Annotated in this window: 102 protein-coding genes (2 of these 102 running past the window's edge); 49 read left to right on the top strand and 53 right to left on the bottom strand. The window is 61.5% G+C overall.

Annotated features, from left to right (window positions below):
• The 3 genes from dnaK to hrcA all read right to left on the bottom strand — a co-directional run.
• Window positions 1-750: the 5' portion of a molecular chaperone DnaK gene (dnaK, locus tag H8790_RS13085; protein ID WP_187332954.1), read on the bottom strand. 1,095 nt of this gene lie to the left of the window's left edge; 750 of the gene's 1,845 nt are visible here — the first part of the coding sequence; the start codon lies at window positions 748-750; its stop codon lies beyond the left edge, outside the window.
• An 81-nt stretch (window positions 751-831) separates the two neighbouring features.
• Complete coding sequence (locus tag H8790_RS13080) at window positions 832-1,428, bottom strand: nucleotide exchange factor GrpE (protein WP_187332953.1); 597 nt, start codon at window positions 1,426-1,428, stop codon at window positions 832-834.
• A complete protein-coding gene (gene hrcA, locus H8790_RS13075) occupies window positions 1,421-2,467 on the bottom strand; it encodes a heat-inducible transcriptional repressor HrcA (protein ID WP_187332952.1) in 1,047 nt (348 codons plus the stop codon). The genes H8790_RS13080 and hrcA overlap by 8 nt, the downstream gene beginning before the upstream one ends.
• Window positions 2,468-2,598: 131 nt before the next feature.
• Here hrcA and H8790_RS13070 point away from each other — a divergent pair, with 131 nt between their 5' ends.
• The 5 genes from H8790_RS13070 to H8790_RS13050 are packed head-to-tail and all read left to right on the top strand — an operon-like array spanning window position 2,599 to window position 6,013.
• Window positions 2,599-2,742, top strand: a complete 144-nt coding sequence (locus tag H8790_RS13070; protein ID WP_187332951.1) for a hypothetical protein — start codon at window positions 2,599-2,601, stop codon at window positions 2,740-2,742.
• Complete coding sequence (locus tag H8790_RS13065; RefSeq protein ID WP_187332950.1) at window positions 2,739-3,503, top strand: LamB/YcsF family protein; 765 nt, start codon at window positions 2,739-2,741, stop codon at window positions 3,501-3,503. The genes H8790_RS13070 and H8790_RS13065 overlap by 4 nt, the downstream gene beginning before the upstream one ends.
• 11 nt (window positions 3,504-3,514) lie before the next feature.
• The gene (gene pxpB, locus H8790_RS13060) at window positions 3,515-4,240 is read left to right on the top strand and encodes a 5-oxoprolinase subunit PxpB (RefSeq protein ID WP_187332949.1); all 726 of its coding nucleotides are present in this window, start codon (window positions 3,515-3,517) and stop codon (window positions 4,238-4,240) included.
• Entirely contained in the window at window positions 4,237-5,199 is a 963-nt protein-coding gene (locus tag H8790_RS13055) for a 5-oxoprolinase subunit C family protein (RefSeq protein ID WP_243208512.1), read from the top strand. The genes pxpB and H8790_RS13055 overlap by 4 nt, the downstream gene beginning before the upstream one ends.
• Window positions 5,200-5,212: 13 nt before the next feature.
• A complete protein-coding gene (locus tag H8790_RS13050) occupies window positions 5,213-6,013 on the top strand; it encodes a putative hydro-lyase (protein ID WP_187332948.1) in 801 nt (266 codons plus the stop codon).
• 34 nt (window positions 6,014-6,047) lie between these two features.
• On the opposite strand, the gene H8790_RS13045 is transcribed toward H8790_RS13050, so the two are convergent.
• Complete coding sequence (locus tag H8790_RS13045) at window positions 6,048-6,914, bottom strand: DUF4392 domain-containing protein (RefSeq protein ID WP_187332947.1); 867 nt, start codon at window positions 6,912-6,914, stop codon at window positions 6,048-6,050.
• A gap of 241 nt (window positions 6,915-7,155) precedes the next feature.
• On the opposite strand from H8790_RS13045, the gene H8790_RS13040 reads away from it, so the two are divergent.
• Window positions 7,156-7,479: a DUF3870 domain-containing protein gene (locus tag H8790_RS13040; RefSeq protein WP_187332946.1), complete on the top strand. Its 324-nt coding sequence runs from the start codon at window positions 7,156-7,158 to the stop codon at window positions 7,477-7,479.
• A 69-nt stretch (window positions 7,480-7,548) separates the two neighbouring features.
• Here H8790_RS13040 and H8790_RS13035 read toward each other — a convergent pair whose 3' ends face one another.
• The 3 genes from H8790_RS13035 to H8790_RS13025 form a co-directional block, all read right to left on the bottom strand.
• A complete protein-coding gene (locus tag H8790_RS13035) occupies window positions 7,549-10,176 on the bottom strand; it encodes an S-layer homology domain-containing protein (protein ID WP_187332945.1) in 2,628 nt (875 codons plus the stop codon).
• A gap of 547 nt (window positions 10,177-10,723) precedes the next feature.
• Complete coding sequence (locus H8790_RS13030) at window positions 10,724-12,229, bottom strand: recombinase family protein (RefSeq protein ID WP_187334314.1); 1,506 nt, start codon at window positions 12,227-12,229, stop codon at window positions 10,724-10,726.
• A 213-nt stretch (window positions 12,230-12,442) separates the two neighbouring features.
• Complete coding sequence (locus tag H8790_RS13025) at window positions 12,443-14,989, bottom strand: S-layer homology domain-containing protein (protein ID WP_187332944.1); 2,547 nt, start codon at window positions 14,987-14,989, stop codon at window positions 12,443-12,445.
• A gap of 353 nt (window positions 14,990-15,342) precedes the next feature.
• Here H8790_RS13025 and H8790_RS13020 point away from each other — a divergent pair, with 353 nt between their 5' ends.
• On the top strand, window positions 15,343-16,164 hold the full coding sequence (locus H8790_RS13020) for a purine-nucleoside phosphorylase (protein WP_187332943.1): 822 nt from the start codon (window positions 15,343-15,345) through the stop codon (window positions 16,162-16,164).
• 36 nt (window positions 16,165-16,200) lie between these two features.
• Here the strand turns inward: H8790_RS13020 and H8790_RS13015 are convergent, their stop codons facing one another.
• Complete coding sequence (locus H8790_RS13015; protein ID WP_187332942.1) at window positions 16,201-17,019, bottom strand: nucleoside phosphorylase; 819 nt, start codon at window positions 17,017-17,019, stop codon at window positions 16,201-16,203.
• 119 nt (window positions 17,020-17,138) lie between these two features.
• Between H8790_RS13015 and H8790_RS13010 the strand changes: the two genes are divergently transcribed.
• The 6 genes from H8790_RS13010 to H8790_RS12985 all read left to right on the top strand — a co-directional run bounded on the left by H8790_RS13010 (window position 17,139) and on the right by H8790_RS12985 (window position 22,012).
• Window positions 17,139-17,996, top strand: coding sequence for a YitT family protein (locus H8790_RS13010; RefSeq protein WP_187332941.1), 858 nt, complete (start codon window positions 17,139-17,141; stop codon window positions 17,994-17,996).
• Between the two features lie 151 nt (window positions 17,997-18,147).
• Window positions 18,148-19,398, top strand: coding sequence for a TrkH family potassium uptake protein (locus H8790_RS13005; RefSeq protein WP_187332940.1), 1,251 nt, complete (start codon window positions 18,148-18,150; stop codon window positions 19,396-19,398).
• Window positions 19,399-19,415: 17 nt separating this feature from the next.
• On the top strand, window positions 19,416-20,072 hold the full coding sequence (locus H8790_RS13000; protein WP_187332939.1) for a potassium channel family protein: 657 nt from the start codon (window positions 19,416-19,418) through the stop codon (window positions 20,070-20,072).
• 118 nt (window positions 20,073-20,190) lie between these two features.
• Window positions 20,191-20,565, top strand: a complete 375-nt coding sequence (locus H8790_RS12995; RefSeq protein ID WP_187332938.1) for a GntR family transcriptional regulator — start codon at window positions 20,191-20,193, stop codon at window positions 20,563-20,565.
• Window positions 20,566-20,567: 2 nt separating this feature from the next.
• Window positions 20,568-21,410 (top strand): ABC transporter ATP-binding protein, encoded by an 843-nt coding sequence (locus H8790_RS12990; protein WP_187332937.1) that lies wholly within the window; start codon window positions 20,568-20,570, stop codon window positions 21,408-21,410.
• Window positions 21,407-22,012: an ABC-2 transporter permease gene (locus tag H8790_RS12985; RefSeq protein ID WP_187332936.1), complete on the top strand. Its 606-nt coding sequence runs from the start codon at window positions 21,407-21,409 to the stop codon at window positions 22,010-22,012. The genes H8790_RS12990 and H8790_RS12985 overlap by 4 nt, the downstream gene beginning before the upstream one ends.
• A gap of 45 nt (window positions 22,013-22,057) precedes the next feature.
• Here H8790_RS12985 and H8790_RS12980 read toward each other — a convergent pair whose 3' ends face one another.
• The 4 genes from H8790_RS12980 to H8790_RS12965 form a co-directional block, all read right to left on the bottom strand.
• The gene (locus tag H8790_RS12980) at window positions 22,058-23,674 is read right to left on the bottom strand and encodes a putative manganese-dependent inorganic diphosphatase (RefSeq protein WP_187332935.1); all 1,617 of its coding nucleotides are present in this window, start codon (window positions 23,672-23,674) and stop codon (window positions 22,058-22,060) included.
• Window positions 23,675-23,851: 177 nt separating this feature from the next.
• Window positions 23,852-24,925, bottom strand: a complete 1,074-nt coding sequence (locus H8790_RS12975) for a M24 family metallopeptidase (protein ID WP_187332934.1) — start codon at window positions 24,923-24,925, stop codon at window positions 23,852-23,854.
• A gap of 13 nt (window positions 24,926-24,938) precedes the next feature.
• Window positions 24,939-26,540, bottom strand: coding sequence for a CTP synthase (locus H8790_RS12970; RefSeq protein WP_187332933.1), 1,602 nt, complete (start codon window positions 26,538-26,540; stop codon window positions 24,939-24,941).
• Between the two features lie 54 nt (window positions 26,541-26,594).
• Window positions 26,595-26,897 carry a hypothetical protein gene (locus H8790_RS12965; protein ID WP_187332932.1) on the bottom strand — a complete coding sequence of 101 codons (303 nt, stop codon included), beginning with the start codon at window positions 26,895-26,897 and terminating at the stop codon, window positions 26,595-26,597.
• A 123-nt stretch (window positions 26,898-27,020) separates the two neighbouring features.
• On the opposite strand from H8790_RS12965, the gene H8790_RS12960 reads away from it, so the two are divergent.
• The 5 genes from H8790_RS12960 (at window position 27,021) to H8790_RS12940 (ending at window position 31,072) form a co-directional block, all read left to right on the top strand.
• On the top strand, window positions 27,021-27,164 hold the full coding sequence (locus tag H8790_RS12960; RefSeq protein ID WP_187332931.1) for a hypothetical protein: 144 nt from the start codon (window positions 27,021-27,023) through the stop codon (window positions 27,162-27,164).
• Window positions 27,165-27,244: 80 nt separating this feature from the next.
• Window positions 27,245-28,264: an ABC transporter substrate-binding protein gene (locus H8790_RS12955; RefSeq protein ID WP_187332930.1), complete on the top strand. Its 1,020-nt coding sequence runs from the start codon at window positions 27,245-27,247 to the stop codon at window positions 28,262-28,264.
• Window positions 28,265-28,384: 120 nt separating this feature from the next.
• The gene (locus H8790_RS12950; protein ID WP_187332929.1) at window positions 28,385-29,338 is read left to right on the top strand and encodes an ABC transporter permease; all 954 of its coding nucleotides are present in this window, start codon (window positions 28,385-28,387) and stop codon (window positions 29,336-29,338) included.
• Window positions 29,331-30,125: an ABC transporter ATP-binding protein gene (locus H8790_RS12945; RefSeq protein WP_187332928.1), complete on the top strand. Its 795-nt coding sequence runs from the start codon at window positions 29,331-29,333 to the stop codon at window positions 30,123-30,125. The genes H8790_RS12950 and H8790_RS12945 overlap by 8 nt, the downstream gene beginning before the upstream one ends.
• Before the next feature lie 125 nt (window positions 30,126-30,250).
• Entirely contained in the window at window positions 30,251-31,072 is an 822-nt protein-coding gene (locus H8790_RS12940) for a fumarylacetoacetate hydrolase family protein (protein ID WP_187332927.1), read from the top strand.
• 84 nt (window positions 31,073-31,156) lie between these two features.
• Here the strand turns inward: H8790_RS12940 and tsaA are convergent, their stop codons facing one another.
• A complete protein-coding gene (gene tsaA, locus H8790_RS12935; protein ID WP_187332926.1) occupies window positions 31,157-31,846 on the bottom strand; it encodes a tRNA (N6-threonylcarbamoyladenosine(37)-N6)-methyltransferase TrmO in 690 nt (229 codons plus the stop codon).
• 596 nt (window positions 31,847-32,442) lie between these two features.
• On the opposite strand from tsaA, the gene H8790_RS12930 reads away from it, so the two are divergent.
• The 8 genes from H8790_RS12930 (at window position 32,443) to H8790_RS12895 (ending at window position 43,040) form a co-directional block, all read left to right on the top strand.
• Complete coding sequence (locus H8790_RS12930) at window positions 32,443-32,874, top strand: MarR family winged helix-turn-helix transcriptional regulator (RefSeq protein WP_187332925.1); 432 nt, start codon at window positions 32,443-32,445, stop codon at window positions 32,872-32,874.
• Window positions 32,871-33,575 carry an ABC transporter ATP-binding protein gene (locus H8790_RS12925; protein ID WP_187332924.1) on the top strand — a complete coding sequence of 235 codons (705 nt, stop codon included), beginning with the start codon at window positions 32,871-32,873 and terminating at the stop codon, window positions 33,573-33,575. Before H8790_RS12930 ends, H8790_RS12925 begins: the two co-directional genes overlap by 4 nt.
• Window positions 33,576-33,610: 35 nt before the next feature.
• On the top strand, window positions 33,611-37,405 hold the full coding sequence (locus H8790_RS12920; RefSeq protein ID WP_187332923.1) for an ABC transporter permease: 3,795 nt from the start codon (window positions 33,611-33,613) through the stop codon (window positions 37,403-37,405).
• A 135-nt stretch (window positions 37,406-37,540) separates the two neighbouring features.
• Complete coding sequence (locus H8790_RS12915; RefSeq protein WP_187332922.1) at window positions 37,541-38,401, top strand: metallophosphoesterase; 861 nt, start codon at window positions 37,541-37,543, stop codon at window positions 38,399-38,401.
• A 33-nt stretch (window positions 38,402-38,434) separates the two neighbouring features.
• Complete coding sequence (gene mnmG, locus H8790_RS12910) at window positions 38,435-40,333, top strand: tRNA uridine-5-carboxymethylaminomethyl(34) synthesis enzyme MnmG (protein ID WP_187332921.1); 1,899 nt, start codon at window positions 38,435-38,437, stop codon at window positions 40,331-40,333.
• Window positions 40,330-40,965 (top strand): cyclase family protein, encoded by a 636-nt coding sequence (locus tag H8790_RS12905; protein ID WP_187332920.1) that lies wholly within the window; start codon window positions 40,330-40,332, stop codon window positions 40,963-40,965. Before mnmG ends, H8790_RS12905 begins: the two co-directional genes overlap by 4 nt.
• A 17-nt stretch (window positions 40,966-40,982) precedes the next feature.
• Window positions 40,983-42,314: a MurT ligase domain-containing protein gene (locus tag H8790_RS12900; RefSeq protein WP_187332919.1), complete on the top strand. Its 1,332-nt coding sequence runs from the start codon at window positions 40,983-40,985 to the stop codon at window positions 42,312-42,314.
• Window positions 42,315-43,040 (top strand): type 1 glutamine amidotransferase, encoded by a 726-nt coding sequence (locus H8790_RS12895; protein ID WP_187332918.1) that lies wholly within the window; start codon window positions 42,315-42,317, stop codon window positions 43,038-43,040.
• A gap of 154 nt (window positions 43,041-43,194) precedes the next feature.
• Here the strand turns inward: H8790_RS12895 and H8790_RS12890 are convergent, their stop codons facing one another.
• Complete coding sequence (locus H8790_RS12890) at window positions 43,195-45,087, bottom strand: DUF4914 family protein (RefSeq protein ID WP_187332917.1); 1,893 nt, start codon at window positions 45,085-45,087, stop codon at window positions 43,195-43,197.
• 363 nt (window positions 45,088-45,450) lie between these two features.
• Here H8790_RS12890 and H8790_RS12885 point away from each other — a divergent pair, with 363 nt between their 5' ends.
• On the top strand, window positions 45,451-46,143 hold the full coding sequence (locus H8790_RS12885; RefSeq protein ID WP_187332916.1) for an iron-sulfur cluster assembly scaffold protein: 693 nt from the start codon (window positions 45,451-45,453) through the stop codon (window positions 46,141-46,143).
• Between the two features lie 18 nt (window positions 46,144-46,161).
• On the top strand, window positions 46,162-47,160 hold the full coding sequence (locus tag H8790_RS12880; protein ID WP_187332915.1) for a GGGtGRT protein: 999 nt from the start codon (window positions 46,162-46,164) through the stop codon (window positions 47,158-47,160).
• A gap of 69 nt (window positions 47,161-47,229) precedes the next feature.
• Here the strand turns inward: H8790_RS12880 and H8790_RS12875 are convergent, their stop codons facing one another.
• Both H8790_RS12875 and H8790_RS12870 read right to left on the bottom strand, forming a co-directional pair.
• Window positions 47,230-48,090, bottom strand: coding sequence for an EamA family transporter (locus H8790_RS12875; protein WP_187332914.1), 861 nt, complete (start codon window positions 48,088-48,090; stop codon window positions 47,230-47,232).
• A 13-nt stretch (window positions 48,091-48,103) separates the two neighbouring features.
• The gene (locus tag H8790_RS12870; protein WP_187332913.1) at window positions 48,104-48,721 is read right to left on the bottom strand and encodes a DUF4230 domain-containing protein; all 618 of its coding nucleotides are present in this window, start codon (window positions 48,719-48,721) and stop codon (window positions 48,104-48,106) included.
• Window positions 48,722-48,905: 184 nt separating this feature from the next.
• Between H8790_RS12870 and H8790_RS12865 the strand changes: the two genes are divergently transcribed.
• Window positions 48,906-50,618 carry an S-layer homology domain-containing protein gene (locus H8790_RS12865; RefSeq protein WP_187332912.1) on the top strand — a complete coding sequence of 571 codons (1,713 nt, stop codon included), beginning with the start codon at window positions 48,906-48,908 and terminating at the stop codon, window positions 50,616-50,618.
• Between the two features lie 134 nt (window positions 50,619-50,752).
• Here H8790_RS12865 and nifJ read toward each other — a convergent pair whose 3' ends face one another.
• Complete coding sequence (nifJ, locus tag H8790_RS12860; protein ID WP_187332911.1) at window positions 50,753-54,415, bottom strand: pyruvate:ferredoxin (flavodoxin) oxidoreductase; 3,663 nt, start codon at window positions 54,413-54,415, stop codon at window positions 50,753-50,755.
• A 690-nt stretch (window positions 54,416-55,105) separates the two neighbouring features.
• Between nifJ and H8790_RS12855 the strand changes: the two genes are divergently transcribed.
• Complete coding sequence (locus tag H8790_RS12855) at window positions 55,106-56,488, top strand: TrpB-like pyridoxal phosphate-dependent enzyme (protein ID WP_187332910.1); 1,383 nt, start codon at window positions 55,106-55,108, stop codon at window positions 56,486-56,488.
• A 60-nt stretch (window positions 56,489-56,548) separates the two neighbouring features.
• Here H8790_RS12855 and H8790_RS12850 read toward each other — a convergent pair whose 3' ends face one another.
• A complete protein-coding gene (locus H8790_RS12850) occupies window positions 56,549-56,755 on the bottom strand; it encodes a helix-turn-helix domain-containing protein (RefSeq protein WP_187332909.1) in 207 nt (68 codons plus the stop codon).
• 156 nt (window positions 56,756-56,911) lie between these two features.
• A complete protein-coding gene (locus H8790_RS12845) occupies window positions 56,912-57,433 on the bottom strand; it encodes an SLOG family protein (protein WP_187334313.1) in 522 nt (173 codons plus the stop codon).
• A 105-nt stretch (window positions 57,434-57,538) separates the two neighbouring features.
• Here H8790_RS12845 and H8790_RS12840 point away from each other — a divergent pair, with 105 nt between their 5' ends.
• Entirely contained in the window at window positions 57,539-57,781 is a 243-nt protein-coding gene (locus tag H8790_RS12840; protein WP_187332908.1) for a helix-turn-helix domain-containing protein, read from the top strand.
• Window positions 57,782-57,855: 74 nt separating this feature from the next.
• Here H8790_RS12840 and H8790_RS12835 read toward each other — a convergent pair whose 3' ends face one another.
• Genes H8790_RS12835 through aroF form a run of 8 tightly spaced genes read right to left on the bottom strand, consistent with a single transcriptional unit; the run spans window position 57,856 to window position 66,274 of the window.
• Window positions 57,856-59,052 carry an aminotransferase-like domain-containing protein gene (locus H8790_RS12835; RefSeq protein WP_187332907.1) on the bottom strand — a complete coding sequence of 399 codons (1,197 nt, stop codon included), beginning with the start codon at window positions 59,050-59,052 and terminating at the stop codon, window positions 57,856-57,858.
• Entirely contained in the window at window positions 59,049-59,486 is a 438-nt protein-coding gene (aroQ, locus tag H8790_RS12830) for a type II 3-dehydroquinate dehydratase (protein ID WP_187332906.1), read from the bottom strand. The genes H8790_RS12835 and aroQ overlap by 4 nt, the downstream gene beginning before the upstream one ends.
• A complete protein-coding gene (locus tag H8790_RS12825; RefSeq protein WP_187332905.1) occupies window positions 59,483-60,709 on the bottom strand; it encodes a shikimate kinase in 1,227 nt (408 codons plus the stop codon). The genes aroQ and H8790_RS12825 overlap by 4 nt, the downstream gene beginning before the upstream one ends.
• Window positions 60,710-60,711: 2 nt before the next feature.
• Window positions 60,712-61,851 (bottom strand): bifunctional chorismate mutase/prephenate dehydratase, encoded by a 1,140-nt coding sequence (locus H8790_RS12820; protein WP_187332904.1) that lies wholly within the window; start codon window positions 61,849-61,851, stop codon window positions 60,712-60,714.
• A 41-nt stretch (window positions 61,852-61,892) separates the two neighbouring features.
• Window positions 61,893-62,978 (bottom strand): chorismate synthase, encoded by a 1,086-nt coding sequence (gene aroC, locus H8790_RS12815; RefSeq protein ID WP_187332903.1) that lies wholly within the window; start codon window positions 62,976-62,978, stop codon window positions 61,893-61,895.
• Window positions 62,965-64,182: a 3-phosphoshikimate 1-carboxyvinyltransferase gene (gene aroA / locus H8790_RS12810; RefSeq protein WP_187332902.1), complete on the bottom strand. Its 1,218-nt coding sequence runs from the start codon at window positions 64,180-64,182 to the stop codon at window positions 62,965-62,967. Before aroA ends, aroC begins: the two co-directional genes overlap by 14 nt.
• A complete protein-coding gene (gene aroB, locus H8790_RS12805) occupies window positions 64,179-65,237 on the bottom strand; it encodes a 3-dehydroquinate synthase (RefSeq protein ID WP_187332901.1) in 1,059 nt (352 codons plus the stop codon). The genes aroA and aroB overlap by 4 nt, the downstream gene beginning before the upstream one ends.
• Window positions 65,238-65,257: 20 nt before the next feature.
• Complete coding sequence (aroF, locus tag H8790_RS12800; RefSeq protein WP_187332900.1) at window positions 65,258-66,274, bottom strand: 3-deoxy-7-phosphoheptulonate synthase; 1,017 nt, start codon at window positions 66,272-66,274, stop codon at window positions 65,258-65,260.
• 429 nt (window positions 66,275-66,703) lie between these two features.
• Between aroF and H8790_RS12795 the strand changes: the two genes are divergently transcribed.
• Entirely contained in the window at window positions 66,704-68,221 is a 1,518-nt protein-coding gene (locus tag H8790_RS12795; protein ID WP_187332899.1) for a YifB family Mg chelatase-like AAA ATPase, read from the top strand.
• A gap of 50 nt (window positions 68,222-68,271) precedes the next feature.
• Here H8790_RS12795 and H8790_RS12790 read toward each other — a convergent pair whose 3' ends face one another.
• The gene (locus H8790_RS12790; protein ID WP_187332898.1) at window positions 68,272-69,231 is read right to left on the bottom strand and encodes a DMT family transporter; all 960 of its coding nucleotides are present in this window, start codon (window positions 69,229-69,231) and stop codon (window positions 68,272-68,274) included.
• 237 nt (window positions 69,232-69,468) lie between these two features.
• Here H8790_RS12790 and thiI point away from each other — a divergent pair, with 237 nt between their 5' ends.
• Genes thiI through H8790_RS12775 form a run of 3 tightly spaced genes read left to right on the top strand, consistent with a single transcriptional unit; the run spans window position 69,469 to window position 72,139 of the window.
• The gene (gene thiI, locus H8790_RS12785) at window positions 69,469-70,680 is read left to right on the top strand and encodes a tRNA uracil 4-sulfurtransferase ThiI (protein ID WP_187332897.1); all 1,212 of its coding nucleotides are present in this window, start codon (window positions 69,469-69,471) and stop codon (window positions 70,678-70,680) included.
• Window positions 70,677-70,847: a hypothetical protein gene (locus H8790_RS12780; protein WP_187332896.1), complete on the top strand. Its 171-nt coding sequence runs from the start codon at window positions 70,677-70,679 to the stop codon at window positions 70,845-70,847. Before thiI ends, H8790_RS12780 begins: the two co-directional genes overlap by 4 nt.
• Before the next feature lie 38 nt (window positions 70,848-70,885).
• On the top strand, window positions 70,886-72,139 hold the full coding sequence (locus H8790_RS12775; RefSeq protein WP_187332895.1) for a competence/damage-inducible protein A: 1,254 nt from the start codon (window positions 70,886-70,888) through the stop codon (window positions 72,137-72,139).
• Between the two features lie 48 nt (window positions 72,140-72,187).
• Here the strand turns inward: H8790_RS12775 and H8790_RS12770 are convergent, their stop codons facing one another.
• The 3 genes from H8790_RS12770 to H8790_RS12760 form a co-directional block, all read right to left on the bottom strand.
• The gene (locus tag H8790_RS12770) at window positions 72,188-72,718 is read right to left on the bottom strand and encodes a GNAT family N-acetyltransferase (protein ID WP_187332894.1); all 531 of its coding nucleotides are present in this window, start codon (window positions 72,716-72,718) and stop codon (window positions 72,188-72,190) included.
• Window positions 72,719-72,743: 25 nt separating this feature from the next.
• Window positions 72,744-73,076, bottom strand: coding sequence for a cupin domain-containing protein (locus tag H8790_RS12765; protein ID WP_187332893.1), 333 nt, complete (start codon window positions 73,074-73,076; stop codon window positions 72,744-72,746).
• A 207-nt stretch (window positions 73,077-73,283) separates the two neighbouring features.
• Window positions 73,284-73,811, bottom strand: coding sequence for a hypothetical protein (locus H8790_RS12760; protein WP_187332892.1), 528 nt, complete (start codon window positions 73,809-73,811; stop codon window positions 73,284-73,286).
• Between the two features lie 302 nt (window positions 73,812-74,113).
• Here H8790_RS12760 and H8790_RS12755 point away from each other — a divergent pair, with 302 nt between their 5' ends.
• Complete coding sequence (locus H8790_RS12755) at window positions 74,114-75,376, top strand: amidohydrolase family protein (protein ID WP_187332891.1); 1,263 nt, start codon at window positions 74,114-74,116, stop codon at window positions 75,374-75,376.
• A gap of 54 nt (window positions 75,377-75,430) precedes the next feature.
• Here the strand turns inward: H8790_RS12755 and H8790_RS12750 are convergent, their stop codons facing one another.
• From H8790_RS12750 to H8790_RS12740, 3 genes are read right to left on the bottom strand one after another with little or no spacing between them, the layout of a single operon-like run.
• The gene (locus H8790_RS12750) at window positions 75,431-76,222 is read right to left on the bottom strand and encodes a hypothetical protein (protein WP_187332890.1); all 792 of its coding nucleotides are present in this window, start codon (window positions 76,220-76,222) and stop codon (window positions 75,431-75,433) included.
• Window positions 76,216-76,911: an ABC transporter ATP-binding protein gene (locus H8790_RS12745; protein ID WP_187332889.1), complete on the bottom strand. Its 696-nt coding sequence runs from the start codon at window positions 76,909-76,911 to the stop codon at window positions 76,216-76,218. The genes H8790_RS12750 and H8790_RS12745 overlap by 7 nt, the downstream gene beginning before the upstream one ends.
• Window positions 76,892-77,281 carry a GntR family transcriptional regulator gene (locus tag H8790_RS12740; RefSeq protein ID WP_187332888.1) on the bottom strand — a complete coding sequence of 130 codons (390 nt, stop codon included), beginning with the start codon at window positions 77,279-77,281 and terminating at the stop codon, window positions 76,892-76,894. The genes H8790_RS12745 and H8790_RS12740 overlap by 20 nt, the downstream gene beginning before the upstream one ends.
• 192 nt (window positions 77,282-77,473) lie before the next feature.
• Here H8790_RS12740 and H8790_RS12735 point away from each other — a divergent pair, with 192 nt between their 5' ends.
• The gene (locus tag H8790_RS12735; protein ID WP_187332887.1) at window positions 77,474-77,941 is read left to right on the top strand and encodes a hypothetical protein; all 468 of its coding nucleotides are present in this window, start codon (window positions 77,474-77,476) and stop codon (window positions 77,939-77,941) included.
• A 47-nt stretch (window positions 77,942-77,988) separates the two neighbouring features.
• Here the strand turns inward: H8790_RS12735 and H8790_RS12730 are convergent, their stop codons facing one another.
• From H8790_RS12730 to H8790_RS12720, 3 genes are read right to left on the bottom strand one after another with little or no spacing between them, the layout of a single operon-like run.
• Window positions 77,989-78,831, bottom strand: a complete 843-nt coding sequence (locus H8790_RS12730) for an HAD hydrolase family protein (protein ID WP_187332886.1) — start codon at window positions 78,829-78,831, stop codon at window positions 77,989-77,991.
• A gap of 58 nt (window positions 78,832-78,889) precedes the next feature.
• Window positions 78,890-80,143, bottom strand: coding sequence for a PSP1 domain-containing protein (locus H8790_RS14050; RefSeq protein WP_187332885.1), 1,254 nt, complete (start codon window positions 80,141-80,143; stop codon window positions 78,890-78,892).
• A complete protein-coding gene (locus tag H8790_RS12720; RefSeq protein WP_243208511.1) occupies window positions 80,140-80,976 on the bottom strand; it encodes a DNA polymerase III subunit delta' in 837 nt (278 codons plus the stop codon). Before H8790_RS12720 ends, H8790_RS14050 begins: the two co-directional genes overlap by 4 nt.
• A 268-nt stretch (window positions 80,977-81,244) precedes the next feature.
• On the opposite strand from H8790_RS12720, the gene ppdK reads away from it, so the two are divergent.
• Window positions 81,245-83,878 carry a pyruvate, phosphate dikinase gene (gene ppdK / locus H8790_RS12715; protein ID WP_187332884.1) on the top strand — a complete coding sequence of 878 codons (2,634 nt, stop codon included), beginning with the start codon at window positions 81,245-81,247 and terminating at the stop codon, window positions 83,876-83,878.
• A gap of 488 nt (window positions 83,879-84,366) precedes the next feature.
• On the opposite strand, the gene H8790_RS12710 is transcribed toward ppdK, so the two are convergent.
• From H8790_RS12710 to H8790_RS12685, 6 genes are all read right to left on the bottom strand, one after another.
• Window positions 84,367-85,332: an ABC transporter ATP-binding protein gene (locus H8790_RS12710; RefSeq protein ID WP_187334311.1), complete on the bottom strand. Its 966-nt coding sequence runs from the start codon at window positions 85,330-85,332 to the stop codon at window positions 84,367-84,369.
• Window positions 85,332-86,324, bottom strand: coding sequence for an ABC transporter ATP-binding protein (locus tag H8790_RS12705; protein WP_187332883.1), 993 nt, complete (start codon window positions 86,322-86,324; stop codon window positions 85,332-85,334). Before H8790_RS12705 ends, H8790_RS12710 begins: the two co-directional genes overlap by 1 nt.
• A gap of 9 nt (window positions 86,325-86,333) precedes the next feature.
• A complete protein-coding gene (locus H8790_RS12700) occupies window positions 86,334-87,218 on the bottom strand; it encodes an ABC transporter permease (protein WP_243208510.1) in 885 nt (294 codons plus the stop codon).
• A 12-nt stretch (window positions 87,219-87,230) separates the two neighbouring features.
• A complete protein-coding gene (locus tag H8790_RS12695) occupies window positions 87,231-88,163 on the bottom strand; it encodes an ABC transporter permease (RefSeq protein ID WP_187332882.1) in 933 nt (310 codons plus the stop codon).
• A 95-nt stretch (window positions 88,164-88,258) separates the two neighbouring features.
• Window positions 88,259-89,809, bottom strand: coding sequence for an ABC transporter substrate-binding protein (locus tag H8790_RS12690; protein ID WP_187332881.1), 1,551 nt, complete (start codon window positions 89,807-89,809; stop codon window positions 88,259-88,261).
• Between the two features lie 86 nt (window positions 89,810-89,895).
• On the bottom strand, window positions 89,896-91,026 hold the full coding sequence (locus tag H8790_RS12685; RefSeq protein ID WP_187332880.1) for a dipeptidase: 1,131 nt from the start codon (window positions 91,024-91,026) through the stop codon (window positions 89,896-89,898).
• A gap of 239 nt (window positions 91,027-91,265) precedes the next feature.
• Between H8790_RS12685 and H8790_RS12680 the strand changes: the two genes are divergently transcribed.
• Complete coding sequence (locus H8790_RS12680) at window positions 91,266-93,458, top strand: extracellular solute-binding protein (RefSeq protein ID WP_187332879.1); 2,193 nt, start codon at window positions 91,266-91,268, stop codon at window positions 93,456-93,458.
• A 155-nt stretch (window positions 93,459-93,613) separates the two neighbouring features.
• Window positions 93,614-94,648, top strand: a complete 1,035-nt coding sequence (locus tag H8790_RS12675; RefSeq protein WP_187332878.1) for a DNA-methyltransferase — start codon at window positions 93,614-93,616, stop codon at window positions 94,646-94,648.
• On the opposite strand, the gene H8790_RS12670 is transcribed toward H8790_RS12675, so the two are convergent.
• Window positions 94,629-95,225, bottom strand: coding sequence for an MjaI family restriction endonuclease (locus H8790_RS12670; RefSeq protein ID WP_187332877.1), 597 nt, complete (start codon window positions 95,223-95,225; stop codon window positions 94,629-94,631). The genes H8790_RS12675 and H8790_RS12670 overlap by 20 nt on opposite strands.
• A gap of 264 nt (window positions 95,226-95,489) precedes the next feature.
• Between H8790_RS12670 and H8790_RS12665 the strand changes: the two genes are divergently transcribed.
• Window positions 95,490-97,010, top strand: a complete 1,521-nt coding sequence (locus tag H8790_RS12665) for a DUF1538 domain-containing protein (RefSeq protein WP_187332876.1) — start codon at window positions 95,490-95,492, stop codon at window positions 97,008-97,010.
• The gene (locus tag H8790_RS12660) at window positions 97,007-97,672 is read left to right on the top strand and encodes a P-II family nitrogen regulator (RefSeq protein WP_187332875.1); all 666 of its coding nucleotides are present in this window, start codon (window positions 97,007-97,009) and stop codon (window positions 97,670-97,672) included. The genes H8790_RS12665 and H8790_RS12660 overlap by 4 nt, the downstream gene beginning before the upstream one ends.
• A 49-nt stretch (window positions 97,673-97,721) precedes the next feature.
• Here H8790_RS12660 and H8790_RS12655 read toward each other — a convergent pair whose 3' ends face one another.
• Together H8790_RS12655 and H8790_RS12650 are read right to left on the bottom strand one after the other, a co-directional pair.
• A complete protein-coding gene (locus tag H8790_RS12655; RefSeq protein ID WP_187332874.1) occupies window positions 97,722-97,946 on the bottom strand; it encodes a helix-turn-helix domain-containing protein in 225 nt (74 codons plus the stop codon).
• A gap of 100 nt (window positions 97,947-98,046) precedes the next feature.
• Window positions 98,047-98,259 (bottom strand): helix-turn-helix domain-containing protein, encoded by a 213-nt coding sequence (locus H8790_RS12650; protein ID WP_187332873.1) that lies wholly within the window; start codon window positions 98,257-98,259, stop codon window positions 98,047-98,049.
• A gap of 101 nt (window positions 98,260-98,360) precedes the next feature.
• Here H8790_RS12650 and H8790_RS12645 point away from each other — a divergent pair, with 101 nt between their 5' ends.
• Complete coding sequence (locus H8790_RS12645; protein WP_187332872.1) at window positions 98,361-98,537, top strand: hypothetical protein; 177 nt, start codon at window positions 98,361-98,363, stop codon at window positions 98,535-98,537.
• A gap of 17 nt (window positions 98,538-98,554) precedes the next feature.
• Here the strand turns inward: H8790_RS12645 and H8790_RS12640 are convergent, their stop codons facing one another.
• From H8790_RS12640 to H8790_RS12620, 5 genes are all read right to left on the bottom strand, one after another.
• Window positions 98,555-99,970 carry a DEAD/DEAH box helicase gene (locus tag H8790_RS12640; RefSeq protein WP_187332871.1) on the bottom strand — a complete coding sequence of 472 codons (1,416 nt, stop codon included), beginning with the start codon at window positions 99,968-99,970 and terminating at the stop codon, window positions 98,555-98,557.
• A 55-nt stretch (window positions 99,971-100,025) separates the two neighbouring features.
• Window positions 100,026-101,831 (bottom strand): translation elongation factor 4, encoded by a 1,806-nt coding sequence (lepA, locus tag H8790_RS12635; RefSeq protein WP_187332870.1) that lies wholly within the window; start codon window positions 101,829-101,831, stop codon window positions 100,026-100,028.
• Window positions 101,832-101,928: 97 nt separating this feature from the next.
• Entirely contained in the window at window positions 101,929-102,981 is a 1,053-nt protein-coding gene (locus H8790_RS12630; RefSeq protein ID WP_187332869.1) for a hypothetical protein, read from the bottom strand.
• A gap of 16 nt (window positions 102,982-102,997) precedes the next feature.
• Window positions 102,998-104,452: an MBOAT family O-acyltransferase gene (locus H8790_RS12625; protein ID WP_187332868.1), complete on the bottom strand. Its 1,455-nt coding sequence runs from the start codon at window positions 104,450-104,452 to the stop codon at window positions 102,998-103,000.
• A 1-nt stretch (window position 104,453) separates the two neighbouring features.
• Window positions 104,454-105,134 (bottom strand): helix-turn-helix domain-containing protein, encoded by a 681-nt coding sequence (locus H8790_RS12620; protein WP_187332867.1) that lies wholly within the window; start codon window positions 105,132-105,134, stop codon window positions 104,454-104,456.
• A gap of 314 nt (window positions 105,135-105,448) precedes the next feature.
• Between H8790_RS12620 and H8790_RS12615 the strand changes: the two genes are divergently transcribed.
• The 3 genes from H8790_RS12615 (at window position 105,449) to H8790_RS12605 (ending at window position 110,964) form a co-directional block, all read left to right on the top strand.
• Window positions 105,449-106,510, top strand: coding sequence for a carbamoyl phosphate synthase small subunit (locus H8790_RS12615; RefSeq protein WP_187332866.1), 1,062 nt, complete (start codon window positions 105,449-105,451; stop codon window positions 106,508-106,510).
• A complete protein-coding gene (carB, locus tag H8790_RS12610; protein WP_187332865.1) occupies window positions 106,510-110,535 on the top strand; it encodes a carbamoyl-phosphate synthase large subunit in 4,026 nt (1,341 codons plus the stop codon). The genes H8790_RS12615 and carB overlap by 1 nt, the downstream gene beginning before the upstream one ends.
• Before the next feature lie 144 nt (window positions 110,536-110,679).
• On the top strand, window positions 110,680-110,964 hold the full coding sequence (locus H8790_RS12605) for a helix-turn-helix domain-containing protein (RefSeq protein WP_318646856.1): 285 nt from the start codon (window positions 110,680-110,682) through the stop codon (window positions 110,962-110,964).
• A 29-nt stretch (window positions 110,965-110,993) separates the two neighbouring features.
• On the opposite strand, the gene H8790_RS12600 is transcribed toward H8790_RS12605, so the two are convergent.
• The gene (locus H8790_RS12600; RefSeq protein WP_187332863.1) at window positions 110,994-111,170 is read right to left on the bottom strand and encodes a hypothetical protein; all 177 of its coding nucleotides are present in this window, start codon (window positions 111,168-111,170) and stop codon (window positions 110,994-110,996) included.
• A gap of 101 nt (window positions 111,171-111,271) precedes the next feature.
• Here H8790_RS12600 and H8790_RS12595 point away from each other — a divergent pair, with 101 nt between their 5' ends.
• Together H8790_RS12595 and H8790_RS12590 are read left to right on the top strand one after the other, a co-directional pair.
• Entirely contained in the window at window positions 111,272-111,517 is a 246-nt protein-coding gene (locus H8790_RS12595) for a helix-turn-helix domain-containing protein (protein ID WP_187332862.1), read from the top strand.
• The gene (locus H8790_RS12590) at window positions 111,498-111,722 is read left to right on the top strand and encodes a helix-turn-helix domain-containing protein (protein ID WP_187332861.1); all 225 of its coding nucleotides are present in this window, start codon (window positions 111,498-111,500) and stop codon (window positions 111,720-111,722) included. Before H8790_RS12595 ends, H8790_RS12590 begins: the two co-directional genes overlap by 20 nt.
• 39 nt (window positions 111,723-111,761) lie before the next feature.
• On the opposite strand, the gene pta is transcribed toward H8790_RS12590, so the two are convergent.
• Window positions 111,762-112,739: a phosphate acetyltransferase gene (pta, locus tag H8790_RS12585; protein ID WP_187332860.1), complete on the bottom strand. Its 978-nt coding sequence runs from the start codon at window positions 112,737-112,739 to the stop codon at window positions 111,762-111,764.
• 296 nt (window positions 112,740-113,035) lie between these two features.
• On the opposite strand from pta, the gene H8790_RS12580 reads away from it, so the two are divergent.
• Window positions 113,036-113,322: the beginning of a peptidoglycan DD-metalloendopeptidase family protein gene (locus H8790_RS12580; RefSeq protein WP_187332859.1), read on the top strand. 1,402 nt of this gene lie beyond the right edge of the window; only the first 287 of its 1,689 coding nucleotides appear in the window; it begins with the start codon at window positions 113,036-113,038; the stop codon falls past the right edge of the window.

Raw genomic sequence — 113,322 nt, 5'->3', positions numbered from 1 at the left:
GGAGGTGGTGACGCCGGAGAGCTCGATCTTGGCCTTCTCGGCGGCTTCCTTCAGGCGCTGCATGGCCACCTTGTCGGTGGAGAGATCCACGCCGTCGGTGCGCTTGAACTCGCTGACCAGGTACTTCATGACACACTCGTCGAAGTCGTCGCCGCCCAGGCGGTTGTTGCCGGCGGTGGCCAGCACCTCGATGACGCCGTCGTCAATTTCCAGGATGGAGACGTCGAAGGTGCCGCCGCCCAGGTCATAGACCATGATCTTCTGGGCGGTCTCCTTGTCCACGCCGTAGGCCAGGGCCGCGGCGGTGGGCTCGTTGATGATGCGCTTGACCTCAAGGCCGGCGATCCTGCCGGCGTCCTTGGTGGCCTGGCGCTGGGAATCGGTGAAGTAGGCGGGGACGGTGATGACGGCCTCGGTGACCGGGCTGCCAAGGTATGCCTCGGCGTCGGCCTTCAGCTTCTGGAGGATCATGGCGCTGATCTCCTGGGGGGTGTAGGACTTATTGTCCACGGTGACCTTGTAGTCGCTGCCCATCTCACGCTTGATGGAGGCGATGGTGCGGTCGGGGTTGGTGATGGCCTGGCGCTTTGCCACCTGGCCCACCATGCGCTCACCGGTCTTGGAGAACGCCACGACGGACGGCGTGGTGCGGTTTCCTTCAGCGTTGGCGATGACGACGGCCTCGCCGCCCTCCATCACTGCCACGCAGGAATTGGTTGTACCTAAGTCGATGCCGATTACTTTAGACATAGCTGGTTCCTCCTATTTGAATCATATATATTATCCATTTTTCTATTTCAAACTGCCTTTTGAAGGCGGCGGTTTACAAATTTAATTGGCCACCCGTACCGTGGCAAAGCGGAGCACCTTATCCCCCAGCATGAAGCCGGCCTGGAACACATCCGCCACCACGTTTTCGCCCAAAGACTCGTCGTCGATGTGCATGACCGCGTTGTGCCTGGACGGGTCAAATGGCTGGCCCAGGGCCTCGATCTCCGTGACACCCATGGCCTCCAGGATTCCCTTGAACTGGGCAAAGATCATCTCCATGCCCTTCTTGTGGGGGGAGTCGCTCTGGTCGTCGGTCTTCAGAGCCCGCTCCAGGTTGTCGTACACGGCCAGGAACTTTTCAATGGTGTCGCCCTTGGCGTCCTGGTAGATGGTCTCCTTTTCCCGGGTGGTCCGCTTGCGGTAGTTGTCGTATTCCGCGGCCAGACGTGTGTACTGATCCTTGGCGGCCTCCAGCTGCTTGGCCGCGAGCTCCATCTGTTCCATCTGCTCCCGGGTCAGGGTGTACTTTTTCTCCTTGTTCTTTTTGGGCTTGGCGGCTTTGGATTCCTCCTTGGGCTCCTGCGCCTCCTGGCCGCCTTCCTTGCTCTCGGGAGATACCGGCTCCTCCGGCGTCTGGTTCTTGTTCTCTTCACTCATGAGATTTATCCTCCGGTAATTCGTTTTTGCCAAACATCCGGCTCAAGCCGTCGGCAAAACAGCTCAGCCTCGCCGCCACTGTGGCGTAATCCATCCGGGTGGGCCCCACCACGCCGATCAGGCCCCGCATGTTGTCGCCGATGTCATAGCTGGCCACCACCACGCTGGTGTCCTGCAGCGCCTCACTGACGTTTTCCGGGCCGATGAGGATTTTCATGGGATCGTCCTCGTCCGGGCCCGGCAGGTTTTCCTTGTCCTCGGAGAGGAAGCTCATCAGCTGGTGGGCCTTGTCTGCATCGCGGAACTCCGGCAGCTTCAGGATCTGGCTGGCGCCCAAGGTCCTGACCTCTTTGCGCACCGCCTCCTCCAGCACACGGGTGGCATAGGCCACAATCTGGCTCAGCAGCAGGAAGAGCGGCGGCGGCACCAGCTCGGAATCGTCCATCAGCCGGCGGTTCATCTCCTCCGGCGAGGCGCCGGTAAAGCGCTTGTTCAAAAGGTTGACCAGCACCGGCAGCTGGTCGCTCCCCACCTTCAGCTGCATGCGCAGCAGCTGGGACTTCACACGGTCGTCGTTGGTCATCAGCACCAGGATGCAGTTGGAGTCGTCCACACTCAAAAGGTCGAACCGGCGCACCCGGATCTGGCCCTTGCCCGCGGTGGCCACATAGGCCGGATACCCCTCAAAGGAGGAAACCACCTGGCCCGCCTGGGCGATCACACGGTCCAGCTCCTCCATCTTGATCTGGAGGGCCTGGTTGATGCGCTGGGTCTCCTGCATGGATAGCCGGTGCTGCTCCATCAGCTCATTGACGTAAATCCGATAGCCCCTCGGGGTGGGAATCCGTCCGGCAGAGGTGTGGGGCTGTTCCAGATAGCCCAGCTCCACCAGGTCTGAAAGCTCATTGCGGATGGTGGCGGAACTGACCCGCCCCTCCATCTGGGCCGCAATGGCCTTGGAGCCAACCGGCTCTGCGGAGTCCACATAGTCCTCCACAACGATCTTCAGTATTTGCTTTTTCCGGTCGCTTAACTCCACGGCACTTCCTTCTCTTGCATCAAATTGAATTAGCACTCCATCTTCCTGAGTGCTAAAGCTAATTTACCACCACTTCCCGCCCTTGTCAATGCATGGATATAAACAAATTGTAAACAAAAAACAAGGAAAGCATGAACATTGCAAAACTGGAAAATGGTACCTCTTTTGATCTGCGGGCCAAGGTTTCAGTGGCAAAGGCGGAGCGGTTGTGCTACGATGAGGATATCCAAATCTCCCGCACGGAGAGAATTATGATGGAAGGTGATTTTCCATGAAACTTGTCGATCTCAACTGCGACCTGGGGGAAAGCTTCGGCGCCTACACCATCGGCGCCGATGAAGCGGTCTTGGGCTATGTCACCTCCGCCAACATCGCCTGCGGGTTTCACGCCGGGGATCCGCTGGTGATGGAGCGCACCGTGGCCATGGCCGGGGAACGGGGGGCTGCCGTGGGCGCTCACCCCGGCTTTCCGGACCTGATGGGCTTCGGCCGGCGGAACATGTCCCTCTTGCCCGCCGAGGCGGAGGCCTGTGTGGCCTACCAGATCGGCGCCCTCTGGGCCTTTGCCCAGCGCTCCGGCCTGCGGCTGCAGCACGTAAAGCCCCACGGGGCCCTCTACAACATGGCGGCTAAGGACAGAGCTTTGGCGGATGCCGTTGCCCGTGGAGTCTCCTCCGTGGACAAAGAATTGATCCTGCTGGGCCAGGGGTTCCTTCTGGACGCGGCCCGCGATGCGGGGCTCCGGTCCGCAAGCGAGGTCTTTGCCGACCGGGCCTACCAGCGGGACGGCACCCTGGTGCCCCGGAGCCGGGAGGGCTCCGTCATCCGCAGCCGGGAAGAGGCCATTGCCCGAACCCTCCGCATGGTGGAGGAAGGGCGCGTCACCGCCATCACCGGAGAGGACATCCCCATCCGGGCCGACTCCATCTGCATCCACGGGGACAGCCCGTCGGCCCTGGAGTTTGCCCGCTCCATCCGCTCCGCTCTGGAGCGCCGGGGCGTGGCGATTGTCCCCCTGAGCCGGGTGGTCTTATAAGGAGGCGGCGGATGGAACGGTTTTTACCCGCGGGCGACAGCGCCGTCACCGTGGAGTTAGGCGATGCGATTTCCCCTGAGATCAACGCCCGGGTGCGGTCGATGCAGACGGCCGTTGAGAACAGCGGCATTCCCGGCATTCGGGAGACAGTGCCCGCCTACTGCTCCCTCACCATCCACTACGACCCCTGCCAAATCCTGTTCGGCCCGCTGGTGGCACGGCTGCGGGAGCTTGCCGCCGCCCTGGACACGGACGCGGCCTTCCCGGGCGAGGTGGTGGAACTGCCAGTGCTCTACGGCGGTGAATCCGGGCCGGACCTGGGCACCGTGGCCCGATACGCCGGGAAAACGGAACAGGAGGTCATCGCCCTCCACAGTGAGGCGGAATACCTCATCTATATGCTGGGCTTTACCCCAGGCTTCCCCTACTTAGGAGGCCTGAACCCGGCCATTGCCGCGCCACGGCTGGAGACGCCCAGGCTGCGCATCCCGGCTGGCAGCGTGGGCATCGCCGGAAGCCAGACCGGCGTCTACCCCGTGGCCTCCCCCGGCGGATGGCAGCTGATCGGCCGCACCCCGGTCTCCCTCTATGATCCCGCCCGGCCGGAGCCCATTTTGCTCCGGGCCGGAGAGTACATCAAATTCCGGCCCATTGACAAGGAAACCTTTCGCACCATCGCCGACCAGGGCGCGTCCTATGTCTGCCGCCGATCCGTCCATGAGGAGGTGAGGCTGTGAGCATCCGGGTGGAACAGGGAGGCCTTCTGACCACGGTACAGGACATGGGCCGCACCAACTACCAGCAGTATGGCATGGTGGTGGCCGGGGTGCTGGACCCAAGGGCCGCGGCCCTGGCCAACTTCCTGGTGGGAAACGGGGAAAACGAGGCCGTGCTGGAGGTCTCCCTCTTAGGGCCCCGGCTGCTCTTCACCCAAGACAACTGCATCGCCCTCACCGGCGGCGACCTGGGCGCGGAGCTGGACGGGGCGCCGGTACCCCGGTACGCGGCCGTGGCGGTGCGCTCAGGGCAGACCCTTTCCTTTACCGGCCCCAAAAGCGGCTGCCGGGCCTATCTGGCCTTTGCCGGCGGATTGGACATCCCGGTGGTCATGGGCAGCCGCTCCACTTACCTCAAGGTGCAGCTGGGCGGCTTTCAGGGCCGGCAGCTGAAAGCAGGCGACGAGATTGCCTTCCGCGCGCCCAGGCCCTTCCTGCCTAAGATGAGCAAGCGGCGCCTGACGGAGGCCGCCTCCTCCCCCACGCTCCGGGTGATCTTGGGGCCCCAGGACGACGCCTTCACCCCGGAGGGACTGGAGACCTTCCTCTCCTCCGAGTATACCCTCACCAGCCAGTTTGACCGCATGGGCTGCCGGTTGGACGGGCCGGTCATCACCCATCGGGCTGGGGCGGACATCCTCTCCGACGGCATCTCCTTCGGCGCGGTGCAGGTGCCCTCCAACGGGAAGCCCATCCTCATGCTGGCGGACCGCCAGACCGTGGGCGGCTACACCAAGATCGCCTGCGTCATCTCCGCCGACTTCTCCGCCCTGGCCCAGGCCAAGGCTGGCGACCGGTTCCGATTCGAAGCGGTGGCCATGGAACAGGCCCAGGCTTTGTACATCGCCCAGCGGCAGGAGCTTGAGGCCATCGACCGCAGATTCAACGCCGGAGTGTTCCGCCGGCTCTTCCACCGATGAAAGGAGCGATTGGATGGAACAGAATCTTACCCCCCTTAAGGTCCGGCACTTGGCCCGCAGCGGCCGCCTGACCTCTCCCACGGCGGGCCTGTGCCCCGGCTACGCCCAGGCCAACCTCATCATCCTGCCCGGCCGGTGGGCACGGGATTTCCGGGAGTACGCCCGGCGCAACAGCGCCCCCTGCCCGGTCCTGGAGGTGCTGGAGGGCTCTCCCAAAACCCGCCTCATGGCCTCAGACGGCGACATCACCACCGACTTTCCCGCCTACCGCATCTACCGCGGCGGCGTCCTCTGCCAGGAGGAGAGTGACGTATCCGCCCTTTGGCAGCCGGACTTTGTGGGCTTTCTCATCGGGTGCAGCTTCTCCTTTGAGGAGGCCCTGCTCCGCGCCGGGATCGAGATGCGCCATATCTCCATGGGCCGCAACGTGCCCATGTACAAGACCAGCATCGCAACCCAGCCGGCCGGCCCCTTCCGGGGGCCCATGGTGTGCAGCATGCGGCCCATGACCCCGGAGAAGGCCCGGCTGGCGGCGGAGATCACCGCCCGTTTTCCCCATGTCCACGGCGCTCCGGTGCAGATCGGCCATCCGGAGGAGATCGGCGTTTTAGACCTCTCCCGCCCGGACTACGGCGATGCGGTGGAGGTGCGGCCCGGCGAGGTGCCGGTCTTCTGGCCCTGCGGCGTGACGCCCCAGGCCGCGGTGGAGGCCGCAAAGCCGCCCATCGCCATCACCCACGCCCCGGGCCACATGTTCGTCACTGACGTGAAAAACGATTTGCTGGATGAGCTGCTCTCCGCCCATCAGCCATAAAAAGGCGCCAGGCCAAATTGGCCTGGCGCCTTTTTTATCCGCACAGCGTCTTTTCCTCCTTCAGCAGCTGCATCAGCGCCCTGCGCACCTTCAGATGCACGGACAGCTCCAATCCGTCCACGCTCATGGCCCGCCGCTTCGTGCAGCCATCCACCGCCCCGGCATCCACAATGGCCCGCAGCAGCTCCGTCTCCTCCTGCTCCGTAAGCATCAGCTCCCGGCCCGTGGCATGGGACAGCAGGGCCGCAAGGCCGGCCCCCCACCAGTTGGACACCCCGGCCGCCAGAGTGAACTGGGCCGGCTCCACCGCGGCGATTTCCGCGCCATGGGGCACATGGGCGCACACCTTGTCGTAAAGCGCGCCCATCCCCAACTCGTTGCCGCCGTCGCCGATGGCCACTGTTGTGATGGAACGCTGACGGGCCAGCTGAAAGCAGCTGTCCGTATCCGCCGCCATGCGGTCGATCACAGCACCCCGCATGTTGTGGAAATGGCCGTCCATCCCCTTCCCGGGGCGCTCGATGGAGAGCACCAGGTCGGGCTGATAAGAGTCAAAGAGCCTCCTGAAGAACCGCTCAGTCTCCAAAAACGGGACGGCCGCCAGCTCCGCCCCAGGCGCCGCGAGCTCCAGGGCCGACCGCACGTTCCGGTAGGACGGCGCATCCGTGGCCACCAGCACCCGGCATCCCAGGTCAGTCAGCGCGCCCGCGATCTCCGCCGCGCCGATGGGGCCGTCCGTCTCACCCGCCACGGCGCCGCAGTCCACCGGGAACCCGGTCAGCACCAGCACGGAGCGGCTGCGCAGCAGCACCCCGCTCAGCTCCCGCAGGGCCGGCATGGGCGCGCGAAGCCCCCGGTTCCCCCGCCGCAGCTGTTCATATAACGCTTGCTCAAAGTCCATTGCAGCTTCCTCCCAGGAGGTGGGCGCAAAAAAAGACCCACCAATTTGAGCAAATTCGTGGATCTTGTTTACGACGGGAGCAGCCGGGCAGGCGTCCCCATAAACAAAAGAATCTTCTACGCTTAGAATACGCCGCCGCCAGCCGTTCGTCAAGTCAAACTTCAAGCTGCTGTGGAAAATTGTTCCCCTCTATGATATGCTGTTTTTACAGAATAGAAACCATAAGAAAGGAGCCTCTTTTATGCGTTATCCGGAGCATTCCCTCCTGGTGGTGGGGATGGCCAAGCCCAGCCGGGAGGACGCCATCTACAGCACCCACGGGGAGTTTTACATCAGCCTGGTGCTCTGCCGGGAGACCGGGGAGATTCTGGACATGGGCTGCAACACCATCGTGGGCGTCACGGCGGAATTTGTGCGCCAGCTCCTGGTTGGGAAGCGTCTGCCGGAGGATTTGCCCACGCTGGAGCGGGAGATCCGCGCGCGCTACTTCGCCCTGACGCAAAAGCCGCTGGTCGCCGCGCTGAAGGACGCCTCCAACCGCTTCTGCGCCGCAAGGGGGCAGTAAGGAGAAAGAGCGCCCCCGGACGAAAGTCCGGGGGCGCTGCTTGTTGCTTGCAGTTAATCTGAAGTCAGATTAGGCACGAGCGGTGCCAGCGGTAACGAACAGGTAAGAAACCTGGCCGTAGCTGCTGGAGCTGGAGTTGCCATTGTAGATCACAGCAATGGTAACATCAGTCAGCTTGCTGTCGTTGCCGGGATCAGCGGATGAGGTCAGAGCGTCCTTGATCTCGCCGATGGAGCCCAGGTTGTAATCGGTCAGGTCAATGACCTCAGCCTTTGCAACGTTCAGGTCAATATCCTGGTTCTGAGCATCCTGAACCAGACCAACCAGATAACGGGTGCCGACAAACTGATCAGCAACATCGTTCAGAGTCAAACCGGTGGCCACGGAAGTGGTGTTGTTAGAGCTGTTATACTCCTTCAGGGTGTAGACATTGTCGTCGCCGGCGGAGTAGGTGACAAACTTGCCATCCAGACCCTGATTCTTGGAGACAACGCCCTCGGTCTTGACACCGTCAATGTACAGGGTGTAGATGTCTGCAGCCTTGTTGCCCACGCTGGTCTCGCCGGTCTTCTTGGAAACGAAGGCCACGTTGGTGCCGGTGGCATCCTCAGCATCGCCGGTCACGATCACATAAGTGATTTCATTGTCCTTGTTGAAGACCAGCTTAGCAGACAGGCCGGAAACCTTCTGGACGCCCTCGCGGACGGTGACCTTGTCGATCTCGCCGTCGTTCACGCTCAGGTACACGAACTTCACGCCGGAGGCATAGTAGCCCTTGCCGGAAATGTTGGTGGCGCTGGCGTTCTGAGTCAGGGTCAGGCCGGTGTTGTCAACATACTTTCTGCCATCCTCAGTGTTAGTGGTAGCAGCCGGGGTGATCTTATACTCACCGTTGTTCTTGGAACCGCTGGTGCTGTAAGCATAGATGGTACCCATGGTCATGGTTTCAGGAATAACATCGGTATCTTTTCTATTGGTACCCACGTTCAGGGAAACAGCATTGCCCTCCAGGTCATAGCCCTGGGCAACATAGACCAGCTTGCCATCGACCAGAGTGTTGTAGATGCTGCTGAAGATGAAGAAGTCGCTGCCGGAGGTGACATCAGTGATGTACATGGCATAGCCGTACTTATCCAGATACAGGGTGCTGTCCTTGCTGGCGTTGACAACGCTTGTGGAATCCAGATTTTCAAAGCCGTCACGAATCGCGCTCAGCTTGTAAGCGGTGCCGTTCAGGGTGACGCCGTTGACAGTCTTTACATTGTTCTCGACCTTCATGGAGACCTTGGACAGAGCGCCGGAGTCGGTGGTGGGCTTGTAGGCAGCACCAACCTTATAGGAATTGCCATCCCGAACAGGAGTGATGACCACATAATCATCAGCCTTCATCTGGGACAGAACAGCATAGTAGTCGTTGTCCTCGTCAACAGCGACGACGGACTTAACATTGGTATTCTCAGACTCGACCTTCTTCAGGGAGACGGTCTTGGCGCTGGTGCTGACACGGTTAATCTGCATCAGCTGAGACTTCACGACAACCACGTCGGTGATCAGATCGGCGGTGTCATCATCCACATAGACCTCGACCACGGTGCCGTTGCTGGTCAGAGAGGCCAGTTCCTTCATGGATTTGATCTGGAAACCGTCCTTGTCAGCAGTACCGCCTTCCTGGGTTACTTCCTGGCCATTAACCACGGCGTTGACAGCGGAAGTGTAGACAGCAGGTTGGCCCTCATCAGCGGTATTGCGGGTAGCAAACTTGTAGCCCTTCAGACCCAGAGCCTTGGCGTCCTCAGCCTCGGTGTTGTTGCCATAGGAACCAACACCGGAGGTGTAGACGAAGTCAGGCTGCTTGGCAAAGGTACCAAAGGAAACGTTGCGATAGCTCCAGGTGTTGGAGGGACGGCCGAAATCGTCCTCGTCGTTGCTGTTGCTGATCTTCAGAGCGCCGAAGTGCTCCTCAGCAAACTGCATCAAATTATCGTCCTTGATGTTGCCGTCGGAATCGCCATTGTTTTTAACAGGCTCAGCCTGATTGTTGTTGATGCTCACCTGAGAATCGCCAGTGGTGACGTCAACGGACAGACCAGAGTACTCAACCTCAGTGGCCTTCAGCATGTTCAGAGCATATAGGCAGGCCTCCTCGCGGGTGACCTCGCTGTTGCCGCCGAACTCCACGTTGCCCTTGGTCAGGCCAACGGTGTTGATCTTGCTGGCAACGTTCAGGGTCCAGCCGGAACCGGTGAAGCCTTCCTTTTCGGACTTGTAGCCCAGAGCAGTCAGCAGCATCTTGCAGAACTGATAGCCGGTCAGGGTAGCGGTGGGACGGAAGGTGCCATCGCTGTAGCCGTCCAGGATCTTGGCGTTCTTGCAGTAGGAGATGTAGGCGGCGGCCCAGTAGTCAGCGGACACATCCTTGAAAGGAGCGGCGCTGACGGTCAGCTTGTCAGCCGTAGCCTGGGTCAGCAGCAGGCCGCACATAATCTTGGCAGCCTGGGCGCGGTTCAGAGCGGTGTCGGGCTTGAAGGAACCGTCTTCATAACCCTCGATGATGCCGAGCTTGTTCAGCACGGCAACAGCCTCGGAGTAGGTGATCTCGTCCTTATCGGACAGATCCTTGTACTCCTTGGCGCTTGCAACGGTGAACAGGGACAGAGCCATCACCAGAGCAAGTGCCAGAGAAAGGAACTTCTTCATGGGATTTCCTCCTTTAAAATTTACCGGTTTACCGGCGTTTTCGAACATCCGGATCGCCGCCCCATCTTTGACACGGCACACATACCGTGGCATGCCGGTCCTGTATCTGTGCCGGGCCACGGGTCGGTTTCCCCTCTGTTCACGTCGTATCTTACAGGAATCATTTTTGTTTGTAAAGTCTTTTACCTTTACAGACAAAGTACAACAGGTCGTATCGGTGCGTTCATTCGACAACTTATACCCCGGGCCCCGGTCATCTCAACGATAATGACACATCGGTGGCTTGAAAAAACGTCTTCACTCCGTAAACTACAACATACCTAATATAAGATATCAGGGCAAAGGCAGATAGGCTGCTCGTCAATGGACATTCCGGAGAAGTCATTCTTGCTGCCATTGTCAAACAGATGGTTTCCACTGTATTTTTTGGATCCCTGCTGCCGGCCAACTGTATGAATCGCTGTGTTACAGTTATGTTACAAGTGGGTGAATCCTCCCTATACAAAAAGAACTCCCTGACATCAGGGAGTTCTTCGTATGTTAATCTTCAGATTTTCCAGTCAATGCATAGTGTTTCGCTGGTGGCGCGGATGGAGGAGATCAACAGGTCAACCGTCATGCGCTTGTCGCCAAAGTCCACGTCTTCCCATGCGCCCAACTGTCGGGCCAATTCTTCCACTGTCTCCGGCGCGACCGCCTCGGCGTTCAGCTGGCTGATCTCCCGGGACAGTTCCTGGCGGCGGCCGTCCAGCTCCGCCACGCGGGCGTTTACATAGGAGAGCAGCACGGAGTTGGCCTGGGCCAGGGCGTCCACCAGCCGTTCGATCTCCTGCTCCACCCGGATCCGCTCCGATTGCAGCGCGGCCATGCGGGGATTGCCTGCCCCGGAGGCCTGTCCCTCCCGCTGGATCAGCCGCACCTTTTCCGCCATCTCCTGAAAAATCCGCTGCTCCAGCTCAGCGGTCCTGATTTTTCCGCAGCCCACGCAGCTCTTGTTGTCCAGCCGCTTGGTGCAACGCAGATACTGCACCCCGGTCCTCCCGGTGACGCTGGTCAGGGCGTAGCCGCAGTTGCCGCACTTGATCTTTCCGGCCAGCCAGGTGTGAGTTGCCTTCCTGGCGGACTGAATCTTCATGTTGTTCATCAGCTTTTTGCGGCACTTGAGCCACAGCTCCGCCGGGACAAAGCCCGCGTGGGGCGCCAGGACCAGGAGCTGGCCGTTGAGGTCGCGCAGCTTATTCCCCTTGGCCTCCCGGCCCTGGTAGAGATAGCAGCCGTTGACGCCCGCAAACTCCTCCGGGTCATTGACGAGCACGGCGCCCTGGGACTGAAAGAAGTCGTAGATGGCCTGGTCCGCCCGGACGTAAACCGGGTTTCGCAGCATCTGGGCCAGGGTGGCCCGGCTGAGCTCCTTGCCGTGGAAGAGGATGCCGGAGCAGGTGAACTGCCGGGTGATATCGCCGTAGGAGACCTGGGGCTGGGCGTAGAGCTCAAACATCGTGCGGACGTGGCCGGCCTCCTCCGGGTTGACCACCAGCTTTTTTGTGTGGATGCCGTCTAAGACTATGGGCTCGGCGTGGAAGCCGTAGGGCGGCTTGCCGCCCATGCGGAAGCCCTTCTGTCCCCGGGAGTAGTAGGCGTCGGTGATGCGCTTCTGAATGGTCTCCCGCTCCAGCTGGGCGAAGACGATGCAGATGTTCAGCATGGCCCGGCCCATTGGCGTGGAGGTGTCGAACTTCTCCGTGGAGGAGACGAACTCCACGTTGTGCTCCTGAAAAAGCTCCATCATGTTGGAAAAGTCCAGGATGGAGCGGCTGATCCGGTCCAGCTTGTAGACCACCACCTTGGAGATCAGGCCCCGTTTGATGTCGCCGATCAGCTCCTGGAAGTTGGGGCGGTCGGTGTTTTTGCCGGAGTAGCCCCGGTCCACGTACTCGCGGCAGGAGTCACCCTGCAGCTCGAACCGGCAGAACTCGATCTGGCTCTCGATGGAGATGCTGTCCTTCTTGTCCACGGACTGGCGTGCATAGATGGCGTTGAAGCGGTGATTCATCACTTGGGTTCTCTCCTCCCGGGAAATCCGCCCTTTCCGGCGCGGCGTCAGGACGCGCAAGAAGAGCCGGTTATGGAACTCGCCGTTTTCCGGCTATTATAGCGCATCCGGAAGGGCGCTGACAATCCAATTGTCGAAAAAGGGCGAAAAAGCACCCCGGACTTTCGTCCGGGGTGCTTTTGGGGTTGTGCTGGGTGCTAATCTGAAGTCAGATTAGTCGTTGGCTTTCTCCACAAAGATGTAGGAGACGGTCTTGAAAGCATTGCTGTCCTCGTTGCCGTTGTAGACAATGGAGACCTGATAGCTGTTAAAGCCGTTGTCCTCATCAGACAGATCAGCCAGAGAACCGAAGTTGTTGCCAGTGGTCAGGTCAATGACCTCGACGTTGGCAGCATTCATATCGGTCAGCGTGGAGAAGGCGATGATTCTGTTATCGGTGATGTCGCTCTTATTCAGCGTAGTGCTGACGGCAACAGCAGTGGACTTGTTCACACTCTCATCAGCCTCATAGGTATTCAGGGTATAAACGTTGTCACCCTTGTCGGTGTAGGTCACGAAGGTGTTCTTGGAAACGCCGTTGGTGGAAATCACGCCCTCGACCTTCTCGCCGTCAATGTACAGGGTGTAGATGGTAGCGGTCTTGCCGTCCAGCTTGGTGGAGCCGGTGATAGCGGACACATAAGCCACGGAAGCGCCGACAGCGTCCACATCCTCAGCCAGGACGATCACAGTAGTGACCTTATCGGTGGAACCGGAACCGTCAACGACCGCAATCTTCTGGGTCTTGTCGCTGGAAACCTTCTGAACGCCGTCCTTCACAGTGACCTTCTCAATGGTGCCGTCGGTCTTCTCGGTCACATAGATGAACTGAACATCGGAAGCATACAGAACGCCCCCAAATCTCACGTCGCTGGAAGCAATGGCGGCCGTGCTATCAATCACATAAGTATCTTTCGAGGTGTCTTTGATACCCTCAGTAGTCAGCTTATACTCGGCAATGTTGGGGGCTCCGTCCGTGGTGTAGATCATCACGGTCTGAGCCTTAGCACCCTGATCCGTAGTACCGGCGTTCAGAGAGATGGCATTACCGGACATGTCGTAACCCTGAACCATGTTGACCATCTTTCCGTCAACCAAGGTCTGATAGACGTCGGCAACCAGGATCAGGTTGGTGGAAGCGGACACATCGTCGATGTAGATGGCATAGCCATAGGAATCCAGATAGACCACGCAGTCCTTGTTGGCATTGATGCTGCTGGAGTTCAAACCGCCAAACGCGCCCTTGATATCCTCTTCATCAGTCTTAATGGGAGCGGCAGTGGCAGACAGCTTGTAAGCAGTGCCGTTGACGGTAACGCCATTGACAACGCTGGAGCTGTTGTAGGCAACGCGGGACAGAGCGCCCTTATCGGAGGTGGCGGCAACAGCGGAGTAAACCTCATACTTGCCGTCGTCGTTCAGAACGGGCACAACCAGAACATAGTCGCCGGCCTTCATGCCGGACAGGCTCTTGTAGTAAGCATTGTCCTCGTCCACCTTAACCAAAGAGGTGGGATCGGTGGCCTTGCTGACCAGAGTGACAGTCTTAGCGGAAGTGCTGATGCGGTCGATCTTGGCAATCTCAGTCTTGACAACCACAACGGCGGTGATCAGATCAGCAGTATCCTCATCGGTGTAGATCTCAACCTTGGTGCCGTTGCCGGTCAGCTTAGCAATAGCGGTCAGGGCAGCAGTATTGCTTGCATAGGTATCAGTGGTGGTCTTACCATTCACGGTAACCTTCATCTGGAGACCGGCATTATCGCCATCGCCAGTAAGGGCATCGTTCACGGTGTAATCGCTCAGGCCCATGTTCTTCACCTTGGCGCTGTCGGTAGAGCCGGAAGCGGCCGCAGTGTAGGAGAAGGTGGGCTGCTTGCCATAGGTGCCGAAGGTCACGTTGCGATAGCTCCAGGAGTTGGCGGGACGGCCGAAGTCATCGGAAGCAGCGGTGCTGGTCAGCTTCAGAGCGCCGAAGTGCTCCTCAGCAAACTGCATGTACTTATCCTTCTTGATGTTGCCGTCGGAATCACCCAGATTCTCGACCTTGTAGGCCTTCTGGGAACCAACGGTGACCTGAGCGTCGCCGGTGTTGACGGAAACAGTGGTGCCGTCATAGGTGACCTCAGTGGCCTTCAGCATGTTCAGAGCATACAGGCAGGCCTCTTCACGGGTGACCTCGCTGTTGCCGCCGAACTCGCTGTTGCCATTGGTCAGGCCGATGCCGTTGGAGACACGGGCAACGTTCAGGGTCCAGCCGGAGCCGACGAACTTCTCGGTCTGAGAGTTGTAGCCCAGAGCGGTCAGCAGCATCTTCACGAACTGATAGCCGGTCAGGGTAGCGGTGGGACGGAAGGTGCCATCGCTGTAGCCGTCCAGGATACCGGCGTTCTTGCAGTAGGAGATGTAGGCGGCGGCCCAGTAGTCAGCGGACACATCCTTGAAAGGAGCGGCGCTGACGGTCAGCTTGTCAGCCGTAGCCTGGGTCAGCAGCAGGCCGCACATAATCTTGGCAGCCTGGGCGCGGTTCAGAGCGGTGGTGGGCTTGAAGGAACCGTCTTCATAGCCGGAGATGATGCCAAGCTTGTTCAGCACGGCAACAGCCTCGGAGTAGGTGATCTCATCCTTATCGGTGAGGTCGCTGTACTCCGCAGCGCTTGCAACGGTGAACAGGGACAGAGCCATCACCAGAGCAAGTGCCAGAGAAAGGAACTTCTTCATGGGATTTCCTCCTTTAAAATTTACCGGTTTACCGGCATTTTAGAACATCCGGATCGCCGCCCCATCTTTGACACGGCACACATACCGTGGCATGCCGGTCCTGTATCTGTGCCGGGCCCACGGGTCGGTTTCCCCTCTGTTCACGTCGTATCTTACAGGAATCATTTTTGTTTGTAAAGCGATTTCACCCACTTGTAACATAACTGTAACACAGCGGTTCATACAGTTGGCCGGCAGCAGGCGGCCGCGGTACCTTATTAAAGGGGGGCGCATTGACAGAACCACTCCTTTTATGTTAAAGTGAATTCAATTTCTTCCGGCAATGGCCGCAAGCTTGAGGAGGCGAGGCAAAGATGCCCTATACCTACGGGGAGTACCAGGAGATTGCAGCGTTTTTAAAAGAAAAGATCGCCTTCGCGCCGGAGGTTGCCTTGATTCTGGGCACCTCCTTGGGGCCTTTCGCCCAGGAGATCGAACACAGCGCCTGTGTGGAGTATGCTGACATCCCCCACTTCCTCCGCTCCACCGCCCCAGGCCACGCCGGAAAGCTGATTTTTGGAACCGTGGCCGGAAAGCGGGTGGTCTGCATGTCGGGCCGCTTCCACTCCTATGAGGGCTACGCCTTTGAGCAGTTGGCGCTGCCGGTCCGGGTGTTCAAGCTCCTTGGCGCCAAAACCACCATCCTCACCAACGCCGCCGGGGCCGTCAACACCGGCTACAAGCCCGGCGACATCATGCTTTTGAAAGACCACATCAAATTCACCGGGGCAAGCCCACTGCGGGGACCCAATCTGGATGAGTTCGGGCCCCGGTTTTTCGACACCTCCGAGATGTACACCCCGGAACTGCGGCAGCTGGCCCTGCGCTGTGCCGAGGGCTCCGGCCTTACCGTTCACGAGGGCGTCTACTTCTTCTACACCGGCCCTCAGTTTGAAACGCCGGCGGAGATCCGGGCGGTGCGCCTTTTGGGCGGCGATGTGGTGGGCATGTCCACCGTCACCGAGGCGCTGACCGCCGCCCACTGCTCCATGCCGCTGCTGGCCATGTCGGTGGTCACCAACATGGCGGCCGGCGTCCTTCCCCAGCGGCTCAGCTCCGAAGAGGTTGAGGCGGCCGCCATGGCTGCGGCGCCAAAATTCAGCGCTTATGTGAAGAAGATCATAGAAGCCCTGTAACAAAAGCAGCCGCCCTCGGGCGGCTGCTTTTTCACATCATTTCGTTAAACCGGGAAAATAGTAGCGCTTCCCGGACTCCGCCTTGGCCCGGTCCCACTCCGTCAGGATGCGGACCGCCTCGGCCCCGGCAAGGCAGGCGGACTTCTCTGCCTCCGGATCCTCCTTCCACTCGCCGGTGAGGCGGTGGGAGACCACCGTGGCGCACATGCCCGAGCGCTTGCCGAACAGGCGGCTGAGGGTAGTGACGGTGGCGCCCTCCATCTCAAAGTTCAGCACCCCGGCGGCGCGCATGTCCGCAAACATGCTGTCGCACCAGGAGGGGTAGAAGCCGTTGTACGCCGGGCGGCACTGGCCGGCATAGAATGATCCGCTGGTGCAGCCGGTGCCCACATGGTAGCGAAGGCCCAGGTTTTCACAAGCCTGAATCAGGGCCAGCACCACTTCATAAGAGGCGGAGGCGGGGTACTCATCCCGGACGTAGAGGTTGGCGGCCCCGTCCAGCCGGACGTTGGAGTCGTTGATGATGATGTCGCCCACCTGGATGCCCTCCTGGATGGCGCCGGTGGTCCCCACGCGGATCAGCGTGTGGGCGCCCCAGCGGAAGAGGTCCATCATGGCAAGCTCCGTGCTGGGCCCTCCCATGCCGGTGGAGTAAGCGCCGATGGGCACGCCGTGGTAGGTACCGTGGGCGCCCTTCTGCTGCCGGGCCAGGGTAAAGACCTCCGCCCCCTCGTCCCACTGGGCGGCCATCCGCTCTACCCGATTGGGGTCGCCGGGGATCAGAATATAGCCGGGCACCTTTGCCGGCGCGTTTTGGTCAACATGGCCGATATCCGCTGCGGAAAGCGTTTTCATCGAGTTTCCTCCTTTATTTTGTCTCTTCATTATAGAAGGCCGGCCGTACCCTGTCAATCCGCGGCTTTTCTCCACAGCCGGGCCGCCGCCCGGGCATACTATAGAAGGAGTGGTCAGAAATGAATGAAAAAACGCGTCAGGCTGTATATGATACTGCGGCGATCTTAGGCGGCTCTATGCTGTTGGATGCCGGACTTGTCATATTCACCATCCCCAACAACATAGCACCCGGCGGCGTCTCCGGCCTGGCCACCGCCCTGGCCCAGCTGCTGCCGCTGTCCATCGGCGTGCTGGCCCTCATTTTGAACGCGCCGCTGGTCGTCGCCGGAGTGATTGTGTTAGGCTGGAAGCCCCTTGCCAAAACACTGGTGGCTACGGTGCTCTGCTCCGTGTTCATCGACGTGCTCACGCCGCTGCTGCCGGTCTATACCAATAATATGCTTCTGTCGGCAGTATTGGGCGGCGCAATGATCGGCGGCGGCATAGGGGCCCTCTTCCTGCGGGGCCTCAGTTCCGGCGGGACGGACCTTCTCACGCTGATGCTGCAGAAGAAATTCCCCAATCTGCCCCTGGGCATGCTGATGATGTGCATCGACGCCTCCGTGGTGGTGTTCGCCGTGCTGATCTTCAGGGACCTGGAGGTGGCCCTCTATTCCGGCGTCACCATTTTTGTGTGCTCCAAGGTCATCGACAGCGTGATGGAGGGTGTGAACTTCGCCAAGGTCGTCTATATTATTACGGACATGGGTGCCACCATGACCGCGGCCCTCAACGCCCAGTTGGACCGGGGAGTGACCGTGGTTCCCGCCAAGGGCGGCTACAGCGGCCAGGACAAGACTGTCCTGATGACCGTTACCCGCCGCAGCGCCCTGGCCCAGACCCTGCGGCTGATCAAGCAGACCGATCCCCACGCCTTTTTGTTCGTGGTCAACGCGGCGGAGGTCCACGGCGAGGGGTTCCGCGCCCTGGAGGGCTGAGCGGTTTCTTTTTTGAAAAACGGCGCATGCTATCCTCATCTCTCATCCGCTGTAAGGAGGGATTCCACTGCACAGAAAACTGAAGTTCACCGCCACCCGAACGCTGTCACTGGGCTTTGCCGCCATCATCCTGCTTGGCGCCCTGATCCTGATGCTGCCCGTTTGCAGCCGCAGCGGAACGGGGATTCCCTTTTTCGACGCGCTGTTCACCGCCGCCTCCGCCACCTGCGTCACAGGCTTGGTGGTCTTCGACACCTGGACCCAGTTCACCTCTCTGGGCCAGGCTGTGATTCTCCTGCTCATCCAGGTGGGCGGGCTGGGCTTTATGTCCCTGGCGCTGTTTTTCCCGCTGATCCTCCGACGGCGGATCGGCCTGAAGGAGCGCGCCTTCCTGATGGAGGCCCTGAGCTCCCAGCAGCTGAGCGGCGTGGTGCGGCTGGTGAAGCATGTACTCTACGGCACCTTTTTGGTGGAGCTGTTGGGCACGCTTTTGCTGATGACCCGGTTTGTCCCGGCCTTCGGCCCGGCCCAGGGGCTCTGGTACGCGCTCTTCCACTCCGTCTCCGCCTTTTGCAACGCGGGCTTTGACCTGATGGGCCGGTTTTCCCCCTATGCCTCCCTTTCCCCCTTTGCCGGCGACGCGGTGGTGAACCTGACCGTCTGCGCCCTCATCGTCATCGGCGGCATCGGCTTCATCGTCTGGGAGGACATCCTGCAGCACGGGCTTCGGGTGCGCAGGTACTCCTTTCACGCCCGGGTGGTCCTGCTGACCACCGCCGTGCTGATCCTGTTCGGCACGCTCCTCTTCTATCTGACGGAGCGCCGGGGCGTTCTTGCGGGCCTCCCCTTCGGCCAGCAGCTGCTGCGCGCCCTTTTTCTCTCCATCTCTCCCCGCACCGCCGGATTCAACACGGTGGACATGGATGCCCTCTCCCCAAGCGGGTTCCTGCTGACGGTGCTCTTCATGTTCATCGGTGCGGCGCCCGGCTCTACCGGCGGCGGCATCAAGGTCACCACCTTTGTGGTACTGGGCTGCGCGGTGGCAGCCCACATGCGGGGCTCCTCCGACACGGACCTGCTGGACCGGCGGGTGGACCCCCTCCAGGTGAAAAAGGCCTTCTGCTCTGTGACATGGTACCTGTTTCTTGCAGTCACAGGCTGTTTTCTGGTCTCCCTGGGCCAGAACCTGCCCATCCACTCCATCCTCTTCGAATGCTTTTCCGCCATCGGCACCGTCGGACTCTCCACCGGCATCACCCGGATGCTGGCCCCCGCTTCCCGGCTGGTGCTGATCCTGCTGATGTTCGCCGGGCGGATCGGCAGCCTGACGGTCTTCATGACCATCACCGAGCGGCAGGAGCGGCGGCTGCGCAACCCTGTGGAAAAAATCATCATCGGTTAATGGAAGGAGCTGATACAATGCGTTCCATGCTGGTCATCGGCCTGGGCCGCTTCGGCAGCAATCTGGCCCTCAAGCTTACAGAGCTTGGCAACGAAGTCCTGGTGGTGGACAAGGACGACGCCGTCATCGAGCAGATCGCCCCGCTGGTCACCCGGGCCCAAATCGGGGACTGTATGGACGAGTCCATCCTCCGCTCGTTGGGTGTGCGGAATTTCGACGTGTGCTTCGTCTGCATCTCCGACGATTTTCAGTCCTCCCTGGAGATCACCTCTTTGCTTAAGGACCTGGGCGCGCCGTATGTGGTGGCCAAGGCCAACCGGGACATCCACGCAAAATTCCTGCGCAAGATCGGCGCGGACGAGGTGGTCTACCCGGAACGGGACATGGCCAAGCGGGCCGCCGTCCGCTTCAGCGTGGCCCATGCCTTCGACTATATTGAGCTCTCGGAGGAATACGCGCTCTTTGAGCTGGAGGTTCCCTCCTCCTGGGTGGGCAAGACCCTGAAGGACCTGGACATCCGCAGCCGCCACAGCGTCAACGTCATCGGCGTCAGGGAAAACGGACGCGTCACCCCCATCACCAACGCCGACCGGCCCTTTACCGCCCAGGAGCACCTGCTGCTGTGCGGCGGCAAGGAGGACGTGCTCCGGCTGACAAGCGGTTCCTCCCGCTGACAAGCGCTTCTACCTTTCCGCGGCCAAAAATGGCCGCGGATTTTTTTTGCAAACAACTTGACATTCTGTTCATACTGTGTATACTGTATATGAACAGTAAAACAAAGGAGGCGTCCAGTTGAAGCTTTACATCAGCAATGCCTCCGGCCAGCCCATTTACGATCAGATTTACACCCAGATCAAAGCCAACATCATCTCCGGCGATCTCACCCCCGGCGAGGCGCTGCCCTCCATCCGGTCCTTGGCAAAGGACCTGCGTATTTCCGTCATTACCACCAAGCGGGCCTATGATGAACTGGAGAACGAGGGGTTTTTGTACACCGTTGCCGGCAAGGGCAGCTTTGTGGCGGAACGGAATACGGAGCTGATCCGGGAGGAGCACCTCAAGCAGATCGAATCCTGCCTGCAACGGGCAGTGGAGCTGGCCGCCGCATGCAATCTCAACCATTCGGAGTTAGAAGAGATGCTCCGGATCCTACTGAAGGAGGACTAATCATGGAAAACGCTTTGGAGCTGCGGGGCGTCAGCCGCACCTTTAAGGGCTTCGCACTGCAGGACGTGTCGCTGGACCTGCCCGCCGGCACCATCATGGGATTGATCGGGGAAAACGGCGCGGGCAAATCCACCACCATCCGCCTCATTATGAATGCATTGGCACGGGACAGCGGCGAAATCCAGGTGCTGGGCGTAGACAACCGCAGCCGTGAGTTTCTGTCGGTGAAGGATGACATCGGCGTGGTGCTGGACGAGGCCCACTTCCCCGAACTCATCACCGTCCGGCAGGTCAACACCATTATGAAGGACACCTACCGGCGCTGGGATGAAGCCCTTTACTTCCAGTACATCCAGCGCTTTGAGCTGCCGGAGAAAAAAGCCTTCAAGGACTTCTCCCGCGGCATGACCATGAAGCTGGCCATCGCCGTGGCCCTCTCCCACCACCCCAGGCTTTTGATCCTGGACGAGGCCACCAGCGGCCTGGACCCCATTGTCAGGGACGAGATTTTAGACCTCTTCGCGGAATTCACCCGGGAGGAGGATCACTCCATCCTGATTTCCTCCCATATCATCAGCGATTTGGAGAAGATCTGCGACTACATCGCCTTTCTCCACCAGGGAAAGCTGCTGCTCTGCGAGGAAAAGGACCGGCTTCTTGAGACCTACGGCATTGTCCAGGGCGAGCTGGAGCTGCCGGAGGAAGCGGTGGCGGGACGCCAGAAGGGCAAATACGGCACCAAGACCCTGGTGCGCCGGGACCTGGTCTCCTCCGCCATTCCCGTGGAGAAGGCCGGCATCGAAGAGATCATATTGTTTTTGGTAAAGGGGGAGCAGGTTCAATGAAAGCTCTTTTGAAAAAAGACTTTTACGTACTTTCTAAGCAGCTGCGCTTTTTCCTGGTGGCCATGGTGGTTTTCGCCGCCCTGCCCAACAGCTCCACCTCTCTGTTCGCCGTGGTCTACGCCAGCATGCTGCCCTATTCCACCATGGCCTACGACGAGCGGTGCAAATGGGACCGCCTGTCCGCCATGCTGCCCTACTCCACCTGGGACATCGTGCTGTCCAAATACATGTTGGGCTATCTCTGCTGCGGGGGCGTGGCCCTGGTGGCAGTTGCGGCCAAGGTCATTTTCATTGCCCTGGGCGTTGCCGACGGCGGCGGTTCCCCGCTGATCGCCCTGGTGGCCCTGTCCACTGCCACAATGCTGATGGCCCTGACTCTGCCGCCCATGTTCCGCTTCGGTGTGGAGCGGGGCCGGATGTTCTACATCATCATCATCGTGGCCATTGCCACCGGCTCTCTCTCCATTCTTGAGGTTGCGGGCACATCGTCGGCGGCGCCGGTGCTGCAGCTGGCCGGCATCGCGGCGCCCATCGCCGCGGTGGTTGTCAACGTCGTCTCCATCTTCCTCTCCGTCCGCCTTTATCCCCACAGGGATGTGTAAAAGAAAGGCCGCGCCTGAAGGCGCGGCCTTTCTTTTTTGACTCTTTTAGCCCCACAGGGCGGACAGGGCGGGAATGACCTGCTTTTTCCGGGACATGACCCGGGACAAAAACACGGTATTGCCCGTGGGTTTACTGTTAAACGCCTGCTCAATGGTCTGCTCGTCGCCTAAGAACAGGATCTGGGACCCCTCCCGCAGCACGTCGGTCAGCATCAGCAGCAGCATGTCGTAGCGGCGGTGGGATTTGAGGTCCGCCATCACCTTCAAAAACTCGTCCTTACGCTCGAGGACATGCTTGGAGTCCAGGCAGGTGATCTGGCTGACGCCCAAGTAGTGGCCGGCGATGTGGAACTCCTTGAAGTCGGTCTTGAGCATCTCCTCGGCGGACTTGTCGTCGCCGCTGCTGGCGGAGAATATCTGCTTGCCCAGCTCCTCCAGCGACACGCTGGCAATGCGCGCCAGACGCTGGGCCACCTCAACGTCCCGCTGGGTGCAGGTGGGGGACTTGAACATCACCGTGTCGGAGACAATGGCGGAGGCCATCAGACCGGCCATCTTCTCCGTGGGCATCAGCCCTTTGTCCTGGTACATCCCGGCAATGATGGTGGTGGTGCTGCCCACCGGCTCGTTGCGGACGAAAATAGGGTTGGCCGTCTGGATGTCCGCCAGGCGGTGGTGGTCGATGATCTCCAGAATCTCAGCCTGATCCAGGCCCCGCACCGACTGGGCCGCCTCGTTGTGGTCCACCAGCACCACCCGCTTGCGGCGGGGGCGCAGCAGGTGGAAGCGGGACAGCGTGCCCACCACTTTCTCGTTTTCATCCAGGATGGGGTAGGAGCGGAAGCGGCTTTGCAGCACCGCCTCGCGCACATCGTCAATGTAGTCGTCCAAATGGAAGCAGACCAGCTCCTCCCGCTTGCAAACCCGGCTCACCGGCAGGGAGTGGCAGATCAGCCGCACCGTGCGGTAGGCGTCGAAGGGGGTGGAGATGATGCAGGTGTTGCCCGGGAGCTTCAAAAGCTCCTCGTCCAGCTCCGCCTGGCAGACGATGACACATCCCACGCCCACCTTGAGGGCGTGGCGGATCATCTCGGGCTGCTCGCCGCAGACCACAATGCTGTCCCTGCTGGAAAAGAGGAGGTTGCGGCGGCTGGTGGGCAGGGCGATGGTCACCTCGCCGGAGACCGTGTCCACGGTGTTGTTCCCCTCATTTAAAATCCGGCCCTCGATGACGGACAGCAGATTGTATACCGGCACGTCGCTCACATAGGGGTTGCGGACGGAGGACATGTCGTAGGCGGCGATGTCCCCGGCGGAGAGCATGCCGTAGAGCGTCCCGTCCTCGTTGGCCACCGGGATGGCGGAGATGCTGTCGTCGCCGTGGATGGTGTGCCAGGCCCGGCTGATGGTGACACCGGCGCTGAGGGTGGGGGGCGTGTCGTAGTCCAGGTCCCGCACTTGGGTGCGGACGTTTTCAATCAGTTTGGGGGGGCGGAAGCCGAACCGGTCCAGCACGGCCTGGGTCTCGTCGCTGAGCCGGCCGAGGCAGGCGGCCTGGTACTCCCGGCTGCCCAGGGCGTTTTTCAGCGCCGCATAGGCCATGGCCGATACAACGGAGTCCGTGTCCGGGTTGCGGTGTCCCGTAATATATATGGTATCCATCGTTCTTCTCCCTTTTTGAAAGATGCACTCCGATTATGGGGCCAAATGCCCGCCTTGTCAACAAATTCTGCCGCTTTTGAAGAAAAAACCTTCTGTTTTCCCTCCCCTATGCCTCCCTTTATCCTTTTCGCCGCCAATGCGGCGGCGCGGCCCTGGTTTGGGCCGCGCCGCATACGGTTACAGGATGGTCAGCTCCTTGGGCGCGCGGGTCAGGTCCCGGCAGCCGTCCTCCGTCAGCACCAGGAGGTCCTCGATCCGCACCCCCATTTTCCCGGGCAGGTAGATGCCCGGCTCCGCCGAGATCACCGCGCCGGCGGGCAGGGGTGCCTTTGCGCCGGGGGAGGCGTTGGGGGATTCATGGATTTCCACGCCCACGCCGTGGCCAAAGCTGTGGCCAAAGTACTCGCCGTAGCCCGCCTCGGAGATGACCCGGCGGGCGGCGCCGTCCACCTCCGCCCCGGTAATGCCGGCCCTGGCCGCGGCGATTCCCGCCCGCTGGGCCTCAAGCACCGTCTGGTACACCTTCTGCATCTCGCCGGTGGCATAGCCCACCGCCACCGTGCGGGTCATGTCGGAGCAGTACCCTTCATAGATGCAGCCAAAGTCCATTGTGACAAACTCCCCCTCGCCGATCCGGCGTTCCGTGGGCACGCCGTGGGGCAGCGATCCGTTGGGGCCGGAGACCACGATTGGGTCAAAGGACATTTTCTCCGCGCCGAAGTGCAGCATCAGGTACTGGAGCCGCGCGGCGATCTCCTGTTCGCTGACACCGGAGCGGATTTCCTCCACAATCTGGGCGTAGGCCCGCTCGGTGATCCGCTGGGCGCCGGTGATGGCGTCGATCTCCGCCTCGTCCTTCACCCTGCGCAGCTCCAGCAGCAATTGAGTGGCCGCCACCAGCTCGCAGGAGAGCTTTTCCCGGTAAAAACGCCAATCCGCCACGGTCATATACGCATCGTCAAACCCCATCCGGCGGATGTTATGGCCGGCAATCACCTCGCCGATGAGGTCGCTGTAGCTGCGGCCCCGGCCCATCAGCCTGACCTCAGCCCCCTCCACCTGCCGCACGGCGGACTCGATGTACCGGGAATCGGTAAAATAGTAGGCCTTGTCCACAGTCACCAGGGCCACGCCGTCGGTGCCCGCGGAGTGAAAGCCGGAGGCATAAAAGCGGTTGGCCTCCTCAGTGAGAAGCAGGGCGTCCAGGCCCTGGGCCGAAAGCATGGTGCGGATTTTTTTAAAGTGGTTCATAACTCTCCTTTTCTCAATCCCGGGCGCAGCGCTCGATTGCCGCGCGCACAAATCCAAAAAACAAGGGGTGGGGCCGGTCGGGGCGGCTCTTGAACTCCGGATGGAACTGGACGCCCACAAACCAGGGGTGGTCGGGCTGCTCCACAATCTCCACCAGCGTCCCTGACGGGGAAAGGCCCGCCAGTACCAGTCCCTTTTCTGCAAAAAGCCGGCGGTAGCTGTTGTTGAACTCAAAGCGGTGGCGGTGGCGCTCGGAGATTTCCTCCGTGCCGTAGAGCTCCCGGGAGCGGGTCGCCTCCGCCAGCACGCAGGGATACCGGCCAAGGCGCATGGTGCCGCCCTTGGCCGTGACGCCCACCTGGTCACTCATCAAATGGATCACCGGGTTGCGGGTGGTTTCGGAAAACTCCGCGGAGTTGGCGTCCTCAAGGCCCGCCACATGGCGGGCAAACTCAATCACAGAAACCTGCATGCCCAGGCAGATGCCAAAATAGGGGACTTTGTGCTCCCGGGCATAGCGCACGGCGCAGATCATGCCCTCGATGCCCCGGTCGCCGAATCCGCCGGGCACCAGGACGCCGCAGCAGCCGCCCAGCTTTTCCGCCGCGTTTTCCTCGCTCAGCTCCTCGGAGTCCACCCAGCGGATGGAGACCACTGCGTCGTTGGCGGTGCCCGCGTGGGCCAGGGACTCCACCACGGAGAGATAGGCATCGTGGAGCTGGGTATATTTGCCCACCAGGGCGATCTCCACCTTCCGGCGGGCATGTTTCGTCCGTTCCACCATCCTGGACCAGGCGGTCAAATCGGGCTCCGGCGTATCCAGATTCAGCTTGCGGCACACCACCCGGTCCAGCCCTTCCCGGGCCAGCAGCAGCGGTACCTCATAGAGGGTGGAGGCGGTGGCGTTCTGGATCACGCAGTCCATCTCCACATTGCAAAAGAGGGCGATCTTCTTTTTGATCTCCTCAGAGATGGGTTCGTCGGAGCGGCACACCAGTACATCGGGCTGGATGCCAAGGCTTAAGAGCTCCTTGACGGAGTGCTGGGTGGGCTTGGACTTCAGCTCTCCGGAGCCGGGGATCTGGACAATGAGAGGCACATGGAGGAAGAGCACGCCCTCCCGCTCCGAGGCGACCTGACGGATGGCCTCCAGGAAGGGCTGGGACTCGATATCGCCCACCGTGCCGCCGATTTCGCAGATGACCACGTCCACATCCGGCGATTCCATGGAATAGATGCGGCTTTTGATCTCGTCGGTGATGTGGGGGATGATCTGGATGGTTGCCCCCAGGTAGTCGCCCCGGCGCTCCCGGTTCAGCACCTCCCAGTAGACCTTGCCGGAGCTGACAGAGGAATTGCCGGAGAGGTCCTCGTCCACAAAGCGCTCATAGTGGCCCAGGTCCAGATCGGTCTCCGCCCCATCCTCGGTCACGAACACCTCACCGTGCTGGTAAGGGCTCATGGTGCCGGGGTCCACATTGATGTATGGATCAAACTTCTGATTGCGCACCCGCAGCCCCCGCTGCTTCAGCAGCCGGCCCAGGGATGCCGCGCAGATCCCCTTGCCAAGGCCCGAGACCACGCCGCCTGTGATGAAAATGAATTTTGTCGCCATACGTACCCATCCTTCTCTATTTATAAAATGTAATATCCCTCTTTTGCCACAAAATCATTCGCTGGGCGGCAGCCATGCCGCTGCGGGAGGAAAAACAAAAACACCGCTGGACTCTTTTGCAGCTGAAAAGGCTCTGAGCCCTTTCAGCTGCGATCCGCGGTGCCGCTTCCTATTGACGCTTTTTCCTGCGGCCTTCACGCCGCAAAACGCCGCCATGGGGCCTGGAAAAAATATGTAGGTATTATAAGACCCGCTTTCCCAAAAGTCAATTGTCCAGTCCATCAAAATTTCACCCCCACGTTTTTCCTTATTATGGAGAAATTTTATCGGTTTTTTGTTCCAGTTGACATTTTGCACAGAGCCATCCAGTTTTTTGTCGTTTTTTCTTTATCACTTTGTGCACAATGCTACTTGACTTTAGCCCTTTAAAGTTCTATACTCCTAAACAAGATCAGCCGAACGGGAAAGGGGCGGTATTGTATGGCACAGGGGTATGAGACCATCTGCCGTATGGGTTCTTATCGCCGCCAGGCCCGCTATTTTTTCGCGGGCCGCACCTTTTACGCCTATTTTTACTTGAGCGGCATGGAAATCGGCCGGCTGACGGACGCGCAGACGCTTTGACTTTGGACAGGAAGCGGCTCCGCCTGGCAGGCGGGGCCGCTTTTTATCAACTGAATACAAGCATGAAAAGGAGAATTTGTATGAAAAAGAAGATTCTTGCATTGGCCCTGGCCGCCGTTATGGCGCTTGGGCTGGCCGCCTGCGGTGAAAGCGGCGGCGGAAGCGCCTCCGGAAGCGGAAGCGGCAGTGCCTCCGGCAGCGGCGCTGACGGTGCCACCTACACTGTGGGCATCTGCCAGTTTGCTCCCCACCCCGCGCTGGACGCGGCCACCCAGGGCTTCATCGACGCGCTGAACGAGGCCATGGGCGAGGGCGTTGTGGAGTTCAAGGAGCAGAATGCCTCCGGTGAAATCCCCAACTGCACCCCCATCGTCAATGAGTTCGTCTCCGCCGGCGTGGACCTGATCCTGGCCAACGCCACCGCCCCCCTCCAGGCCGCTGCGGCCGCCACCACGGAAATCCCCGTCTTAGGCACCTCCGTCACCGATTACGGCTCCGCATTGGAGCTGACCGACTGGGACAGCAAGGTGATCGGCACCAACGTCTCCGGCACCTCCGACCTGGCTCCCCTGGACCAGCAGGCGGCCATGATCCAGGAGCTCTTCCCCAATGTGGAAAAGGTGGGCCTTCTGTACTGCTCCGCCGAGGCCAACAGCCAGTATCAGGTGGATGAGATGACCAAGTACCTCACCGACCTGGGCTACACCTGCACCCCCTATGCCTTCACCGACTCCAACGACGTGGCTTCCGTGGCGCAGACCGCCTGCGACGGCTCCGACGTGCTCTACATCCCCACCGACAACACCGCCGCCAACAACACCGAGGCCATTGCCAACGTGGTGCTGCCCGCCGGTACGCCGGTCGTCGCCGGTGAGCAGGGCATCTGCTCCGGCTGCGGCGTGGCCACACTGTCCATCGACTACTATGAGCTGGGCCAGATCACCGGCCAGATGGCCGCCAAGATCCTCAAGGGCGAGGCCCAGGTCTCCGAGATGGCCCTGGAGTACGCTCCCAACGTGACCAAGATGTTCAACGCCGACAATGCCGACGCACTTGGCGTCACCATTCCTGACGGCTACACCGCCATTGAGGCCGAATAAATTACCCTCCGGCGAAAAAGTTGAAAAAGGAGCGAAAAAGGGCTTCCCTTTTTCGCTCCTTTTTGATAGACTAATGACGTATATCGGCTTTTGGCCGAACATTTGGAGGGAAGAATCGCTATGGATTTCTTAACGTCGCTGCTCAATGCCATGCCCGGCGCCGTGGCCCAGGGACTGATCTGGGGACTGATGGCCATCGGCGTCTATCTTACGTTCCGCATCCTTGATGTGGCCGACCTGACGGTGGACGGCTCCCTGGCCACTGGCGGCGCTGTATGTGTGATGCTGATCCGTTCTGGATGGAGCCCCTGGCTGGCGCTGTTGGGCGCCTTCTGTGCGGGCCTTGCCGCGGGACTGGTCACCGGAGTGTTCCACACCCGCTGCGGCATCCCGGCCATTTTGGCCGGCATCCTGACCCAGCTGGCACTGTACTCCGTCAATCTGCGGATTATGGACAGCAAATCCAACCAGCCGGTCAGTGTGGATAAATACGACCTGCTGACCTCTCAGCGGTACGTCCGGGAACTGAATTTCGACAATCCCCTGCCGCTGCTGCTGGTCTTTACGGCAGTGCTGGTGCTGGCCCTCTACTGGTTCTTCGGCACGGAGCTGGGCAGTTCCATCCGCGCCACCGGCGCCAACCCCCACATGGCCAGGGCCCAGGGCATCAACACGGACTCCAACATCGTGCTGGGCCTGATGCTCTCCAACGGCTTGGTGGCCCTGTCCGGCGGCCTGCTGGCCCAGTTCCAGGGTGCGTCCGACGTGAACATGGGCCGCGGCGCCATTGTCATCGGCCTGGCCGCCGTCATCATCGGCGAGGTGGTGTTCGGCAAGCTGTTCCACAATTTTGCCCTGACGCTGCTCAGCGTCTCCCTGGGCGCCATCATCTACTACATGGTCATTCAGGTGGTGCTGAAGTTAGGCCTGAACACCAACGACCTGAAGCTCATCACCGCCCTGGTGGTCGCGCTGTTCCTCTCCGTCCCCTACTGGAAGAGCAGGCACTTCCACGGGAAAGTAAGGCCCGTGCTGCCGGCGGAAAGCGTGAATGGAGGGAACGAACATGCTTGAGCTCAAACACATCTATAAGACCTTCAACCCCGGCACTGTCAATGCCAAAACCGCCCTGTGCGATTTGAACCTGACCCTCTCGGAGGGTGATTTCGTCACGGTCATCGGCGGCAACGGCGCCGGAAAGTCCACCATGCTCAACGCGGTGGCCGGGGCCTTCTCCGTGGACGAGGGCACCATACTCATCGACGGGCAGGACGTGACCCGCCTGCCGGAATACAGGCGCGCCTCCTTTATCGGCCGTGTGTTCCAGGACCCCATGATGGGCACCGCCGCCACCATGCAGATTGAGGAGAACCTGGCGCTGGCGGCCCGCCGGGGCCAGCGCCGCGGCCTCAAGTGGGGCATCTCCAAAACCGAGCGGGGCGACTACAGGGAGCTGCTGCGGACGCTGGACCTGGGGCTGGAGGACCGTATGACCTCCAAGGTAGGCCTGCTCTCCGGCGGGCAGCGGCAGGCTGTCACGCTGCTCATGGCCGCCCTGAAGCAGCCCAAGCTCCTCCTGCTGGATGAGCACACCGCGGCCCTGGACCCCAAGACCGCGGCCAAGGTTTTGGCCCTCTCCGACCAGATCGTGGAGGAAAACCATCTGACCACGCTGATGGTCACCCACAACATGAAAGACGCCATTGCCCACGGCAACCGACTTGTCATGATGAACGCCGGCAAGGTGGTTCTGGACATTGCCGGAGAAGAGAAGAAAAAGCTGACCGTGGAGGACCTTCTGGAGCGGTTTTCCGCAGCCTCCGGCGGGGAGATGCTCTCCGACCGGGCCATCCTCTCCTGAACGGGACGAAAAGCGCCGGAGAATTTTTTCTCCGGCGCTTTTTCTTTTGGCGGAATCATTTACATGGTTCCTGCAAACGCGTACAATATCCTCAACCAGACTATTCTAAGAAGGAGGCCTTCCTTATGAAACTCGTCACCTTCCGCTCCGGCTCCGGCACCCAAGTGGGCATTTGGGACAAGACCGGCGTACAGCCTCTGGCCTGCTCCGACATGGTGGAGCTGATCGAGCGGGACACCCTGCCCGATCCGGTGGGCGCGCCGGTGCCTCTTGACCAGGTGGAACTGCTCTCTCCCATCCCACGCCCCCGGCAGGATGTGATCTGCCTGGGCATCAACTACCAGTCCCACGCCGACGAGACGGGAAAAACCTTTACGGACGGGGAGGCGGTGCCCATCTTCTTTTCCAAGCGGGTCAATGAGGCAGTGGCCCCGGGGGGCTGGATCGACAGCCATGTCGGCTTTGTGAAGGAGCTGGATTATGAGGCGGAGCTGGCGGTCATCATCGGCCGGGCGGCCAGGCAGGTGCCGCCGGAGGACGCGGCAGAGTACATTTTCGGCTACACCATCCTCAACGATGTGTCGGCCCGGAAGATTCAGACCCGCCATAAGCAGTGGTACTTCGGCAAGAGCCTGGACGGGTTCACGCCCATGGGCCCCTGCATCGTCACCGCGGACGAAATCGCCTTTCCGCCCGCCCTGCCCATCCGCTCCTATGTGAACGGGGAACTGCGCCAGGAGTCCAACACGTCGCTGCTGCTGACGGACATCGCCCACATCATCAGCCTGCTGTCCCAGGGCATGACGCTGCTGCCGGGCACCATCCTCTCCACCGGCACGCCCTCCGGCGTGGGGATGGGCTTTGACCCGCCCCGCTACATGCATCCCGGCGACGTGGTGGAGTGCGAGATCGAGGGCATCGGCCGGCTGCGCAACCGGGTCCGATAGGCCGGCCCCTTTTGGGCCTTTGCTGCCAGGAGAGCGGCCTCCCTTGCCGGAGGGCACCCTGCAATGAAAGAAGGACTCCTGAATTCAGGAGTCCTTCTTTTCCACCTCCAGGACCGTGAGCACGTCCCGATCCACGGAGAACCTGATCTCAAGGCCGCTGAAGGCAAATCCGTAGACCCGGTCCGCCCGGCGCTGGTAGGCCGGCCGGGGATCGTGGGACAGCACGCCAAGAAGGGCCTGGCGCTTCTCCTCCGGCACCCGCTCCAGCAGGAGCTGGGGAAACTCCACCTCCAAACGGAGGGGCGGCGCCTGATCGGCAAACCCACCCACCGCCTCCGGGCGGCAGTCCGCATAGGGCAGGTAGGGCTTGATGTCATAGATGGGGCTTCCATCCATCAGATCGGCCCCGGAGACCACCAGCGCCGGGCCCTCCGCCGTCTGCTCCACCGCCTCCAGACGCACGCAGGAGAGGCCCACGGCGTTGGGCCGGAAGGGCGATCGGGTGGCAAACACGCCAAGCCGGGTGTTGCCCCCCAGCCGGGGCGGCCGCACCGTTGGGGACCATTCCTCCCGCACCGCGCCGGAAAACTGCCAGATCAGCCACAGGTGGGAAAATCCCTCGATGCCCCGCAGCGCCTCGGCGCTGCGGTACTCCGGCTCGAACACCACCCGTGCCCGGAGCTGATCCACCAGCCCGCTCTGGCGGGGTATGCCGAACTTAGTGGGAAAATCGCTGCGGATGTGGGCAATCACCCGAATGGTGTGCTGTTCCATACAATCCTCCTTGCGCGGCACGCCGCAATTTGATGTTTAGTGTAGCACCGGCGCTCCAAAAAGGCAAGGCGCCGCAAAAGCAAAAAGCGCCGCTGCGCGGCATGCCTAATCTTCAGGCGTCTGCCGTGCGGCGGCTTGTTTTACGCGGACATATATGGCCCGGGCAAAAGCCGCCTTCCCAGCGGCTGTCTTCCCTTAGGGGCCGTATCAAACAGGAGCTTTGCCTGTACACTGATCAAAAATGCCGGAAAAAACAAAAAACCCACGCTACCTCAATAGCGTGGCCTCACTTTTTGCTGCTTACCGCTCACTGGGCTTGAGCTTCGCGTCGCCGAAAATCATGTCGTCCAGGTCGGTGCCGATGTACTTGTCGTTCATCATCATTCCGCTATCACTTCCTTTCTTCTGTTTTTACAAGTATCAGTATAGCAGGGCATTGTCCATTTTGCAAGCACATTTTTGACAAAAATCACAAAAATTTACGTTAAATTTATGTAAAATAGACACAATTATTTTTTGCTTCCCTGGTTGCAGAGCCAGGCTGCGCCGCGTATAATACACACTATGAACTACTTTTACATGAGAGGAGAAGCTGTATGGAGGTTCTGGCACTGCGGGAAGCGCTGATCCGCTCCCTTGGGGACATTTACCGTCTGGATGCCTTTTCCGCCCTCGGCGACCTCCTTCAGGGGGAGTCGATGGTGCTCCATTTTCTGCTGTTTTCCGGGGAGGAGCCGGTCTTCCCCTCCGCCCTGAGCCAGGGGCTGCGGCTGTCCCGCTCCCGGATCACTGCCGCGGTCAACTCCCTGCGGCGCAAGGGCCTGGTTGCAACCGATCCCTGCCTTAAGGACCGGCGCATGGTGCTGGTCTCCCTGACCGAGGAGGGCAGGCAGCTGATCCAGGGGAAAGTCCGACGCATGGAGGACTACTTTGACCAGATGATCGAGGGGCTGGGCCCCGCCGATACGGAGCAGCTGATCGGGCTGATCCACCGCTGCGTCGACGTAATGGGAGGGCAGGAACAATGAGCGCCTTTGTCTCATTTGAAGAGGTATCCAAGGTCTACCGCATGGGGGAGATCACCATACGGGCGGTGGACAATGTCAGCTTCTCCATTGAAAAGGGGGAGTTTGCCGTGATTGTGGGCCCCTCCGGCGCCGGTAAGACCACGGTGCTGAACATGTTGGGCGGCATGGACGGCTGCTCCGGCGGCACCATCCGGGTGGACGGCAGCCTCATCAGCGGCATGACGCCCCGGCAGCTGACCGCCTACCGCCGCCACGACATCGGCTTTGTCTTTCAATTTTACAACCTGGTGCAGAACCTGACGGCCCTGGAGAATGTGGAGCTGGCCTCCCAGATCTGCCGCCAGCCTTTGGACGCGGCCACCGTGCTTCAGGAGGTGGGGCTGGGGGAGCGGATGAACAACTTCCCGGCCCAGCTCTCCGGCGGCGAGCAGCAGCGGGTGGCCATCGCCCGGGCCCTGGCCAAAAACCCCAAGCTGCTGCTGTGCGACGAGCCCACCGGCGCGCTGGACTATCAGACGGGAAAGTCCATCCTGAAGCTGCTCCAGGACACCTGCCGGCAAAAGGGCGTCACCGTGGTGGTCATCACCCACAACAGCGCCCTGACCCCCATGGCGGACCGAGTAATCCGCATCAAAAACGGCACCGTGGCAGACATGCGGTGCTGCAGCCATCCCACGCCGGTGGAGCAGATCGAGTGGTGATCTGCCGCACCAGTTGACAGAAGGAGGTGAACGCAGTGAAGGCCATCACAAGGGATTTTACCCGGGAGATCCGCAACACCCGCAGCCGCTTTTTGTCCATTTTGATCCTGGTGGCCCTGGCGGTGGCGTTTCTCTCCGGCCTGCGTTCCACCGCCCCGGACATGAAGGCCACCTGCGACGCCTACATGGACAGCCACCAAGTGATGGACATTCAGGTGCTCTCCACCCTGGGGCTTACGGAGGAGGACCTTCAGGCCCTGCTCCGTAAGAAGGGAATCTCCAAAGGCGAAGGCGCCTATGTCATCGACGCCTTTGCCTCCACCGAGGAGCTGGATATTGTGATCAAGGCCTATTCCCTGCCCCAGCAGCTGAACCTGCTGCAGCTGGATCAGGGACGGCTTCCCCAGGCGGAGGACGAGTGCGCCGTGGACCGGAACATCCTGGATCTCCTGGACCTTGAAATAGGGGACGCCCTGTCGCTGAAGACCGAGGGGGACTACAAGGACGCGCTGCTCCGGCGCAGCTTCACCATTGTGGGCGCTGTCACCAGCCCCCTGTATGTCAGCGTGGAGCGGGGTTCCTCCACCCTTGGCACCGGCAAGGTCTCCGCCTATCTCTACCTCCCCCGGGAGGCCTTCGACCTGGACTACTATACCGCCATCTACCTCCAGGTGGAGGGCGCGGGGGCGGAGACCGCCTTTTACGACGGGTACAAAACCAGGGTGGACGGCGTCATCGACAGCTTGGAGCCCCTGTCGGACCAGCGGGCGGCGCTGCGGCGGGAGAGCCTGGTGGACGAGGCCAGCGACAAGCTGAACACGGCCCAGCAGGAGTTGGACGACGCCAGGGAAGAGGCTCAGGAGGAACTGGACGACGCCTGGGGAGAGCTTGTCAGCGGACGGCGGGAGCTGGACGACGGCTGGGGTGAACTGCGGGATGCAAAGGCCACATTGGCTGAGGAGACCGCCGACGCCCAGCGCCAGATTGACGACGCCAAATCGGACCTGACGGACGCGCAGATCAAATTGGACGACGGCGAGCAGGACTACGCCGAAGGGTATTTTGCCTACCAGGATGCGCTGGCGGACTACAACGACGGCGTGGCGGACTATGAAGAGGGCCTGGCGGAGTATGAGGATGGGCTGGCGGAGTACGCCAAGGGCAAAAAGGAGCTGGAGGACGCCTGGGCGGAGCTGAGCGCCGGCGGGGACGCCCTTTCCGATGCCAAATACCTTTTGGCCAACAGCCAGGCCCAGTTTGACGCGCTGATGGAGGCCCTGGTGCCTCTCGTGAACCAGGCCGCCGGCATGGCCTTTGAAAGCGGCGATGAGCTGCTTGGCGCAATGGCCGACGAGGAGGGCTTTGTCCTCTGCGCCGCGGTGGACAACGTGCTGGCTCAGATTTTTGATCTGACCTCCCTCTCCTCCGCCGAGCTCCTGGCTTTGGCCGCAGGAGGCGGGCAGGCACAGGCGTATCTGGCCGCATCCATGGTCTTGGGCGGCGTGAACTCCGCTCTTGCGGAGCAGGGCATGTACTTTTCCGATGCCGGGGAACTGCTCTCCGCCATGGCTGATCCCCAGTCGGGCGCGGCGGTCTGCGCCGTCGTGGACGCGGTGATGCCCATGATCCACGAGAGCTTTACCGACGCGGGCTCGGCGGGCCCCATCGGCTCGGAGTACCTGCTGGACGCCAAGCGCCAGCTGGACAGCGGCCGGGACCGCTACGAAAGCGGCGTGGAGGAGTTCCAGGCCGGCGAGGCCCAATACCTGGCCGGCAAAAAGAAATTGGAGGAGTCCTGGGCGCAGTTGGAGGATGCCAAGGCGCAGCTGGACGAGGCCAAGGAACAGCTGGATGAGGGCGCCGAGGAGCTGGACGACGCAAAGGCGGAACTCATCAGCGCCCGGTTGGACCTGGACAACGGCTGGGAGGCGTTCGAGGACGGGCTTCAGGAGGTGGCCGACGCCGAGGAGGAGCTGGCGGAGCAGGTGGCGGACGCCACCGAGGAGATCGCCGACGCCCAGCGGGAACTGATGAGCGGAGAGGCCGACTACAACGACGGCCTCACCAAATACTACGAAGGCAAGGCGGAGGCGGAGGACAAGATCGCCGACGCGGAACAGGAGCTGGCCGACGCCCGGCGGAAGGTGGCCGACATCGGGACCTGCGAGTGGTACGTGCTCAGCCGGGACTCCAACCCGGGCTATCTGGGCTTTGGCCAGGACGCGGACCGCATGGGCAACCTGGCCTCCGTGTTCCCGCTGCTCTTTTTCCTGGTGGCCGCGCTGGTGTGCCTCACCACCATGACCCGCATGGTGGAGGAGCAGCGCACCCAGATCGGCTGTCTGAAGGCCCTGGGCTACGGCCGGATGGCCATCTCCCGCAAGTATCTGGGCTACGGACTGCTGCCTGCCCTGATCGGCGGCGCGGCGGGCCTGGCCATAGGATACACGCTGTTCCCCAAGATGATCTTCACCGCCTATCAGATCATGTATCAGATGCCGGATATCCTGCTGCGGCAGTATCCCGCCATCAGCGCCTTTTCCCTGCTGGCGGCGGTGGCCTGCACCTCCCTGGCCTCCTGCGCCGCCTGCCTCTCCACCCTGGTGCTCACCCCGGCCAATTTGATGCGGCCCAAATCCCCAAAGCCGGGCAAGCGGGTGATCCTGGAGTACATCCGGCCCCTTTGGCGCCGCATGAGCTTTCAGCACAAGGTCACGGCGCGGAACCTGCTGCGCTACAAAAAGCGGTTTTTCATGACCGTCATCGGCATCGGCGGGTGCACCGCCCTGATCATTGCCGGGTTCGGCCTGCGCTCTTCACTGATGGTGACCATGGACCGCCAGTACCAGGACATCTACCACTACACCGCCCAGGCGGCGCTGGCCGGCAATGTGCTGGAGGAGGAGCGGGCGGACATCGACCGCTATCTTGGCAGCGAGACGGACATCGCAGACTTTATGCCCTGCCGGCTGGGCAGCGCCACCGCCGAATCCAGCACCTACAACACCACCGCCTATATGGAGGTGGTGGACAGGGATGAAATTGCCGGCTTTGTGAACCTGCGGGACTATCGCACCGGCGAGCCCCTGACGGTGCCGGAGGACGGCGTCATCATCGACCAGAAGCTCTCCGAGCTGCTGCAGGTGGGCGTTGGCGACTTCTTCACCCTGGACGGGGACTCCAGGGCCACGGTCACGGTCCGGGCCATCAACGAGCACTACCTGGCCCATTTCGTCTACATGACCCCGGCCTATTATGAGGAGGTCTTCCGCCAGTCCTATGCGCAGAACGCCTACCTTCTGACGTTCACCGAGGATACGGAGCAGCTGTGTGACCGGATTTTCTCCGACCTGATGGGCCTTCACGGCGTGGCCTCCGTGTCCCGCATCGTCGAGACCCGCAACACTTACCTCCACTCCATGGAGCGGATCGACTTTGTGGTGGTCATCGTCATCCTCTCCGCCGCCGCCCTGGCGCTGGTGGTGCTCTACAACCTCTCCAACATCAACATCACCGAGCGCAAGCGGGAGCTGGCCACCATCAAGGTCCTGGGCTTTTTCGACCGGGAGGTCTCCGCCTACGTGAACCGGGAGAACGTGGTGCTGACGGCGGCTGGCATCGGCCTCGGCATCTTAGCGGGCCACTATCTCCACACCTGGCTTGTGAAGTCGGTGGAGATCGACCTCATGATGTTCGGCCGGGAGACAGACCCCACGGCCTATCTCTGGGCCGCGGTGCTCACCGCCGGCTTCTCCATCCTGGTCAACCTCATGTCCCACCGGAAGATGAAGAAAATCGACATGGTGGAATCCCTTAAGAGCGCGGAGTAGCTTCGCGCCGCGCAGGGCGGCCCCGACGGCGGCCCTGCGCTTTTTTGCGCTGTGGGCGATTTTTCTCTCACTTTTTCTCGCCATTTCACCCTCCTTTGTGGTATACTAATCGTTATATCGCATAAGGAGCAAATCATGGCAAGACATCCTCATCCCATCCGCCGCCTGTTCAAGGCGGCCATCCCCGTGCTGATCGTGGGCGCGGCCTTCCTCTGGTGGAGCAACAGCAGCCTGCAGACCGACGCATTCACCTTTCCCTCCTCCCGGCTGCCGGAGCCCTTCGAGGGCTTCCGGATCGTGCTGCTGTCCGATCTCCACGGCAAGGAGTTCGGGACGGAAAACGAGGCGCTGCTGAAGGCCGTTCGGGAGCAGGAGCCGGATTTGATCGCCGTCACCGGCGACATCCTGGACCGGTACCGCCAGACACCGGTCTCCTATGCCGGTGCTTTGGGCGCGGCCCTGGCCGGTATCGCGCCCACCTATTTTGTCACCGGAAACCACGACTGGGCCATGGGCACCGGCGTGGCGGAGGAGCTGAAAACCGCCCTGCGAAATGGCGGCGTGACCGTGCTCTCCGACGAAACGGTCCCCTTTGAACGGAACGGGCAGCGCATCCTGATTTCCGGTGTGGACGACCCCAACGGCTATGCCGACCAGCCCACACCGGAGGATGTGGCAGCGTCCCTTATGGAGCAGTTCGGCGAAGACGACTTCCGGCTGCTGCTTGCTCACCGCAACGACCGCTTTGCCTCGGAGTACTACCGGCTGGGCTATGACCTGACCCTCTCCGGCCACGGCCACGGCGGGCTCTTCCGCCTGCCCTTTACCGACGGCCTGGTAGGCACCAACCACGACCTCTTCCCGTCCTATACTGCGGGATTTTACAACGTGGAGGGCCGGCAGGTGCTGGTCTCCCGGGGGCTTGGCAACTCCGGCCCCAGCTTCCGGCTGTTCAACCGTCCGGAGATCGTGGTGCTGACCCTGACACGGGGCTGAGCGCTTTTATTCCATGTATTCGAGGAACTGAGTATGCAGACCTTTCACGCAGGAGAATTTGATATCGCGGTGATCGGCGCCGGCCACGCGGGCATTGAGGCCGCTCTGGCCGCCGCCCGGCTGGGCTGCCGGGTGGTGGTGTTCACCATCAATTTGGACGCAGTGGGCAATATGCCCTGCAACCCCGCCATCGGCGGCACCGGCAAGGGCCAGCTGGTGCGGGAACTGGACGCCCTGGGCGGCGAGATGGCCCGGGCGGCGGACCAGTGCTGCATCCAGTACCGGCTGTTAAACCGTGGCAAGGGCCCGGCCGTCCATTCCCTCCGGGCCCAGGCGGACCGGCGGAAGTACCAGGACGTGATGAAGCACACCCTGGAGCGGCAGGAGAATCTAACGCTCCGCCAGGGCGAGGTGGTGGACATCGGCGTGGAGGGCGGCGCAGTCCGCTCCGTGACCCTCTCCACCGGGGCACAGTTCCGCATCCGGGCGGCGATCCTGGCCACCGGCACCTTCCTCTCGGGCCGCACGCTGGTGGGCGAGTGCGTCCAGGACTCCGGGCCCGACGGCATGCATGCCTCCCTTGCCCTCTCCGGCCGCCTGCGCGCTCTGAACCTTCCCCTGCGGCGGTTCAAAACCGGCACCCCGCCCCGGATCAACGCCCGCAGCGTGGATGTTTCCAAGATGGAGCTTCAGGTGGGGGACGAGCTGCCCATCCCCTTCTCCTACTCCACCCGGGAAGTTCCCCGGAACAGGGCCGTTTGCTATCTCACCTACACCAATGAGCAGACCCGCCAGGCCGTGCTAAACAACCTGAACCGCTCCCCCATCTACACCGGCGTCATCGAGGGGGTGGGGCCCCGGTACTGCCCCTCCTTTGAGACCAAGGTCATGCGCTTTCCGGACAAGCAGCGCCACCAGCTGTTCATCGAACCCATGGGGCTTGACACGGAGGAGCTGTACATCCAGGGCTTCTCCTCCTCCATGCCGGAGGAGGTGCAGCTCAAAATGCTCCACTCCATCCCCGGATTGGAGCACGCGGAGATCATGCGCCCGGCCTACGCCATCGAATACGACTGCATCGACCCGCTGGCCCTGAAACCCACGCTGGAGCTGAAGGCCGTTTCCGGGCTGTATGGGGCCGGGCAGTTCAACGGCTCCTCCGGGTATGAGGAGGCCGCGGTACAGGGCTTTCTGGCCGGGGTCAACGCCGCAAGAAGCCTCCAGGGCAAGGAGGGCGTGGTGCTCTCCCGGTCGGACTCCTACATCGGCACCCTCATCGACGACCTGGTGACCAAAGGCACCAACGAGCCCTACCGCATGATGACTTCCCGCAGCGAATACCGTCTGATCCTGCGCCAGGACAACGCCGACCAGCGGCTCACCCGCATCGGCCACGAGATCGGGCTGGTCAGCAGCCAGCGGCTTCGGGAAGTGGAGGAGAAGTACGCGGCGGTGGATGCTGAAATCCAGCGGCTCACCCACACGGGGCTCGGGCCCTCGCCGGAGCTCTCCGCCTTTTTGGCTGAGCGGAACTCCGCCGACGTCACCGACGGCTGCCGCCTGCTGGACCTGCTGCGCCGGCCCGGCATCCGCTATGAGGACCTGTCCGCCTTTGACTCCGCCTTTCCCCATCTGCGCCGGGACATCGCCGAGCAGGTGGAGATCTCCGTCAAGTATGAGGGCTACATCCGGCGCCAGCTCCGCCAGGTGGAGGAGTTCAACCAGTTGGAAAGAAAGCGGCTGCCGCCGGATCTCGATTACCCCGCCATCGAGGGGCTGCGGCTGGAGGCCCGGGAAAAGCTCAGTGAACTGCGGCCGGCAAACCTGGGCCAGGCCTCCCGCATCTCCGGCGTATCCCCGGCGGACATCGCCGTGCTGATGGTATACTTAAGCCGCCCCATCTCTGATGACCACAACAAGGAGGACATATGATCCTGGATCTGACACATTTGATTGCAAACGGCATGCCGGTCTATCCCGGCACCGGCTCTCCCGACCTCTCCCCCGCCGGCACACTAAAGGAGGACGGCTACCGGGAGACCATGCTCCACATGACCTCCCACACCGGCACCCACATGGACGCGCCGGCCCACATGCTCCCCGGCGGGGCCACATTGGACGCCCTGCCCGTCTCCTGCTTCTGCGGCCAGGCGCTCATGATCGACTGCACCCGTCTCCGGGGCCCCCAAGTGACCCGGGAGGTGCTGCGCCGGTGGGAGGGGGAGATCGAACAGGCAGACTTCCTGCTGCTGCGCACGGGCTTCGAGGCCTTCTGGGGCACGCCGGAGTACTACGGCGATTTTGCCGTCCCGGACCGGGAGGCCATGGATTATCTCACTGGCTGCGGATTGAAGGGCACCGGCACTGACGCCATCTCCATCGACGTCATGTCGGAGACGGACTTTCCCAACCACATGCTCCTTTTCGGCGCCGGGATGGTGAGCATTGAAAACCTGCGGCTGTCGGCCCTGCCGGAGGGCGTGCTATTCCCCTTTTGCGCCCTGCCGCTGAATTTTCATGACTCGGACGGCGCGCCGGTGCGGGCCATTGCCCGGTTGGACTGAGAGAAAGGACGGACGTCATGCGTAAATTTTTGGCCATCTTAGTGTGCAAGCTGGGCCGGGCCGTGGGCAAATTGGTGGGAAAGGGCAGTTCCATGCCCGGCAAGGCGGCTCTGAAACTCTGCCCGGACATCCTGAGCCGGGTTCGGCTGCCCAAGTATATCATCGCGGTGACGGGCAGCAACGGCAAGACCTCCACTGTGGAGATGATCGCCTCCATCCTCCGCGCCGACGGCCGGAAGGTAGTTTACAACGAGGAGGGCTCCAACCAGATCGAGGGCGTGACCACCCTGGTGCTGACCCACTCCACCTTCGGCGGAACGGTGAACGCCGACGTGCTGCTCATCGAGTCCGACGAGCGCTACGCCGCCCACAGCTTCCGCTTTTTCCACCCCACCCACTTTGTCATCACCAACCTCTACCGGGACCAACTGACCCGAAACGGCCATCCCGAGTGGGTCTATCATGCCATTGAGCCGGCCATTCACCCGGAGACCACATTGGTGCTCAACGCCGACGATCCCCTGGTCTCCTGCTTTGCCCTGAATCACGAGAAGGTCAAGTGGTTTGGGCTGGACCGCGTGCCCTCCGACACGGAGGAGCCGGTGGGCATGTACCGGGACGGCGCCTACTGCCCGGTGTGCAAGCACCCCATGGAATACGACTACTACCACTATAACCACATCGGCCGCTACCACTGCCCCTCCTGCGGCCACCACCGCCACGACACGGACTTCACCGCCACCGCCCTGGACCTCTCCCACGGCCGTTTGACCATAGACGGCCAGGCGGAGGTGCAGCTGGCCTTCCGCAGCATTTACAACGTGTACAACATCCTGGCCGCCTACTCCGTCTGCTCCCTGGTGGGCGTGGGGCAGGAAACGGCGGTGCAGGTCATCAACAACTATATTTTAAAAAACGGCCGCATGGTCCGCTTCACCTTGGGCGGCCATCACGGCATGCTGCTGACCAGCAAGCACGAGAACAGCGTGGCCTACGACACCAACTTAAGCTACATCCGCTCCACCGACGCGCCCTGCACCGTGGTGGTCATCGTGGACGCCGTGTCCCGGAAGTACTTCACCAGCGAGACCAGCTGGCTGTGGGACATCAACTTTGACCTTCTCAACTGCGGCCATGTGGAGCGGGTGGTGCTGAGCGGACGGTACGTCAACGACCTGGCGGAGCGCTTTCTCTACACAGAGGTGCCCCAGGAGAAGATTCAGCTGTACCCGGACATCCATGAGGCCAGCGACTATCTGAAAGCCTCCGGAAGCGAGGACGTATACGTGGTAACCTGCTTCTCTGACCGGGAGAAGATCCTCTCCACCGTGGAAAAGGAGGCGGAGTAAATGAAACTGGTGCATCTGTACCCGGACCTGTGCAGCCTGTACGGCGACTGGGCCAATGTGGCGGTGGTGCAGCGCCACCTCAGGGACCTGGGCCTGGAGGTCCAGGTCGAGCGCTGTGATTCTTGCCGTCAGGCAGACGTTTCCGGAGCGGATTTCGTCTTCATGGGTGCTTCCACGGAGAAAAGCCAGAAGGCCGTGCTGGAGGACTTCCGCCGCTGCGGAGACGATCTGGGCCGGGCCGTGGAGGCGGGCGTACCCATGCTCTTCACCGGCTGCTCCTTTGAACTGCTGGGGGAGGACGTCACCGACGCCTCCGGCGCTGTCTATCCCTGCCTGGGGCTGAGCCCGTTCCACTCGGTGGAGGGCACAGGGCGCATCGTGGGCGACGTATACGGCGCCACCGGGCTATACGACGCGCCGGTGGTGGGCTTTATGAATAAGTGCAGCCGCATCACCGGCGTGGAGACGCCGCTGCTGACCGGCCTTTCCCTGGGCTTTGGCAACAGCGGCGAGCTTGGGCCGGAGGGCCTGGTGCTCCACCGTACGGTGGGCACCCACCTCACTGGTCCGGTGCTGGTGAAAAACCCCCGCCTGCTGCGCTGGTTCCTGGAGGCCATCTGTCAGCACGCCGGGGCGGAGCTCCCCGAGGAGTGGCCGGTCTACCCCTATGAAGAGCAGGGCTACGACATCACCGCACGGGAGCTGCGCAAGCGGTTTGAAAAATAGATGGAACCGTCTTATTGATGATGGCGGTCTCTCCTCAACAAGCAGGCCTTTCGGCCCGTGCGGCCCTGAAAGAGACAAAAAAAGAGACGAACCGGTCGGTTCGTCTCTTTTTTTGTCTCTTATGGGGTCCGCTGCCTGGCTGGCGCGGAAGCCTTTATTTCAGCAGTTTCATGGGGGTCAGCGCCAGGTAGTCCTCCAGCGTGCCGTCGTTTAAGCAGCACTCGATGATCTGGCGTCCCAGGGGATCCAAGTCGTCGGTGAGGAACTGGCTAATCTCCTGCTTGAAGAAATCCGTCAGGATTTTGGCGCCCTGATCGTAGCCCTCGGCCCCCAATTTGGACTGGGTCTCCGGCCGGAGGAAGGTCTGGCGGATAAACTGGCCGTCTAACTTCATATCCAGGAGGGCATAGCCAAAGAGGGGGCAGCGGGCCGGGGTCAGATGCTTTGCCTTCACCTGTCCGCCCACCCGGGCCAAATACTCCCGGGCCAGCCACTCGCCCATGAAGCCCACGTGATAGGCGCCGATGTGCTGGTTGGGGATCAGGACGTTGAGCGTGTTGGGGCAGCCCAGAATCTGCCTGAGCAGCAGGTTGGCCTGCGTCACCTTCCTGCCGGTGGCAAAGGGCCAGTAGGAACCAACGCCCTCGCCCTTAAGTCCGTCGGAGCCCACGATGGAGGGGTTTTTGAAGCCCCGGGGCGACACCAGCCGCCACAGCCACGCCAGGGCCTGGGGCACCACCTGCAGCATGCCCATGACGCCGTAGTTGGGGCTCATGGCGGTGGAGGGCGGCATCCGGACGCCGAAGCTGCGCACATCCACCTCCTGGGGCTCGGAGTCGGGAACGATGTTCTCAATCATGTCCCGGGGAATAATGACCCGGGGATTGCTGCAGGGCTGGCCGTTGGACTCCAGCACGTGCTCCCAAATGAGGCAGGTGGCGCCGGGCACGCCGTCCATATTGAAAAACTCCAGGGGCCGGGGGGGATGGATGGAAATCTTCTCATAGAGCGGGCTGTTGCCATAGGCGTTCATGCCGTCCATGCGCAAAAACCAGCCGTCCTCCGCGTCCATGATGGACAGCTTCCCTGCCTCCGGGTCCTGAATCTTGTTATAGGCCACCGCCATATCGTCGCAGATGGGGTGGATCTTGCAGGACTCGCGCAACGTCATGTAGTACTTTTCACCGGTCACCGTGTGGGTGGCGATGAGCAGCCGGCTGTCCTCCTCCCGGCGGAACTCCTCCAGCATCTCGCTCTTGCCGCCGCCGGAGGCGCCTTCGTGCATGAACACGGTCTCCAGCTCATAGGGGGACTCCAGCATGGCGGCGGAGGCGTGGCAGCAGACCCACCCCTCCTGCTCCCCGATGTCCAGCAGGATGGAGAACACGCCTTTCTTGGCGCTGGGGCCGGGATAGAGGTTGTAGGCAAACACCTCGTGAAGGTCCTTGGAGCGGTTATGCACCACCACCTGTTTGCCCTCAAAGTGGGTGTGGCGGAAGGGCGGCGCCACGTAAATGATGGACCGGGGCTTGTAGCCGTGGGGAATGTCCTTGATGCTGACAAAGGCCTGCATATCCGCAAGGCCCAGGGCAAAAAAGGCGGCGTTCAGCGGACAGACCATCAGGCTGTCATAGCCGTAAATCCGGTCGCCGGCGCGGAAGGGCAGCAGCACCAGGCTCTGCTCGCTGAGCCAGTCCAGGGTCGCCTGGCGCAGCGTGGAGAACTCGTAGCCGTAGCGGTCCTTGAACCGGGGCTTGTCGCTGGGCAGATTATCGCCGATGGCCATGCAGTTGGGGTCCCTGCGGCGCATGTAGTCCTCCATAAAGTTGACCACCGCGCCGTTTTTGCACCGGATGACCTCCGCTTCCTTCACCATGCGGCCCTCAATCTGATACGTCACGTCATACCGGGAGGTATGGGTCGGCCCGTAGACCATTTCATCCAGTTCTTCCTTGGTCTCCGCATAGGCGATGCAGGGGCTTTTCCGCAGGGCCTCCTCCACCTCCTTCGGGAGAATCAGCTTGTCAAAATAACTGTCCGTAAACATGGGATTCCTCCATTCCGCAATTCAGGCGCTCTCAGTGGCTGTACTCAGCCCAATTTAGAAATCAGTATAGCCGACTGCAGTTGGGAAAGCAATACGAATCTTTGGAAAAATCCCAGTTTATACCGGGCCGCGGTTCGGAAAACCCCGGTTAAATCCAACGTCTGTTTGCGCAACAAAAATAATGCAGGAAATGTGACCAATTTAAAAAGAAATGCAAGGAAAAAGCCGGGAAACAGGCGGACTGGCTTGACAGTTTTCCCTGTTCCCGTTATAATTTTTGTGGTTCATTGGACCAGGATCAGATTCCGACGGAGCCGTGGCCGCCCCGTTTTAAGAAAAAGGAGAAGAAAGGAAGAATTCCATATGATCTATTCCACCGAAGTGCAGCATATGTGCCCCGTCGCCAAGGGCGCATATCACGGCCCCGCCCCCATCCCCGAGGAGGGAAAATGGGTCCAGGCAAAGGAAATCAAGGACATCAGCGGCTTTACCCACGGTGTGGGCTGGTGCGCCCCTCAGCAGGGCGCCTGCAAGCTGACGCTGAATGTGAAAAACGGCGTAATTGAAGAGGCGCTGGTGGAGACCCTGGGCTGCTCCGGCATGACCCACTCCGCTGCAATGGCCTCTGAAATCCTCATCGGCAAGACCATTTTGGAGGCGCTGAACACCGACCTGGTGTGCGACGCCATCAACACCGCCATGCGGGAACTCTTTTTGCAGATCGTCTACGGCCGCACCCAGTCCGCTTTCTCTGAGGACGGCCTGGCAGTGGGCGCCTCCCTGGAGGATCTGGGCAAGGGACTGCGCTCCCAGGTGGGCACCATGTTCGCCACCCGTGAGAAGGGGCCCCGCTATCTCGAGATGGCCGAGGGCTACTGCACCCGCGTGGCCCTGAACAAGGACGACGAGATCGTGGGCTATGAGTTCGTCAACTTAGGCAAGATGATGGACTTCATCAAGGGCGGCATGGACGCCAACGAGGCCATGGAGAAGGCCAAGGGCCACTATGGCCAGTTCGACGGCGCCGCCAAGTACATCGACCCCCGCCACGAGTAATAGAGGAGGACAAAGAAAATGGCTCTGTTTGAAAGCTACGAAAGAAGAATCGACAAGATCAACGGTGTCCTCGCTCAGTATGGCATCGGCTCTGTGGAGGAGTGCCGGGAAATCTGCAAAAACGCCGGCTTTGACCCCTATGAGATTGTCAAGGGCATCCAGCCCATCTGTTTTGAAAACGCCTGCTGGGCGTACTGCGTGGGCGCCGCCATCGCCATCCGTGCCGGCGCCAAGAACGCCGCCGAGGCGGCCAAGCTCATCGGTGTGGGACTTCAGTCCTTCTGCATCGATGGCTCCGTGGCCGAGGACCGCAAGGTCGGCCTGGGCCACGGCAACCTGGGCGCCATGCTGCTGAGCGACGAGTCCAAGTGCTTTGCCTTCCTGGCCGGCCACGAGTCCTTTGCCGCCGCCGAAGGCGCCATCGGCATCGTGAAGAACGCCAACAAGGCCCGCAAGGAGCCCCTGCGGGTGATCCTCAACGGCCTGGGCAAGGACGCGGCTCAGATCATCAGCCGCATCAATGGCTTCACCTATGTCCAGACCCAGTTTGACTACTACACCAGCGACCTGAAGATCGTCCGCGAGATCCGCTACAGCGAGGGTGAGCGGGCCAACGTCCGCTGCTACGGCGCCGATGACGTCCGCGAAGGCGTGGCCATTATGCACCACGAGGGCGTGGATGTGTCCATCACCGGCAACTCCACCAACCCCACCCGCTTCCAGCACCCTGTGGCCGGCACCTATAAGAAAGAGTGCATCGAGCAGGGCAAGAAGTACTTCTCCGTGGCCTCCGGCGGCGGCACCGGCCGCACGCTGCACCCGGACAACATGGCCGCCGGCCCCGCCTCCTATGGCATGACCGACACCATGGGCCGCATGCACTCCGACGCCCAGTTCGCAGGGTCCTCCTCCGTCCCCGCCCACGTGGAGATGATGGGCTTCCTTGGCATGGGCAACAACCCCATGGTGGGCGCCACCGTTGCTGTGGCGGTCGCCGTGTCGGAATCCATGAAATAATCCCTGATTGTGTGAAGCCGCCCCGGAGCAACTGCTCCGGGGCGGCTTTCATAGAATGCCAATAGCCGATCAGATCAGCATCACCAGGGTGCCGGCGGTGATGAGCCCAAGGCCGGCGCCGGCCTTTACCGTCAGCCTTTCATGAAAGACCACGGCGGAAAAGGCGATGGTCACCAGGATGCTCAGCTTGTCGATGGGCACCACCACGCTGGCGGGCCCCTCCTGCAGCGCCCGGTAGTAGCAGAGCCAGGATGCCCCGGTGGCCAGGCCCGAGAGGCAGATGAACCCCAGCTCTCCCCGGGGCACCTTTGCCACCTCACGCAGCTTCCCCGTAACAAGCACCACCACCCAGGCCATAACCAGCACCACCCCATTGCGGATGGCCGTGCCCAGGTTGGACTCCACGCCGCTGATGCCCACCTTCCCCAAAATGGAAGTCAGGCTGGCAAAGACCGCCGAGCAGGCGGCGTAGACCAGCGCCTTCCCCTCCTCTTTTCCCCGGGGGGCGCCGCTTTTCCGCTGGATCATCAGATAGGTCCCCGCGCCGATGGCCACAAGCCCCACAGCCTTGCTCACGGAGATGGGCTCCCGGAGGAAGAGGAAGGCCAGTAAAATGGTGAGGATGATGCTGGACTTGTCGATGGGCACCACCTTGTTCACATCCCCAAGCTGCAGCGCCCGGAAGTAGCACAGCCAGGACGCCCCTGTAGCCAGGCCCGACAGCACCAAAAACGTCAGCGTCCCTGCACTGATCTCACGGATGCCGCTATAGGAGCCCACCACTACCACCATCACCCATCCCATCACCAGCACCACCACGGTGCGGATGGCCGTGGCCACGTTGGAATCCGTCCGGCGGATGCCGCACTTGGCCAGGATGGAGGTGACGCCGGCAAAAAATGCCGAGCCAAACGCAAATAGAACCCACATGCAACCGATCTCCTTACTGGACGTTCAGAGTATACCCTTCCGGCAGCGCGGCGAGAAGCAGCGCCTTTACGCTCTGGCCCGCCTTTTCCCCGGCCTCCTCCAGCAGTCCCTTCTCCAGAGCCCTGCGCTCCATCTCCTGCTGCTGGTCCTGGCGGAAGGCCGTGAAGTCCTCCACCGTAAAGGGGTTGAAGATGCTGGTCTTTTCGTCAAAGACCTCCACGCTGTCCTCGTCGATGGAGTGGGAGAGGATGGCTGCCTCCGGCAGCTCCACGCGCACCTCCGTGCCCTTGAGCTCCACCCGGGCAAGGGACAAATCCACGCCCGCCTTGATCTCCCCGTCATAGGTGAGGATGAACTTTTTGGTGGTAAAGGGCACCTTCATGCCGTAAAAGTCGTTGCTGCTTTCAAACTGGGCCATATTGGTGTAGGAATAGGTGACAGTGGCCAGCTCGCTGATCGCTGTCAGCCGGTTCTCCAGCACCACTGCAGAAAGCGTCTCCTGTTTCCCCCCGGCGCTGAAGCGGCCGCCCAAAAAGCAGCCCAGCCCCACTAAGAGGCACAGCGCCGCCGCTGCCGCTCCCCGCCTCAGCGTGCGGAAGGGGCGCTTTCTCTCTTTTTCTATTGTCTCCATGGAAGCCTCCTCTTATCAATCTCTTAAAATAAATTGTAGCATGCGCGGTGAAAAATACAAGACGCGTCTGAACAAATGGGTCCTGCAATATTTTCCTTGACAGGCAGTCTGTTTTGTATTATTGTGTTATTGTACTAATTTATAGGTACAGTCTGAATAGTGACCTGGAAAGAGAGGAACATGTATGACCCATAGATACAACTGGAGGCGGCTTTTTTGCCTGTGCCTTGCTTTGATGCTGCTGTTGACCACCGGGGCGATGGCCGCCGAGAACGATGCATCCTCCCGGCAGGAGGACCTGGACTTCCTGTATGAGACGCTGTCCACCTACCATCCCAACCTCTTCGCCAACACGCCGGAATCCGTCTTTTTGGAGCGCAAGGCGGAGATAGAGCAGCGGCTGGGCACGGTGAGCGACGTGGAGTTTGCCATGGACCTTCAGAGCCTGACTGCCCTGGCGGGAGACTCCCACACCTCGCTGGCCCTGGGCGGCAGCCTGGCCGAGCAGATGCACTTCTACCCCATGGCCCTCACCTGGATGGACGGCAAGTGGTACCTCAGCGCCGCAGAGTCCAGCAGCCTCCTGGGCCGGCAGGTGACTGCCATCAACGGCCGCACCATGGACCAGGTGGTGGAATCCTTCCGCCGGCTGCTCAGCGCGGACAACGGCGTGAAGCTGCGGCGGCAGTACCGCCAGTCCTGCAATGTGGCCGAGTTCTATGACTATGTGGGGATCGCTGAGCAGGGCCGCCCCCTGACGCTGACCTTCTCCGACGGAGCATCCCTCTCCCTTCAGGCTGTGGATACGGAGGCCCTTTCCCAAATGACGGTCAGCCGCCTCTCAGACCGGCGCTCCGCAGAGCCTGAGACCGCGGCCGCCAATGCCTACTACTGGTCCAAATTCCTGAAGGACGGCAGCTACTATATCCAGTACAACATCTGTCAGGAGGACCCGGAGCTGCCCATGGAGACGTTCGCCGGACAGGTCTGGAGCGATCTGGACGCCCAGCCCGTCCAGCGGGTGATCCTGGACCTGCGCAACAACGGCGGCGGCTCCGACGGGGTCATCTGGCCCCTATTTGAAGTCCTGGCGGACAGCGGCGCCCAGCTGATCTGCCTCATCGGCGAGTCCACTTTTTCCTCCGGCATCATCAACGCTGTGGAGCTTCAGGAGATGGGCGCGGTGCTCTTGGGCGAGGAGACCTCCGGCAGCGTCAGCCACTTCGGCTCTGTGAAGAGCTTCAGCCTGCCGGGCTCCGGCCTCCGGGGCGGCATGTCCTCCAAATATATTGACCTCAATACGCTGTTGGACGCGGGCGCCGGGCGGCAGGTGATCCCCCTGGCGCCGGACGTGGCGGTCCCCCAGACCTTAGACGACTACCTATCGGGCAAAGACTCCTGCGTGGAGTATCTCTATGCCCATCCGGAACGGCTCTCCCAGGCGGAGCATCCGGACGCGCCCCTGACCCGGGGCCGCTTCCTGGGGCAGATCCATCAGGCGGCGGAGCCGCTTTTTGAAGCCGGCACTGCATCCGACGGCTCTTGGGACGATCCGCCCTTCACCGATCTTCTGGGCATCGAATGGTTCCGCCACCCCCTGAACTGGGCCCATCAGTCCGGTGTGGCCAAGGGCAACGGCGACGGCACCTTCTCCGCCGCCAGAATCCTGACCTGGCAGGAGGCGGCCGTGTTCCTGGTACGCTCTGCCGGCGCCCTGGGGCTGGAGCCGGAAACGGTCCGGACCTCCCCCCTGCCCGCCGCCCTGGCCGCGCCCGGCTGGGCGGAGCGGGAGCTGAACCAGGCATGGGCCTGGGGGCTGCTGCCGGAGGACGGGGATTTTACAGCGTCCCCCACACGCGCCCAAGGGCTTTCCATGGCTGAGGCGCTGCTCTCCTGATCTGCGCACCTGTTCCCGCTTACGCGGGAACAGGTTTTTCCTTTTTTGAAGAAGTGCCCGAGGCGCTGCGGCGCGCTTTGGATAGAAAAAGGCCACGGGAATTCCCGTGGCCTTTTCTAACTGAGATGGAGCGATCAGCCCTCGTACATGGCCTTCAGCTTGAGCAGGTGCTCATAGCGGGCCTTGGCGGCTGCCTCAGACTTGGCAAACAGCTCGGATGCGCGGTCCGGGAACTCCCGGGTCAGACGGCTGTAGCGGGCCTCGTTCATCAGGAACTCCTGATAGCCGCCTGCGGGCGCCTTGGAATCCAGGGTGAACTTGGAGCCCTCCGCCGCGGGATTGAAGCGGAACATGTTCCAGTAGCCGCAATCCACGGCGCGCTTCATTTCCTTCTGGCAGTTGACCATGCCGCCCTTGATGGAGTGCATCTCGCAGGGGGCGTAGCCGATGATGAGGGACGGGCCGTGATAGGCCTCGGCCTCGGTGATGGCCTTCAGGGTCTGGGCGGGGTTGGCGCCCATGGCCACCTGGGCCACATAGATATAGCCGTAGCTCATGGCAATCTCGGCAAGGCTCTTCTTCTTGATCTCCTTACCAGCGGCGGCAAACTGGGCCACCTGGCCGATGTTGGAGGCCTTGGAGGCCTGGCCGCCGGTGTTGGAGTACACCTCGGTGTCGAAGACGAAGACGTTGACGTCGTTTCCGGAAGCGAGGACGTGATCCAATCCGCCGAAGCCGATGTCGTAGGCCCAGCCGTCGCCGCCGAAGATCCACATGGACTTCTTGGCCAGGTATTCCTTCTTGGAGAGGATCTCCTCCGCCAAAGTGCAGGCATCGCAGTCGCAGTACTTGGCACCGGAGGCCTTCAGGCTCTCCATGTGGGCCTTCATCTCGGCGTGCTTGGCACCGAACACCTCATGGCTTGCGGGGCTGCCGATGAACGCCATGCACTGATCCACCGTCATGAGGCCCTCTTCGAGGGCGGCGATGTAGGCGCGGGTGGCCTCGGCGTTGGCCTCGCCATCCTCCATGGTATCCAGCCACTTCTGAGCGGCCTCCTTCAGGCCGGACCAGGCGTGGGGCACGGCGATCAGGGCACGGGTCTTCTCAGCCAGGCTCTGACGGACGGCGTTCTGGCCCAGATACATACCCAGGCCGTGCTCGGCGTTGTCCTCAAAGAGGGAGTTGGACCAAGCGGGGCCGTGTCCGGCCTTGTTGGTGCAGTAGGGGGAGGTAGCGGCCGGTCCGCCCCAGATGGAGGAGCAGCCGGTGGCGTTGGAGATGTACATGCGCTCGCCGTAGAGCTGGGTGACGAGGCGGGCATAGCTGGTCTCGGCGCAGCCGGCGCAGGAGCCGGAGAACTCCAGCATGGGCTGCTTGAACTGGCTGCCCTTGACCGTGTTGTCCTGCATATCCTTCTTCTCGGAGACCTTGTCGACGCAGTAGTTGAAGACCTCCTGCTGGGCGGCCTCCTCTTCCTGGGGAACCATGGTCAGGGCGTTCACCGGGCACTGGCCCACGCAGACGCCGCAGCCCATGCAGTCCAGCGGAGAGATGGCCATGGTGTACTTGTAGACGCCCTTGCCCTTGCCGGCCTTGACGTCCACGATCTTGGCCGCCGCGGGAGCGGCCTTGGCCTCCTCCTCGGTGAGGGCGTAGGGACGGATGGTGGCGTGGGGGCAGACATAGGCGCAGTTGTTGCACTGGATGCACTTGGTGGAATCCCAGGTGGGCACGCTGACGGCCACGCCGCGCTTTTCATAGGCAGCGGCGCCCTGCTCGAACTGGCCGTCCACATGGGGCAGGAACGCGGAGACGGGCAGGCTGTCGCCGTCCATCTTGGAGATGGGGAACAGGATGTTCCTGACCTGCTCCACCAGCTCAGGCTTGCCGGCAAGCTGCTGGGACGTGGAGGCATCCTGGGCGGAGGCCCAGTCGGCGGGCACGTCGAACTTCTTGAAGGCGCTGGCGCCCATGTCGATGGCCTTGTGGTTCATATCCACAATGTCCTGGCCCTTCTTCAGGTAGGAATGGGTGGCGGCGTCCTTCATGTACTTCACAGCGTCTTCCTGGGGCATGACCTTGGCCAGGGCGAAGAAGGCGGACTGCAAAATGGTGTTGGTGCGCTTGCCCATGCCGATCTTGGCGGCCAGGTCGATGGCGTCGATGGTGTAGACCTGGATGTTGTTCTCAGCGATGTAGCGCTTGGAGGCGGCGTCCAGATGCTCGCCCAACTCCTTGGTATCCCACTGGCAGTTGATGAGGAAGGTGCCGCCGGGCTTGACGTCCCGGACGATGGGGAAGCTCTTGGTGATGTAGGCGGGCACGTGGCAGGCCACAAAGTCGGCCTTGTTGATGTAGTACGGGCTCTTGATGGGCTTGTCGCCGAACCGGAGGTGGCTGATGGTCACGCCGCCGGTCTTCTTGGAGTCGTACTGGAAGTAGGCCTGGATGTACTTATCGGTGTGGTCGCCGATAATCTTGATGGAGTTCTTGTTGGCGCCGACGGTGCCGTCGCCGCCCAGGCCCCAGAACTTGCAGGCGATGGTGCCCTCGGGGGCGGTGTTGGGGGCGGCCTTCTCCTCCAGGCTCAGGTGGGTCACATCGTCCACGATGCCGATGGTGAACTGGCGCTTGGGAGCGGCCTTGCTCAGCTCCTCATACACGGCAAACACGCTGCGGGGCGGGGTGTCCTTGGAACCCAGGCCATAGCGGCCGCCGATGACGGTCACATCGCCGCGGCCGGCGTTGGCAAGCGCCGTGACCACGTCCAGATAAAGGGGTTCGCCCTGGGCGCCGGGCTCCTTGGTGCGGTCCAGCACCGCGATCTTCTTGGCGGTGGCGGGAATGGCGGAGAGCAGCTTGTCGGCGGCGAAGGGGCGGTACAGGCGGACCTTGATGAGGCCCACCTTTTCGCCGTGGGCGTTCAGGTAGTCGATGACCTCCTCGCTCACGTCGCAGATGGAACCCATGGCGATGATGACGCGGTCAGCGTCGGGAGCGCCATAGTAGTTGAACAGCTTGTAGTCGGTGCCCAGCTTAGCGTTGACCTTGCCCATGTATTTCTCCACCACGGCGGGCAGAGCGTCATAGTACTTGTTGCAGGCCTCGCGGTGCTGGAAGAAGATGTCGCCGTTTTCGTGGCTGCCGCGCATCTGGGGATGCTCGGGGTTCAGGGCGTGCTTGCGGAAGGACTCCACAGCGTCCATATCGCACATGTCCTTCAGGTCGTCGTAATCCCACACGGCCACCTTCTGGATCTCGTGGGAGGTGCGGAAGCCGTCGAAGAAGTTGACGAAGGGCACGCGGCCCTCAATGGCGGCCAGATGGGCCACGGCGGAGAGGTCCATGACCTCCTGGACGTTGCCCTCGCAGAGCATGGCGAATCCGGTCTGGCGGCAGGCCATAACGTCGGAGTGGTCACCGAAAATGTTCAGCGCGTGGGTGGAGACGGTACGCGCGGACACATGGAACACGCAGGGCAGCAGCTCGCCGGCGATCTTATACATGTTGGGGATCATCAGCAGCAGGCCCTGGGAAGCGGTATAAGTGGTGGTCAGGGCACCGGCGGCCAGGGAGCCGTGGACGGTGCCGGAAGCGCCGGCCTCGGACTGCATCTCGCAGACCTTCACCGTGTTTCCGAAAATATTCTTCTGGCCGGCAGCGGACCACTGGTCGACCAGGTCTGCCATGGGGGAGGACGGAGTGATCGGATAGATCCCCGCCACTTCGGTAAACGCGTAGCTGACATATGCGGCCGCGTTGTTACCGTCCATGGACTTAAACTTTCTTGCCATAAACTAACCTCCTATTTTTTCTTGCTGCCTTGCGCAGCATCGGTTTGCATCAGTCAGGCTTTCTGCATACAGCCAGTATTATAACACTCCAGGTCAATGCTGTAAATGCAGGCTCGTTATTTTTTACACAAATTTCTTATTTTCTGCGGAAAGCCTAAAAAGGAATCGTTTTTTTGCGCACTTTTATAGAAAAGTTGTGCCAGATTTTCAATTTTTTGCATAATAACTTGCAGAATTCACCGGGGGCATCCGCAATATGAAAGGAATCCTTATTTTTGACAGGAAACCCGTTTTTTCGAACGCGTTCTTAACGCCGGAAGGGCGGCGTGAAAAATTTTTCTTGACAGCTGCGGCGCGGTGTGCTAAACTGCAAAAAACCGTTGAGGAAGAGCAAGTACGCGCAGTCACTCCGTTCCAGAGAGCCGCAGGTTTGGTGGGATGCGGTGCGGCGGGCGGCGCCGAATGGGCTTCTGAGGGCGAACCGAAGGGGAGCTTCCCCGCGTAGGCGAGCCGGAGTTGGGCACTCCGTTACGAACAGCCGGCGTATACGACCGTGTACGCGCTAAGTGGACGCAAAACGCGTCAAGCCGGGTGGCACCGCAGGAGTTTACCGCTCTTGTCCCAGCAAGTATTGCAGGGGACAGGGGCGATTTTTTGTACCCTTTCCCCAGTCAGAAAGGAGAAATTACCATGGCAAACGAAAAAATCCCTTACAAAATCTATCTGACCGAAGAGGAGATGCCCAAGAGCTGGTACAACGTCCGCGCGGACATGAAGAATAAGCCCGCCCCCCTGCTGAACCCCGGCACCCTCCAGCCCATGGGCTTTGAGGACCTGCGCGGCGTGTTCTGCGACGAGCTGATCCGCCAGGAGCTGGACAACGACACCGCCTACTTCCCCATCCCGGAGGAAATCCGCAGCTTCTATAAGATGTACCGCCCCTCCCCCCTGGTCCGGGCCTACTGCCTGGAGGAAAAGCTCCAGACCCCGGCCAAGATTTACTATAAGTTCGAGGGCAACAACACCTCCGGCTCCCACAAGCTCAACAGCGCCATCGCCCAGGCGTACTACGCCAAGGAGCAGGGCCTCAAGGGCGTGACCACCGAGACCGGGGCCGGCCAGTGGGGCACGGCGCTGTCCATGGCCTGCGGATACCTGGGTCTGGACTGCAAGGTCTACATGGTGAAGTGTTCCTATGAGCAAAAACCCTTCCGCCGGGAGGTCATGCGCACCTACGGCGCGTCCGTCACCCCCTCCCCCAGCGAGTCCACCGCCGTGGGCCGGAAAATCCTCGCCGAGCACCCCGGCACCACCGGCTCCCTTGGCTGTGCCATCTCCGAGGCCGTGGAGGTGGCCACCACTACCCCCGGCTACCGCTATGTGCTGGGCAGTGTGCTGAACCAGGTGCTGCTCCACCAGAGCGTCATCGGGCTGGAGACCAAGGCGGCCCTGGATAAATACGGCGTGGTGCCCGACATCATCATCGGCTGCGCCGGAGGCGGCTCCAACTTAGGCGGCCTGATCTCCCCCTTCATGGGCCAGGAGCTGCGGGGCGAGGCCAAGTACCGCTTCATCGCCGTGGAGCCCGCAAGCTGCCCCAGCCTCACCCGGGGCCGGTACGCCTACGACTTCTGCGACACGGGCATGGTCTGCCCCCTGGCAAAGATGTATACCCTGGGCTCCAACTTCATCCCCTCGGCCAACCACGCCGGCGGGCTGCGCTATCACGGCATGAGCTCCATTTTGTCCCAGCTCTACCACGACGGCTACATGGAGGCCCGGTCCGTGGAGCAGACCTCCGTCTTTGAGGCGGCGGAGCTGTTCGCCCGGGTGGAAGGCATCCTGCCCGCCCCCGAGTCCAGCCACGCCATCCGGGTGGCCATCGACGAGGCCATGAAGTGCAAGGAGACCGGCGAGGAGAAGACCATCGTCTTCGGCCTCACCGGCACGGGATATTTTGACCTGGTGGCCTATCAGAAGTTCCACGACGGCGAGATGGTCGACGTCATCCCCACCGACGCGGAGCTGGAGGAGAGCTTTGCCCAGCTTCCTCCCCAGCCGGAAACCCTGTAAAAAGCGTTTTCCCCTCTCAGAAACAGGCGGAGCCGCGGCAGTTGCCGCGGCTCCGCTTTGCTATTTAACGTCTGGTTCGTATTCAGCAATATCTTCCAATTTACAGTTCAGCACAGCGCATAATTTATTCAATGTCTTTGTTTCCATGTTTTCATTTGCCCGTAACCGTCTAACTGTTTTGCTGTCTATACCGCCCTTTTCTCTCAAATCGTATGTGGATATATGTTTTTTATCCATGGTTATCCATAGCTTATCGTATTTTATCATAAAACATATTCCCCCCCTGACACAAATTAGTATGGGGGTTATAATCCTAATTGTTAAGGGGATATAACCCCCATATTGTGTAGGGGATGGATATTTGACCAAGCGCCTCAAACAGTAAGCCGCGGCAGTTGCCGCGGCTCCGCTTTGCTATTGGGCTCAAAGAGGTGGGAGTATAATCATTGTCCGATTGCGCCTTCTTGCATAATCCACGGTATATCCCGTACCTCCTGACTGTCCATTCCACACTGCCAAAACAAATTGGCTGTTGTCAACCATATAACGGTTTCTAAGCAAAAAGCAATCCCGTGAATAGAACTCTTGTAATACGGTTTTCCGGTCACAGCGGTGTAAAATGGAAACATACCGTTTTCTATCAGCGCTTTTCCATCGCTCAGCCTGCTCAGGACAAGGAATTACACATTCTAAGATTATTTCGGGCCAATACAACTTTTCCTCCAAAACGAGTTCCGCCGCCCAAGTATCCACCCCCAAGGCCATACCAGAAAGGAAGTGTTGAACCCCTTCCTCTTGATGCAGCCGTCGAATTTCTTTCTGTAGCCGCTCCTTCAATGCATGACAGCGGAAATCCTCCTCCCGATTTCCCCAGGGCAAGGACTGGGGCCTATGCCCGGTAAAGCAACATGTTTTCAGCAACCTCAACCACCTCCGTGCGACCATTTTCTCTTTTTTGTCGCAAAAAAAGTGTAGCATATTTTTCATTTATACGCAAGTGCGTATACGCGCAAGCGAATATGCCGATACCATTTGGTAGAGGTGATGAATATGGTTGTCAAAGAGGCGGTAGTTGCCAGATTTATAGAGCTTTGTGATGAGCGGCAGATACGGCCCAATGAACTTGCAACAAGTTCAGGTGTTACACCATCCACGGTATACAGTATGTTGGACAGCAGCCGCAAAGATGTCTCTATCGTGACCATCAAAAAACTGTGCGACGGTCTGGGAATCTCCTTGGGCGAATTTTTCTCCAATCCGATCTTTGATAACTTGGCTCAGGAGATACAATAACTGCGATTTGGAACTCGTATCTGATTCAAACAAAACGACCCGCTCCGCCTGTAACCGGCGGAGCGGGTCTCTCTTTATCTTCCCAGATACTTCCTTGTAAACACGCCCAACTGTTCACAGCCCCGGACGATGTCCTCGTCCGACGGGGTGGAAAAATTCATGCGGAAGCTCCGGCAGGGCGCGCCCTCGTCGGCGGCAAAGGCGCTGCCCGGCACCACGGCCACGTGGGCATCCGCCGCCAGGCGGGCGCAGTAATCCAGCATGCCGGCCCCCTCGGGCAGGGTGCACCAGAGGAACATGCCGCCGTCGATAGGCAGGTAGGAAATGCCGGAGGGGACCGCCTCCCGGTCCAGGCAGTTCATCATCAGCCGGGCCTTGCGCCGGTAAACCTGCTTCAGGCCCGTTAGGTGGGCCGCAAAATCCGTCTCCGTGATCAAGCGGTGGCAGAGGATCTGCGGCAGAGCGCTGGTGTGCACGTCGTCGCCGGCCTTGTCCCGGCTCATGCGGGTGACAAGCTCCCGGTTGGCCACGGCGTAGGCCACCCGCAGGCCCGGCGCCACCACCTTGGAAAAGCTGCCGCAGTAGATGACCCGGCCCTCCTCATCCAGCGTCTTGATGGGCGGCAGCGGCTCGCCGCAAAACCGCAGCTCGCCGTAGGGGTCGTCCTCCAAAATCACGATGCCGTACCGGCAGGCCAGGCGGTAGACCTCCCGCCGCTTCTCCGCGCTGAGGGTGACGCCGGTGGGGTTTTGGAAGTTGGGGATGGTGTAGAGAAAGCGGGCGTTGGGATGGGCCTTCAGCTTGCGCTCCAGGTCTGGGATGCTCATGCCGTCCGGCTCCATGGCCACGCCCACCGTGTCCGCCCCGCAGGAGCGGAAGGAGTTGAGCGCGCCCAGGAAGGTGTACTCCTCGCACAGCACCACGTCACCGGGGTCGCACAGCGCCCGGGCGGTGAGGATCATGCCCTGCTGGGAGCCGGTGGTGATGAGGACCTCGTCCTCCACGCCGCCCACGCCGCAGCGCTCCCGCACCCAGCGCTTCACCGTGTCCCGCAGGGCGGGGTAGCCGCTGGACAGGTTATACTGCAATGCCGCCACCGGCTGCTCGGCGAAAATCCGGCCGCACAGGGCCGCAAGCTCCGCCACCGGGAAGGCCTCCGGCGCCGGGTTGCCGGCGGAGAAGGGGATCAGGGACGGGTCGTTGGTGTTTTTCAGCAGCTTTTCCACGCTGTCGCTCTGGCGGCTCATGAGCCTGGAAAAATGGTAGTTCACTGTGCTTCCCCTCTTTTCTCCAATGTGCGGATGGCCTCCAGGTACCCCTCCAGGCCCATGCCCTTGATGGTGCGCACGCACCCAAGGGAGATGTAGGACACCTGCCGGAAGGGCTCCCGGCTGTCTACGTCGGAGATGTGGACCTCCACCGTGGGGAGGTTCACGGCCTTCACCGCGTCCAAAAGCGCCACGCTGGTGTGGGTATAGGCGCCGGGGTTGATGACGATGCCGTCGCACTTGCCGCGGGCCTCCTGAATCCAGTCCACCAAATCCCCCTCGTGGTTGCTCTGGCGGCAGATGAGCTCATGGCCGTGGGCGGCGGCGTAGCCCTCCAGCAGCTCAAGAAGCCCCGCATAGCTGACGGTGCCGTAAATCCCCGGCTCCCGGACGCCCAAAAGGTTCAGGTTGGGGCCGTTGAGCACCATGATCTTCATAGGCTTTGCCACTCCTTTGCAATGATCGCGGCGGCCTCCTCCGTGCCGCAGGCGGAGCAGTCCACGCTTACGTCGGCCATGGACTGGTAGACCTCCCTGCGCTCTTCATAGAGGGCCCGGATGGCCTCGGGGCTCTTGGAGAGGGGCCGCCCCTCGCCGGAGAGCGATTCAAGGGGCCGCTGGAGGTAGTAGACGCGGCCGTTCTGGCGGATGAAATAGCGGTTCTCCTCCCGCACCGCCGTGCCGCCGCCCAGGGCCAGCACGATGCCGTGGCGGGCGCTGACCTGGCGCAGCACCTGGGACTCTATGTTCCGGAAGGCGTCCTCCCCGCCGGAGTCGAAAATCTCCGATATGGGCTTGCCTGCGGTGCGGACAACCTCCTCGTCCAAATCCACGAAGGGGCGGCCCAGCCGCTTGCCCAGCATGGCGCCCACCGTGCTCTTGCCGCTGCCGGGCATGCCCATCAGCACCAGGTTGGTCTGCTCCGCCGTGATGCGGCGCAGCGCGGCCTCGGCCGACGCGTCGGAGATGCGCCGCCCGGAGAAGTGCTCCCCCGCCCGCTGGGCCTGGATCACCAGCATAGGAAGGCCGCAGGTGGCGGGAATCCCCCGCTGCCGGGCCTGGTCCACCAAGTAGGTGGTCAGGGGGTTGTAGACCGCGTCCACCACGCCCTGGAGGTTGGGGAAGACGCCGATGTCCACCGCCGCCGCGCCCGCAGCGGGGTACATGCCCACAGGCGTGGTGTTGATGAGGATTTCCGCGCCCGCGTGGCGGCGGATGTTCTCATAGTTGTCCGGGCCGGAGCGGGAGATGGTGACGATCTCCTCCGCGCCCAGGTCCTCCGCCACCGCGTGGGCGGTGCGGGAGGTGCCGCCGGTGCCAAGGATCAGCACCTTGCGGCCCAGAAGGCTGATCCCCGCACGGCGGATGCAGGCGGAGAGGCCGTCATAGTCCGTGTTGTAGCCATAGAGCCGCCCGCCCCGGTTTACCACCGTGTTCACCGCGCCGATGCGCTCGGCCCGGTCGTCCACCTCGTCGCACAGCCGCAGGGCAAGCTGCTTGTAGGGGATGGTGACGTTGACGCCGTCAAAGGCGCGCTGGGTGAAAAACTGCTCCGCCGCCGCCTCGTCCATGGGGAGAAGCCGGTACTCGCAGCCCCACATCCAGCGGTGTAGCTGGGGGGAAAAGCTGTGGCCCAGTGTCTTTCCGATGAGCCCGTACATGGTTACGCCTCAGAGTAAGCGCCCAGGAAGGTCATTTCCTCGGTGCAGCGGGTCAGGTCGCACAGCATCTTCACCGTCTGCTCCTCCCGGCAGTCCGCGTCCACGTCGGCATAGAAGAGGAAGTCAAAGTCGTGGCCCGGGATGGGGCGGCTCTCCAGTTTGGAGACGTTGACGCCCACGGTGGCGAAGGTGGAGAGCACCTCATAGAGGGAGCCGGGGCGGTGGGGCACGCGGAAGAGGATGCTGACCTTATTGACCCCTTCCAGAATCTGGAGGTCCTTGGCGATGCAGATGAAGCGGGTGTAGTTGTTGTCGCTGTTCTGGATGTCCCGGTGGAGCTGCTTGAGGCCATAGAGCTCGCTGCACTCGGCGGAGCAGATGGCGGCCACGTCGGAGCGGTCGGACTGGGCCACATGCTTTGCGGCCATGGCCGTGTTCTCGCAGATGGTGACCTTGGCGTTGGGGTACTTCTTCAAAAACTCGCTGCACTGGCCGATGGCCTGCTCGTGGGAGAAAATCTCCCGGATGTCCCCGTCCGTTGTCCCCGGCTTCACCACCAGGGAGTGGTTGATGCGCAGCTTGATGGAGCGGACGATATAGAAGCTGTGCTTGCGCATCAGGTCGTAGACCTCGTTGACGGAGCCGTAGAGGTTGTTTTCAATGGGCAATATGCCGTAGTCGCAAAGGCCGCTGCCCACCGCCCGGGCCACGCCCTCAAAGCTGTCCATGAACATGACGCCGGCGGAGGCGAACAGCTTGTCGCAGGCAATCTGAGAGTAGGCGCCCTCCACACCCTGGCAGGCCACGGTGACGTTCTGGGGCAGCTTGCGGGGGGAAGCCTCCAGGGCGGATTTGATCTGCTCCTCCAGCTGCTGGCTCTCGCCCATGCGGGCGGACTGATAGGCCCGGCTCATGTCGAAAAGGGTCTTGAACAGCATCCGGGTGTAGTTGGCCAGGTCCGGGTCCTGATCTGCCGTCAGCCGGGCCAGGATTTCCCGTTCCCGGGTGCGGTCCAGGATGGGCAGCTTGTTGGAGCGTTTATAGTCGGCGATCTGGCTGGACAGGTCCATGCGCTGGGTGAAAAGGTCCCGAATCTGATTGTCAACGGCGTCGATCCCGGCGCGCAATTCCTGAATGTCCATAGTAGGTACTCTCCTTTATTCTCATTCAATATAAGATCCGTTCAGTTGTTATCGTATAAAAGGTCCAGCAGCACAATGGCCGTCACCGCTTCCGCCACCGGCACCGCCCGGGGGACGATGCAGGGGTCGTGGCGGCCGCGTATGCTGAGTTCCGTCTCCTCCATGGCGATGAGGTCCACGGACTGCTGCGGCTTTGCAATGGAAGGGGTTGGCTTGACGCCGATGCGCAGCACAAGAGGCATGCCGCTGGTCATGCCGCCCAAAACGCCGCCGTGGTCGTTTTTCGTGGTGACCACCCTCCCCTCCCGCAGGCGGAAGGGGTCGTTGTTCTCACTTCCCCGGCGGCCGCAGCCTGCAAAGCCGCTGCCGAACTCCACTCCCTTGACGGCGGGGATGCCGAAGAGGGCGGCGCTGAGGCGGTTTTCCACCCCGCCGAACATGTGGCTGCCCAGCCCCACGGGAAGGCCAACAGCCACGCACTCGATGACTCCGCCCACGCTGTCGCCCTCCTCCCGTGCCTGGGCGATGGCGGAGCGCATCCGCTGCCCCGCCGCGTCGGAGAGGGTGGGAAATTCCTTTTGCGCCACGGCGCGCAGCGCCTCAAGGTCCGGACAGCAGGGGTCCGGTACCGCGTCATCGATTCCGGCGATGGAACGGATGTGGGCAAAGACCTCGATTCCCCGCTCCCGGAGGAGCTGGAGGCACAGCGCGCCGGCAAAGCACAGCGGCGCCGTCATCCGGCCGGAGAAGGCCCCGCCGCCCCGGACATCGTTCCACCCGCCGTACTTCACATAGGCCGGAAAGTCAGCGTGGCCCGGACGGGGCACGGTCAGGACGTTGGCATAGTCGCCGCTGCGCACATTTTCGTTGCGGATGACGGCGCACACCGGCGCGCCGGTCGTAACGCCGTCTATCAGCCCGGAGAGCACCTCCGGCTGATCCGCTTCGCGGCGCGCGGTGGAAAAGGCGTTCTTTCCCGGGGCGCGCCGCCCCATAAATCGGAAGACCTCGTCCAGGTCGATCCGCTTTCCGGCGGGCAGGCCGTCCACCACGGCGCCGATGGCGTCGGCGTGGGACTGGCCGAAAACCTGTACGGTGAAGTTTTGTCCAAGCTCAAAGGATGTCATCCACAATCCCTCCCAAGGCGCGGAAATCTGCAAAGAACTGGGGATAGGACTTATTCACCGCCTCCGCGCCCATGACGGTGACGTCCCCGCTGCACAAAAGGGAGCCGATGGCGGCGGCCATGACGATGCGGTGGTCGCCGCACCCGTCCACCGTGCCGCAGCGCAGCGCGCCGCTCCCTAAGACGCTGAGGCTGTCGGGCCCTGCCTCGGCGCTGCCGCCTAAGGCGCAGACCATCCGGCGGCAGGACTCAATCCGGTCGCTCTCCTTCAGCCGGAGGCGGCCAGCCCCGGTGAAGGTGGTTTTTCCCCGCCGGGCGCAGGCCAGAATGGACAGCGCCGGCACCAGGTCCGGAATCTCCTCTACCCGGATGGAGAGGTCGCCCTCCTGACTCATGCGGCGGATCACCTCCACCACCGCCCGGTCGCCCTGGACGCTCCAGCCGTTGAGGCCGGTGACCTCCACCCGGTTTTCACCCATGGCAGCGGCGCAGAACCAGAACGCGGCGTTGGACCAGTCCCCCTCCGCCCGCAGGCCATCAGGCGGCGTAAAGGCCTGGTTCCCAGGCACAAAAAAGCCGTTTCCGCTTTTTTCCACCCGAACGCCGAAGGACTCCAGCACCTCCAAAGTGATGTCCACATAGGCCCTCGACTGAAGGGGCGTGGTCAGCTCAATGGCGCTGTCCCCATCCAAATTGGGGAGGGCCAGCAGCAGCCCCGTCACATATTGGGAGCTCACATCTCCCGGCAGGCGGTAGGTCCCGCTGCGCAGGCGGCCCTCCACCGTCAGGGGCAGGTGGTCGCCGGAGATGGTGCAGCCATTCTCCTCCATGGCCCGGACCAGGTCCGCCATGGGCCGGTAGGGAAGCCTTCCCTCCCCGGCCATGGAAAAGCCCTCCGTGACCGCGGCGGCCACCGGCAGGAGGAAGCGGGCCGTGGAGCCGGACTCGCCGCACGGCAGCAGCGGCCGATCCGCCGTGCGCTCCGCCGGGCGCAGGCGGATGGCTGTCTCACTGAGCTCCACCGCGCACCCCAGGGCCCGGGCGCACTGGGCGGTGGCCTCCACATCCCGGGAGAGGCCCCGGCAGGCAATGGCGGTCTCCCGCCGGGAGAGGAGGGCGCAGATCATCTGGCGGTGGAGGCAGGACTTGGAGGAAATGGCCTCCACCGTGCCCCGCAGGACGCTGGGGCGGATGCGGACGTTCATACGCTTGCCCCCTTGATGATCCACCGGTCCAGCTCCTCCATGGTCATCCTCCGGCGGACGGCGGCGCCCAGCCGCTCCGGCACCACAATGGTGATGTCCTTGCCCGAGCGCTTTTTATCCATGTGGGAGGCCTCGCACAGAGTTTTAACCGGCAGGTCGGTGGAGGTGGGCAGGCCGTAGCGCTGCAAAATGGAGATGAGCCGCTCCGTAATCCCCTCCTCGGAGGCGCCCAGGCGCTCGGCGGCGCGGGCCATGAGCACCATGCCAATGGCAACGGCGTAGCCGTGGGGCAATGTGAAGTGGGAGGTGCGCTCGATGCCGTGGCCGATGGTATGGCCAAAATTGAGGAGCTGGCGCAGGCCCAGGTCCCGCTCGTCCTCCTCCACCACGGAGCGCTTGAGCTCACAGCAGCGGGCCACCACGGCCTCGATCTCGCTGCGGATGTCGCAGCGCTCCAACTGTTCAAAGAGGGCTTTATCCAGGATGGCACCGGTCTTGATGGTCTCCGCCATGCCGCAGGCGAACACCTCCGGCGACAGCGTGTCGAACAGGTCCGGGTCGCAGATCACGGCCTTTGGCTGCCAGAAGCAGCCGGCCATGTTTTTGCCGCAGGGCAGGTCCACCGCCGTCTTGCCGCCCACGGAGGAGTCCACCGCCGCCAGCAGCGTGGTGGGGATCTGGACAAAGTCGATGCCCCGCTGGAACACCGCCGCGGCAAAGCCCCCCATGTCGCCGCAGACGCCGCCGCCCAGGGCCGCCAGCAGGTCCGTGCGGGTGAAGCCCTCCTCACCCAGACGGTTCAGGAGTTCCCCCAGGACGGCCAGGTTCTTGCTCTGCTCCCCGGCGGGGAAGACATGGCGCGTCACCTCGTACCCGGTGGCGGCAAAGGAGCGCTCCACCCGGTCGGCGTACAGGGGTTCCACATTGGTGTCGCACAGCACCAGCGCGCGGCAGGGCGCCTTCACCGCCCGGGTCAGCTCCCCGCACCGGTCCAAAAGGCCCCGGCCGATGTGGATGTCATATTCGGGCTTGGTATGCACATGGATGGTGGGCATGGTCCTCTCTCCTTCCGGACTTATTCAATCTCCTCGCGGCAGCGGTACGGCAGCACGTCCCGGACGCACTTGGCCACATCGGCAAAGGTCTCGGGCGTGATGGACTGCTGGCCGTCGCACCAAGCCTTTTCCGGGTGGTTGTGTACCTCCACCATCAGCCCGTCCGCACCAATGATGGCGCTGGCCAGGGCCATGGGCTTCACCAGGGAGCGGATGCCGGTGCCGTGGCTGGGGTCCACGATGATGGGCAGATGGGTCATCCGGCGCAGCAGCGGGATGGCAGAGAGATCCAGGGTGTTGCGGGTGTCGGTGGCAAAGGTGCGGATGCCCCGCTCGCAGAGGATCACCTTCTCGTTGCCGCCGGCCATGATGTACTCGGCGCTCATCAAAAGCTCGGTCAGCGTGGCGGAGAAGCCCCGCTTGAGGAGGATGGGCTTGTCGGTTTTGCCCAACTCCTTGAGGAGCTCAAAGTTCTGCATGTTCCGGGCGCCCACCTGGATCACGTCCACATCCTCGAAATAGGGCAGCTGGGAGATATCCATGATCTCAGTGACCACCGGCATCCCGGCCTGGCGGCTGGCGTTGATGAGCATTTCCAGGCCCTTTTCCCGCAGGCCCTGGAAGGCGTACGGAGAGGTGCGGGGCTTGAAGGCGCCGCCCCGGAGGATGCTGGCGCCGGCGGCCTTCACGGCCACGGCGATCTCGCTGATCTGCTCCTGGCTCTCAATGGAGCAGGGGCCGGCCATGATCTGGAAAGTGCCCCCGCCGATCTTCACGCCGCCCACATCGATGACCGTGTCGGTCTGGTGCATCTTCCGGTTGGCGCACTTATAGGGCTCCTGGACACGCTGCACATCCTGGACGATGCTCATGGCCCGGAGCATCTCCGTATCCACGGCGGTGGTGTCGCCCACCAGGCCCAGGACGGTATTGTTGACACCCAGGGAATCGTGGACGGTCAGGTTCTGTTCGCAAAGCCACTTCTTCAGGGCCTCTAACTGTTTTTGATCGGGATTGGGCTTGAGTACGATAATCATGGTGCATTCTCCTTACGTCGAAAAAAATAAAGACCGCAGTGTGCTACACTGCGGTCTTGCCATTACGAAATTCCTTCAGCAAAACTCGGAACCTTTACCGGCTCTGTGCAGCACAAATATGCTTATTAAAAAAGTAATAAGCATAAAAGAAGCTGTATTCGACGGTAAAGGAGAAGCTACGCATATAAATTCGGTATCCTTTCCTAAGTTCCCTGATTGTGTCTCAGTATACCACCCAAGCTTCATTTGTCAACTTCATTTTCTTTGCCGGAGGGAAATTCCGGTGAATTTGTCAAATCCCATTTCCCCATCCCGCAATTTATGGTAAAATACGCACAAGCATCCAGGCGGCCGCGCACAGAGACGCGGCTGCCGCCCTCCTTTCGCCGCGCCAGGCGGCAATTTTTCAGAAATCCGAGGTGTGTCCTGATGGTGGTCAGCGTGCGATCCCTGGGTCTTTCCGGCGTATCGGGCTATGAGGTCAGCGTGGAGTGCTTCCTCTCCGGCGGCCTGCCCGCCTTTGATATTGTGGGGCTGCCCGACGCCGCCGTCCGGGAGGCCCGGGAGCGGGTGCGCTCGGCGGTAAAAAACTGCGGCGCCAAGTTCCCCGTCTCCCGCATCACCGTGAACCTGGCGCCGGCCAATCAAAAGAAGGCGGGGACGGTGTACGACCTGCCTATCTTCGTGGGGCTTCTGGCCGCGTCGGGCGAGGTGCCCGTCCTGCCGGCGGACGCCGCCTTTCTTGGCGAGCTCTCCTTAAGCGGTGCCACCCGCGGCGTCTCCGGCGTACTGCCCATGGCCCTGGCCGCAGTGAAGGCCGGGGTGCATACCCTCTTCTGCCCCGCCGGCAACGCCGCCGAGGCCACGCTGGCCGAGGGGCTCACGGTCTATGGCGTGAAGGACGTCTCCGCCCTGGTGCGCCACCTCCGGGGTGAAGAGCCCCTCTCCCCCTGCCCGCAATGGACGCCCGAGCCGGAGACGGAGCCCCTTCCGGACTTCCAGGACGTCATGGGCCAGGAAAACGCCAAGCGGGCCATGGAGATCGCCGCCGCGGGCGGCCACAACCTTCTGCTCATCGGCTCGCCCGGCGCGGGCAAATCCATGCTGGCCCGCTCGCTTCCCTCCATCCTTCCGGACCTGACGCCTCAGGAGGCCCTGGAGGTATCGGGCATCTATTCCGTTGCCGGGCTCACGGACCCGGAACACCCGCTTTTGACCCGCCGGCCCTTCCGCAGCCCCCATCACACCGCCTCCGCCGCGGCCCTCACCGGGGGCGGGCCGGCCCTGCGGCCCGGGGAGATTTCCCTGGCCCACCGGGGCGTGCTCTTTTTGGACGAGCTGCCCGAGTTCCACCGGGACGTGCTGGAGGCGCTGCGACAGCCTCTGGAGGAAGGGGAGGTTACGGTGGTCAGGGCCGGAGGCACCCTCCGCATGCCCAGCGACTTCATGCTGGTGTGTGCCATGAACCCCTGCCGCTGCGGCTGGCGGGGCCATCCCTCCGGGAGGTGCACCTGCTCCGACCGGGAGGTGGAGCGGTACGTGCAGAAGATTTCCGGCCCCCTGCTGGACCGCATCGACCTCCACGTGTCGGTCCCCTCGGTGGAGTACGAGGCCATGCGCCGCAGGGAGACGCCGGAGCCCTCCTCCGCCGTCAAGGCCCGGGTGGAGGCGGCCCGCCTCATCCAGCGCCGCCGCTTCGCATCGGAGGACATCTCCTGCAACGCGGCAATGCCCCCTGCCATGATCGGCCGGTACTGCGCCTTAGACGGCCGCTGTGAGCAGCTGATGAAGTCCGCCTTTGAGCGCATGGGCCTCACCGCCCGCTCCCACGACCGCATTCTGCGCATGAGCCGCACCATCGCCGACCTGGACGGGAGCGAGTCCATTGGCCCCCACCACCTGGCGGAGGCCATCCAGTACCGCAACACAGACATCTTAAAGGGGTAACCAAAGAGCGCCGTCAACCAATGGTTGGCGGCGCTCTTTTTTATTTTGCTTCATTGGCCCTGCGCCTGTTTCCCCGCCTCGCGGCGCTGATCCAGCAGAGGCGGCAGCAGATTTGCCAGCGACCCGGCCAGCATCAGCGCAATGCCGATCCAGCGGTTGGGCGCGATCTGCTCATTCAGGATGAGAAGGGCCAGGATGGGCGCCAGGATGGGCTTGAAGAAAAACACCAGTGACACCGTGTTGGCCGGCGCGTACTCCATGGCCAAAAAGTAGCTGCAAAAGCCAACGCCAGTGACGCACACGCTGACATAGAGGAAGGTGGGCAGCGTGGCGGCCGAGTGGCCGGCGAAAAAGGGGATGCGGGCAAACATGTCCAGCCCCAGCCGCTCCATGGCGTCCGCCACGGGGCCGAGGTGGGTCAGCAGCGACAGGGCCATCAGCTCCAGGCTGCCGAACAGGAAGCTGAAGCAAGCGTTGACCGTCCCGCCGTAGCGCTGGCTCTGGCGCTTGCCCATGACGCCGTAGAGGGCAAAGGTCAAGCAGGCCAGCAGCGTCAAAACCACGCCCGAGGGGGAGAGCTCCATGTGGATGGGGTCGATGACAAAGAGGATGCCGGCGATCTCCAATGCCAGGGCCAGGAGGTTCCGCCTGTAAATGGGCTCGCCCAACAGAAGATACGCAAAAAGCAGCACGAACAGCGGGTTGCTGGAAAAGAGCACCGCCACCACCGACGCCTCCGTCCGGGTGACCGCCAGCTGGTAAAGGGTCATGCTTACCGTCATGCCCACAAAGCCGATGCCCACAAAGGGCGTCAGGTCCTTCCACCTCAGGGTGATGCCCCTGTTTTTCAGGGCCCTGAAGGCAAAGGGCAGCAAAATAAGGCCGCCGATGAAAAAGCGGCTGAAGGTCATCTGCAACGGGTTGAATACACCGGAGACCGTCTTCAGCGCGATCTCCATGGTGGAAAACAAAACCGTGGCAATGGCAATGAATACATATCCCTTTTTCATAGGCTCCTCCCTCTCCCGGCGGTTCCCGCCCCTTCTATCTTATGGCAGAGCATGAAAAAAGGCAAGTGCAATGCGGCAAAATCAAAGCTCCCCCTTTTTATCCAGGGAAAAATGCGATATAATGAACTTAAGTATTTGGATTCCCATACCATCCGATCGCCTGGCCGCGCCGCGGCCTCGGAAGCGGTCGGATGGATACTTTCTATTTTCGCGCCCAAGTGCGCATGGAGGGGTTTTATGAACGATACGGCCGCCCGGGAAATGTTTCTTTTAAAATTGGGTGAGGTGGTGCTCAAGGGGCTCAACCGCCGCAGCTTTGAGGATAAGCTCCTGTCCAACGTCCGCCGCCGGGTACGCAACTGCGGCAAATTCAACGTCTACTCCCGCCAGAGCACCATTTATGTGGAGCCGTTGGAGGCGGAGTGCGACTTAGAGGGCGCCTATGCCGCCTGCCGGCAGGTGTTCGGCGTCATCGCCGTGGCCCGGGCCATGCCCTGCGAAAAAAGCAAGGAAGCGGTGCTCGCAGCAGCCAAGACCTATCTTGGCGACGCGCTGCGCCAGGCAAAGAGCTTTAAGGTGGAGACCAAGCGGGCGGATAAGCGCTTCCCCATGACCTCCATCCAGCTGAGCCAGTGGGTGGGCGGCGAGCTCCACGACGCCTTCCCCCACCTGAGCGTGGACGTCCACAGCCCGGACCTCACCGTCTACGTGGAAATCCGGGAAAACGCGGCCTATGTCCACGCCCCGGCTGAGAGCGGCGCGGGCGGCCTGCCCATCGGCATGGGCGGCACGGCCGTTTCGCTGCTCTCCGGCGGCATCGACTCCCCTGTCTCCTCCTACATGATGGCCAAGCGGGGCTGCCAGCTGGAGATGGTCCACTTCATCAGCCCGCCTTACACATCCGACGCGGCCCGGGACAAGGTGCTGGAGCTGGCGCGGCTGCTGACGCCGTGGACGGGGCGGCTGGTGGTGCATCTGGTGCCCTTCACCCACATCCAGGAGGAAATCCGCCGCGGCTGCCCGGAGGAGTACTTTACGCTGATTATGCGCCGCTTCATGATGCGCATTGCCCAGCAGGTGGCCCGGCGCGTGGGCGCCCACGCCCTGGTCACCGGCGAGTCGTTGGGCCAGGTGGCCAGCCAGACCATGCAGGCCCTGGCCGTCACCGAGGACGCGGTCTCGCTGCCCATCCTGCGCCCGGTCATCGGCATGGACAAGGAGGAGATCGTCCAAATTGCCCGAAAGATCGGCACCTTCGACACCTCCATACTGCCCTATGAGGACTGCTGCACCGTCTTCACCCCCCGCCATCCCCGCACCCGGCCCACCGTGGAGGAGGTCCGGGAGGTGGAAGCCGCCCTGGACGTGGACGCCCTGGTGGCGGAGGCCATGGCTGAATCCAGCTGGGTGCGCATCAAGTACGAGGACGGAAGGAGAATCACCGGATGAAGGAAAGGCTTCTTATCTTGGCCACCATGGCTTTCGTGTTCATCGTAACGCTGTGCGCAGGGTGCATCGCCATCCGGAAGCTGCCTGGCGACTACACCACAAGCGCCCTTATCTACCTCTGCGCCGTCATCGCCGTCTCGGCCTGCTACGTGGGCCGGAAGCGGTAAGCGCTTTTCAAGAACCATAAAAACAAGGAGATGGAATCATGGCACATACCGCTGAACTGATCGCCGTGGGCACGGAACTGCTGCTTGGCAACGTGGCCAACCTGGACGCCCAAATCCTCTCGGAGGGGCTGAGCGCCCTGGGCATCAACGTCTACTACCACACCGTGGTGGGCGACAACCCGGAACGCCTCTCCGCCGCGCTGGAGACCGCCCGCCGCCGCTCGGACATCATCCTCACCACCGGCGGCCTGGGGCCCACCTATGACGATCTGACCAAGCAGACCATCTGCCGCGTCTTCGGCCGGGAGTTAGAGCTGCACCAGGATATCGTGGACACCCTGCGGGACATGTTTGCGCGCAGCTTCCACAAGCCCATGACCGAGAACAACATCCAGCAGGCCATGCTGCCCGTGGGCTGCACCGTGTTCGACAACCCCATCGGAACCGCCCCGGGCTGCGCCTTCTGCGAGGGCGGCGTCCACGTGCTGATGCTGCCCGGCCCGCCCCATGAGTGCGAGTTCATGTTCCGCCGCCACGCCGTGCCTTACCTGAAGGGCCTTTCCGGGGACGTGATCGTGTCCCACGACCTGCGGATTTTCGGCATGGGCGAGTCGGAGGTGGAGCAGATTCTGCGAGAGCGGATGAAATCGCTCACCAACCCCACCCTGGCCCCCTACGCCAAGCGCAGCGAAATGCTGCTGCGCTGCACGGCCAAGGCCGCCACCGAAGAGGAGGCGGAGGCCATGCTGGCCCCGGTGATGGAGGAGGTGCGGGGAATCCTTGGGGACGTGATCTACGGCGTGGACGTGGGGAGCCTGGAAGAGGTGTGCATGGCGCGGCTCAAGGAGCGCTCTTTGACCTTTGCCACCGCCGAATCCTGCACCGGCGGCATGATCGCCCAGCGGATCACGGAGCTATCCGGAGCCTCCGCCGTGTTCCGGGGCGGCGTGGTCTCCTACTGGAGCGAGGTAAAGGCCGACGTCCTAAGGGTGCCCCGGCAGCTCCTTGATGCGTACGGCGCCGTGTCCGAGCCTGTGGCAAAGGCCATGGCGGAGGGCGCCCGGGCCGTCACCGGGGCGGACATCGGCCTCTCGGTCACCGGCGTGGCCGGGCCGGACAAGGACGAGCGGGGCAACGAGGTGGGCACCGTGTTCGTGGGCCTGGCCGCGCCCGACGGCGTGTGGTGCAAGGCCCTCTCCTATGGCGCGAAGCGCCGGGACCGCATCCGGGGCAACGCCTCCAACGTGGCCTTTGACCTGCTGCGCCGCTATCTCACCGGCCTGCCCCTGTAGTAAAAAGCCAAGCGGGACGCCTCCCAATGGGGGCGTCCCGCTTATTTATCAGTGTTCGGCGTAGGCCATGACCTCCCGGGCCAGGGCGCGGTAGAACCGGCCATATTCCTCCCGGCTCAGCTCCCGGGGCCAGCTCATGACGATCAGCTCATGGGGCGCGTTTGCCTTGCGGTAGGGCGGATGGGCATGGGGCCAGGGGTTGGCGCAAAAGCCAAGCCGCTCATAAAACCCCTTGCGGCGGCGGGAGATCTCGTCCACCAGCGGGTCGATCTCCAAAACCACCTTCCCCTCCCTTTGGCAGAACTCCCGGAGGATCTGAGAGCCCAGGCCGCCGCCCCGCAGGGAGGAGTTCACCGCATAGTGCTCCACATAGCAAATATCCTCCAGCCGCCAGGAGAACAGCAGGGCCAGCAGCTCACCGTTTTCCCACACGCTTTCGCAGAAAAACCTTGGATCGCCCATGGCCTGAGCCTGATGGGCGGCGAAGCGCTGTTCATGGAGGGGAAAGCTCTGTTCATAGAGGGCAAAGGCCGGCGCAAAGGATGCCTCGTCCATATTGGTGTGGCGAATCCATTCCATTTTTTCGGTTCCTTTCCCAGGGCGGTTAAAACACCACCACCAGCAGCATCTTGAACTTCTCTTCCCCGTAGACCGCATGGGGATGTTTGGCGGGCATCACAATGGACTCCCCCTCGTGGAGGAGGTGCTCCTGGCCGTCAATGGTGATCCGGCCCACGCCGTCCAGGCATGTGACAAAGGCGTCGCCGCCGGACTCGTGGGTGCTGATCTCCTCTCCCTTATCAAAGGAGAACAGCGTTACGCTGACCGCCTGGTTCTGAGCCAGGGTCCGGCTGACCACCTGCCCCTCCTGATAGGCCACCTGGTCTCTCAGACGGACCACCTCTGCCTTGGGGATGTTTTTCATAGGACCTGTCATTCACAGTCCCTCCTTATCTTCTGCATCCGCCCAAGCGGGCGGACAATTTTCGGGCCTTCCGCATTGCGGCAATACCGCTTTGATTGTATTATACCCCGTTTTGCTTTTCAAGGCCTCCCGTGCAAAGCGTTCCTCCAACCGCGTCTTTCGCGGGTTGCTTAGGCTGTCCTTTACGGCGGGGCCTGCCTTGACGAGCGGCTGCCGCCCTTAGCCCGCCGCTGCACTCCAGATATTCGGTCGATCAGAGGATTTCGTATACGAAAAGACGGCGCCAGTTTCTATAAACTCCCAAGTGGATTCTGTGAACGTGACGACCGCCGATTGATCCTCTACCGTGATGACGCCGCGGATTGGGTCGCCGGAGGGATCGGTCGCAGTAAATTCCATGCCATCGGCAGTCAATTCCCCAATCCCGTCACTCAGGGTAGCCAGGCGAAAAATCCCGATCTGCACGATATACTTGCCGTCATCGCCTTTTGCGATCTCAAGGTTCGGTTCGTCCCCATCGGAATCCAGATATTCTCCAATAAAGGCCGTATCATCCAGCGGGAATTGGCCCGCGTCCTCCCCGGCGCCGCTGACGGCGGATTCCGCATCCTGTCCGGCGGCTTGTCCAACATCAGTCGGCCGCACTGCCGCCGAGGTGGATGCCGTCCCGCCGGGCTCTTGGTTGGATGTGCAGCCAGCCAGCAGCATGGCCGCGCACAACAGGGTCAAAATCCTGAGCTTTGCCATCGTATCCGCCTTTCCTGTCATAGAGGCCGCCCGCCGCATCCAGGCAGCCCGCATATTCTGTATACTACCATATTACCCCTTCTTCCTCAAGGCAATTTTTCTGTCGGAACTGGGCTGCTTCCCCCCCTTGCTTTTCTCCAAACTTGTGATATCATGATATCATAATGGAATCAACTCATATAGTTTCGCATGCTTGGCGCGAAAGTTTCTACGGAGCCGCCTGAGGCTCCCGCTATGAGTGTCTGCCCCGTTTCAACACCGGGGCGGGCACTTATTTTCTTTTGATGCAAAGGAGGCCGACTATGGCAATTGAAATTTTAAAGGGAAACCTTGCGGACTTCCCCGCCCTGGGGGAGCTGCGCATTACCGAGGGCGGATATCTGGTGCTGGAGGACGGGGTCATCCAGGGCGTCCACAGCCGCCTGCCCCAATGCTACGCCGCCTGTCCGGTCATCGACTACGGCAGCCGGATCGTAATGCAGTCCTTTGCGGACCTGCATCTCCACGCGCCCCAGTATCCCATGCTGGGCATGGGCATGGACCTGCCGCTTTTAGAGTGGCTTCAGACCTACACCTTCCAGACAGAGGCCCGCTTTGCGGACACGGACTTTGCCCGCGCCGTCTACCGCCAGCTGGCCCGGGAGCTGATTGAAAACGGCACCACCCGGGTGTGTATGTTTTCCTCCCTCCACACCGACGCCACCCTCATCCTGATGGAGGAGCTGAGCCGGGCCGGGATCACGGGCTATGTGGGCAAGGTGAACATGGACCGCCGCGGAGTCCCCGGCGTGCTGGAGGAGACCACGGAGGAGTCCATCCGGGAGACACTGCGCTGGCTGGAAGGCTGCGAGGGCATCCGCGGCATCGCGCCCATCCTCACCCCCCGCTTCACCCCCTCCTGCACCGACGAGCTGATGGCCTTTTTGGGTGCCACCGCGGCAGAGCGGGGCCTGCGGGTCCAGTCCCACCTCTCCGAAAACCTACAGGAGATGGAGCTGGTCCGATCCCTCCATCCGGACTGCCCGCGCTACTACCAGTCCTATGAAAAGTTCGGTCTTTGGAAGGACCACACGGTGATGGCCCACTGCGTCCACTCCGACCGGGAGGAGCGGGACGCCATGCGCCGTGCAAACGTCCTGTCCGTCCACTGCGCCGACTCCAATGTGGCGCTGTGTTCCGGCATTGCCCCGGTGCGCACCATGCTGGACGAAGGCGTGTGGGTGGCCCTTGGCTCTGACATGGCCGGCAGCACCATGCTCCACATGCTGGATGTGGTGGCCTCCACCATCCGCTCCTCCAAGGTCCGGCGCATCCACTCCCAGTGGCAGGAGCCCTTCCTCACCGTGGAGGAGGCCCTCTACTTGGGCACCACCGCCGGCCACAGGTGGTTTGGGGCCGGGAACGGCTTTGCCGTGGGCGACAGGCTCCACGCCATTGTGCTGGAGGATTCCGCCCTGCCCTCTGTGCGGCCCCTGAGCGTCCGGGAGCGGGTGGAGCGCTGCGTCTACCGCCGCCAGGAGCACTGCATCACCGCCGTCTGGGCGGATGGGCGGCAGGTCTTATAAGCGCGTAAATAAAGAGAGGGCCGGCGGAACCCCGCCGGCCCTCTTGTTTCTCTTTTACTCCAGGTTCAGGTGCTTTTTCAGCATCAGCGTGGTGATGACGTAGAACACCGCGCCGTAGAGTGCCACGGCCACAATGGCGATCGACATGCCCACATGCAGGGCGGTCACGCCGTTCAGCTCCCAGGAGAGGTTCAGATCGTCGATGCCGAAGAGCCCCATAGTTCCTAAGATCTGCATGACAAACTGGAAGGCAAAGAAGAACACCACGGACAAAAGCGTCTTGTGGTTGGCAAAGCTGTAGCCCACGGCCATGGCCGCGTAGAACTGAAGGCAGGCGGCCGCGCAGCCCACCAGGGTCAGTGCCAGAAGCTCCGCGAAAAATGCCGCGCCATTGATGGCGTAATAGGCGGTCACCTGGCTCAGGATGTCGGCAATCTCGCGCAAAAAGCCCGTCACCATGCCCACCTGATAGGCCATGATGCAGAAGGAGAGCATCACCGCGATGCCGGTGGCTATAAACCACACGGTGGAGACCAGGATTTTGGACCACACCAGCTGGTGGACCGAGGCGGGCAGGGTGAACATCACATAGCCCTCATCCCCCATCAGGTTGGTGCGGAAGCGGTTGATCATCAGCACAAGGCTCATGATGCAGGCCGCGCTGATGGCCACCACAAAGGCCATCATCAGCAAAAACGCCAGCACATTCAAAAGCCTGCTTTGAGCGCCCTCCATCAGCCGGATGGAGACGTTGGCGCCGAAGGACGTGGCCAGCAGCACCAGATACAGCGGGCCCATAATGCGGCCCGTAGCACGGAATTCGTGCTTAAGCAGTTTTCCTAACATTTGAATACCTCCCGGAACAGGGCGTCCACACTCATGTTGTTGCGCTCCCGGATCTCGTCCACAGAGGATTGCAGCACCACTTGGCCCTGATTGATAAAGATCACGTCGTCCAGCACCTTCTCCACATCCGCAATGAGATGGGTGGAGATCACCACCGCCGCATCGGGGCTGTAGTTGCCGATGATGGTGTTGAGGATGTAATCCCGGGTGGCGGGGTCCACGCCGCCGATGGGCTCATCCAGCAGGTAGAGGCTGGCCTGGCGGCTCATGACCATGATCAGCTGCACCTTTTCCCGGGTGCCCTTGGACATCTGCTTGATGCGCTGGTTCATGCGGATGCCCAGGTGCTGGAGCATCTCCATGGCCGCCTCACGGCGGAAGTCGGGGTAAAAGTCCTTGTAGAAGTCCAGCAGCTGCTGCGTGCTCATCCACAGCGGGATGCAGGTGCGCTCCGGCAGATAGGAGACCAGGGAGTGGGTGATCCTGCCGGGCCGCTCGTCACAGACCAGAAGCTCCCCTTCGCTTGGCGTCAGCAGGCCGTTGGCCAGCTTGATCAGCGTGGTCTTGCCGCTGCCGTTGGGCCCCAACAGCCCCACGATCCGGCCCGCCTCCACCGTCAGGTTCACGTGGTTCAGCGCCGGGACGGCGCCGTAGTTCTTGCTCAAATCCTTACACGCTAAGATCGACATGGCCTCTCTCCTCCTTTGCACTGTCTCTCACCAGTGATACAATCTCCTCACGGCCATAGCCCAGCCGTTCCATGGCCTCCAAAAAGCGCTGAATATGGCCCTCCGCCAGGGCGCGCTTCGCCGTTTCAATCATTTTCTTATCCTCCGTCACAAATCTGCCCGCGGTCCGCTGGCTGTACACCAAACCGTCCCGCTCCAGCTCTGTCAGCGCCCGCTGCATGGTGTTGGGGTTGACCCGGGCCTCCGTGGCCAGGTCCCGCACCGATGGCAGCCGCTCCCCCGCCGGGAAGGAGCCCGACACAATCCCCTGCGTGATCTGGCTGATCAGCTGGGTATAGATAGGGGCGTCGTTTCGAAATTGCCACTCCATTGGAACACCTCCTGTGTTGTTGTCTTAAGCAAGTAATACAATAATACATCAATACAGTTTTGTCAAGCCTTTTCTAAAAAAATTTTTGATCCGGCTCTGGCGGCGCTGATGGAAGGAGCTCCCCCTTGCCTTTCCACCACGGCTCTGGTAGGATGGAAAGCGGTTCCATACTATTAAGAGGAGGATGCGGATATGGTGCATCTGGTCTATTGCGACAACGCGGGAAAACAGGGTGAGCGCGTGTTGGACAAGATTTTATCCGGCAGGAAGACCATGGTGGTCCGGGGCGCGGCAGGGCGGAAAATCCCCCACAGCCGGGTGTTTGCAGGAGAGACGCTGTACTTTATGGAGAAGGGGTCCGGACTGATCTCCGCCCGGGCCACGGCGGTGAAGGTTGAAAACCATGTGAAGCTGGCGGAGGAGGAGATCGGCCAAGTCCTGGATGCCAACCGGGAAAAGCTCAGCCTGACGGAAAAGCAGGCCCAGCGCTGGCACAAAAAATGCCTTTGCCTGGTGGAATTTGAGGATGTGGAGCAATTGGCCCCGCCCCTTGCCTTTGACCACCAGGGGAATATGGACGACTGGCTGATTTTGGAGAAGATTGAAGATGTGGTGGTGGGGACAAGCATCCCCTACAACTACGATCACTCCCGGTTTTAAAAAGAGCCGGGGAGGCGCAGCAGCGCCTCCCCGGCTTTCATGGTTCTTCAGTATTTTTGATCCAAAATCTCCACCACATCCGCCAGGGCGCCCTCGGCGGCGGTGCACACCAGACGGGCCCCGGAGGCGCGGAGACGCTCCACGCAGTTGGCGGGGGCAAAGGGGATGGCGGAGGCCTCCAGCAGCTTCAGGTCGTTGAGGTGGTCGCCGATGCCGTAGGTGTCCTCCGGCGCAGCGCCCACATGGGCGGCCAGAAGCCGGAGCATGTCCCCTTTGTTGGCGCCCTTGGCCGTCACCTCCAGAAGCCACTGGCTGGAGGTGACGATCTCGTATTCGCCGCCCCAGCCCCGGTCCAGAATATATTGCTGGGCCTGGTCCAGCAGCTCCGGCGTCCCCTCCAGCAGCAGCTTGGAGCAGGGGCCCGGCGCATCCAGAAGGTTTTCCACCTCCTCGCAGGGCGCGTGGGTCAGGTGCTTGTGGCGGCGGGTGACCTCGTTGGGGTTCATGCAGTGGACCTCCATGCCGTCGTGATACAGCTCGCAGGCAAGGCCCGGCACCGCCGCAAGGATTTCATTGCCCCGCTCCCGGATGGAATCGTCCAAAAACGCGGTGCGCACATAGGCTTTTTCCCGGATGTCATAGAGTGCCGCGCCGTTGCTCAAAATGCAGGGTGCGTTCATGGGCACGCCGTCGGCAAAGGGCACAAAGGCCGGCAGCGCCCGGCCGGTGGCCACGGTGAAGCGGCCGCCGTTGTCCATGAAATAGCGCAGCGCCTCCAAGTTCCGCTCCGGGACGGGCGGCAGCGGGGACTCGCTTCGCTCCGCGCCGTCGGTGTCCACCAGTGTGTTGTCAAAGTCGCTGGCCAGCAAAACGCCGTCAAATTTTCCCATGGTTCTTCTCCTCACTCAGTAGAAATAGCGGGGAGAGAGACTCTCCCCGCCAATTGGATCAGGATTCGCCCGATTCGCGCGCGGTCCCGCCCTCGCCGTGATGGCCCCGGCGGCGTCCGCCCCTGTGCCTCGGGCGGCGGCGTGCTTCTCCGCCCTCCGCGTTCTGCGGCCGGGGCTGTTCCGCTTTCGCCTCCCTGTGCTTGGGCGGCTGCTCGGGACGCCGGTTGCCCTCCGGCCGCTTCTCAGCGCCCTTCTGGGCCTTCGGCGCCTCCTTCTTCTCTCCGGCCGGACGTTCTCCGCCAGCGCCACGGCCGCCACGGCGTCTTGGCCGGCGGCGGCTCTTTTCCTCGGGAGGGGCGATCTTCTCCCGGGTGGGGACGTCCACGTCCTCAAAGGATGCGGCGATGGGCCGCATCACCGGCATCTCGGATTCCTTGCTCTCCTCCACATAGCGCTCCGGGCGCTCAGCGGGGATTTCGATGCCCTCCCGGCTGCCCTTTCCGTTGCGCAGCACGCAGACCTCGCAGTTGTGGTAGCAGCGGCCGCAGTTGCTGCTCTCGGAGTCCAGGTTCACCTTCACCGTCTCCTTGAGCAGGTTCACCTGGCTCACATTGCCTGTCCCATCCGGGGTCATGACAAAGGAGTCCTGCTTGGGCATGCGGCGGGTGGCGTCCTCATAGGCCTCCTGCTCATATTTGAGGCAGCACATCAGCCGGCCGCAGGTGCCGGAGATTTTGGCCGGATTCAGGCTCAGGCTCTGGGTCTTGGCCATCTTGATGGACACGGGCAGGAAGCTGTCCAAAAACTGGGAGCAGCAAAAGGGCCTGCCGCAGATGCCCAGGCCGCCCAACATCTTGGCCTCGTCCCGGACGCCGATCTGGCGCAGCTCAATGCGTGCCCGGAACACGGAGGCCAGGTCCTTCACCAGCTCCCGGAAGTCCACACGGCCGTCGGCGGTGAAAAAGAAGATGATCTTGCTCCCGTCAAAGCTGCACGACACGCTGACCAGCTTCATCTCCAGCCCATGGTCGGCGATCTTTTTCTGGCAGATGCCAAAGGCATCTTTTTCCCGTTTTTCGTTGTAGGCCAAGGTCTTTTGGTCATTCTCCGTGGCCACGCGGACCACCGGGCAAAGGGGCTGCACCACCTGTTCATCCTCCACGGCGTGGTTGCCCTGGGTGCAGGTGGCGTAGGCCGTGCCCTGGCTGGTCTCTACAATCACATCGGTCCCCGGCGCGATCTCCGCGCCCTTGGGATCGAAGTCATACTCTTTACATCCGCTGCGAAAGCGGACACTGATTACTTCTGTCAAAGGATTCCCTCCAATTCGGCGGCCAGCGCGCCTAAGACGTGGCCCACGCCGACGTTCCAGTCGCACTCCTGCCGATAAGTCTGCAACACCTCTATTGTGCGCATCAATTGCGATTTTGTCAAGTTTTCACGCAATTTTCCGGTGATTTCCTGCTTGTCCGGCGGAGCACCCCGGCCATAGTGCTCCAGAAGTGCCTGGGCGCACAGGGCACGGCTCTGCTCCAGAACGCGGCCCAACTCCTCCCGGCTCGGTTTGGAATGCTCCATTCCAGTCAAAAATTCCACTATCGCGGCAGCCTGTTTCCCGCTGAGCACGCTGCACAGCTCCCGGGCCCTGGAGTCGTCCTCCTCCGGCCCCTCCTCCGCCGCTGGCGCCAGTTTCCACTCCACACAGCGTGAGCGCAGCGTGGGCAGCAGCGCCGCGCTGTTGGCGGCGCAGAACAGGAAGGCAGCGTAGGGCGGCCCCTCCTCCACGGTTTTGAGCAGCAGGTTCTGGCACCGCTCGTCCAGCTGGGCGCAGTCGTCAAAGAGGTACACCTTGCGCCTGCCCTCGTTGGGGCGGATGTAGACGTCGGAGCGGATGGCGCGGAGCAATTCCACAGCCATGATCTTGTGGTCGGCGTCGTGAACGGTGATGACGTCCGGATGGATGTTTGCAAACACCTTCCGGCAAGCCTCACACCGGCCGCAGGGCGCGTCCTGGCCGGCGGTGCACTCCATGGCCGCCGCGGCGCACCGGGCCGCCTCCACCCGGTCCCCGGGGCCGCTGAAAATGATGGCATGTGAAAGAGCGCCGCTCTGGGCCGCCCGGCGGATGCGCGCATGGATGTCCAAGCGTTCACTCCCTTTCAACAGGTGTAAAATCGAAGTCAGTATATCATAATTTTGTGTTTAGATGCGGTAAAACGTGAAAAGTTTCCCTCAAATACCGCATTTTTGTAGGAAATGTGCAAAGGCTTGTCTCAATTTTCACAACTTGGGACAAAAAAATATCAAAATGTGGATTGTCAACGGGGAAAATTGCGTTTATAATCTAATCCTGCGACGATTATTATTAACAAATATGTGTTGTTAAGAAAGAATGAACGGAGGAAATCAAAACATGGGAAAAAAGTATGTGTACCTGTTCAGTGAAGGCAATGGAAACATGCGTGAGCTGCTGGGTGGAAAGGGCGCCAACCTGGCCGAAATGACCAGCCTGGGCATGCCGGTTCCCCAGGGCTTTACCATCACCACCGAGGCCTGTACACAATACTACGCCGACGGCCAGCAGATCAACAAGGAAATCCAGGCTGAGATCATGTCCTACATCACCAAGCTGGAGGTGATTGCCGGCAAGAAGTTCGGTGATCTGAAAAACCCCCTGCTGGTCTCCGTGCGCTCCGGCGCCAGAGCTTCCATGCCCGGCATGATGGACACCATCCTGAACCTGGGCCTGAACGATCAGGTGGTGGAGGCCTTTGCCAAAAAGACCAACAACCCCCGCTTTGCCTACGACAGCTATCGCCGGTTCATCCAGATGTACTCCGATGTGGTTATGGAAGTGGGCAAGAAGTACTTTGAGCAGCTCATCGACGAGATGAAGGAAAAACGCGGCGTCAAGCTGGACACCGAACTCACCGCCGCCGACCTGAAGAAGCTGGCTGAGCAGTTCAAGGCCGAGTACAAGGCCAAGATCGGCGAGGACTTCCCCCAGGACCCCAAGGAGCAGCTGATGGGCGCCATCCGCGCCGTGTTCCGCTCCTGGGACAACCCCCGCGCCATCTACTACCGCCGTATGAACGACATCCCCAGCGACTGGGGCACCGCCGTCAACGTCCAGATGATGGTCTTCGGCAACATGGGCGACACCTCCGGCACCGGCGTGGCCTTCACCCGCAACCCCGCTACCGGCGAGAAGAAGCTCTTCGGCGAGTTCCTGATGAACGCCCAGGGCGAGGACGTGGTGGCAGGCGTGCGCACCCCCCAGCCCATCCAGAAGCTGGCCGAGACCATGCCCGAGGCCTATGCCCAGTTCGTGGACATCTGCAACAAGCTGGAATTCCACTACCGCGACATGCAGGATATGGAGTTCACCATTGAGGATAAGAAGCTCTTCATGCTCCAGACCCGCAACGGCAAGCGCACCGCCGCCGCCGCGCTGAAGATCGCCTGCGACCTGGTGGACGAGGGCATGATCTCCCAGGAAGAGGCCGTCAGCATGATCGACCCCAAGAGCCTGGACTCCCTGCTGCATCCCCAGTTTGACCCCGCCGCCCTGAAGGCCGCCAAGCCTGTGGGCCAGGGCCTGGCCGCCTCCCCCGGCGCAGCCGCCGGCAAGATCGTCTTCACCGCTGAGGACGCCACCGAGTGGGCCAAGAACGGCGAGAAGGTGGTCCTGGTCCGCCTGGAGACCTCTCCCGAGGACATCGAGGGCATGCACTATGCCCAGGGCATTCTGACCGTCCGCGGCGGCATGACCTCCCACGCGGCCGTTGTGGCCCGCGGCATGGGCACCTGCTGCGTCTCCGGCTGCGGCGACATCAAGATCGACGAGACCGCCAAGACCTTTGACTTGGGCGGCAAGCACTTCAAGGAGGGCGACTTCCTCTCCATCGACGGCTCCACCGGCAACATCTACGCCGGCAACATCCCCACCGTGGACGCCGAGATCGGCGGCGAGTTCGGCCGCATCATGTCCTGGGCCGACAAGAACCGCAAGCTGCGCGTGCGCACCAACGCCGACACCCCCAGGGACGCCGCCCAGGCCTTCAAGTTCGGCGCCGAGGGCATCGGCCTGTGCCGCACCGAGCACATGTTCTTTGACCCCGCCCGCATCGCCGCCATCCGCCAGATGATCGTCTCCGAGACCGTGGAGCAGCGCGAGCGCGCCCTGGCCAAGCTGGAGCCCATGCAGCAGAGCGACTTCGAGGGCATCTACGAGGCCATGAAGGGCCAGCCCGTCACCATCCGCCTGCTGGATCCCCCCCTGCATGAGTTCCTGCCCACCGACGAGGAGGACATCAAGACCCTGGCCAAGGAGATGAAGATGACCGTCGCCGACCTGAAGGCCGTCATCGCCTCCCTCCACGAGTTCAACCCCATGATGGGCCATCGCGGCTGCCGTCTCGCCGTCACCTATCCCGAGATTGCCGCCATGCAGACCTCCGCCATCATCAAGGCCGCCCTCGCTGTGCGCAGCCGCCGTCCCGCCTGGAAGATCGTGCCTGAGATCATGATCCCCCTGGTCGGTGAGGTGAAGGAGCTGGCCTATGTGAAGGAAGTCGTCACCAAGACCGCCGATGCCATCATTGCCCAGACCAACGACAAGATGCAGTATAAGGTGGGCACCATGATCGAGATCCCCCGCGCGGCCCTGACCGCCGACGAGATCGCCAAGGAGGCCGACTTCTTCTCCTTCGGCACCAACGACCTGACCCAGATGACCTTCGGCTTCAGCCGCGACGACGCCGGCAAGTTCCTGGGTGCCTACTATGACAAGAAGATCTACGAGTTTGATCCCTTTGCCAAGCTGGATCAGGTGGGCGTGGGCCGTCTGGTGAAGATGGCCGCCGACCTGGGCCGCCAGACCCGCCCGGACATCAAGTTAGGCATCTGCGGCGAGCACGGCGGCGACCCCTCCACCGTGGAGTTCTGCCACAAGGTGGGCCTGACCTATGTGTCCTGCTCCCCCTTCCGTGTGCCCATCGCGCGCCTGGCCGCCGCTCAGGCCGCCATCAAGGACGCCAAGAAATAACAATCCTTGCAAAAGGCCCCTGCTCCAAAGAGCAGGGGCCTTTTTTACTTGATTGGGACATACTGTGGGGCAGGCGGCGGATTCCGGCCGGCAAGCTGCTTGCGGGGCAGGCGGCGGCAATGGCCGCATTTTACAGCCGTATACCCTTGGTTCCGAATGCTGTCGATAGTAGCCGCAAGTTTGGCAGGTTTGCTTATTTTCCACGTTCATTTGATCACAGCCGCCTGATTCTCTCATATTTCATGTACACCTGACAAAACATGTGCAGATGAACATTTGACACAAATTGTGTCCTATAATTATGAGAGGAGCTCTGGTTTGGCATCAGCATATATGAGTTTTTCAACTCTCGGCTCTTTCATGAATGCAATCTGGAACCACAGGAGGCCGGCGCGTATGGCGCCGGCCTGTTCCATATCCGCAAAAAGAACCCCGCCCCATTGGAGTAGCGTCCAACCGGGCGGGGGATTTCTATGGGTTTTCAGCCATCAGTCCCCATACAGGGCGCAGGCCACATAGTGCTCATTGCCCATGTCCTTTAGCACGGGCTGGCGGTTCATGCATGCCTCCGTGCAGTGGTTGCAGCGGGGGGCGAACCGGCAGCGGGCCGGGGGCTCAATGGGGTCGGACACCTCTCCCCGGATGCTGTGCACCAGCCTGTGCTCCGGCTTCAGGTCCGGGATGGGGATGGCGCGGATCAGCTCCTTGGTATAGGGGTGGAGCGGATTAGAGAACAGCTCCCTGGACGGCGCGCGCTCCACCACCACGCCCAGGTACATGACCATGATCTCATCCGAGATGTGGCGAACCACGGAGAGGTCGTGGGTGATGAAGAGATAGGTCAGGCCGTGGCTCTCCTGGAGGTCCATCAGCAGGTTCAAAATTTGGGCCTGGATGGACACGTCCAGGGCGGAGACCGGCTCGTCGCAGACAATGAACTCCGGCTGGAGCACCAGCGACCGGGCGATGCCGATGCGCTGTCGGCGGCCGCCATCCAGCTCATGGGGATAGGACTGGGCGAACCGCTCCGCAAGGCCCACCGTGGCCATGATCTCGGAGACAATCCGGTTTCGCTCCGCCTTGGGCACCTGGTACACCTTCAGCGGATCGGCGATCAGGTCCTTTACCGTCTTGCGGGGGTTCAGACTGGCGTAGGGGTCCTGAAAGATGATCTGCATCTTGCGGCGCATCTCCCGCATCTGGGCCGGGGTGTACTTTTCAATGTTGGCCCCCTTGTAGATAATCTCTCCCTCGGTGGGCTCGATCAGTTTGAGGATGGTCCGGCCCAGGGTGGACTTACCGCAGCCGGACTCGCCCACCACGCCCAGCGTCTTATTCGCCGGGATGCTCAGATCCACGTGGTCCACCGCATGCAGGAGGCCCCGGGGCGTCCGGAAGTATTTTGTCAGGGACTTGGTCTGTAAAATCGCCTGCTCAGTACGTTTTTCTTCCATCATTGCGCCTCCTCACCGCCGGTTTGGCGCGGTTCATACAAAAAGCAGGAGATGGTGTGGCTGTCTGAAACCGCATAGTTACCGGGGATTTCGCACTTGCACCGATCCGTGCTGTGGGGGCAGCGGTCGCTGAAGGGGCAGCCCTCCTGCAGGATCATGGGGTCGGGCATCAGCCCGGGGATGGGTGCCAGCCGGTCGGAGTCCTTGTTCATCTCCGGGATGGAGTGGAACAGGCCCACCGTGTAGGGGTGGTGGTCCTCCGACTCGTAGATGTCCTGGACCGTTCCGTTTTCCACGATCCGCCCGGCATACATGATCGCCACCTTGTCGCAGGTCTGGGCCACCACGCCCAAGTCGTGGGTGATGAGGATCATGCCGGTGTTGAATTTCTTTTTCAGGTCATTCATCATCTGGAGCACCTGGGCCTGGATGGTGACGTCCAGGGCGGTGGTGGGCTCGTCGGCCAGCAGCAGCTCGGGGTTGCAGGCCAGGGCGATGGCGATGACGATGCGCTGCTTCATGCCGCCGGAGAACTGGTGGGGGTATTCGTTTTTCCGTGAGGGCTGGAGGCCGACGGCCGTCAGCATCTCATCCACCCGCTTCTCCCGCTCCGCCTTACTCAGGTTGGTATGGAGCAGCACGGCCTCGCCGATCTGCTGGCCCACCGGCAAAATGGGGTTCAGGGACGTCATGGGGTCCTGAAAGATCATGGAGACCTTGTTTCCCCGGATGTCCCGCATGTGGGCCTCGCTCACCTTTGTGATCTCCTCGCCGTTGAGGATCACCTGCCCGCTTTTGATCTCACCGATGCGGTCCGGCAGCAGGCGCAGGATGCTCAGGGCGGTGGTGGTCTTTCCGGCGCCGGTCTCCCCCACAAGGCCCAGGGTCTCGCCCTTGCCCAGGGTCAGGTTCACTCCGTTGACGGCATAGACTGTACCGTCGTGGGTCTTATACTGAACATGCAGGTCTTTGATTTCCAATAAATTGTCCATAGGGTCGCCTCAGTTCTTCAGTTTGGGGTCAAGGGCGTCGCGCAGGCCGTCGCCGATCAGGTTGATGGAGAGGACGGTCACTGCAATGGCGATGCCGGGGATGATGACCTGCCACGGCTGATAGCGCATCTGGGCCTTGCTCTCCGCCAGCATGGTGCCCCACTCCGGCTGGGGGGAGGGAACGCCCAGGCCGATGAAGCCCAGCGCGGCAACGGAGAGGAGCACGGAGGCCAGGTTCAGCGTCGCCTGCACGATGATGGGGCCGATGGCGTTGGGCAGGACATGGGTCAATATGATGCGCATGTCCTTGGTCCCGTAGGCCAGGGCGGCCTCTATGTAGTCTGAGCCCTTCACCTGGAGGACCGCCGAGCGGACAATCCGCACAAAGGGCGGCACCATGGAGATGGTCAGCGCGATGATGAGGTTCGCGGTGCTCGTTCCCAGGGCGGCCACCACGGTCACGGCCATCAGCGTCATGGGCAGGGCCAGGAAGATGTCCACAATGCGCATGGTGATCGCGTCCAGCCAGCCGCCGTAGTAGGCGCACAGGGAGCCCAGCAGGCAGCCGATGACCAGGGAGGCGCCCACCGTGGACAGGGAGATCAGCAGCGAGAGCCTGGCGCCGAAGATGATCCGGGCAAAGAGGTCCCGGCCATAGGAGTCCATGCCAAGGATGTGCTCGCTGCTGGGCGGTGCGAACTTTTCGTACACGTTCTGCTTAATCGCCTCTTCTTCGTAATTTGCAAACAGGGGCGCGGAGATTGCAAAAAACAACACGATCAAAAACACCACCAGGCCCAGCATGGCCATCCGGTTGCGGCTGAAGCGGTAGCAGATGGAGGCAAACTGGCCTTTTCTGTTAGGGGCTTGAAGCCGTTCTTCTTTTCCTTTCACGCTCAGCCCTCCTCAGTTTTTCACAAATTGACTGCGCAGGCGGGGATCGATGTACATGTAGAGGATGTCGATCAGCAGATTGATGACGCCGATCACAGCCGCAATGAACAGCACGCCGATCATCACCACCGGCATATCGTATTTAAAAATCCCCTGCAGCAGGTATGTGCCGACGCCGGGCAGAGCGAAGATGGTCTCCGTGACGATTGCTCCGCCCAGGGTCTGTCCCAGAATGATGCCGATCACGGTGACCATGGGCAGCAGGGCGTTGCGCAGTTCGTGGATCATCACGACCCGCATGGGCTTGGCGCCCTTTGCCCGGGCGGTCTGCACGTAGTCGGCCCGGATGACCTCCAACATGGTGGAACGGGTCATACGGATCATCTGCGCCGCCATGGCGGCCGAAAGCGTAATCCACGGCAGCACATAGTGGGTAACCGACCCGCCGCCGGTGGCGGGGAACCAGTTGGGATCCAGCGAGAATTTCAGGATCAGCAAAAGGCCCAGCCAAAACGCGGGCAGCGACGTCAGCAGCATGGCCAGCAGACGGGAAATGTTGTCAAAAATACTGTATTGTTTGATTGCCGACAGGATCCCCACCGGGACGCCCAGGAGAATGACCAGCACGATCGTTCCCGCCGTAAGGGCCATGGTGGAGGGGATGCGCTGTAAAAACTCTGTTTTAATGGGCGTGTTGGAGGACCAGGAGACGCCCGGGTCTCCGGTCAGAAGACCCCCCATATAGGTCACATATCGTTCCAAAAACGGGTCGTTCAGCCCGTGTTCCTCGTTCCATTTTTCAATTCCCTCCGGGGTGGCGGAAACGCCCAACTGCACGGAAGCGACATCGGCCGGCATCATGGCCAGTATCCCAAACACCAAAAATGAAACGCCAAGGAGCACTGGAATCAAAATGAGCAGCCGTTTTCCAATGTACTTCAGCATATCGCGTATACTCCTCTCTGCGCTTGAGTCTTCCGCTGCGCCGCGTGGAGCCGGTGCTCCACGCGGCGCAGCGCTCTATATCAGGAAATGCGGGATTACCAGGACCAGTCGTAGACAAAGTGGCAGTAAATGTCGTTCTCCTTGTCCACGCCCTTCAAAGAGGCGCTGTAGGCCACCGCGTTAGCGGGCTGGAGCAGGGGCACGCAGATGGCTTCGTCGTCGATGATCTGCTGAACCTGGGTGTAGAGTTCCTTGCGGGCCTCGGGGTCGGAGGTGACGCGGGCCTCATCCAGGACCCGGTCGAGTTCCTTGTTGAAGGCCATGAAGTAGTGCTGGCCGGAGGTGCTGTAGAAATACAGGTAGTTGCCGTCGCAGTCGTTGACCGGCCAGGACGTGCCGGTGACGGCCAGCTGATAGCTGCCGGCATAGACGGAGGACCAGTAGGTGGCACGGTCGATCTGCTCGGTGGTGACGTTGAAGCCCACCTCGCGGAGCATGCCCTCCACCGTAATGGCCGGATAGAGGTACATGGGGGTGTCGGGCGCCAGGATGGTGATGTCTACCGAGTCCACGCCGGCTTCCTTCTTATACTGCTCCAAGTACTCCTTGGCCTTTTCCACATCGTAGGTGTAAGGCTGCTCGTAGTCATCCTCGGGAGAGCAGGGCACGCTGGCGGGGAACACCGTCTTCATGGTGGCGCCCAGGCCCTCGGAGCCGCCCACCAGGACCGCGTCCTTGTCGATGGCATACTGGGCGGCTTTTCTGGCCAGGATGTTGTCAAAGGGAGGCTTGTTCTGGCAGAAGCTCAGCCAGTTGTTGCCGCGGAACAGCGTTTCCTGCCAGACCAGGCTGCTGTCGCTCTCCACAGTGGCCTTGGCGGACAGGCTGCAGTGGGTCAAAAAGTCGATCTCGCCCTTTTGCAGCGCGGCGATCTGGGTGGTGGGGTCGGTGATGATCTTGAAGTTCAGATCCTTGATGGTCGCCTCGCCCAGGTAGTACTGGTCAAAGGCAACCAGCTTGATGCTGTCGCCGGAGTTTCTGGAGACGAACTTGTAGGGTCCGCTGCCGATGGGGGCGGACTCATAGTCCGTGGTGTTGGCGCTGGACACTCTGCCGTATGTAGAGAGGATCTCATAGACGCCGGCAAAGGGGGCGTTCATGTGGATTTCAACCGTTTTGTCGTCCACGGCCACACACTCTTTCATGTTGGTCATGGAGGCGCCGGTGGCGGCGGACTCAATGGCCCGGTTGACGGAGTATGCCACGTCGTCGGCAGTCATCTTGTTGCCGTCGTGGAAGACCACGTCGTCCCGCAGGTGGAAGGTGTAGGTCAACTCATCGGCGGAGAGCTCCCAGGATTCGGCCAGCTTGGGCGCCCACTCGCCGTCAGGCCCTTTTACGATCAGGGTATCATAGAGCTGGCGGTACAAAATCGTGCTGATCTGGTCCGTGGTGTAGACTGGGTCCAGTGAAGCGATGTCGCTTGAGAGGCCGTAGTTCACGTCCGTGCGGCCCGCGTTGTCCGCTCCGCCGCTGGAACTTCCGCCGGAGCCGCCCTGCCCGCCCCCTCCGCACGCGGTCAGGGAACCCAGCAAGAAGACAGCCAAAAGAAGAGACAGGGACTTTTTCAACCAATTTCTTTGCATTTGTGATACCTCCTATATTTTTTCCCCCCTTGGGGCGGTTCATTGATTTGCCATTGGACACGCCTTATGGCCATGGGAAGCGAAAATTACTTTTTTCTCCAGGTCTGGTCGAACACCCGCAGGTAATTCTCACCCATGACCTTCTTGATGTCCGCTTCGCTGAAGCCGCGCCGGAGCATGTGCTCGACGATGTTGACGATGTTGGCCAGGCTGTGCAGCCCCTCGGGGAAGGCGCTGCGCTTGCCCCGCCCGCCGGCTGCCGCCGCCAGATAGACATCCCGGTTGGGGTGGTTCAGTTCCATCAGGTGGCGGGTATCATGGCGGTCATAGGCGCTGGGCTCCGCGTTGGAGTCGATGCCGATGCCCACGTGGTCAATGCCCACCAGGTCGCCATAGTAGGCGATGGCGTCCACAAAATCCTCAATGCAGGGCAGGTGCTCACGGTTCCAGAGGATGGGGACATAGGAGCACACGCCGATCACGCCGCCCATGGCTGCGCACTTTTTGGCGGCCTCGTCGGAGATGTTTCTTGGGTGGTCAAAGAGCTTTCTGGGATTGGAGTGGCTGAAGATGGGGGTCTTGGTGCACACGTCCATGGCCTCCATGGCGGAACGGGGAGAGATGTGGCTGAGGTCCACGGTGATGCCCGCCTTCTCCAGGCCCTGGATCAGTTTCCGGCCCAGGGGGGAGAGGCCGCCATCGGTCTCGCACAGGCAGCCGTCCGTGGCAAACGTCCGCTGGTTATAGCCGATCTGGATGATGCGCATACCCAGCCGGGCAAAGGCCTCGGTGGATGCCTCCAGGCTGGCGTGCTCCACAAAGCGGGGGTTCTGCGCGCCTAAGATCATGGCGATCTTACCTTCCTTCTTGGCGGTGCGGATGTCGTCCGCCGTCTCCGCCAGCAGGAAGTGATCCGAGTTGTTGGCAATGGCCTCATAGTGGTCGATGATGGAATTGACCGCGCTTCCCGTGCCGGCCAGGTTCTGCGGGACCGTCAGGTTCAGCGCCGTGACCCCCGACTCCTTCAGATGCCAGTTGTAGGATTCGAGGTAAAAGCTACACGTATCAATTACGGTGGCCTCCCGGTGAATGCGCACCGCCTCAGGAGAGACGCCTGCGTTGATGCTCAGTGCGTACGCCTTGATTTCAGGGTCATCCGTACTGTAGTAGGTCATAATCGCTTCCTGCGCAATACGGACCTGTTCAAGCTCTGTCATGACTTTACTTCCTCCCATTTGAATTGTCCACCCAGTGGATATCTATAAACTACATCATTTTTTGAAACGTGTCAATATAAGAAACGTATAATTTTATAATTTCATTTTATCAATACTATACAATCAATAATACGATTTAATTCATCTGCTTGACTTGTCGCTTAAAATACTTTATTCTATAATAAAATCAACAAATTTTCCCAGGCCGTTCAAACCAGCGTTCAAAAATCGGAGGTCACATGATTACTGTAAAAGATATTGCCAGGCTTGCCGGTGTGTCCCAGGGCACTGTTTCCAATGTCTTGAATAACCGGGGAAATGTCAGCGCGGAGAAAATCCAGCGCGTGACGGAGGCTGCAAAGCAGTTGGGATACGTGGCAAACGCCCAGGCGAAGCAGCTGCGCCAGGATATCCCCCTTTCGACCCATGTTGCCATCATCCTCCCCAACATTGATGAAAAGCGCTATTCCTCCTTTTTCAACGGCATCAAGCTGTTGTTGGAGGAACGTGGTTATACGCCGCTGCTGTTCGTCACGGACGACTCCCCCTACAAAGAGGAACAGATTGCAAAGCACGTGGCGGAGATGCGCGTCTCGGGCGTCATCACCGTCACCGGTTCCATTTCACACGTGGACATCTATCAGGACGCGCTGAGCAGCGGCGCGGAGGTGCTGTACGCCTTCCGGTCCGTGAACCAGTCCCACAACTTCATCGGCTTTGACTTCCACTCCATCGGCCGGGAGATCGGAACCTATGTGTTGAAGCAGGACTACCGCCATGTGGCGGTCATCAGCGACCCGGAGTGCTATCCGGAGAACCGGGATTTCATCAGCGGGCTGCGGGAGACAATCCAGACCGCCCGGAGCCCCCGCCGCCTTCAGATCAAAACGGCGGACTGGCTGAACATCTCCGTGTCCCCTTTTGACTTTTTTGAGGGGAACCAGGAGGCGCCGGACGTCATCATCCTCACCAACTCCTTTTTCCTGCCCAAGGTCCAGCTTGCCTTTTCCGTGGCCTCCGTCCAGGGCTGTCCCCCCATCATCGCCATCTCCGGGGACAGCATCGCCGTGGAGAACCCCAACGTAACCCGCTATTCCCTGGACTACCTGCACGCGGGAATGCGGGCGGCCCAGTGCCTGCTGTCCAATCTGACGGGCCCCAAGCGGGAGCAGCGGGAAATCTTAGGTGTCACCGGGTTCCACCAGGCCCCCTACCGCGTGGGCACGTCCCATTCCGGCACAAAGCTGCGCGTCCTGCTGGCCAAGAGCGAATCCAGCGCCGCGCTGCAGCGGATCACGCCGGGGTTTGTGCGCAAGACCGGAATTGAGGTGGAGTTCGTGGAGCTCCTTCCTTCCGAGGTGTTCTCCGAGACCATCCGGGCCTCACAGAGCGGCGAATTCGACCTGGTGCGCAGCAATATGAGCTGCCTTCCGCTGTTCACGGACGATCTTTTCTACACCTTCACGGACGAGGAGTTCCAGCAGATTACCCAGGGAATGCTCCCCCGGATTGTAAAAGACTTCTCCTATATTCATGGGAAGCCCCAGGCCATCCCCTTTGACATCGGCATCGACATGCTGGTCTACCGCAAGGACCTCTTTGAAAACCAACTGCTCAAGCGGATGTACTTTGAGCAGACCGGCGAATCCCTCAGCGTCCCCGCCACCTTTGACCAGTATGAGCGCATCATCCGCTTTTTCAGCCGCGACAGCAACCCCCAGTCCCCGGTCCAGGCCGGCACGGGCATGAACTGGGACTCCCCCACCGAATTGAGCTCCTCCTTCTTCCTGCGGTATCTCAACTACATGAAGGGCGGCACCTTCCGGCGCGGCGAGACCAAGGTGGAGGAAGCAGCGGTTTTGCAGACGCTGAGAAACATGTACACCTGCGGGCAGTACGCCCTGCCCGTCCAGGGCAAGCGCTGGGTGGGCGCCACGCTGGACAACTTCATCTACGGCCAGACCGCCGTGGAGCTGGTGTTTTTGAACTATGCGTCCAACATCGCCCACCTCCAGAAGAACATCTATGGGGGAAAGGTGGGCTACACCACCGTGCCGGGCGGCATCTCCTACATCACCGGCGGCTCCTTCTCCATCTTCAAAACCTCCTCCCAGACCGAGGCCACCAAGGAGTTCATCCGCTGGGTCTCCTCCTTCCCTCAGACGGAGCTGCTCACCCTCTACGGCGGCCTTTCCCCCTACGCGGAGGTGTACCGCAGCAGTGAGATCCTCATGCAGTACCCCTGGTACAGCCATCTCCTTGAGAACCTGGAGTCCGCCCGGGGCCGGGAGGTCTGGGACGTGTTCGACCAGAACCGGAGCTCCCTGCTCCAGCTGCCGCTGCTCCAGAGCATCGTCCAGGGCCAGCGGACGCCGGAGGACGCCCTGCCCCAGATGATGGACATTTTGGAGTCCGCCCTCCTCACGGACTGAATGAAGTAAAGGCCCCGGGCCCATAATGGCCCGGGGCCTTTTCCATTTGAGATGCGGCCGTTGCGCCGCGCGCACGTTCCGCCGTAAAATTCCCACTAGACAAGCTCATGAAAATCCGCTATAATAAAGGGACTGAAAAGAACGGGAGAGATCATATGGACCATTTTTTCATCAAGCTGCTGCACCAGTCCTCTGAATGCCTGGACGTCCTGCCCGCGGGCTCTGTGGACCTGGTGGTCACATCGCCGCCCTACCCCATGATCGGGATGTGGGACGAGTGCTTTACCGGGCAGCGCAGCGAGGTGGAAACGGCTATGGCCGAAGGCGACTGGGACGGGGCATTCCAACAGATGCACCTCCTGCTGGACCAAATCTGGCTCCAGTGCGACCGGGTGCTGCGCCCCAACGGATTCGTCTGCATCAACATCGGCGACGCCACCCGTACCCTAAACGGGACCTTCCGCCTCTTTTCCAACCACACCCGGATCATCCGGGCCTTTGAGTCCATGGGCTACAGCGTGCTGCCGGACATCCTCTGGCGCAAGCAGTCCAACTCCCCCAACAAGTTCATGGGGTCCGGGATGTACCCCGCCGGGGCCTATGTCACCTATGAGCACGAGTACATTCTGATCTTCCGCAAGGGCGCCAAGCGCCAATTTTCCGGCGATGAGCGGCAGCGGCGCAGGGAGAGCGCCTACTTCTGGGAGGAGCGGAACCTCTGGTTCTCCGACCTTTGGGAGTTCAAGGGCACTGCCCAGCGGCTCGGCGCCAGCGCCATCCGGCAGAGGAGCGGCTCCTTCCCCCTGGAGCTGCCGCTGCGCCTGGTGGCCATGTACTCCATTTACGGCGACACGGTGCTGGACCCCTTCGGCGGCCTGGGCACCACGGCCCTGGCCTGCGCGTCGCTCCAGCGCAACTGCATCTGCTGCGAGCGGGAGGCGTCCCTCTGGTCCCTGTCCCTGGCCCGCCTGGCCCATCATCCGGCCGAGGCGTTCCCCGGCCAGCGGCTCAGCCGCCACTTGGCCTTCCTTGAGCAGCTCAGCGACGAGGAGCGGCAGCGGTGCTACACCAACCTCCCCCACGGCGTCCCGGTCAAGACCCGGCAGGAGACGGAGCTGCGCCTCTACCAAACCACCGGCCACACCTCATCCGCGCCCGGCCAGTTCCGCTTTACCTGCGCCCCCCTTTGAGCTGCTCCTCCACCTCGAAGACCAGCTCCCCGGCGGCGTTCTTCCTGTAAAAAACTATCTTTCCCCGGAGCGTCTCGGGAAGGCGGTCCATGGATTTGTAAGTGGAGGGCTTCACCGAGTAGGCCTCCTCCCCCACGTAGCCGTCCACACCCTGGGCCTCTTCCTCCGGCGTGGCCAGCCGCCAGGATTCTCCCCGCTCCGCGGCAATCTCCTCCAGGATGAGCTGCTGGTAGTAGAGTCCCTGATAGGTCTTGTTCACCACCAGGTCCTCCACCCAGTCGCGGATCATGTCCCGGTCAATGAGCCGGATGGCCTCCTTGAGGCTGTCCATCTGGCCGCAGATCTTATCCGTGGCCCGCTCAATGGCCTCCGGGTTCTGTTCCCGGTACCACTGCTCCCACCCCTCGACGGAGGGCTTCTCCGTGCTCCGCCGGTACTGGGGAAAGAGCTCCGACATCTGGCCCACCACCTTGGGGCGGGTGCCCTGGGCGGTCTGGTTTGCCAAATTCATAAGTTGGGTCGTATACTTGGGAAACGCCGTCTTCTTCCACGCGCCGGGCGAAAGCGTTTTCTTCATGTGCATTCCCTCTTTTCTGAGCCTGCCGCAGCGTGCTGCGGCGGTTTTTTTCATTGTACGGTGCGGCGGCGCGGCTGTCAACCGCTGTTTGCGCCAGGGTGCATTTCCCCATGTTTGTTTCATTTTTTAACCATTTTGTCCATAATAAAGCGTAAAGATTCTGATAAGATTCCGATTTTCCCGTTGTTCCACCCTCTGTTTTCCCGTATAATGAACTGAAGAAGAATGGTCTTATGGTTTGAGAAATGGAGGGAAGTCCACGAGTTGAACAAGAAATTACGGGAAAAAATCATGGAATCCGTGGCGGCGGTGCTCCCCATCACCGCCATCGTACTGCTGCTGACGGTGGCGGCGGTGCCCCTGGAAGTGGGCACGGTGCTGCTGTTCCTCACGGGCGCGGTGCTGCTGATCGTCGGCATGGGGTTTTTCCAGCTGGGCGCGGAGATGTCCATGACGCCGTTGGGCGAGGGCATCGGCACCCAGCTCTTTAAAACACGCAGCCTGCCGCTGACGGTGGGGCTGTGCTTCCTGATGGGCGCCATCATCACCATCGCCGAGCCGGACCTCCAGGTCCTGGCCAACCAGGTGCCCTCGGTGCCCAATGAGGTGCTGATCTGGACCGTGGCGGTGGGCGTGGGCCTCTTTCTGGTGGCGGCGGCGCTGCGCATTTTGTTCCGCATCCCCCTGCCCCGGCTGCTGTGCATTTTGTACCTGGCGCTGTTCGCCCTGTCCTTTGTGACCCCGGCGGACTTTGTGCCCGTGGCCTTCGACTCCGGCGGCGTCACCACCGGCCCCATGACCGTGCCATTCATCATGGCCATGGGCATCGGCCTCTCCGCCGCCCGGAGCGACAAAAACGGCGCGGACGACAGCTTCGGCCTGGTGGCCTTTTCCAGCATCGGCCCCATTTTGATGGTACTGCTCCTGGGCATCTTCTACCGCCCCGACGGCAGCTCCTACGCCACAGTGGACATCGCCCAGGTGGAGACCACCCGGGACGTGGCGGCGGCCTTTGCCGTGCAGCTGCCCCATTTCGGCCGGGAGGTCCTCTCCTCCATGGCGCCGGTGCTGGCGGTTTTCCTGCTCTTCCAGTTCTTCACCCGCCGCTACCACCGGGGCCAGCTGCTGCGGATGGCCGTGGGCTTTGCCTACACCATCGTGGGCCTCATTTTGTTCCTCACCGGGGTCAACGTGGGCTTTGCCCCGGTGGGCAGCCTCTTAGGCAGCCGCATGGCCGACCAGTTGTGGCTTCTGGTGCCGGTGGGCGCGGTGATCGGCTACTGCATCGTCAAGGCCGAGCCGGCGGTGCAGATCCTCAACCACCAGGTGGAGGACCTGACCAACGGCGCCATCTCCCGCAGGTCCATGAACCTGTGCCTGTCCTTAGGCGTGTCCGCGGCGGTGGGGCTGGCCATGGTGCGGGTGGTGACGGGCATCCACATCTACTGGATTTTGATTCCCGGCTATCTCATCGCCCTGATTCTGACCTATTTCGTGCCCCGGGTGTTCGTGGGCATCGCCTTTGACTCCGGCGGCGTGGCCTCCGGCCCCATGACCTCCACCTTTTTGCTGCCGCTGTCCATCGGCGCGTGCACCGGCGCGGGCGGCAGCGTGGTCACTGACGCCTTCGGTGTGGTGGCCCTGGTGGCCCTGGCCCCGCTGATCGCGGTCCAGGCCATGGGCGTGGTCTACGCCCGGAAGCTCCGCTTTGCCCCGGAGGAGGCCCCCGCCGCGCCGGAGGAAGAGGACTACATCATTGACTTGGACGAGGAGGTGTGCGCATGACCGGGCCCCGCCTTTTGTGCGTCATCAGCGACGCGGAGGGCGCCGTGCAGGTGTCCGCGCTGCTGAAGCAGGGCTTTGTGCCCCTCCAGTACCAGTGCCGGGGAAAGGGCACCGCCAGCTCGGAAATCCTGCGGCTGAGCGGCCTGGGCGAGACCGACAAGGCCGTCAGCCTGGCCATGATCCGGCGGGAGGAGGCCCCGGGGCTGCTGCGGCAGCTGAACCGGGCCCTGCACCTGAAGCACCACGGCACGGGCATCGCCGTGACCATCCCCATCAGCGGCCTCCAGTCCAGCGTGATGCACCTGCTGGACCGGCCCATTCCCAAAAAAGAGGAGGAAGACCCGCCTATGGCTTCACAGTCCGCATACGCCATGATTTTAGCCGCCGTCAACCAGGGCTTCAGCGACGAGGTGATGGACGCGGCCCGGAGCGCCGGGGCCACCGGCGGCACGGTGCTGCGCGGCCGGCGCCGGGGTTTGGAGGAGCCCATGCGCTTTTTCGGCATCTCCCTCCAGGAGGAGCAGGAGCTGATTTTGATTGTGTCCTCCCGGAAGAAGAAGGTGGGGATCATGGACGCGATCCACAAGCAGTTCGGCCCCAAGAGTCCGGCCCAGGGCGTGGTGCTGTCCATGCCAGTGGAGGACGTGATGGGCCTCGAGTGAGAAAAAGAGCGCACGACGAATGACCGTCGTGCGCTCTTTCCATTGTGCGTTACTTCCCCTTTGGGTATGGTTTCTTTATATCCGTAAGGCCCAGAATGTAATCCGTGCTTGTCTTGTAGAAGCTTGCCAGTTTTACGAGTGCCCAGACAGGTATTTCATGAATTCCCTTTTCGTATCGCCGATAAACCTCCCTTTTACAATCCAGTATATCAGCAATGTCCTCCTGGGTTTTATCTGCATCTATCCTCAAATCTTCTAACCTCTGGAAAACCATAATAGCATCACTCCTTATAAAGGAATGCTATTATTTTGTTGCATCTTACATCTGAATATGCCACAATATTGTAGCGAACTATACTCTTTTCCCCTCTGTTTTAATCCTGTTCCCGCTTGTTTGTCAGACCCAAGATATAGTCCGTGCTTGTCTTGTAGAAGTCCGCCAGTTTGATAAGTGCCCAGACAGGTATTTCTTGAAGCCCCTTTTCATACCGCCGATACACTTCCCTTTTGCAATTCAGTATTCTGGCAATGTCTTCTTGCGTCTTATCCGCATCTATTCTCAAGTCTTCCAACCGCTGGAAAACCATAGCAGCATCACTCCTTGTGAGTAAATGCTACTATTTTGTTGCATCTAACATTTAAATATGCTACAATATTGTGGCAATATATAAATGATGAGGTGATAGCAATGATTCCGTACAAAAAGATGTATGCCCTCTTAATGGGCGCCGTCTCCGATGCATTGGATTCCATAGACGCTGGAAATGTCCCTCAAGCGAAGAAACAGCTGCTGACCGCAGTAGACGGAATAGAAAATCTCTACATAGAAACCGCCTTAAGCTTAGAAGACGCGCACGACGAATGACCGTCGTGCGCTCTTTTTTATTTCTTCCGCCTGCGGCGGCCGTCCGCCGCCGCCACCACATACCCGGGCAGCATCGGCGCGCCGGAGCGCACCTTGCGGGGCTTGGGCGGCTCCGCTGCAGCGGCCTGGGGCCGCTCCGTTTTTGCAGAGTGCTCCGTCCGTACCACCCGCTCCTGGTTCCTGGGCCGCTCCGCCCTTGCGGGCCGCTCTTTCCCGGCGGGCCGCTCCGCCGCGGGCTTTGCCGTCCGCTCTACCCGGGGAGGGCGGGGCGGGCGCTCCGCCTTGGGCGTGGCCTCAAAGACCTCCATGGGATAGGGGTGGTCCGCCACCTCCGGCACCTTCTTGCCGATGAGCTTCTCAATGTCCTTCAAATAGGCCAGCTCGTCAAAATTGCAGAAGCTCACCGCCACGCCGCCGTGGCCCGCCCGGCCCGTGCGGCCGATGCGGTGGACATAGGTCTCCGGCACATTGGGCAGGTCGAAGTTGATGACGCAGGAAAGCTCGTTGATGTCGATGCCCCGGGCCGCAATGTCCGTGGCCACCAGCACCCGGCTTTCCCCGCTCTTAAAGCTCTCCAGGGCCTTGACCCTGGCGTTCTGGCTCTTGTTGCCGTGGATGGCCATGGTGGGGATCCCCTCCCGGCAAAGCTCCTTGGCCACCCGGTCGGCCCCGTGCTTGGTGGCCGTGAAGACCAGCACGGAATACCAGCCGTTCTCCCGCAGCAGGTGGATGAGGAGCCTCCGCTTGTTGGCCTTGTCCACCTTGTAGAGGGACTGCTCGATGGCGTCCACGGTGGAGGACACGGGCGTCACCTCCACGGTGATGGGGTTTTTCAGGATTTGGCGGGTCAGCTTGACGATCTCCTCCGGCATGGTGGCGGAGAAGAGCAGGGTCTGGCGCTGCTCCGGCAGGCGGGCAAGCACCTTGCGCACGTCGTGGATGAAGCCCATGTCCAGCATCCGGTCCGCCTCGTCCAGGACAAAGCAGCTGATGTGGCTGAGGTCGATGTGGCCCTGGTTGCAGAGGTCGTTGAGCCGCCCCGGCGTGGCCACCAGGATGTCAGTGCCCTTTTGCAGGGCCTCCACCTGGGGCACCTGGCTGACGCCGCCGAAGATCACCGTGGTGATCAGGGGCAGGTACTTGCCATAGTCGTCGAAGCTCTCCTTGATCTGGAGGGCCAGCTCCCGGGTGGGCGTGAGGATCAGGGCCCGGATGGGCTTGTGGGTGAACTTCTTCTCCTGGTGCAGGTGCTGGAGGATGGGGATGGCGAAGGCCGCCGTCTTGCCGGTGCCCGTCTGGGCGCAGCCGATCAGGTCGCGGCCGGTCAGCACCGGCGGGATGGCCTGGGCCTGGATGGGCGACGGGGTCACATAGCCCACGTCACGGACCGCCCGTTGAATCTCGGGCAGCAGGTGTAAGTCTTGAAAGGTCATGAAATACTCTTTTCTTTGTTATTTTTGCTTGATTCGCGCGGGTGCGGCGGCCTTTTTATTCGTCTAACTTGAGCACCGCCAAAAATGCCTCCGTCGGCACCTGGACCGTGCCCAACGTGCGCATCTTTTTCTTGCCCTCCTTCTGCTTTTCCAGCAGCTTCTTCTTCCGGGTGATGTCGCCGCCGTAGCACTTGGCCAGCACGTCCTTGCGCATGGCCTTCACCGTCTCCCGGGCGATCACCCGCCCGCCGATGGCCGCCTGGACCGGAATCTCAAAGAGCTGGCGGGGGATGTTCTCCTTCAGCTTTTCGCACAGACGCCGGGCCCGGGGGTAGGCCTTGTCCTTGTGGGCGATGAAGCTCAGCGCGTCCACCTGGTCGCCGTTGAGCAGCACGTCCACCTTCACAAGCTCGCTGGGGCGGTAGCCGGAGAGCTCGTAGTCCAGCGACGCGTAGCCCTTGGTGTTGGCCTTCAGGGCATCGAAAAAGTCGTAGATGATCTCGTTGAGGGGCATCTGGTAGTGCAGCTCCACCAGGTTGGTGTCCAGGTACTGCATGTCCTTGAACTCGCCCCGGCGGTCCTGGCACATGGGCATGATGTTGCCCACGTAGTCCTGGGGCGTGATGATGGACACCTTCACGTAGGGCTCCTCCGCCAGCTCGATGGAGGCCGGGTCCGGGTAGTTGTGGGGGTTGTCCACCTTCACCACCGTGCCGTCGGTCTTTGTGACGTGGTAGATGACCGAGGGCAGCGTGGTCACAAGGCCCAGGTCGAACTCCCGCTCCAGCCGCTCCTGGATCACCTCCAGGTGGAGCATGCCCAAAAAGCCGCAGCGGAACCCAAAGCCCAGGGCCACGGAGCTCTCCGGCTCAAAGCTTAGGGAGGCGTCGTTGAGCTGGAGCTTTTCCAGCGCGTCCCGCAGATCCGGGTACTCCGACCCGTCCTCGGTGTAGATGCCGCAGTAGACCATGGGCTGCACGGGGCGGTAGCCGGGCAGGGCCTCGGCGGCCGGGCAGAGGGCGTCGGTGACCGTGTCACCCACCCGGGTATCCTTCACGTTCTTGATGGAGGCGGTGAAATAGCCCACCTCGCCGGCCTCCAGCGCGTCGCAGGGCTCCAGGCCCAGGGGCAGCAGATGGCCGCACTCCACCACCTGGTAGGAGGCGCCGGAGGCCATCATCTTCACGCTCTGGCCCGTGCGGAGCGTGCCCTCCATCAGCCGCAGGTAGACGATGACGCCCCGGTAGCTGTCGTACTGGCTGTCGAAGATCAGCGCCTTGAGGGGCGCGTCCACGTCGCCGGTGGGCGGCGGCACGTTTTTCACCACGTCCTCTAACACGTCCTCGATGTTGACGCCCAACTTGGCGGAGATCTCCGGCGCGTCCATGGCGGGCAGGCCGATGATGTTCTCCACCTCCTCCTTGGCCCGCTTGGGGTCCGCGGCAGGCAGGTCGATCTTGTTGAATACCGGCAGGATTTCCAGGTTGTGCTCCAGCGCCAGGTAGGTGTTGGCAAGGGTCTGGGCCTCCACGCCCTGGGTGGAGTCCACCACCAGCACCGCGCCCTCGCAGGCCGCAAGGGACCGGCTGACCTCATAGTTGAAGTCCACGTGGCCCGGCGTGTCGATCAGGTTCAGCTCGTAGACTTCCCCGTCCCGGGCCTGATAGCTCAGCCGGACGGCGCGGGCCTTGATGGTGATGCCCCGCTCCCGCTCCAAATCCATGTTGTCCAGGAGCTGGCTGGACATCTCCCGCTCGGAGACGGCGTTGCACCGCTCCAGCAGCCGGTCGGCCAGGGTGGACTTGCCGTGGTCGATGTGGGCGATGATGGAGAAGTTACGTATATTGCTTTGCTTTATCATAGAAAAAACCTCCTTGCCAAGTCACGCTCCCGCGCGGACACGCAGCGTTTAGGCCCGTTATGCCGCGTGGGGAGCCGCTCCGCCCTTGATGCAACGGTCACTGCCAAATGGCGTCGTAGTCATAGTTTACCACAAATTCCTTCCATTCGGAAAGAATGCTGCGCACAGTTTCCGTTGTGGCCGGGTCGATCTCGTACTCCCCCGCGGCCAGCTCGCCGATCAGCCGGGAGCACACCGCGCCGGAGTGGTGGATATAGTCGCCATAGTTGTCAAGGTCCGTCACAATGTCCTCCTGGGCCGGGAAAAAGAAGATGCGGATGTTTTCCCGCTGCTGATTCTCGGCAAGGTACCGGATTCCCGTCTCCAGCGCGGAAAACACGGCGTCTGTTGCGCCGGTGCGCTGCATCTTGTCCCAGTAGAGCATGCTGTAGGGCGGGAAGAACACGTCGAACTCCGTCTCCGGGTGGCGGTTGGCCCAGTTCAGGATCACCTTCACATTGTCCACGGCGTTCTGGTGATAGGCCGTCACCGCCACGGGTTCCGCCGAGACCTCCGGCCGCTGGTAGCCCGCCAGGGCGGTCTCCTTGGACCACCACACGTCGCCGTCCCAGGTGAAGGCCTGGTCCACGTCGTCGGTGGTGCCCCACCGGCTGCATTTGATGCGGTAGAGGCTGTAGTACAGCGTATCCTTATTCAGGATATAGTTTACATCATCCAGTGGGTTTTTGTTGTAGAGATATGCGGGCAGGGCGTCGGTTTTTTTGGATTCGTCCCGGGTGAGGACGTTGATGTCCAGGCCGAAGAGCACCCGCTCCGGCGTGTGATGGCGGAAGACCATGTCCATGGCCTGGTCGAATTCGCTGAGGTAGCCGTCGGAAAAGGTCAGCTTCACCGCCGTGCCGCCGAAGGCAGCCTCCACCTCACTGACGCGGTAGTTGGCAGTCATGGAGGTACCCATCACCACTGTGTCCGCCGCCACATGCTTGGCCATGCCCGCGTTCTGGTAGCGCTCGCTGAAAAAGACCGGCTCGATCTTCCCGGGAAACCGGAAGTAGAAGCAGGGGTCGGCATACCAGACCAGGGCCGCGCAAGCCCCCAGCGCCGCCAGTGCCAGGGCCAGTGTGCCCAGGACAAAGCGCCTTTCTTTCATGATCCGCGCCTCCCCGTCAGAAATTGGAGTAGATAAACGTAGTGATGCCGCTGAAGGACAGCACCGACCACACAAGCACCGCCGCGAGGCCCGCCGCGCGCCACCAGGTGGGACGGAAGGCATCCATGCGCCGCACCGCGCTGCGGGGCATGGCGATGACCATTAGGCCCACGCCGTAAAGCCCCAGGATCAAAATGGTGTTCAGCCAGGGCGTCAGCGATGGCAGCAGGATGCGAACCGCGTCCATCTCCGAGGCGAAGAGGCCGGAGACCAGCCACTTGTCCGGCCGTTCCATGCGCAGGGAAAAGAGGGCGCGCAGCACGCTGTTGCCCGCCGCCACCGTGGGCGCGCGGAAATAGACCCAGGCGATGTTCACCACGGCAAAGGTCAGCGCCCAGCGCACCGCCTTGGGCAGGCGGTCCCGCCGGCTGCCCCACAGCCGCTCCGCCACCTGGCAGGCGCCATGGATGGCACCCCAGAGGAGGAAGGTCCAGCCGGCGCCGTGCCAGAAGCCGCTGACCAAAAAGACGATCATGATGTTGAGATAGGTCCGGGCTGCGCCCCGGCGGCTGCCGCCCAGGGGGAAATAGAGGCACTCCCGTAAAAATGTGGTCAGCGTGATGTGCCAGCGCTTCCAGAACTCGGTCACGCTGAGGCTGCGATAGGGCGAATCAAAGTTCAGCGGCAGCCGGACGCCCAAAAGCCGGGCAATCCCCGCGGCCATATCGCAGTAGCCGGAGAAGTCAAAATACAGCTGAAGGCTGTAGCCCAGCACCACCAGGGCCGCCGAGGGCGCGGCCAGTTCTCCGAGGTGGGCGTAGCCGTTGTTGACAATGACGCCGAAGGAGTCCGCAAGCAGCACCTTCTTGCCGCAGCCCAAGGCGATGGCATAGAGGCCGGCCCGGGCGTCCTCCCAGTCGGGCCGCAGGAACTTCTCCCCCTTCAGCTGGGGGAAGAAGGCGCCTGGCCGCAGGATGGGGCCGGAAGTCACCGTGGGGAAAAAGAAGCTGAAGAGGGTGAAGGAGTCGCCGCTGACGCGCTCCATCTCCGCCGCCGGGAACTCCCCCGTATACACCTCTTTTAAAAACCAGAGCTGCTGGAACGTAAAAAAGCTCAGCCCCAGCGGAGCCCAGCCCACCGCCACGGCGCCGCCGGTGAAAAAGCCCGTGTACTTGAAGACCAGCAGCACGGCCACGTGATAGCTGATCGCCAAAAGGAACCATCTCCTGCGTCCACGGCCCCTCAGCCGCCCGGAGATGAGGTGCCGGCAGACCCCATAGGTCACGCTGCTCCCCACCAGCAGCACACCCCACCCCCACCAGGCGGCGGAGGTGAAGCTCCAGAGGTAGAAGACCGCAGAGGCGATTAACAGCACCGCCTGCCCCAGCGGGCGGTTGCGGCGCCCCGCCCCAAGGCAGAGCGCCAGCGTCAGGCTGAAAAAGCCGACAAATCCAAAGGACTGAAAATTCATCTCACTTCTCCGTCAGCGCGCTCAGGCGCGCGTCCGTATTGTGCAGCACCTGGGCCACGCTCTGGCTGCGGCCGGGATAGGCCTCCTTCAGGCTCTCGTCGGATACGGAGGGGAACTCCTCCTTCCGCTCCGCCGCCTCGTCCAGGGCCAGGGCATAACGCACCTCAGAGAGCTTCATGTCAGCGAGGGCCATATCCAGGGAATAGACCTCCGCGTCGGCGGAGAAATAGGCCTCGTTCCCGCCGGCGCAGCGGTAGAGCCGGCGGTAGAGCTGGTAGATGCCGGTGGAGAGGTAAGCCGCCGCCGCGTTGATGGCCCCCTTGTCGCCCACCTTGCCCAAAAGGTCGAACAGCACCGACACGGAGCCGGTGATCAGTTTGTTTTGCAGCGTGGCAAGGACGCTTCCCTTCAGCACGCCGCTGCGCTCCGCCTCCGGGTCGTAGACCTCGTCGGAAGAGATCATGGCCCCGTCCCGGCTGAGGGTCCTGCCTAAGATAAAGTCCGCCGACACATGGTAGTAGTCGCAGGCCCGCACCACAAAGGGAAGGCCCGGCTCCCGGATGCCGTTTTCATAGTGGCTCAACAGGGCCTGGCTCACCCCCAGGTCCTTGGCCGCCGTCCGCTGGCTGACGCCCCGCTCCTGCCGCAAAAGGGACAGGATCCTTGGAAATTCAGAGCTCATCTCTCCCACCTCTTCAACCGGTTTTCATGGAAAAACGGCGGCTGATTCCGCCGTTTCTTATACTTCTTGTATACTATATCAAAATGAATACCCTTTGTAAAGAAATTTTGTGAGGGAGCCGGAGAATTTTTGCACAAAAGCGGCTGGGATAATTCGTAAAACTGCACAAATTCCACCAAGGGATTTGTGCAATCTTGATTGAAGTATTTGGCAATTGATTCTGGACTATTGTAGGGTTTTCCTTCATAATAAGATAGATTATGGAACATTCTGTCCTTTATCGGAATCAAAATTCACGGAAAAGGGAGAGGGATATGAACAAGGGATATTTGGTGCTTGCCGACGGGCAGGTCTTTGAGGGGCTGCGCTTCGGCGCAGAGACGGACAGCGTGGGGGAGCTGGTGTTCACCACCGGCATGTGCGGCTACCTGGAGACGCTGACCGACCCCAGCTACTGCGGCCAGATTGTCATGCAGACCTTCCCGCTGATCGGCAATTACGGCGTCATCGAGCAGGATTTTGAGGGCGAGTGCGCCGTCCGGGGCTACGTGGTCCGGGAGGTATGTGACGCGCCCTCCAACTTCCGCAGCCAGTACAAGCTGGACCGGTTTTTAAAGGAGCGGGGCGTGCCGGGCCTGTGCGGCCTGGACACCCGGGAGCTGACCCGCATCATCCGGGAGCACGGCGTGATGAACGCCATCATCTGCTCCAAGGTCCCCGGGGACTTGAAGGCTGTGCGTACCTATGCCGTGAAGGGCGCGGTGGAGGCGGTCAGCCGCACGGAGCTGGAGGTCTTCCCCGCCCAGGGGGAAGTGCGCCGCCGGGTGGCCCTCATCGACTACGGTGCCAAGCGCAACATCATCCGGGAGCTGCAAAAGCGCCACTGCGAGGTGACGGCGCTGCCCTGCACCGCCCGGGCCGAGGATGTGCTGGCGCTGAGCGCGGACGGCGTGATGCTCTCCAACGGCCCTGGCGACCCGGCCGACGACCTCTTCCAGATCGAGCAGATCCGCCGGCTTTTGGGCAAGGTGCCCATGTTCGGCATCTGCCTGGGCCACCAGCTGACGGCACTGGCCGCCGGCGGCAGGACCTATAAGCTCAAATACGGCCACCGGGGTGTCAACCAGCCGGTGAAGGAAGTGAACGGCCAGCGCACCTACATCACCAGCCAGAACCACGGCTACGCAGTGGACGCGGACACGGTGGGCTCCGGAAGGGTCAGCCTTGTGAACGCCAATGACGGCACCTGCGAGGGCATCGACTACCCGGAACTCAAGTGCTTCACCGTTCAGTTCCACCCGGAGGCCTGCTCCGGGCCCAGGGACACTTCATTCCTCTTCGACCGCTTTATGAATTTGATGGGAGGTGAGCGGTAATGCCTCTTGATACCACGATCAAAAAGGTGCTGGTCATCGGCTCCGGCCCCATCGTCATCGGCCAGGCCGCCGAGTTTGACTACGCCGGGGCCCAGGCCTGCCGGGTGCTGAAGGAGGCGGGCGTCAGCGTGGTGCTGTGCAACTCCAACCCCGCCACCATCATGACCGACAAGGCCATGGCGGACAAGATCTACCTGGAACCCCTCACCAAGGAGACCATCAAGCGCATCATCGACAAGGAGCGGCCCGACAGCATGCTGGCCTCCTTGGGCGGCCAGACGGGCCTGACGCTGGCCATGCAGCTGGCCAAGGACGGCTTCCTCAAGAGCCGGGGCGTGCGGCTTTTGGGCACCGACGCCGACGCCATCTCCCAGGCCGAGGACCGGGAGCTCTTCAAGGAAACCATGGAGCGCATCGGCCAGCCGGTGATTCCCTCGGACATCGCCGAGGACGTGGAGACCGCGCTTTCCGTGGCGGAGCGCATCGGCTACCCCGTCATCGTCCGGCCCGCCTTTACCCTGGGCGGCGCGGGCGGCGGCGCGGCCAGCAACGCGGAGGAGCTGCGCATCATCGCCGGCACCGGCCTGGATGCCTCCCCCATCCGCCAGATCCTGGTGGAAAAAGCAATCTTCGGCTGGAAGGAAATTGAGTTCGAGACCATGCGGGACGGCGCCGGCAACGTGATCGCCGTGTGCTCCATGGAGAACTTTGACCCCGTGGGCGTCCACACCGGCGACTCCATCGTGGTGGCCCCGGCCCTGACCCTTTCGGACAAGGAATACCAGATGCTCCGCAGCGCCTCGCTGGACATCATCTCCTCCCTGGGCATCGTGGGCGGGTGCAACTGCCAGCTGGCGCTGAACCCGGACAGCTTTGAGTACGCGGTCATCGAGGTAAACCCCCGGGTGTCCCGCTCCTCCGCCCTGGCCTCCAAGGCCACGGGCTACCCCATTGCCAAGATCACCACCAAGATCGCCCTGGGCTATCGCCTGGACGAGATCCGGAACGACATCACCGGCAAGACCTGCGCCTGCTTTGAGCCCACGCTGGACTATGTGGTGGTGAAGGTGCCCAAGTGGCCCTTTGACAAGTTCGCCGACGCGGCCCGCACCTTAGGCACCCAGATGAAGGCCACCGGCGAGGTCATGTCCATCGCCCCCTCTTTTGAGGCGGCGTTGATGAAGGCAGTCCGGGGCGCGGCCATCTCCTTGGACACCCTCAACGCCAAGCCCCTGGACGGCGCGCCCCTGGAAAGCAGGCTACAGCGGGTGGACGACCGGCGCCTCTTCACCCTCTTTGAGGCGCTGAAGGCGGGCTACAGCGTGGATGAGCTCCACGAGATCACCAGGATCGACCGCTGGTTCCTTTCCAAGCTCTCCGGCATGGCGGAGTTTGAACAGCGCATCGCCAAGGGCCCCATGACGGAGGAGCTGTACCTCCAGGGCAAGCGCATGGGCTATCCCGACGAGGCGCTGCGCCGCCTCAGCGGCAAGGGCCTCCCCCTGCACCGCAAGTCGGTCTACAAGATGGTGGACACCTGCGGCGCGGAGTTCGACGCCGAGACGCCCTACTTCTACTCCACCGCCGACAATGTGTGCGAGTCTCGCTCCTTCCCCCGGTCCGGAAAGCCGGTGATCATCGTCCTGGGCTCCGGGCCGATCCGCATCGGCCAGGGCATCGAGTTCGACTACTCCTCCGTCCACTGCGTCTGGACGCTGAAGGAGTTGGGCTACGAGGTGGTCATCATCAACAACAACCCGGAGACCGTGTCCACCGACTACGACACCGCCGACCGGCTGTACTTTGAGCCACTGTGCCCCGAGGATGTGATGGACATCATCGACGTGGAGAAGCCCGTGGGCGTGGTGGTGGCCTTTGGCGGCCAGACCGCCATCTCCCTGGCCAAGTTTTTGGACGAGCGGGGCATCCCCATCTTAGGCACCAGCGCCGAGTCCATCGACATGGCCGAGGACCGGGAGCGCTTCGACGCATTGCTGGAGCAGTTTGAGATCAAGCGGCCCAAGGGCTGCGGCGTCACCGGCATGGAGGGCGCGCTGAAGGCGGCCGCCGAGCTGGGCTACCCCGTGCTGCTGCGGCCCAGCTATGTGATCGGCGGCCAGAACATGGTCATCGCCCACAACGACGAGGAAGTCCGCCGCTACATGGACGTCATCCTCTCCGGCAGGATCGAGAACCCCGTCCTGGTGGACCAGTACCTCCAGGGCAGCGAGCTGGAGGTGGACGTGATCTCCGACGGCGCCGACGTGCTGATTCCCGGCATCATGCAGCACATCGAGCGGGCGGGCATCCACAGCGGCGACTCCATGGCCGTCTACCCGCCCTACTCCATCAGCGACAAGATGCGCGACACCATTGTGGAGTGCTCCACCAAGCTGGCGCTGTCCCTTGGCACCAAGGGCCTCATCAACATCCAGTACCTCATCTACCAGGGGGAGCTGTACGTCATTGAGGTCAACCCCCGGGCCAGCCGCACCGTGCCCTACATCTCCAAGGTGTCCGGCGTGCCCATGGTGGATCTGGCCACCCGGGTCATGGTGGGCCAGTCCCTTGCCTCCCTGGGCTATGGCACGGGCCTTTACGACACGCCCCCCTATGTCACCGTGAAGGTGCCGGTCTTCTCCTTTGAAAAGATCACCGACGCCAACGCCTCCCTCTCCCCGGAGATGAAATCCACCGGCGAGGTGTTGGGCGTGGGCAAGACCCTCCAGGAGGCCCTCTTCAAGGGCCTGGTCAGCGCCGGGTTCCACGTGGAGCGGGAGCGCCGGGGCGGCATCCTGATCTCCGTCAACCGCCGGGACCAGCCGGAGGTGGTTCACATCGCCCGGAAGCTGGACGACCTGGGCTACAAGCTCTATGCCACCGAGCGTACCGCCCGGGAAATTTCCCAGTTGGGCACCGACGTGGAAGTGGTGGGCAAGCTGGGCCAGGACAACCGGGTCTTCGGCCTTCTTGAGTCCGGCAAGATTGACTACATCATCCTCACCGGCTCCACCGAGCCGGATTACATCCGGGACTTCATCCACCTGAACCACCGCTGCGTCCAGTTGGGCATCCCCTGCCTCACCTCGCTGGACACGGCGGCGGCCCTGACGGACATCCTGGCCTCCCGCTACACCCAGCAGAACACGGAGCTGGTGGACATCGCCCACCTGCGCAAGTGGAAGCAGGAGCTGCGCTTTGTGAAGATGCAGACCAGCGGCAACGACTGCATCATCATTGAGAACTTTGACGGCACCGTGGAGTGCCCCGAATCCCTGGCGCTCACCCTGTGCGACCGCCACTGCGGCGTGGGGGCCGACGGATTGGTGCTCCTTGAGCCCTCCAACCGGGCGGACGTGAAGATGCGCATGTTCAACAACGACGGCTCCGAGGGCGCCGTGGCGGGCAACGCCCTGCGGTGCGTGGGCAAGTACCTCTTCGACCGCGGCCTCATCCACCGCCACATGGTCAGCGTGGAGACCATCCGGGGCACCCACCAGATCACCCTTTACACCACCAACGGAAAGGTGACCTCCGCCTGTGTCTCCATGGGCAAGGCCAGCCTGGACGCCTCCCGCCTGCCCACCACCCTTTCCGAGCCTCAGCTGGTGGATTACCCCACGGAGATCGGCGGCAGGCAGTGGCGCATCACCTGCGTGGATTTGGGCAACCCCCACTGCGTGGTCTTCTGCGACCGGGTGGACGCGGTGGACCTGCCCGTGGTGGGGCCCCAGTTCGAGCGGGCCCCCATCTTCCCGGAGCGGATCAACACCGAGTTCATCCGCGTGGTCAATCCCAACACCATCAAGATGCGGGTGTGGGAGCGGGGCAGCGGCGAGACCATGGCCTGCGGCTCCGGCGCCTGCGCGGCCGTGGTGGCCGCGGTGGCGGGCGGCCTCTGCCAAAAGGGCGCGGACATCACCGTCAAGGTCCGGGGCGGCGATCTGATCGTCCGCTATACGGACGAGGGGATCACCCTCACCGGCGACGCGAAAAAGGTCTTTGAGGGCACGGTCCGCTATTAAGGCAGCACAAAACAGGAAAACCCCTCCGCGCTCCATAGGAGCGCGGAGGGGTTTTGCGCGGTCCGCCTTAGGTTTCTTTCAAATTTTTCATCAAAACACTCTGAATAGCTTGATAGCTCTCCCTGTGCAGTACTTATTAGTACTGTGACGAACATTGCACACTTGTTCTGTGGTATCATCAATGGTATTCAAAAGTACTATTGCGGGGTGAGACGGGTGTATCCAAGAATACGGGATTTGAGGATTGAGAAGGGCTTGAGTCAGAAACAGGTTGCTGAACTGCTGGGCGTAAGCCGTAAGACGTATGGTGATTATGAAAAAGGGAGAAGTCGCATCCGAGCACGACAAATGATCGTATTGGCTGACCTCTATCACACCAGCGTGGATTATCTGATAGGACTCACCGATGAAAGATATCCCTATTCCTGATAACGCACAAAATAAAAAGCGCACGACGGTCATTCGTCGTGCGCGTCTTCTAAGTTTAAGGAAGCTTCAATGTAGAGGTTTTCTATTCCGTCTACTGCGGTCAGCAACTGCTTCTTCGCCTGCGGGAAATTCCCGGCGTCCATGGAATCCAATGCATCGGAAACGGCGCCCATTAAGAGAGCATACATTTTTTTGTACGGGATCATTTCTTATCACCTCACAAAAATTTATTTTACTATCGTTCGTTAGTAAAGTCAACAGGAACAAATAATAGTAAAATATACTGCCCCCAGAGGTGAGAAGGTTGATGAACAGATGGAGAATCCGTGACCTGCGGGAAGATGGCGATTATGCGCAAAAGGAAATTGCCGCATATCTGGGAATTGACCAGAGGACGTACAGTAACTATGAAATTGGGAAACGTGTGATGCCAATTGAACATCTGGATGCATTGGCAGACTTCTACCATACCAGCATCGACTATTTGGTGGGAAGAACAGATATAGAAAAACCTTATCCAAAGGGGAAATCGCATGAATCTGCGGATACGTGACTTGCGTGAAGATAAAGATTGGAACCAAACACAGGTCGCAGAGTATTTGAATATGTCCCAGTCAGGGTATTCCAAATACGAAACAGGAGAAAATGATGTCCCAGTGTCCGTGCTGTGTGCATTGGCTGACTTCTACCATACCAGTGTGGATTATCTGTTGGGCCGCACCAACAATCCGGAACCGTATGAACCCATACCAAAATAATAAGAAAAGACACGGGGCTTTCGCTCCGTGTCTTTTTTCTCAGTCCACCAAACCGGCGGTGATGATGGCCATGGAATAGACCTCCATGGCGTTGCAGCCCCGGGAGAGGTCGTTGATGGGGGCGTTCAGGCCCTGAAGGATGGGGCCGTAGGCGTCAAAGCTGCCCAGGCGCTGGGCGATCTTGTAGCCGATGTTGCCGGCGTTGATGTCCGGGAAGATGAAGGTGTTGGCATGGCCGGCCACCTTGGACTCCGGGCACTTGGTATGGGCCACGTTGGGGGACACGGCGGCGTCGAACTGAAGCTCGCCGTCGATGGCCAGCTCCGGCGCGGCGGCCTTGGCCTTCTCGCAGGCATTTCGCATCTTGTCCACGTCCTCGCCCTTGCCGGAGCCCATGGTGGAATAGCTCAGGAAGGCGATCTTCGGGTCGATTCCAAAGGTGCGGGCGGTGTTGGCGGTCTCCAGGGCGATCTCCACCAGCTCGTCCTCCGTGGGCTTGATGTTGATGGCGCAGTCGGCCATGGCCAGCACCTCGTTCTCACCGGTGGCGGAGGGGCGCACCAGGATGAAGCAGGAGGAGACGATCTTGCTGCCGGGCTTGGTCTTGATGATCTGGAGCGCGGGGCGGACCGTGTCGGCGGTGGAGTAGGTGGCGCCGCCCAGCAGGGCGTCGGCATAGCCCATCTTCACCAGCATGGTGCCGAAGTAGTTGCCCTTTTTCAAATTTTTGCGGCAGTCCTCCTCGGTCATCTTGCCCTTGCGCAGCTCCACCAGGGTGGAGACCATCTTCTCCATCTCCGGGAAGTTCTCGGGGTCCATGATCTCCGCGCCGCGGATGTTGAAGCCCGCCTCCTCGGCGGCCTTCTGGACCTCATCGGGGTTGCCCACCAGCACCGGGGTCAGGAACGTTCCGGACAGCAGCCGGGCGGACGCCTCCAAAATGCGGGGATCGGTGCCCTCCGTAAAGACGATCTTACGGGGATGCGCCTTCAGCTTGTTGATCAGGAAATTAAACATACGTCATTTGCCTCCCAAATAGTTATCAAAACTCATACTGTTTTTATTATACACGCCCCAACCGCAGGGTCAATAAAAAGTGCCTCTTTTTTTCATGAAAAAGTTACAAATATTTCAAATGTGCCTCCCTTCCCCCGCCGGGTCAGCCGATTGCACAAGATGCTGTAGTTACAAAAACTACCAGAACACAAGGGATAGTTGACATTTTTTCGGCGAAAAAGTACTTGACGGATAGGCAAAAAGAGGGTATCATAAGGCGGTAACAAATTGTAACTATTTCCTGAAAGGGAGATTGCATGAACGCTGAACTGCAGATAAAAGAGTCTGACAAGCGGCAGGAGGAGCAATCCAGCGCCGCCGTCCGCGCCGCCCAGGCCGTCCACACAGGCGGCGAACGGGCCCTGTCCTTTGTTGCAAGCCTGCCCGGTGCGGCAGCGCGCCGCGTCCGCACCCTGCACCGCCAGACCAAGCGGTTGGTGCGGGAGAAGCGGGCCAAGCGCTTTCCCGAGTCCCAGCGCCGCCCCGTGCAGCTGTTCCTCTTTGCCTGGGGCATGCTCCCCATGCTGGGCTGCACGCTGCGGGA

Origin of the sequence: Oscillibacter hominis, assembly GCF_014334055.1 — a bacterium.
GTDB classification, from domain to species: Bacteria; Bacillota; Clostridia; order Oscillospirales; family Oscillospiraceae; genus Oscillibacter; species Oscillibacter hominis.
The sequence above is the reverse complement of the archived record's forward strand: the minus strand, read 5'-3'. Positions and strand labels throughout refer to the sequence as shown.

What these genes read in the sequence shown, in the direction of transcription:
- H8790_RS12955 (WP_187332930.1), top strand. Translation starts at nt 27,245, where the DNA reads ATGAAAAAGAAGATTCTTGCATTGGCCCTGGCCGCCGTTATGGCGCTT.
- H8790_RS12780 (WP_187332896.1), top strand. Translation starts at nt 70,677, where the DNA reads ATGAAGGAAAGGCTTCTTATCTTGGCCACCATGGCTTTCGTGTTCATC.
- H8790_RS12770 (WP_187332894.1), bottom strand. Translation starts at nt 72,718, where the DNA reads ATGGAATGGATTCGCCACACCAATATGGACGAGGCATCCTTTGCGCCG.
- H8790_RS12655 (WP_187332874.1), bottom strand. Translation starts at nt 97,946, where the DNA reads ATGGTTTTCCAGAGGTTAGAAGATTTGAGGATAGATGCAGATAAAACC.
- H8790_RS13015 (WP_187332942.1), bottom strand. Translation starts at nt 17,019, where the DNA reads ATGAAAACGCTTTCCGCAGCGGATATCGGCCATGTTGACCAAAACGCG.
- H8790_RS13000 (WP_187332939.1), top strand. Translation starts at nt 19,416, where the DNA reads ATGCGTTCCATGCTGGTCATCGGCCTGGGCCGCTTCGGCAGCAATCTG.
- mnmG (WP_187332921.1), top strand. Translation starts at nt 38,435, where the DNA reads ATGCAGACCTTTCACGCAGGAGAATTTGATATCGCGGTGATCGGCGCC.
- H8790_RS12850 (WP_187332909.1), bottom strand. Translation starts at nt 56,755, where the DNA reads ATGATAAAATACGATAAGCTATGGATAACCATGGATAAAAAACATATA.
- aroC (WP_187332903.1), bottom strand. Translation starts at nt 62,978, where the DNA reads ATGACATCCTTTGAGCTTGGACAAAACTTCACCGTACAGGTTTTCGGC.
- H8790_RS12890 (WP_187332917.1), bottom strand. Translation starts at nt 45,087, where the DNA reads ATGTTTACGGACAGTTATTTTGACAAGCTGATTCTCCCGAAGGAGGTG.
- H8790_RS12615 (WP_187332866.1), top strand. Translation starts at nt 105,449, where the DNA reads ATGAACAAGGGATATTTGGTGCTTGCCGACGGGCAGGTCTTTGAGGGG.
- H8790_RS12675 (WP_187332878.1), top strand. Translation starts at nt 93,614, where the DNA reads ATGGACCATTTTTTCATCAAGCTGCTGCACCAGTCCTCTGAATGCCTG.
- H8790_RS12980 (WP_187332935.1), bottom strand. Translation starts at nt 23,674, where the DNA reads ATGGATACCATATATATTACGGGACACCGCAACCCGGACACGGACTCC.
- H8790_RS12705 (WP_187332883.1), bottom strand. Translation starts at nt 86,324, where the DNA reads ATGGACAATTTATTGGAAATCAAAGACCTGCATGTTCAGTATAAGACC.
- H8790_RS12985 (WP_187332936.1), top strand. Translation starts at nt 21,407, where the DNA reads ATGAAAGCTCTTTTGAAAAAAGACTTTTACGTACTTTCTAAGCAGCTG.
- aroA (WP_187332902.1), bottom strand. Translation starts at nt 64,182, where the DNA reads ATGAACGTCCGCATCCGCCCCAGCGTCCTGCGGGGCACGGTGGAGGCC.
- lepA (WP_187332870.1), bottom strand. Translation starts at nt 101,831, where the DNA reads ATGATAAAGCAAAGCAATATACGTAACTTCTCCATCATCGCCCACATC.
- H8790_RS12695 (WP_187332882.1), bottom strand. Translation starts at nt 88,163, where the DNA reads ATGCTGAAGTACATTGGAAAACGGCTGCTCATTTTGATTCCAGTGCTC.
- H8790_RS12895 (WP_187332918.1), top strand. Translation starts at nt 42,315, where the DNA reads ATGAAACTGGTGCATCTGTACCCGGACCTGTGCAGCCTGTACGGCGAC.
- H8790_RS12885 (WP_187332916.1), top strand. Translation starts at nt 45,451, where the DNA reads ATGATCTATTCCACCGAAGTGCAGCATATGTGCCCCGTCGCCAAGGGC.
- H8790_RS12730 (WP_187332886.1), bottom strand. Translation starts at nt 78,831, where the DNA reads ATGGGAAAATTTGACGGCGTTTTGCTGGCCAGCGACTTTGACAACACA.
- H8790_RS12795 (WP_187332899.1), top strand. Translation starts at nt 66,704, where the DNA reads ATGGTGGTCAGCGTGCGATCCCTGGGTCTTTCCGGCGTATCGGGCTAT.
- H8790_RS13080 (WP_187332953.1), bottom strand. Translation starts at nt 1,428, where the DNA reads ATGAGTGAAGAGAACAAGAACCAGACGCCGGAGGAGCCGGTATCTCCC.
- H8790_RS13025 (WP_187332944.1), bottom strand. Translation starts at nt 14,989, where the DNA reads ATGAAGAAGTTCCTTTCTCTGGCACTTGCTCTGGTGATGGCTCTGTCC.
- H8790_RS13065 (WP_187332950.1), top strand. Translation starts at nt 2,739, where the DNA reads ATGAAACTTGTCGATCTCAACTGCGACCTGGGGGAAAGCTTCGGCGCC.
- H8790_RS13005 (WP_187332940.1), top strand. Translation starts at nt 18,148, where the DNA reads ATGCTGCCCGTTTGCAGCCGCAGCGGAACGGGGATTCCCTTTTTCGAC.
- H8790_RS12970 (WP_187332933.1), bottom strand. Translation starts at nt 26,540, where the DNA reads ATGGCGACAAAATTCATTTTCATCACAGGCGGCGTGGTCTCGGGCCTT.
- H8790_RS12775 (WP_187332895.1), top strand. Translation starts at nt 70,886, where the DNA reads ATGGCACATACCGCTGAACTGATCGCCGTGGGCACGGAACTGCTGCTT.
- H8790_RS12820 (WP_187332904.1), bottom strand. Translation starts at nt 61,851, where the DNA reads ATGGACATTCAGGAATTGCGCGCCGGGATCGACGCCGTTGACAATCAG.
- H8790_RS12735 (WP_187332887.1), top strand. Translation starts at nt 77,474, where the DNA reads ATGGTGCATCTGGTCTATTGCGACAACGCGGGAAAACAGGGTGAGCGC.
- tsaA (WP_187332926.1), bottom strand. Translation starts at nt 31,846, where the DNA reads ATGGAACAGCACACCATTCGGGTGATTGCCCACATCCGCAGCGATTTT.
- H8790_RS12990 (WP_187332937.1), top strand. Translation starts at nt 20,568, where the DNA reads ATGGAAAACGCTTTGGAGCTGCGGGGCGTCAGCCGCACCTTTAAGGGC.
- H8790_RS12940 (WP_187332927.1), top strand. Translation starts at nt 30,251, where the DNA reads ATGAAACTCGTCACCTTCCGCTCCGGCTCCGGCACCCAAGTGGGCATT.
- H8790_RS12710 (WP_187334311.1), bottom strand. Translation starts at nt 85,332, where the DNA reads ATGGAAGAAAAACGTACTGAGCAGGCGATTTTACAGACCAAGTCCCTG.
- H8790_RS12950 (WP_187332929.1), top strand. Translation starts at nt 28,385, where the DNA reads ATGGATTTCTTAACGTCGCTGCTCAATGCCATGCCCGGCGCCGTGGCC.
- H8790_RS12900 (WP_187332919.1), top strand. Translation starts at nt 40,983, where the DNA reads ATGCGTAAATTTTTGGCCATCTTAGTGTGCAAGCTGGGCCGGGCCGTG.
- H8790_RS12685 (WP_187332880.1), bottom strand. Translation starts at nt 91,026, where the DNA reads ATGACAGAGCTTGAACAGGTCCGTATTGCGCAGGAAGCGATTATGACC.
- H8790_RS12855 (WP_187332910.1), top strand. Translation starts at nt 55,106, where the DNA reads ATGGCAAACGAAAAAATCCCTTACAAAATCTATCTGACCGAAGAGGAG.
- thiI (WP_187332897.1), top strand. Translation starts at nt 69,469, where the DNA reads ATGAACGATACGGCCGCCCGGGAAATGTTTCTTTTAAAATTGGGTGAG.
- H8790_RS12960 (WP_187332931.1), top strand. Translation starts at nt 27,021, where the DNA reads ATGGCACAGGGGTATGAGACCATCTGCCGTATGGGTTCTTATCGCCGC.
- H8790_RS12825 (WP_187332905.1), bottom strand. Translation starts at nt 60,709, where the DNA reads ATGTACGGGCTCATCGGAAAGACACTGGGCCACAGCTTTTCCCCCCAG.
- H8790_RS12915 (WP_187332922.1), top strand. Translation starts at nt 37,541, where the DNA reads ATGGCAAGACATCCTCATCCCATCCGCCGCCTGTTCAAGGCGGCCATC.
- H8790_RS12925 (WP_187332924.1), top strand. Translation starts at nt 32,871, where the DNA reads ATGAGCGCCTTTGTCTCATTTGAAGAGGTATCCAAGGTCTACCGCATG.
- H8790_RS12945 (WP_187332928.1), top strand. Translation starts at nt 29,331, where the DNA reads ATGCTTGAGCTCAAACACATCTATAAGACCTTCAACCCCGGCACTGTC.
- carB (WP_187332865.1), top strand. Translation starts at nt 106,510, where the DNA reads ATGCCTCTTGATACCACGATCAAAAAGGTGCTGGTCATCGGCTCCGGC.
- H8790_RS13030 (WP_187334314.1), bottom strand. Translation starts at nt 12,229, where the DNA reads ATGAATCACCGCTTCAACGCCATCTATGCACGCCAGTCCGTGGACAAG.
- H8790_RS12870 (WP_187332913.1), bottom strand. Translation starts at nt 48,721, where the DNA reads ATGGAGACAATAGAAAAAGAGAGAAAGCGCCCCTTCCGCACGCTGAGG.
- aroB (WP_187332901.1), bottom strand. Translation starts at nt 65,237, where the DNA reads ATGCCCACCATCCATGTGCATACCAAGCCCGAATATGACATCCACATC.
- H8790_RS12660 (WP_187332875.1), top strand. Translation starts at nt 97,007, where the DNA reads ATGACCGGGCCCCGCCTTTTGTGCGTCATCAGCGACGCGGAGGGCGCC.
- H8790_RS12905 (WP_187332920.1), top strand. Translation starts at nt 40,330, where the DNA reads ATGATCCTGGATCTGACACATTTGATTGCAAACGGCATGCCGGTCTAT.
- aroF (WP_187332900.1), bottom strand. Translation starts at nt 66,274, where the DNA reads ATGATTATCGTACTCAAGCCCAATCCCGATCAAAAACAGTTAGAGGCC.
- ppdK (WP_187332884.1), top strand. Translation starts at nt 81,245, where the DNA reads ATGGGAAAAAAGTATGTGTACCTGTTCAGTGAAGGCAATGGAAACATG.
- aroQ (WP_187332906.1), bottom strand. Translation starts at nt 59,486, where the DNA reads ATGAAGATCATGGTGCTCAACGGCCCCAACCTGAACCTTTTGGGCGTC.
- H8790_RS12625 (WP_187332868.1), bottom strand. Translation starts at nt 104,452, where the DNA reads ATGAATTTTCAGTCCTTTGGATTTGTCGGCTTTTTCAGCCTGACGCTG.
- H8790_RS13020 (WP_187332943.1), top strand. Translation starts at nt 15,343, where the DNA reads ATGCCCTATACCTACGGGGAGTACCAGGAGATTGCAGCGTTTTTAAAA.
- H8790_RS12690 (WP_187332881.1), bottom strand. Translation starts at nt 89,809, where the DNA reads ATGCAAAGAAATTGGTTGAAAAAGTCCCTGTCTCTTCTTTTGGCTGTC.
- H8790_RS13035 (WP_187332945.1), bottom strand. Translation starts at nt 10,176, where the DNA reads ATGAAGAAGTTCCTTTCTCTGGCACTTGCTCTGGTGATGGCTCTGTCC.
- H8790_RS12630 (WP_187332869.1), bottom strand. Translation starts at nt 102,981, where the DNA reads ATGAAAGAAAGGCGCTTTGTCCTGGGCACACTGGCCCTGGCACTGGCG.
- pxpB (WP_187332949.1), top strand. Translation starts at nt 3,515, where the DNA reads ATGGAACGGTTTTTACCCGCGGGCGACAGCGCCGTCACCGTGGAGTTA.
- H8790_RS13010 (WP_187332941.1), top strand. Translation starts at nt 17,139, where the DNA reads ATGAATGAAAAAACGCGTCAGGCTGTATATGATACTGCGGCGATCTTA.
- H8790_RS12880 (WP_187332915.1), top strand. Translation starts at nt 46,162, where the DNA reads ATGGCTCTGTTTGAAAGCTACGAAAGAAGAATCGACAAGATCAACGGT.
- H8790_RS13040 (WP_187332946.1), top strand. Translation starts at nt 7,156, where the DNA reads ATGCGTTATCCGGAGCATTCCCTCCTGGTGGTGGGGATGGCCAAGCCC.
- H8790_RS12760 (WP_187332892.1), bottom strand. Translation starts at nt 73,811, where the DNA reads ATGGCAAAGCTCAGGATTTTGACCCTGTTGTGCGCGGCCATGCTGCTG.
- H8790_RS12680 (WP_187332879.1), top strand. Translation starts at nt 91,266, where the DNA reads ATGATTACTGTAAAAGATATTGCCAGGCTTGCCGGTGTGTCCCAGGGC.
- H8790_RS12755 (WP_187332891.1), top strand. Translation starts at nt 74,114, where the DNA reads ATGGCAATTGAAATTTTAAAGGGAAACCTTGCGGACTTCCCCGCCCTG.
- H8790_RS12620 (WP_187332867.1), bottom strand. Translation starts at nt 105,134, where the DNA reads ATGAGCTCTGAATTTCCAAGGATCCTGTCCCTTTTGCGGCAGGAGCGG.
- H8790_RS12840 (WP_187332908.1), top strand. Translation starts at nt 57,539, where the DNA reads ATGGTTGTCAAAGAGGCGGTAGTTGCCAGATTTATAGAGCTTTGTGAT.
- H8790_RS12750 (WP_187332890.1), bottom strand. Translation starts at nt 76,222, where the DNA reads ATGTTAGGAAAACTGCTTAAGCACGAATTCCGTGCTACGGGCCGCATT.
- H8790_RS12645 (WP_187332872.1), top strand. Translation starts at nt 98,361, where the DNA reads ATGATTCCGTACAAAAAGATGTATGCCCTCTTAATGGGCGCCGTCTCC.
- H8790_RS12930 (WP_187332925.1), top strand. Translation starts at nt 32,443, where the DNA reads ATGGAGGTTCTGGCACTGCGGGAAGCGCTGATCCGCTCCCTTGGGGAC.
- H8790_RS12845 (WP_187334313.1), bottom strand. Translation starts at nt 57,433, where the DNA reads ATGGTCGCACGGAGGTGGTTGAGGTTGCTGAAAACATGTTGCTTTACC.
- nifJ (WP_187332911.1), bottom strand. Translation starts at nt 54,415, where the DNA reads ATGGCAAGAAAGTTTAAGTCCATGGACGGTAACAACGCGGCCGCATAT.
- H8790_RS12865 (WP_187332912.1), top strand. Translation starts at nt 48,906, where the DNA reads ATGACCCATAGATACAACTGGAGGCGGCTTTTTTGCCTGTGCCTTGCT.
- H8790_RS12640 (WP_187332871.1), bottom strand. Translation starts at nt 99,970, where the DNA reads ATGACCTTTCAAGACTTACACCTGCTGCCCGAGATTCAACGGGCGGTC.
- H8790_RS12600 (WP_187332863.1), bottom strand. Translation starts at nt 111,170, where the DNA reads ATGATCCCGTACAAAAAAATGTATGCTCTCTTAATGGGCGCCGTTTCC.
- H8790_RS13045 (WP_187332947.1), bottom strand. Translation starts at nt 6,914, where the DNA reads ATGGACTTTGAGCAAGCGTTATATGAACAGCTGCGGCGGGGGAACCGG.
- H8790_RS12790 (WP_187332898.1), bottom strand. Translation starts at nt 69,231, where the DNA reads ATGAAAAAGGGATATGTATTCATTGCCATTGCCACGGTTTTGTTTTCC.
- H8790_RS12745 (WP_187332889.1), bottom strand. Translation starts at nt 76,911, where the DNA reads ATGTCGATCTTAGCGTGTAAGGATTTGAGCAAGAACTACGGCGCCGTC.
- H8790_RS13050 (WP_187332948.1), top strand. Translation starts at nt 5,213, where the DNA reads ATGGAACAGAATCTTACCCCCCTTAAGGTCCGGCACTTGGCCCGCAGC.
- H8790_RS12740 (WP_187332888.1), bottom strand. Translation starts at nt 77,281, where the DNA reads ATGGAGTGGCAATTTCGAAACGACGCCCCTATCTATACCCAGCTGATC.
- H8790_RS12590 (WP_187332861.1), top strand. Translation starts at nt 111,498, where the DNA reads ATGAATCTGCGGATACGTGACTTGCGTGAAGATAAAGATTGGAACCAA.
- H8790_RS12650 (WP_187332873.1), bottom strand. Translation starts at nt 98,259, where the DNA reads ATGGTTTTCCAGCGGTTGGAAGACTTGAGAATAGATGCGGATAAGACG.
- H8790_RS12595 (WP_187332862.1), top strand. Translation starts at nt 111,272, where the DNA reads ATGAACAGATGGAGAATCCGTGACCTGCGGGAAGATGGCGATTATGCG.
- H8790_RS12765 (WP_187332893.1), bottom strand. Translation starts at nt 73,076, where the DNA reads ATGACAGGTCCTATGAAAAACATCCCCAAGGCAGAGGTGGTCCGTCTG.
- H8790_RS13070 (WP_187332951.1), top strand. Translation starts at nt 2,599, where the DNA reads ATGAACATTGCAAAACTGGAAAATGGTACCTCTTTTGATCTGCGGGCC.
- pta (WP_187332860.1), bottom strand. Translation starts at nt 112,739, where the DNA reads ATGTTTAATTTCCTGATCAACAAGCTGAAGGCGCATCCCCGTAAGATC.
- H8790_RS12875 (WP_187332914.1), bottom strand. Translation starts at nt 48,090, where the DNA reads ATGTGGGTTCTATTTGCGTTTGGCTCGGCATTTTTTGCCGGCGTCACC.
- H8790_RS12975 (WP_187332934.1), bottom strand. Translation starts at nt 24,925, where the DNA reads ATGAACCACTTTAAAAAAATCCGCACCATGCTTTCGGCCCAGGGCCTG.
- H8790_RS12670 (WP_187332877.1), bottom strand. Translation starts at nt 95,225, where the DNA reads ATGAAGAAAACGCTTTCGCCCGGCGCGTGGAAGAAGACGGCGTTTCCC.